We start from the raw sequence: 90404 nt of genomic DNA on the forward strand, positions 1-90404 counted from the left end.
CATGACCTAACAGGACTGCTACTACTTCGTCCTTGAGGTCTTCTTTCAATCTTGTGGATTCGCCGACCAATTCCAGACCTACGTTCTGAACTTTGCCGCTTCTTTGTTCAATAACTACAAAAATACCTTTACTCATTGTAGGGTTTCCTCCTTATATTCCAAATTTAGTATATAGTTCTTTCTGCTCGATAATAGTTGTTTGCAAATTAGATGATAAACTTAGCTTCCAACTTGTCGATAATAGCCTGAACTGCCTCTTCTGCGGACAAATCTTTCAGAATTGTACCAGCGCCCTTAACTTCTTTCGTGAAGGACTGATATACGTTTGTAGGGGAACCCTTTAAACCGATCATGTCAAGTTCAAGATCATCTTTCAAATCTTCAAAGCCTAAAGTCTTAACGTCTTTTTCATAAGCTTCAACGATACCTCTTACTGACATGTATCTAGGTGTAGCCAATTCAGCGATTGCTGTCAACAAGCAAGGTGTTTTGATTTTGATGATGTGATATCCATCTTCAAATTGTCTTTTTACAACAACATATTCTTCTGTAGCTTCCTGAACTTCTTCAACATAAGAAACCTGAGGAACCTGCAATTTTTCACCGATCTGAGGACCAACCTGCGCTGTGTCACCATCGATAGCCTGACGGCCTGTGATAATAATATTATAGCCAATTTTCTTCAATGCAGCTGCCAAGATGCCGGAAGTCGCATAAGTATCAGAACCGCCGAATTCTCTAGCGGAAACCAAGTAAGCTTCATCACAACCCATAGCCAACGCTTCTCTTAAAGCAACGTCTGCCTGAGGAGGTCCCATGGATACAACTGTTACTGTGCCACCCAATTGTTCTTTTAACTGAAGCGCAGCCTCGATACCTGTTTTGTCATCATGGTTAATGATAGAAGGTACACCGTCACGAATCAGAGTGCCTGTCTTAGGATCAATTTTAACTTCAACTGTGTCTGGTACTTGTTTAATACATACAACGATTTTCATTATAGTTGTTCTCCTTCCAAAATATAGTAGTATCTCGCTTCGTATCTAGATTCAGAAACTATTTATCAAACCTTCATTGCACCGGAGATAATCATCTTCATAGCTTCGGATGTACCTTCGTAAATTTCTGTAATCTTAGCATCACGCATAGCTCTTTCTACAGGGTATTCGCGGCAGTAACCATAGCCACCAAGCAGCTGAACACAAACTCTTGTTACTTCGTTAGCTACTTCAGAGCCAAACAGCTTGCACATAGCTGCCAAAGGAGCATAATTTTCATGATTGTCTTTTGCTGTTGCTGCTCTCCAAACCATCAATCTAGCAGCATCAACCTTTGTCTGGCATTCAGCAAGCTTGAACTGTGTGTTCTGGAACTTGTTGATTGTTTTGCCAAACTGCTTTCTTTCTTTAACATATTTCATAGCTTCGTCGATAGCGCCCTGAGCGATACCTACGGACTGAGCACCAATACCGATACGGCCGCCAGCAAGACCTGTCATAGCAATCTTGTAGCCCTGACCTTCTTTACCAAGCATTCTGCTTGCAGGTACTCTTACATTTTCATAAGCAACTTCACAGTTGGAAGCAGCTCTGATACCCATACGTTCAATATTTTCACCTACGGTAATACCAGGCATTGTTCTATCCAAAACGAATGCGGACATACCCTTAGGGCCTTTTGACTTATCTGTCAAAGCAAAAACAACAAATGTATCAGCAAAGCCGGAGTTTGTTGTAAAGATCTTTGTACCGTTGATGATGTAGTCATCTCCGTCCTTAAGAGCTTCTGTACGAACGCCGGAAGCGTCTGTACCAGCGCCGGGCTCTGTCAAACCAAAACAACCAACCTTTGTACCATCAACCAATGGTCTTAAGAATTCTTGCTTCTGTTCTTCTGAACCAAATTCGTTAATACAAGAGCAGCAAAGGGATGTGTGTACGGAAAGAGTGATACCTGTGGATGCATCAACTTTAGATACTTCTTCCATAGCCAATGTGTAAGTCAGAACATCTGCGCCCTGGCCGCCGTATTCTCTGGAGTAAGGAATACCGAACATACCAGCCTTCTGCAGTTTTGCTACAAGGCCCTGATCATATACTTCAGACTCGTCCATATCCTTAGCTATGGGTTTGATTTCTGTTTCAGCAAATTTTCTGAACAACTCTTGCTGAAGCACTTGAGATTTTGTTAATTTGAAATCCATTTAATATTCCTCCTATTTTTAAAAAATTTTAAAATAATCGATGCGGGCCATCGACTATTTTATTAATAGCCTACAACTTCCTTTTACGCTGCCGCCAGACATCTGCACCATTCTTTTTCGAGTTGCTTGCGCAACAATAAAAGTCCTGCCGCTTGTCCTTCATGAATATACCATTTTTGTTTAAAAAATGTCAACCCATTTGTTAATAAATATTACATAAAAAATGGCGACGTTTTATGGTAATACCGCCGTATTTTTGGCCGCATTATCATTTAGTAAACCACAAAAGCTATATCGCAAGTTGCACTTCAATAAAATACATATATCCCGCTTTCCTTGCTTATGTTGCCATAATTCCTATGATCCATGTGTTGCAAAATTTGTATTTTACAAATACAGCACCGCATGTCCGTTCTAATACTTAGTATGCAAGATATATGCTCTAAAAAAGTACACATCCCCACAAAGGTACGTGCAATCCCCACTTTCTTAGTCCTTCTTCACTTTACACTATTGTCTTTTCTATGTCAATATATTTCGCATAGAAACAATTATTTTTCACAATCTATTGTCTTACAACTTCTAGTCAATACTACCAAAATATTTTTTGCAGATTCTCACCTTTTTTTAATCTTAAAAAAACGTTAAACTTTACTGGATTCTCAACCATTTTTCAATCTCAAAAGACAAAAAAGGATGCCGGCAATACCTTATTATTTTTAATACAGCAATTTTCAAATGCATATTGAAAAACGAAAAAATTAACGAAAAACATGTTCAAAAGCTGACAGATTGATATTTTTTTTTGTAAATTTGCTTTGTTTCGGCTCTGCCTTGTCTTTTTTTTAACCGAAATATTTATTACTATTTTTCTTTATAATATTACGTCCGGCCCTTAAATTTTCATTCCAAAGCAAGTTTGTATCCATACCCCTCCACATAGCAAAGAATGGTATCCTTCAACTCTTACATCAACACATTTTTTTGTATAAGGCTGCTGCCACTTCATTTTCTAAACCATTGAGCTGGGGTAAGAACTGGAATAATTAAGTCTTCATAATAAAACAATAGGGAAAAATATGACTTACGGTCCAAATTCTATAACCGACACGAAAGTATCCTTGAAAACTTAATAATTAAAGAAGCATCCTAATACAAATGTAGAGTTTTTAGGTTTCATCAGCTTTGTAGGGCAAATCTATCCAGTCATCAAAATCAGGATGCTCAATTTTATAATCATATGTTTGCCCGCCAGGATAAACCAGCTGATCTAGCATAACAGCTCTCACTAGGCCAATTCCCAGAATAACTGTTAAAGCAATACCTATCCCAAAATAAATCAGTCCCGCTTTTGCTAAATTTCTTCTATTTAAATTTCCATGGCTGTCAAGGGCCCAAATTAGCAAAAAAACAATATTTACAACCGGAATCATTAAAATTAACCCAATAAACATATAATCCCCTAAAGATAAAGGATCATACATGCCAAGCTTAGAAAAAGCGCTCTGCTTTTCAATATCTTCGTTCTCATTTTTATTTTGTATCAATAAACTACCGCAATTTGTGCAGTAAACATCTTCTTGTCCAACCTCTTGTCCGCATTGATAGCATTTTCTACACATCAAAACCATCCTTCCAAATAAACTTACTTTATTCTATCATAATTTGCTGATTTCGTCTTTTATTTTTCTATGTTTGCAATTGTAAACCATAATTTAAAATTTGGTTGACAAATGACAGTGCCCAGTTTACAATCCATACAAAACACACGAAAGGGAGATCACTATGAAAACAAAAGAATTAACAAAAATTGCACTTATGACAGCCATAATTTGTATTTTAGCCCCAATTAGCATTCCCCTTCCCCTCAGCCCAGTGGCATTGACCCTTTGCACCTTTGCCCTTTATTTGTCCGTCTATATTTTGACTCCAAAACAAGCGATTGCAGCCACTGCTTTGTACCTTTTCATCGGTTCCATTGGTATCCCCGTCTTTTCTGGCTACACTGCAGGTTTCGCCAAATTTGCCGGCCCCGGCGGCGGATATTTAGTTGGTTATCTTATTTTAGTCGCAGTTAGTTCTTTTTTCGTCAGCAAATTTCCAAATTCCTATGCAATGCAAATGTTTGGTACCTTTCTTGCCACTATAATAACTTATACCATAGGGACATTTTGGTTGGCAAAAGTAACAAACGCGGGCTTTTTTGCTACGTTACCCATGGGTGCATTCATTTTTCTTCCTCTGGATATTGTTAAAATTATTTTGGCTTGTGTTGTAGGTCGAAAAACACAAAGATACCTAAATGCAAATTTATAACCTAGAATTTGTTGTTGTTTACATAATAAACTCTCCTGCACAGGCATCTACAGCTTGTGGGGAGTTTTGCAAAAAACATAACTTTTTGTCTATCTTGTCACCCATATAGGATAAGTGTATCTTTTTTTAGGCCTTGCACTTTCATACAAAACCTCCATATCATATTATTGTAAAAATAAAAAAGGAGGCTTTTCTCTATGAAGGAAATGTGCACTGACTTCGTTTCCAACAAATATCCCTCTGTTGGGCAAATGCCTGAACGAAAAATTCCTGAATATAATGGTATCATTGAAGAATCCATGGAACTAGCACAGGCTTACGTCCCATTTCAACCATTCACCACTCCTTTGGGTCAAACGCAAAGTCTTGTTTGCGGAACAGCATTTTATGACCTAATTGTGCCTTATTGTTCAGGTTGGCACCTATATCGATTTGCTAAGGGAGGTTTAGACGATGACGCAAGATAACATGTTGACAAAGTTAATGGAATTGGACTTTATTTCTCTCGACTTAGGTCTTTTTTTAAACACTCACCCAGACAATGCCGAAGCAATTGATTCATATAATCAGGTAATCACCGCGGCAGACGCACTTCGTTTAAAATTTGAAGATGCCTATGGCCCACTTTGCTCCTTCCGCAGCTATGCAGCCGATACAAGTCAATGGCAATGGAAAGACAATCCTTGGCCTTGGCAAAAAATAGCCAATGTAACTTTGGCCGGAAAGGAGTGCTTGTAAATGTGGATTTACGAAAAAAAATTAGAATTCCCGGTTAGTATTAAAAAACCTGATGCTCGGTTGGCAAAAATCATGATTGAACAGTATGGGGGTGCTTACTCCAATAGGGTATAACTTTTTATCTGTAAATCCCCCCTGCGCCGTTTCCGTATAATGGTTGCTTTTCCTTTTTCTCTCAATCATTCACACTCATGCCCTGATTGAATTGAGCCGATTTGGTATTTTACATAGGATCAATTTGATTTTTCTACAATCCATGCTTTTTTTAAATCTTTCACCAGAAATCTGTCCAAAAATGTTTTTCCGTAAAGGGTTCCGGGGCATGATTGTCCTGCAACATTTCTCTATGAACTTGGTCATGTTGATCTGGTACATTCTTGGTGCTATAACGTTCAAATTCAGTGCAGCTCATAATCGCAGCTCCCATTCGCTGAAGATCATCAATATTCGCCTTTTGAATCTCCGCCGTCTGGGAAGAGCAACAGTCTTCCAGAATAACCACATTATATTCCAAGGCATCTGCATCAAAAGCTGTCGTCCGGATACAATTCGGGGTTGTGGTTCCAATGAGAATTACCGTCTTTATTTCCAGTCGGCGCAGAATTAAATCCAGCTCTGTATGAAAGAAAGCACTCCACCGAGGTTTAATTATGGTATAATCTCCCGAAATAGGCTTCATACCCTCCGGCGCCTCCGCACTATCAAATCCTTTTGATCCGGGCGTCATGGCGCGACCGCCGGCTTTCCATTTTTCATAACGTGTCAACTCTACGTCACTGCCATCTGTGCGATAGATCCGCTTTACAAAAAAAATTGGGATTCCAATAGATCGCGCCGTACCGATTGCCTTTATACAATTAGGAACAGTTGCTGCAGCCCCATGAATACAATGGGCACTTTTGGGTTCAATAAACCCATTTTCCATATCTATGACAATTAATGCAGCGTGTGTTGGATTTTCTTTCAAAGCTTCGTCCCCCTATAATTCTTAAATTTTGATTAATCAAAGCTGTAAGTTGTAAACATTCCATCTTCTCCAAAAAATACTTCCAATGTAAAATCGGTTCAAAATAAACCTGTCTTATGTTTTTATAATTATATACTATTCTTTTAATTATTTCCACCTAATACCTTTCAAGCTATCTTTGTCTAGCCACCGCATCTCCCCACCTGTGCTGTCAAATCTGAGAGTCGAAAGCTTCATACTCGGGAAACACCACAATGAAATATGGTAAATCGTCTTTTTGATAAATTTTCAGCTGCTGTTTCCTATCATCTTACCCTTCTCCCAAATGCGCCAAAAATAGCCGAGCACTTTTGGTTTTATTTTCTCTTGCTTCTTCATATATTACATAGAGGTGATTTCATGGAAAACTGCCCCGATGTTGTATCGATCACAATACTTGCCTGCAAAATATCCGAATTTCTTCCCGACAACGAATTAGAAAAGCTTTCGGCGGACTTAGATTTATTGAGCGATGCCATAAGTGCCATTTTGGTACGCAGATCCACAAATAAAAATGAATAATCAATTTTTTCCATATGTCAAAATTTAATTTATTTTTTTTAAAATTTTATTTGACATTTCATTTTAATTGGTGTATACTAAACGTGTTTCGTATGTATGATTATTCGCTCTTAAGTTCTAGTCGATAATTAATGTCGACTACGATTTAAGAGCTTTTCTTATATGACCGAGATAAAATTTTTTAGGAGGTACTGATTATGAATAACGGTACAGTAAAATGGTTTAACGCAGAAAAAGGTTTTGGATTTATCACACCCGACAATGGTGGAGATGATGTATTTGTACATTTCTCTTCCATTCAGTCCAATGGATTTAAATCCTTAAACGAAGGACAGAAAGTATCTTTTGATACAGAAGCTGATCCTAAGGACAGCCGCAAAACACGCGCTGTTAATGTTTGCGCAATATAAACCTTTACAAGGCCACTCTTCGGAGTGGCTTTTTCATTTTACTTATATTTTTTAAAAATTTTAATATGTCAAAGGAACATATTTTTATCCCTTCTGGTTATTATAAGTCCGAGGTGAATAAAATGGATGAAAAGAAAAGACAGCCCACAATAGACGGCGAAGTTGAAAAACCCATCTCCAAATCATACCCTGTAATCGATACAGACCTAGCGAGGGACAACATGGAAAACAATATGCCCGCTGCAGATCTGCAAGACCTATAAAACCAGAGGTGATAAAATGCAGAAATTTTCTAATATGTACGAATTGTTTAAAAACGATTCAAACGCGAAACACTACTTTGATAAACTACCCGATTATGTGCGCGAGCAAATAAGCTCTCGGGCAAATGGCGTTAACTCTTTTGAAAGCCTAAAAGATTATGCGGAAAACCTACTTCGTGGAGATGACTAATTAAGGAGCTTCGGCTCCTTTTTTACTGTTGGGTATTCCCGTTGCTTTCATAAAAATATCTTTTCTTATCAATAGACTTGTTCGGCATATAGGACTTGGCCCATTATTCGATACCTATATCAGCTTCCGTCAGGTCAAAAAATTCCAATTCATAGCCCTCTACCCTTGCAGCAGCCTGCAAACCTCTTCGATTTAAGCGAATTCCTAGCTCCATTTTTTCATCTGATGACAATGTATTATAAGGTACTGTTTTATCTTTCATGCAAACGTATATATTGACTTTAAGTGGTTTTTGCATAGCTAACACCTCCTGTTTCATGGTATGTTCCACAAGAATTGTCCTATGCGAGGATTCATTCAAGCAAAGCCTAGGCATTTTTTCCACAATCCATTCTTTTTCATAGCCTTTTTATGGGCTACATAAGAGATACCTTCTGCTGACAGCCATATTGCGTGTTTGATACAGAAATGACCAAAACAAGCGTTGTTGGCAAGGCAATTATTAAATATTGTAAAATAAAATATCCCCAAACCCCTACCAACAAAATAAATGTACAACGATCATACCGTTGTACACTCCGCCCCAAAAAGCAAATTTTATCATAAGACCGCTTTATTTGCCATACAAAAAAAATAAAGGAGGTTTTTTATGGTTATTGCTGCTGCTTATATTCGTGTTTCTACAGATGAACAAACCGAATACTCACCTACTGTACAACTGGAAGATATTCTTTCTTATGCTGAAAAAAATGGTTTCCTTATCCCTAAAGAATTTATTTTTAAGGATGAAGGGATTTCAGGCCGAAGCGCAGATAAACGCCCCGGCTTTCAAGAAATGATCCGTCAAGCAAGAAAGAAGCAGAATAAAATCAAATGCATCATTGTCCATAAGTATGACCGTTTTGCCAGAAATAAAGAAGATGCCGTTCTATATAAGGCATTACTCAAAAAAGACGGTGTAAAAGTAATTTCCGTAAAAGAACCCATTCCACAAGATGATAAATTTGCAGTCATTTATGAATCCATGCTTGAAGCTATGGCTGAATACTATTCCCTTAATTTAGCAGAAGAAGTAAAAAAAACCATGGCAAAAAAAGCCCAGCTGGGTGAATATCAAGCATCCCCCCCCTTCGGCTACTCCATGAAAAATAAAATCCTCACCCCCATTGCAGAAGAGGCGGCCATGGTTCGCTTTATTTTTGAGGCTTACGCCTGGGGAAATGAAAGTATGTTTTCCCTTAGCCGACACATGAATCAAATGGGTTTTCTTACCCATCGCGGCGGAACTTTTGAAAACAGGACAATTCAATATATTTTGAATAACCCCGTTTACAAAGGCTATTCCCGATGGACACCAAGCGGGCCAATTTGCAGAGATTTCAGCAACCCCAATTGTGTGATTGCAAAAGGCACTTGGGAACCGTTGGTTTCCGAAGCACTATGGGAAGCCGCTGCAAATAAAATTACTAAAGAAAAGAAAACTCATTACTCCCACAAGCGCCCGGAAACTGAAGGGAAACATTGGATCAGCAGCATGATTAAGTGTTCCTCCTGTGGTCGCAGCCTTGTCATTTCTACAAAATATAAAAAAGGGGAAGCGTTTCATTTACAATGTGGTGGCTATAACCATGGACAATGCCCTGTGTCCCATTCTCTTTCTACAAATCGACTTTTTCCCGCTCTCTTTCAAGCACTGCATGAAGCAGCCATGGGAAAAGGGACGCCGCAAAAGTATCATATACATAGGCTCAATTTAGAAATAGATAAAATTCAACCACTGGAACATATGATAAATAAAACAAAAGTAAGAATGACAAAAGCAAAAGAAGCATACCTTATGGGCATTGATACCTTGGAGGAATACAGTCAAACCAAATTAGCAGTGGAGGCAGAATTGCAACTATTATCAGAAAGATTAAACACAGCAAAGCAGAAACAATGCGAGCCCCTTGATTATTCTGCCTTTTCTTCCCAGCTGCTAGATATAATTTCCATACTACAGGATGAAAATGTAAGCATGAGGACTAAAAGAGCCATATTTAAAACGGTTGTAGAGAAAGTAATTTACAATAAATGCAATGACAGCTTAGAGCTGTTTTTAATTTATGAATGATGGTACCCTATTGGAATAAGGGGGACCAGATGGCGAACTTGGGGCATCCTTACGCTATCTCAGCCAAAAATTCACAATGGTAACTCCTGAGGCAAAAGCCACCTTAAATGATATTGCAACCGAAGAATTTGCTCATGCAGAAATGATGGGAACCATTTTCCATCAGTTAACCCAAGGCCTAACCAAGGATCAAATTATCGATTCCGGACTGGATGCATATTATGTAAATCATGGTCTGGGTGTTTATCCCGTATCCGCAGCAGGCGTTCCCTTTAGTGCTTGTGCATTCCAATCCAAAGGTGATCCTATTACGGATTTATATGAAGATATGGCAGCAGAGCAAAAAGCCCGCAGCACCTATGAATATCTCATCGATTTAACCGACGACCCTGATGTATTGGCACCCCTTCGTTTCTTACGGGAAAGAGAGGTCGTTCACTTCCAGCGTTTCGGTGAAGCATTGGATATCGCACGAGATCATTTAAATCAGCAGCATTATTTCTTTATGAACAAATATGGCTGTAATGACTAAAAACACGTACCCTACACATGGTCAAAATCCCTCTGACCAAGTAAGTCTTGCTGTTTATTGAAATAATCTCCGGTGACCTCCCAAAAATTCTCAATCATATTAAAAAGGTATCCTCAATCAATTAGGATACCTTTTTTATCAATTGTTTTTTATCAATTAATTCTTTCTCATATTTACAGAAACATTTTTAAACTTATCATGAACTGCTATCATTGCAGTATCAATATCTTCTTCTGAAATCAAAACGGTAATCTTAATTTCGGATGTAGAAATCATCTGAATATTTACACCAGCGTCATACATTGCTTCAAAGAACATAGCGGCAACACCGGGGTTTGAAGCCATACCTGCACCTACAATAGATAATTTCGCAACATTGTCATCATGCTGAATGGCTTCTGCTGTTAATCTTTCCTTACTGTCTTCCAACGCCTTTAAGGCAATATCCAAATCGTCCTTGCCAATGGTAAAGGAAATATCCTGTCTTCCATCACGACCCGTTGATTGAAGAATAATATCTACACTAACCTTTTCTTTGGCCATTAATGCAAATACTTCAAAAGCCTTACCAGGCTCGTCCTTAACACCTATGATAGAAATACGGGATACATTTTTATCTGCTGCCACACCGCTAATGAGCATTCTCTCCATCTTACATTCCTCCTTCACCTGTGTACCTTCTGCATCTGTCATACTGGAAAGCACTGATAACTTTACATTATATTTTTTCGCCACTTCAACGGAGCGACAATGCAGAACCTTCGCCCCTAAAGATGCTAATTCCAGCATCTCATCATAGCTGATTTCATCAAGTTTTTGCGCATCCTTCACCACTCTTGGATCCGCAGTATAAACACCGTCAACGTCGGTATAAATTTCGCAAACATCCGCATTTAAAGCGGCTGCCAAGGCTACCGCAGATGTATCGGAACCACCTCTGCCCAAGGTTGTCATATCTCCAAGGGTATTTACACCTTGAAACCCTGTCACAAGAACAACATTGCCTCTTTCCAATTCATTTTCGATACGCTCTGTTTGAATTTTACGAATTCTTGCATTGCTATAATTATTTGTTGTTTCAATACCAACCTGCACGCCATTTAATGAAATAGCTCTGCCACCCAAAGCATTAATTGCCATTGCCATTAACGCAACAGACTGCTGCTCTCCAGTTACCAAAAGCATATCCATTTCCCGCCTGCTTGCTTTCGGGTTAATTTCCTTTGCCTTCGCAATCAACCCATCCGTCGTTTTTCCCTGGGCAGACAAAACAACAACCAAATCGTTACCTTCCTCTTTTGCTTTCAAAATTCTTCTGGCAACATTAAAGACTCTCTCTGCATTGGCAACAGAACTGCCGCCATATTTTTGCACAATTAACATCGTTCTTTCCTCCTGTTATTCTGTCTCTACCTTTGCACCCTCTAAATCCGCCTTTAAAAGCGTCAACTGCCAATGGTCGGGAAGGGTTTGCAAATATTCAGACATTTCTTTTTGGAACTGTTCAGACTGTTCCTTTTTTACCATAGCCATGAGCGTAGAGCCGGCACCACTTAAATAGGAAGCCAAAGCTCCATACTCCTTCGCCTGTTGAAAAATCCGCCCCATATTGGGAATCAACTGACTTCTATAGGGTTGATGGATTTTATCCTCCATAGCCATGGACAGATTTTCAAGCTTACCGCTCATCACGGACGCTACTAATAAAGCCCCTCTGGATACGTTAAACACAACCTCTTTGCGAGAATATCCTTCGGGCAATACCCCTCTGGCCTTGGCTGTGGAAACAGGGAACTCTGGTACCATAATAGCAAAAACCAAATCCTCAGGCAAATCAAGGCGCACATGCATCATTTTTTCTTCATCCTGTGCACCAACAACCATACTACCGAAAATAGCAGGGTTGGAATTGTCGGGGTGCCCCTCAAGCTTTGCAGCCATTTGAGCAAGCTCCTCTTTATCGCAAGGTCTGCCTGCCAATTCATTGGCTGCAATCAAGCCGCCAACAATACAAGCCGCACTGCTGCCCAAACCCCTGACCATAGGAATATAATCCTCCTGAATCAGGTGCACTCCTGGCATTGTAAGATCCTTTTGATCATAAAAATACTTCATGGTTTGATAAATCAAGTTGCTTTCATCCATGGGGATTTCAATTTCCTGTTTACGCTTTACTTCAATACGCAGTCCTTTTGGTATTTCCTCAACCCAAAGATGGTTATATAATTCCAACGCAACACCGATGCAGTCGAAACCTGGCCCCATATTTGCCGATGTCGCAGGAATCCTAATATGTATCATAATGCTAACCTCCACTTCTTACAACAATTATATATGGTACAAATCAAAAAATTACAATATTTCATTGGAAAAATTGGGCAAAACAAAGCTCCCCCAAGAGGAGCCTTAAAAATCAATTTTTTTGATACATGAATCAATAAAATTTATTCTCTACCGATAATCCTCAATGACTGCACTCCTTGCAGCCCTTCAATTCGGTTAATCAAGCGACTGAATTCCCCCTGCATCACATTTGTTTCAATGGTTATGGTAACATTGGCGATGCCATTAATGGGAATTGTTTGATTAATCGTCAAAATATTTGCACCTTCTGTGGCAATACCATTTAAGGCAGCCGACAGCAAGCCGGGAGTATTATCTAGGTTCATAGAAATCGTAACTGTTTTGCCTCTTGTGTTTTCATAAAGAGGGAAGACAGCATCCCGATATTTATAAAACGCGCTTCGGCTGATCCCCACTTTGCTCACAGCGTCTTGCACCGTTTTTTCTTTTTTACTTTCTAAAAGGTTTTTGACTTCCATCACCTTTAAAAATATTTCCGGCAATACACTTTTATCCACAATAAAAAAATTTTTATCTTCCTTCACTTTTTCTCCTCCTGTTTTTTTAGCAAAAACATTTGTTTTCAATACAAGGAATATAACATATTTTATATTACTTTTCAACAGTAACCGCTTAAAATATGCACAACTTTTTTGAAATCTGTCTTTTGCACAAAAACAAATACCCCTTTGTATCCATACAGTGCAAATTGCTAAAGTATTTTCCTCATTTCATGTTTCATTTTGCCCTTTTTTCTGTTAAAATAAATTTTAACCATCTTTACTTAATTATATTTTTAGATAAAGAGAAAGACAATACTTTTCGCAAAGAATTATCAAAAGTATTTTCAACGGATTCACTATTTTCCTTTGAAGCTTTTGATTAGACAGTGTTTTATATTCTTTGATTTTAATATAAATAAAATTCCCAAAAGGAGCTTTTTAATGAAGCAAGAACAAATTACCCAGCAGCGGCATAACCATTTGCTGAGCTTATTTTTAAACGGCTACACCTCTATGTATGCCCATATGGATAAATCCTGCTTAAACGGCTTAAAAAACGTAGCTCCCTTGGCTTTTTCCAAGTGGTACTATACCGCCATTGCAGCAGACACCCTTTTATCTCCGGCAAATATTATCTCCCAGGATTTGGAAACTTCAAGTGAGGGAGTGGAGTTTCAATATGCACTCCACTTATGCCCAGAGGGAGGGGATTTGAAAGAATGTACCTTTACTCTACTTTCTTATTCCCTGGAGCATCATCCCTTTGTTGAGGATTTGCGTAAAATTACGGATTTTTGTGTACCCGATCGCAAAATGGATGAGGATCTTTTTTTTGTCGAAGAAGACAGAAAAACACTTTTAAAAGAGCTTTCCCATGAAAATGAGTTTTATTTGGAATATTTAACTCGTCTTGCATGGAGAATTGGACTCTTTGTTTACCTGCCCGCTATTCATACAAAAAAAGTGCAGCGCGCACCCTATTGCGACACATTCTTTGGACAGAGTAACGAGTTCATATTAAAAGATGCTGTGGAAGCCGCCTGCGAATTGGCTGCAGAACGGTTTTCCATTTCTATGGATTTAGATCAAGGTGTCGCAACCCCTGCTTTCTTTGAGGATTGCCTACTTGCCCCGGCAGAAACGGATCATATTTTTATTGATTTTTATAAAGGGGTGGATATTGACATTGAAAAAATATGGCAAACCCAGCCAAATGACTTAACTGAAGATGATAAGGCGATTATTTCCTCTTTTCTTTTTACGGGCATAATGATTGATAAATGGTTTTTTTATCCAATGAGTTGTTTTTTTGGGATTATCCGTCCAATTTCATTTTCACCCATCAATTTCTTCCATCAGGTAAATAATTTATCCGCTCTTCTGATTATGGAGCATAATATTGGTGCGGAGTTATTTAGTCCGCCCAGCTATTATTCCCTCACTCCATTAGGGCAGACGCTTTTTGACTGTGAAATGGAAGAAGAAGAAAAATATATCATGCCAAATAAGCTTTCTTACGACCAGATTATTGAAGCGCTGGAGCGAGAAATTGAAATTAACCGTTTTGAACATGTCTTTTACATGGGCCCAGAAAAAGATATTCTCACCCTATGCGTATTCCTAAAAGATGACCCCGATTTTTGGAAAATCATAGAAATTGAGCGTGCAACTTCCTTGGATGAATTTTGCGGGGATTTAGCCGCCGCTTTTTCCATGGAGGACGAGGTGGACTATCTTCTTAGCGTGCCGGATGAAAATAATTTTCCTATGGATTATTCTCCATTCGGTTCAAAAAGAAGCATCAATAAGACGACGGACAAAACACTGGAGGATTTATGGCTGGACAAGGGGGATGTTTTTTTCCTTTCCTTGCCAAAAGCAACACAACTCCAAATTGAGGTTGTGGATATTTCCCCTGGAGATCCCTATATCCTCTACCCTCGCATTAAGGCGCAAAGCTCAAAGGTGACTGAGATAGAAAAAATAGATGAGATTTTTTAGTGAAAAGGAGCGTATGATGATGCAGCTGGTTCATCAACATGGCGGGGATTTAGACGCTATTGAAAGAAAGTATGGCATTTCAAAAACAGAAATCAAAGACTTCAGTGGAAATATTAATCCCCTGGGTTTCCCCAAATCAGCCGAAAAGGCTTTAGCCCAAAATTTAAGCATTGTTTCCACCTACCCCGATAAAAGCTATACCTCATTAAGACAAGCCATTGCGAAATACACTGGGGCAAAGGCTGCACACATTGTAGTTGGAAACGGTTCTACCGAGCTGATTTCCACCTTTATTCAAACGGTGCATGCAAAAAAAAGCATTATTATTGGGCCCTCCTACTCCGAATACGAAAGAGAGGTCACCCTTTGCGGCGGCACCTTTACCTATTTCCCGTTAAAGGAGGAGGACAACTTCTCCATTAATTTAACAGCGCTGCTTGAGGCTTTGACGGTGGATGTGGGCATGGTGATTATTTGCAACCCAAATAATCCCACGGGTTCTGCCTTCACCACCTTACAACTGGAAAAGGTTTTGCAGCACACAAAAAAAACGGGCGCTTCCATTATGATTGACGAAACCTATATAGAGTTTTCTGACAACCTAAAGGAAATTTGTGCCATCCCTTTGGTAAAAAAATTCGATAATTTATTTGTTGTGCGGGGAACCTCAAAGTTTTTTGCCGCTCCCGGGCTTCGTTTGGGCTACGGCATTTCCTCCAATCAAGGCTTCTTGGAGAGATTAAAAACAAATCAAGACCCTTGGAGCGTAAACAGCCTGGCTGCCTTTGCCGGGGAAAAAATATTCTCTGACACCGATTTTCACACCACAACGCAGGAGCTTATTTCCAAGGAACGAAAAAAAGCATTGGACGAGCTTGCAACTTGGAAAAATGTGAAGGTTTTCCCCTCCTCTGCAAACTTTATTTTAATGAAGCTTTTGACGGATAAAATCACGGCAGATGGACTTTATGAAAAATTAATCCAAAAGAAAATGCTCATCCGTGATGCATCCTCCTTTACTTTTTTGGACGAACACTATTTGCGCTTCTGCATTCTTTTGCCGGAGGACAATGCCGCGTTGTTAAAAGAACTAAAACTTTGGATAGAGTAAAAAACTGACATCATTATTTTTCTCAATCAAGCACATATTACTTTCAAAACCCAAAGGTTTTGAGGTGATTATTTTGAAGCAAACACTCAGCCATAAAAAACTCTGTGGCTACTTAAATTTATTGCGTGAAACCATGACCGACGGAAGAAATTTTCCGCCCTCCCATGTATGTTTTTTTGATAGTCGCAGCTTTTACTACTATTTTGCAAAGTGCCCTTGCGGTGATGAAACAGTGGAAGAAGTTCTTATAGAAATGGAAAACTGTATCCCTTTGGCAATTACCGAAGAGAGCTTACAGCTTTTTTTATCTGCCTATAAAGAAGAGGATTCTCCTTATCTTGCCCATTCCTTTCTGGAAAGCAGTAAGGCTGATTTCCTCCTTTTGATACGCCATGCCGCCAAGGACGATGGCAAATGGCAAGCCGTCATGACGTTATGTGAAGGACTGCGGCAAAACAATCCTTCTTAGCACGATGAAAGGAGCTTTTCCCATGGCGCAGTACCCATACCAAAGCCTAAATGAGTATTACCGAAATATATTTGGCAAAAAAACCGCTAAAATTTCTTTAGACGGCGGTTTCACCTGTCCAAATCGAGATGGAACCCTGTCCACCAAAGGCTGTATTTTTTGCAGTGCCGGCGGTTCGGGGGATTTTGCCGAGGATGCTGCCCTCACCATCGCCCAGCAAATTGAAAAGGGGAAGGCTCAAACACAGAAAAAATGGCCCAAGGCTTGCTATATTGCCTATTTTCAGGCATTTACCAACACCTACGCTCCTGTGGAGGTATTACGGCTAAAATACGAAGAAGCCTTGGCACAGCCTGATATTTCTGGAATTTCCATTGCAACCCGTGCCGATTGCCTGGGGGATGAGGTCTTAAATTTAATGCAGGAGCTTTCTTGCAAGACAAAAGTATGGGTAGAATTAGGTCTGCAAACAGCCAATGAAGCCACGGCAGAATCCATTCGCCGCGGCTACTCCAATCAAATCTTTGTGGAAGGTGTGAAAAAACTACATTATCTTCACATTCCTGTGGTTGCCCATGTAATTTTAGGGCTCCCCGGCGAAACTGGGGAGGATATGCTAAAAACAATAGATTTTTTAAACCGTTTGCCAATACACGGTATAAAATTACAGCTGCTCCATGTGCTTGCCCATACGGATTTGGCGGTGCTTTATGAAGCGGGGAATTATATTCCGTTGGAAAAAGATGCGTATTTAGAAATTTTATGTCAATGTATTTCCCGCCTGCGGCCAGATATTGTCATTTACCGCCTCACAGGGGATGGAGATAAAAGTATTCTTTTGGCACCTTTATGGAGCTTACATAAACGCGATGTTTTAAACAGCGTGCATCAATTGCTGAGAAAAAAGCAAATCCATCAGGGCGATTCCTATTGTCCTTAAAATTAGCCCTATTATTTTTTGTAATTTTATGATAAAATATAAAATGTTTTTGAAAGGAGAACTGACTGTGGCTGATCCCATTCGACAATTAGCGGAACACAAACTGATTATATTGCACTTAGTGCAAAAAATGGGGATCTCCCTTTCTAATAGCGAAATTTGTCAGTTTTTGTTGAATAAAGAATATATGGATTACTTTTCTGTCCAGCAATATCTTGCGGAATTAGTAGACGCAGGCTGGTTAGAAAAAACAAAGGAACACAATAATACACGCTACACCCTTACCGACGAAGGGGAAGAGGTTATCAATTATTTTCAAAACCATGTAAAAGAAAGCGTAAAAGAGGACATCAGCATTTATGTAAAAGATAATAACAAGCGTATTCGAGCCGAATATGCAGTGACAGCAAACTATTTTCCTGAATTCAGTGGGGATTTCCTTGTCAAATGTGGTCTTTGCGATGATGATGGCGGCTTGCTTATGGAAATCAGCGTTTCCGTTGTATCGAAGCAGCAGGCTCAGCAGATTTGCAGAAATTGGCGTAAAAATGTGAATCGTCTTTATGGTTCCTTTTTAACCTCCTTAGTGGTTAATGATGATCCAATGCCTATGGAGTTTAAGGCAAGAGCCGAAAACTTCCCCCATCCAACCACCGAAGAAGAAAATTAATTACATACATATTCTGCGTATTTTGCGGTATTGATATTCCTATATCAATACCGTCAGACTGTGAAAAAACCTTGGACGCCGCCCAAACCAGCTTGCTTTTTGAAAAAAGCAAGACCAAAAACTTTTATACAAACCGCATGTTCATGAGGTTTGTAACGGGTCCAAGGTGAAACCCTTGTGGGTGTTTGAGGGCAAAGCTATCAAGATTTTGACTTTGTCGACAGTCTAAAGGGAGTCACTTTTAAGTGGCTCCCTCTTTTACATAGCTTCAACTACATTATTTGTCATATCGAGCTTCCAAACGATAAATGGGCATCCCCTGAGCAGAAAATTTTTCTTCATATTCCGTCATAATATTTCCCTCGTAATCGCTTTGGTGCAAATCCAAAGAAATATTAGATAGCTTCCAATTGTCTGCACAAAATTCATTGAGCGAAAATTCAAAAAGATTGCGATTGTCTGTCTTAAAAAACACTTCCCCATGGTTTCCCATAATTTCGCGGTAGCTTTCCAAAAAACCACGATAGGTTAGACGGCGTTTATACATTCTCTTTTTCGGCCAAGGATCGGAAAAATTCAAATAAAGCCTTTGAAATTCTCCCACCTCAAACAAATCCGAAAGGTTGGCAGCATTCTCCCAAATTAAAGCCAAATTAGATAATTCCACATCCGTTTTCCTTGCTGCAAGAGCAATTACAGATTGCTGCCTTTCAATTCCAATAAAATTTATTTCAGGATATGCCTGGGCATTCTTTGTGATAAAACCACCTTTGCCACAGCCTATTTCTACATAAATTGGATTTTCATTTCCAAAAAACGACGCCCACTTGCCTTTTTTCGTCGGCCCATTTTGAATTACTCTACTATTATTTTCTAGCTCCGCTTCCGCCCAAGGCTTTTTTCTGATTCTCATAATACACTCCTTTAATCAAACAAAATCTCATAAAGGTATCATACTATTGAAAGCTCCCAAAGGCAACCCCTATTTCTTTGTAAAAATCCAATAGCCAAGGGCGCCATCCTCCATCTTTTGAAACTCCTGAAAGCCTAGTTGTTCTGCTTTGGCACGCTCTGCAGCTGAATTCACACCGGGCACCCCAAGGAGGTACCCCTTTGCTTGGGGTTTCCAAATTAGATGATGATATTTTTTCATGGAGCATAGTAGAAAGAAATCCTTCATCCAGCACAAAGGAATATCCTCCAAAAGCACCATTTCCTCTAAAGAAATGCATTTCCACCCAACCGCTTCATCGCCAAAGGGAAAAATATCCGTGTTTTCTTTTAGCAGCTTATATTTCCTCAAAAAAGCATCTCTGATTGCACTTTCATTTTCTTGATCAATTTCTTTTTCATAAATAGCGGTTTTTTCAATACTATCAGCTTCAATTTTTCCTGCATCATCTTTTTTCAGATCCATGACAACTGAAGCTGTATTGTCATTCCCCTGTTCCCCTATGTTTTGCAAATTTCTTCGACCTGCCCGTTCAATCCGCTCCATTTCCTTGTCTGTAAAAACCCCGGCATCCTGCAGTTCCTCCAGCTCATGACGGAATTTTTCCAGCAATCCACGAAAACTGCCTTGATAGCCTTCCTTCTTTTCTTCCTTTGGCTTTGCCATTTCGTCTTTTGGTACTGCCTTTTTCGAGTTGATTTTAGGCAGCTCAAAGGCAGGCATCTCCGCGGCCATTGCCTCCGCCGCAACCAAAGGAGGTTCTTGCACGGATTGTTTTCCTTTTGGCAATTCTAACTTGTCTTCTTTTGCCTTTGGCATTTCCTTCACCTTTTGCATTTCCTTTGGCATTTCCTTTGGCTTTGGCAATTCTGTTTGCCTCTCCTTTTTCTTGTCCGCACTTTTAAAATATGTACGCCAATCCACTTTGCTTGCAAAATATGCTGTCAGTGGTGCTGAAAAGCTTCCGTCGGCTTCCGCCAAAACCGCAACCGTGTTCAGCTCTTCTGCCGTTGTCCGCATATCCCCTATTCCATCGGGATTGAAATCCCACTTCAGCTCGCCATGCCCCGCACTGTCCGGCGTCAATACACCGCAGAAAAAGTTGTTTTGCTTTTCCTCCGCCCCAGCAATGGCATACACTGCATATCTGCCTCGGTGCATCGGGCGTAAGCCTTGCACCGTCAAGCTGATTCTTCCGGTTCCGTTTTTAATTTCCATTGTGCAGCTGCCCCAAGGTGCTCTTTGCCCCATGCTATACCCTGCTGTTTCTTGTCTGAGCATAAGAAATACCTTATCATATCTTCTATTATACATACTCGGCCTCTCCCCTTCACTTGTCTCTTGTCCATCGCTATAATTTATGAATAAGAGGAAAGAAAAAGAACAAAAAAAGCATCTTTAAGGATGCTTTTTTTAAGGAAACGCTGATTTAAACAAAGACCTACAGATGGTACAAAAAATTTTTCGTTTGGCAAGAAAAAAGAACAGCAATTACAGCGCTATTGCAATACTTTTTCACCCAGTCCAAGAGGAAATTTCCCAAGCTGTAGCTGTACCCACGAAATTAATCACTTCGCCCCTAGCTCTTTCGGCTTGCCATAAAGAGAAAGGGATGTATTTTTGTAGCGCTTATCTTTAGAAACATCCTCTCCAAACCATTGGGGCGCAATAAATGCTTCTGCCGCCGCCAAGGTTGGAAATTCCACCTCCGTAGTCAATAAGCCCTCCAATTCCCCTTCATACAAATCAAGCTCAGCTGTATAACCGCTTTCTAAGGGTATAAGATACCGCTTTTTCCTAACCTCGTTCCCCTCAATTTTTGCGTGCAAGCCATCATACTCCTTCTGGCTAATCAACAATTCAAATTCTTCCCTTGCCATATGTCCCTTTCCCTTAACCGTCAAATAGTATTGCTCATCGCTTTTGCGTATACGAATGGTGGGTTGATAGGATACATAAGCTTGTTGAATCTGCTTACAAATAAATCCATCCAAGGAAAAAGGAATTTCCTTGGTTAAAAATTTTTTTTCAATTTCCAAGCAATCTCCCTCCAAATGTTTTTAATCAGCATAATCCCATGGCATAACCCTGTCAAGGGCATTGTTGATAATTTTCTGATTTTGAAATATAATAAAGCTGTTAAGATCAAAAACCAAAGAAAACAAATCAGGAGGCGATGAACTTGAAGACTGTTTATATTTTTCTTGCTGAGGGTTTTGAAGAAATGGAAGCTGTAACCCCCTTAGATTTATTGCGCCGCGTCGGTGTCAATGCAAAATTTGTATCCACAGGATCTACATTGCAAGTGAAAGGTGCTCACAATATTCTTTATACTGCCGACCTTTTGTTTGATGAGGCAGCAGAAGCCATGGCTGATGGCATTGTTTTGCCCGGCGGAATGCCCGGCACATTAAATCTTTTGGCACATCAAGGCCTGTGTGGATTAATCCAAAACTACAACAATGCCAGAAAGCCCGTTTGTGCCATTTGCGCCGCTCCCCTTATTTTAGGCGAGCTTAATCTTTTGACCGGCAAAACCGCAACCATATATCCTGGCATGGAAAATAAACTCATCGGTGCAACGCCCTCCAAAAATCAAGTATGTGTTGACGGAAACATCATTACCTCCCGTGGCCCGGGCACAGCAATCCCTTTTTCCCTCAAGCTGGCTGAAATTTTCGCAGGCAAAGAAGCGGCCGAAAAGCTTACAGCCGATATTGTTTATCAGATATGAATATTTCCCCAAAAAGCAGGGACAGTTCTGCCGAGGAAAATTGGGTTTTCCCTAGCTTTTCAGCAGCTTCTTGAACATCCTTCAGTGACAGATCGTATATGTAAGAAATATCTTTCGGAGAATAGGTTGCTGCCAATCCGCAGGAAATCTCCCTGCGAAACATCTTACAAATAGTAGACGGTGCAATCTGCATTAAGTGAAAAAACGTACCTTTTGTTAAGACAGCAAGCTTTTCTTTCTCTAATATTTCTGTTAATTCCTCTGTTGATAAAGATAAAAGCTTTGAAACCTGTTCCTGTTCATAAGGCTGAGGCTCTGTTTTTAAAAAAATATCTATAGCCGCAATTTTGGGCTGAATCTCCCTCTGATAAAAATCTAAAAAAGTCTGCATATATATCCTCTCCCTAATTATTCTTTTACCATTGTAACAGGATAAAAGCCAACAATGCCATAGGGAATGGATGGAAGCGAGGCAAACAATGAATGCAATTCAAAAATACTTCAGATACCGACAAAACTTAATTGATCAATATCGGAAAGGTGATATGACCAAAAGGGAATATCTTCAAAAAAATTATGAAGCTGTTGTATATGGAAATATCGGCCCTTTTGAAAATATAGACACCGTTGAAAAGGCGTTGTTTAACTATCAGTATTATAACGCTTTGGCCAAGGAGCAAAAGCAAATCAGTACCACCAGAGATATGGATTATGAGCTGAAGCACGATTTTTTGCAGCAAAGCAACTACTATTATAATAAAAAAGATCGAGCCACCCTTGCGGTTTTACGAATGTTAGACTATAAGGGTGCCAAGGCATATTTTATCAAGATGCATAGCAAATACCTAAAAGGTCGGCTTTTTGAAATTGTGATTGAAGAAGAAAATATTATTCTCCATTCTACCAGCCCCTTAATTTTAAAGCTGTTGCGAGAAGAAGGCGTTTTTTGTGAGGAAAGCCGAACATCTGTAATTGATGAATATGTCAATCATAGGTATTAATCCTATCAAACTTGGATTTTCTTGAACAAAACAATTCTAATGAAGGGAAGTTCTTTCAAGTCCGAAATATTATGTAAAATCATATAAATTTACATGAAAAAATGGGGTCCTATTTTTATAGGCCCCCACTCCATTTACATTATAAAAAATACTTGCTTTTATTGCATTTTCCCAAAAATGGCGTTAGAATAAGCCAACCTTGGAAATATATTTATCAATCAGCTGTAATTTCGCTTCTGTGGAATAGCCCATCTTTCTGCTAATGAATGAGCACAACAACTCCATGGTAAATAACACTCCTACATAGGAGTTGAAAAATGTATTACTGTCAACACTTACCGTTAATAGCTGTGTTGCATACTGGGCTAAGGGCGAGCTAGCCTTATCTGTAATCAAAATAATTTTTGCCCCGGCATCATATGCCATTTGCGCCGCCAATAAATCCATTTCTGAATATCTAGGGAAGCTAACCGCAACGATGCAATCATTTTCCGTAATATCGCATAAATGGTCAATGACATTCAGCGCAGGATGAGAGGTTTCATAAACATCCGTTAACAAATGTTTCAGCAACAACAGCATCATATCGCCAATGCAAGAGTTTGCTCTGGAAGTAACAATAAACTTCCGCTTACTTCCTGCAATCAACCCTGCTGCCCGTTCAAAAGCAAGGGTATCATTATGATTGACGCAATATTTCATATTTTGCAGCACATTGGCAAAATAGCTCTCAACAATGTCACTTTGCCCTAGCTTGCTAATGGATAATTTTAACCTTTCCGAAGGAACGGTAATATTATCGGATACACTATTAATTCTTTCTGTATAAGTTTTTCTGATGCTTTTTTGAAAATCCATAAAGCCTGAATATCCTAGTGTTCGTGTAAAGCGAATCACTGATGAATCGCTCACATGTAATCTTTTTGCTATTTCGGTAGAAGTAATAAAGCACGACTCAGCAAAATTATCCAATATAAACTCAGAAATTAATTTTTCTTTTTTTGTTAATTTAACGCCCATTAATTGGGCTCTTAATTCCTCTGTCAAACCTTCCACCCTTTCGTTATATAAAAAATGATATACCCCGCCACATATGAATACAATAAATACAATTTCCTCTTTCAAAACAAGCAAACAAATTCCTCTTCTACATTATAACCACAAAGAGGGTTCATTTTCAACTCAAAACTTCAAAACTATCAAAAAGAAAAGTTTTTTATTTTTTTGCGCCTAGTTGTTGTTTCAAAAAGCATATTAGTATATAATAAAGTTTCAAGGCAACAAAAATCAGCATGGAGTTTTGCTCCATGCTCTTTTTCAGGGGGAATTCTATTGGCTGAAACAATTACAAACTGGTTTGTTACAAACCTGCAAAGTTCTTTTGCAAGAGAATTTATTGTTTTCATTGTATCTATGCTTCCAATTCTGGAACTAAGAGGCGGTATCATTGCTGGGTTTGCTCTGCAAATGAATTGGCTGCCTACTTTTATTATTGCGTTTATTGGAAATTTATTGCCGATTCCGTTTATATTACTTTTTATCCGTTATATTTTTAAAGTGTTGAAAAAAACCCCTTTGCGTGCTTTTGTTGCGTGGTGCGAAAAAAAAGCGGATAAAAAAAGCGATCAAATTAGAAAATATGAGTATTGGGGCGTGTTTCTTTTCGTAGCCGTTCCTCTGCCCGGTACAGGTGCTTGGATGGGTGCTTTAATTAGTGTTTTGTTAAATTTAAACCCAAAAAAGACCTTTCCTGTCATCGTACTCGGTGTACTTACTGCCGGAATTATTGTTTCTATACTGTCCTTTGGCTTATTGGGCAGCTTAGGCTATGGTGCATAAAAGGAGGCAAACATGACTGAACGAATTTCCACCCCTTCAAAAACGAAACAAATTATTGAGGAAAATGGTTTTTTCTTCAAAAAAAATTTTGGACAAAACTTTCTCATAGATTCCAATATATTAGAAAACATTGCACATTGCGCAGGCATCACAAAAGAAGACTGTGTTTTGGAAATCGGCCCTGGAATCGGCTCTTTAACCCAGGTTTTGGCAGAAACTGCAAGAGAAGTTGTTGCCGTTGAAATTGATTCCTCGCTGATTCCAATTTTAAATCAAACCTTAAATGGCTACGACAATATTGAAATTTTAAATCAAGATATTCTGAAAGCCGATATTGATGCAATCATTGAGGAAAAAAACAGCGGAAAGCCGATCAAGGTAGTTGCAAATCTGCCTTATTATATTACCACCCCAATTATTATGGATTTGCTGGAAAAGGAACGTCATATTGACACCATCACAGTTATGGTACAAAAAGAGGTTGCCGAACGTATGCAGGCAAGCCCAAAGGAAAAGGAATATGGTGCATTATCCATAGCTGTGCAGTATTATTGTGATGCGCACTTGGACATGATTGTGCAACCTTCTTGCTTTATGCCCCGCCCCAAGGTTGCCTCTGCGGTGATTACCTTACAAGTACTGCCTGAACGCAAGGTAAAAACTAAGGATGAGGCCCTATTTTTCCATTTAGTGAAAAGCGCTTTTGGCCAGCGCAGGAAAACCTTGCTTAATTGCTTGTTTAATCTTGGAAAACTGAACCTATCCAAAGAAGAACTGACTTCTATTATTGTATCCTTGGGCTGGGATGAACGTATTCGCGGAGAAGCCTTGGGTATTGAGGAATTTGCAGCCTTAACAGATGTAATTTACCAAAAGCTTTATAACGCATTTTAAGCTTAAAACACACAAAACGGCTATAAAAAAGACATTTTTTATAGCCGTTTTCCTATCTATATTCATGGGGTTTTTTTTCTAACAAAACCAGAGAAATCCAAATATTATTTTTTAATTTGCGTTTTTTGCATAATTATTCTTTATAATTCACTTTTTTTCTTATCATTTTTTTATTTTTCACCATAAAATCCTTAATGGCTCATAAAATTTCAAATATTTAAGTTATTTTTTTATTAATTCTTCTTCAGAAAAAACAACTCCGCTTTTCAAAAATTAATTCTTGTTTTTAACTATTTTAGCAATTTATTTAAAGAATCTAAGAAAAATGAAAAACTCGACAAGAAAAACTCCAAATTTTCCACCACAAAAGCCGTCATTTTTTTTCATTTCCTCCATTTCCCTCTCCCATGAATCCCCATAAAACCTTATGGGCAATATTTCCTAGTGAAAACGATGCAACTTTTTACAAAATTGTTAAGATTTTAGTCCGAATTTGTCTGGCGAAACCACCTTGTCACCAGTTTATTCCTGTACTATAATCATCCCAAAAGCAAGTAATATTTGCATATTCATTCATTAAACAACAATCGGAGGGATCATTTTGAATCAAAATAAAATAAAAGTGCTGTTGGCTGATGATAATAAGGATTTTTGCGATGTAATCGCAAGTCACCTGAACAAACAGGAGGACATGACTGTTGTCGCAGTCGCCGTTGACGGTATTGATGCAATGAACAAGATCAGAGAAACGGCGCCGGATGTGGCAATTATTGATGGTATCATGCCTCGTCTGGATGGAATTGGGGTTTTGGAAAGATTGCAGAAAAACAGTGACATTCATCAACCAGTAACAATCATACTATCTGCCCTATCACAAGACAAAATTGTACAAAAAGCCTTGGACTTAGGTGCTTCCTACTATATGGTAAAGCCCTTTGATATGGATGCATTAACCCAGCGTATTAGACAATTATTACAGGAAAAGCCCATGATTAAAAGCGGCAGTTCCGCCTTTCATCAGTCCCAGCCTACCATGGCCTATGATCTGGAAACAAAGGTTACTAACATTTTACATGAAATCGGCGTTCCTGCCCATATCCGCGGCTATCATTATATGAGAGAAGCGATTATTATGAGCGTAAACGATATGGACGTTTTAAACTATATCACAAAAGAGCTGTATCCCTCCATTGCAAAGAAGTGCAATACAACGCCTTCACGCGTTGAGCGCGCAATTCGACATGCCATCGAAGTGGCTTGGAATCGCGGCAAGGTTGATGCTATTGATGCCTTGTTTGGTTATACCGTGAACAACCACAAAGGCAAGCCTACTAACAGCGAGTTTATCGCATTGATTGCTGATAGATTGCGTTTGGAACAAAAAGCGGGTTGATCGTTGATTTTACAAGGTTTTTAAAAATTGTCACGCCTACTAACATGTGAAAAGTTCTATAGTTTTGTGCAATATCACCCATCAAATACCTGCTAATATTTAAGCGATAAGCCTATTAACCTTTTGATTGGTTAGGTAGTAAATTCTAGCAAATCAGAAGGTTTCTTTTATATTTTTTCAAATATTTTTACAGATTGAGGATTCTTTAATTTACTGCAATACGAAAAGATTGTCTAAGAAAGTGTTGATTTAATGGAGGGTGGGAAGATAGTCGAAGAATTTTTTTGTTTAACAAGGAAAAAAATGTAGAAATTGCAACGCTATTGCGAGGCTTTTAGACGATGTGCAAACGAAAAATTTACCGATTAGATATTCACACAAAATGAGTCAGTGCTTGCCTAATAAAACATTCAAAAGCTATGAGAAATATTAAAACTTTTTGTTGTACAGAAAAATTATTAAATTCTACAGTACAGTTACATCTAAGACCATAACAGATTATATTAACTATACGAAAGAAAGGGGGAAATATACAGCGATTTCAAACGATAGGGAAGTACCTCAAAAAAACCCCTAAAACATAATGTTTTAGGGGTTTTTATCTGACTTTTAATTACTTCAATGTAACCTTTGCGCCAACTTCTTCCAACTTAGCTTTGATGGAATCAGCTTCTTCTTTGGAAACTTGTTCTTTCAGAACCTTAGGAGCGCCGTCTACAGCTTCCTTAGCTTCCTTCAAGCCAAGACCTGTTACTTCACGAACAACCTTGATAACCTTGATCTTTTCTGCGCCAACTTCTGTCAATTCAACGTCGAATTCTGTCTTTTCTTCTGCTGCTGCTGCTGGGCCAGCTACTACTGCTACACCTGCTGCTGCGGATACGCCAAATTCTTCTTCTGCTGCCTTTACCAAGTCGTTCAATTCTAATACTGTAAGTTCTTTTACAGCTGCAATGATTTCTTCAATTGTTAATTTTGCCATTTTAAAGCACCTCCGATTAAATTTAATATATTCTCATTTTAACTTACCAAAACGTTTATTTCGTCCTTGCAAAAATTATTCTGCTGCTGCATCTTTCTTTGCGATCTGATCGATAACGCGTGCGAAAGAGGACATTGGGCTCTTGAAGCTGCCCAACAGCTTGGAAAGCAATACTTCTCTGGAAGGGATGTCTGCAACAAGCTTCATGCCTTCTGCATTATAAACAACGCCTTCAACAACGCCTGCTTTGAATTCCAAAGCCTTTACGTCTTTTGCAATTTTATTTAAGATGCTCGCTGCTGTTGTAGCATCTTCGTAGCTGAACGCAAATGCACTGGGTCCGGACAGATATTGATCTAATCCTTCAAACTGTGTGCCCTGAATTGCAAAGTGCACCATTGTGTTTTTATAAACTTTATAGTCAACACCTGCTTCTCTCAGCTGTTTTCTAAGAACTGTATCCTGTTCTACTGTCAAGCCTCTAGCATCTACCATAACTACGGAAGCCGCATTTTCCATCTTTTCCTTAATTTCATTTACGATAGCCTGCTTTTGTTCAATCTTTGCCATATTTACACCTCCTTAAATCCTTTATCAATAAAGAAAGCCTCTTTGCACATAGACAAAGAGGCTTATAGCTCAATTTCAGCAATCTCCTCGGCAGGACTTACGCAAATAAATGCACCTGCTGTCTACGGCTTTTTCGATTTTTTCTTCTCAACTTTTTTATTATATAAGATAAACTCGTTTCCGTCAAGATTTTTCTTTGAGATTACTCAGAAATTTTCGCAGGGTTAACCTTTACACCAGGGCCCATTGTTGTTGATAAAACAACACTCTTCAAATACTGACCCTTTGCTGCTGAAGGTTTTGCTTTTATGATAGCACTCATCAGCGTCTGGAAGTTTTGTTCCAGCTTCTCGGAACCAAAAGATACCTTGCCTACGGGAACATGAATGATATTTGTCTTATCCAAACGGTATTCAATCTTACCTGCTTTAATGTCATTAATGGCCTTTGTAACATCCATAGTTACAGTGCCTGCTTTGGGGTTAGGCATTAAACCTTTAGGACCCAATACACGACCCAAACGACCAACAACACCCATCATATCAGGTGTTGCAACAGCAACATCGAAACCAAACCAGTTTTCATTCTGAATTTTGGGGATCAAATCTTCTGCTCCAACGAAATCTGCGCCGGCTGCTAAAGCTTCTTCTGCCTTATCACCCTTTGCGAATACCAATACACGAACTGTTTTGCCTGTACCGTGTGGAAGAACAACGGCACCACGAACCTGCTGATCAGCATGTCTGCTGTCAACACCCAAACGAATATGTGCTTCTACAGTTGCATCGAACTTTGTAACAGAAGTTTTCTGCACCAAATCGATTGCATCATTTGCATCGTAAAGCATTGCCTTGTCAACGAGCTTAACAACCTCGTTATATTTTTTTCCTCTTTTCACTTTCGTGACCTCCTTATGTGGTAATATCGGGAGAATTCCCTCCCACTTCTGCCTTCAAATCAGTCGGCTATTATTCTTCTACAACGATACCCATACTTCTTGCTGTACCGCAAATCATGCTATAAGCAGTATCAATATTGGCTGCATTTAAATCGGGCATTTTTAATTCTGCAATTTCCATAACCTTTGCTTTGGAAATTTTAGAAACTTTTGTTTTGTTAGGAACACCGGAACCGGATTCAATACCGCAAGCCTTCTTCAAAAGAACTGCAGCCGGGGGTGTTTTTGTAATGAAAGTATAACTTCTATCCTGATATACAGTAATAACAACAGGAATAATTAAGCCTGCCTGTGAAGCTGTTCTTTCATTAAACTCTTTACAAAAGCCCATGATGTTTACACCATGCTGACCTAAAGCAGGACCAACAGGAGGAGCGGGTGTTGCCTTCGCTGCTGGAATTTGTAATTTGATATAACCTGTTACTTTCTTTGCCATGATTGGCACCTCCTATAAATGTGGTAATTAGCGGGGATTTTCCCTCCCACTTAGCGAACTTGCCGCCTTTATGAAACGTTGACTTTAAATCTTGTCGATCTGAGTGAAATCAAGCTCAACCGGGGTCTCTCTGCCGAAGATGGAAAGACTGACCACAACGATTTTCTTATTGGTATTGATCTCTTTGATCTGACCAACAGAATCCGCAAAAGGCCCAGAGATAACACGAACGGAATCGCCCAGTGCCACATCCAGATTTTCCACCTCTCCGCCAATACCCATGGTACGAACTTCAATATCGGTCAATGGTACTGGCTTAGAACCGGGACCCACAAAACTTGTCACGCCTCTTGTGTTTCTGACTACATACCATGTTTCGTCGTTCATGATCATTTTAATCAGCACATAGCCTGGAAATACTTTTCGCTGAACAGTTTTTTTCTGTCCATCTTTTATTTCAATAACATCCTGCAAAGGCACGCTGATTTCGTGAATTTGATCCTGCATTCCTCTGTTTTCGACCGTTTTTTCAATATTGGCTTTTACTTTGTTTTCATATCCTGAATAGGTATGAACAACATACCATCTTGTATCGGCAGATGTATTGACTTTTTCTGGCTTGTTGATTTCTTCAGACATAATACCATCCTTTTTCTACTCGATTTGTCTTAACCCATAAGCCCGATAATCGCACTGTATCCGGCTGAAAAAACCGAATCCATACAGAAAATGATAACACCGAGAATTAGGGAAGTAACAATAACGGTAAACGTTTTCTTCGCAATTTCAGAACGACCAGGCCAAATAATTTTTTTAAATTCCGCCTTGTAGTCTGCGAAGCCATCTCTGTCTTTGTTTTTCTTTACTTGTTTAGGCTTTGCTTGCTTTGTTTCATTCGTTTGGTTTGTGATTTGATTTTCTTCCATACGTTCACTTCCTTTTTCGGAATTGTCCCTACTTACTTTGTTTCTTTGTGTAATGTATGGGATTTACAGAACTTACAATACTTTTTAATTTCCATTCTGTCAGGCATAGTTTTCTTGTCCTTGGTAGTGCTGTAATTTCTCTGTTTGCACTCTGTGCAGGCTAAGGTAATCCTAGTTCTCAAGAGTTCCACCTCCATTGCTGATGATATTTTTTTGTACATAAAAAAAAGACCTGCGTCTTCCACATTAGAATAACACAAGTCATTAAAAGTGTCAACAATAATTCATGGAAAACACGGCTTTTTTGTAAGAAACCTAAGATTTTTGCTATAAATTAAAATCATTATTGATTTTTCATAAATTCTTCCAAAACCAATGATAGCTGGTCTGGACAGCTGCTATTTCTCATCCCGCAAGTAATACCCTTTAATCTTTTTGCAGCCTCATCTGGTGTCATCCCTTCTGCCAAAGCCGCCAGCCCCTTATGGTTACCATCACATCCGCCAAGAAAAGAAACATTTTTCACTACACCATCTTCCACATCAAACTCAAGACTTGAGGCGCAAACCCCTTTCGTTTTAAAGCTGCAATGCATTCTTTGTTCCCCCCTGTTTTTACGTTTCGTATTAGCATAGCATACTATTCGACAGAATTCAATTTTTTCTTTGTTAAATTTATATTTTAACAATAACCAAGCCTTGCAATAACTTTCCTTTTAAACATTCAGTTGCTTAAGGGAAACAAAGTAAGAAAATCCAAATTTTTTTTTGCTATCTTTTCTTCGCATTAAGCATTAATTAGGAAGAAAGTCGAAATATTTTTTCCTCAGCTTAATTTTGCGAAAGTTTTCTTTGATAAAAGCAACAAGCGAAGGCATTGGCCTTCAGTATTTCTACCGCTATCATTTTCTTTTTTTATACTTCTAAGAAAATAACGAATGATTGTTAAGCCAACGAATTATATCATTCAGTTTTTTGTATAAATTTACACTTTGTATGTTTTTTCTTTAAAAAATCCGAAATACTCCTTGCACAATATATTATTTTGATATACAATAAGCTTTGTAGAATGAAGAAGGAGGTGTTTTTAATGGCTCACATAATCGGACCTGAATGTATCGGTTGTGGCGCTTGCGCTGGCGAATGTCCTACTAGCTGCATCGTTGAAGCTGGTGGCGTTTTTGAAATCAAAGCTGCTGAATGCATTGATTGTGGTACATGTGTTGGTGCTTGTCCTACAGGCGCAATCAAACCCGAATAAGTTTTTACTTAAAAAAGTGGGCTGTGCTCACTTTTTTGTTTTTAATTTTTTCTGCATTTCAAACAAAATATTACACTTTAATTATTTTTATCCCTCGACTATTATGCATTCTGTATTTTTTTGCTTTTCAATACGTCAATCTCTAAGCCTATTTTTAATTTCTTAATATTATCTTATACCCCTTTTATTTTTAACTTATTTTAGTAATCATGATTGAAATTTTTTAGCTGTAATTACTTCTTTGTTTCAATTTTTATTGAATTACGAACCATATTTTTGGGGTAAAACAGCATTGCTAATTATTGCTACGATGCATTTTTATGCATTTTTTCAGAATTTTCCCCAAGCCTTCTTCACCCTGAATTATTTTTCGCATAAAAAATCCATTAAAATTTCCCTTTCGTCCATAATGAATACACTAAAAACACCCCTGCAAAATTGCAGGGGTGTACTCTATTAGGAATCAACCTATTTTTTCATCTTTCCCCAATCAGCTCAACCCTTAATGAGACTGATTTTTAAACATCTTCCGTTGAGATGACGTCCTTGGCATCTCAATCAAGCCCCATTTATTATACTAAGCCCTGAGCCATCATCGCTGCAGCAACCTTCTTGAACCCAGCAATGTTAGCACCAGCTACCAAGTCATAACCCAAACCGTATTCTTCAGCTGCTTCCACAGATACAGCATGAATATTTTTCATAATACCTTTCAATTTGGCATCAACTTCTTCAGATGACCAGTTGTATCTCATGGAGTTTTGAGCCATTTCCAATGCGGAAACTGCAACACCACCAGCGTTAACTGCTTTGGAAGGACCAACAACTAAGCCCTTGCCCTGAATAAATGCCAATGCTTCGTTTGTAGTAGGCATGTTAGCAACTTCAATATAGTATTTTGTACCATTGTTAATAATTTTCTGTGCTTCGTCCATGTTGATTTCGTTCTGTGTTGCACAAGGCATACAGATATCAACTTTTACTTCCCAAGGCTTTGTCTTAGGAACAAATTTGCAACCAAATTTATCAGCGTAATCCTGTACACGGTCACGGCCGGAAAGTCTCATTTCAACTAAATATTCAATTTTCTCTTCCGTAACAACACCATCAGGATCATATACATAGCCGTCAGGACCGGAAATTGTAACAACCTTACCGCCCAATTCAGTTACCTTCTGGCAAACACCCCAAGCAACGTTACCGAAACCGGAGATTGCAACTGTCTTGCCCTTCATTGTATCGCCCAAGTGAGTCAAAACTTCATTTACATAATAAGTAGCGCCAAAGCCTGTCGCTTCTGGTCTGATTAAAGAACCACCAAATTCAAGATTTTTGCCTGTAAGAACGCCGTTTTCCCAAACACCTTTAATTCTCTTGTACTGTCCATATAGGAAACCGATTTCTCTGCCGCCAACACCGATATCACCAGCAGGTACGTCTACATCAGGACCAATGTGTCTGTAAAGCTCTGTCATGAAAGCCTGGCAGAATCTCATGATTTCCATGTCGCTCTTGCCTCTAGGATCGAAGTCAGAACCACCTTTACCGCCACCAATAGGTAATCCAGTCAAGCTGTTTTTGAAAATTTGTTCAAAACCAAGGAACTTGATGATACCGATATATACGGAGGGATGGAAACGAAGACCGCCTTTGTAAGGTCCAATTGCACTGCTAAATTGTACTCTGAAACCACGGTTAACCTGCACCTTGCCAGCATCATCAACCCATGTTACTCTAAAAGAAATACCTCTTTCGGGCTCTACCAATCTTTCCAGTAAACCTGTTTTTTCATACTCAGGATGTGTTTCCACAACCTTCTCAATAGAATGAAAAACCTCTTCTACTGTCTGGATGAACTCTGGTTCCCCAGCATTGCGTTTTTTAACCTGTTCAATTACACTTGCCATATAAGCGTTCATAAACTCATTGCCTCCTACATTTTGTCTTTTCTTTAACCTTATTTTGACACAAACCCTTTAAAAGCACCTCGCCCTTGAGGCATCTTTTCATAAAAAACAAGGTAATTTTCCGAATTATTTGATCAATAAACCATCTATCACCTGTTTTACGATTTTATTATAGCACGTTTTTAATTTTTGTGTAGCATTTTTTTGAAGTTTTATCTTTATTTTTACACAAATTTTCCCGTCATAAATTATGCAAAAAAACGTTTTATATTTTTTTTGACGTTTTGCGACTTATTCATCTAAAAATTCTCTAAATAACCATTAAAATTTTCGTATTTATTGAGCATTTTCACTAATTTTATTTTCACCCTTAAATACGCCCCTTTGCACGCTTCATTTTAACCCATTGTTGTTTGATAAGAAGCCAGCCATTTTTTTCATATCCCGTTATGATTTCTACAAAAATAAGATGCAGTTATAGAAATAAGCTCTATAACTGCATCATTTTATCGTTTTGAAAAAAAACCGGTTCTTCCTTTTTTCTCTTCAGCTGTATTATCGGCCATATACTCAATATAGCGTCCTGTTCCAATTGCCACACAGCTTACAGCATCCTCAGCTACCATTGCATTGACACCGGTCTTGGTTTGTATTAATTTATCCAAACCATATAATAAGCTGCCGCCGCCAGTCATAACAATTCCACGCTCATAAATATCCGCTGCCAATTCAGGTGGTGTTCGTTCCAAAACACTGTGCACTGCATCCGTAATTGCCAAGGCGGATTCGAGCAACGCATCCAGCATCTCATCTGAAGTTACCGTAATATTTTTAGGCAGACCCGTAATTAAATTACGCCCTCTAACATCCATACTCACCGGCATCGAACGTTCAAAAACAGTACCGATTTCGATTTTAAGTTCTTCCGCAGTACGCTCACCGATTAAAATATTATGCTTCTTTCTCATGTAACGAATAATCGCCTCGTCAAAATTATCGCCGGCAACCTTCAACGAGTGGCTTACTACCGCTCCACCCAAAGAAATTACTGCAACATCCGTTGTTCCACCGCCGATATCTACCACCATGCTTCCGCACGCTCTTGAAATATCAATGCCAGAACCAATGGCTGCTGCAATAGGTTCCTCAATAATATGAACACGTCTTGCTCCGGCCTGCCTTGTTGCATCTTCCACCGCACGCATCTCTACCTCAGTCACACTGCTAGGCACACAAACGGCAATGGTGGGTTTTACAAAAGAACGTTTCCCTAGGGCCTTTTCTATGAAATATTGCAGCATTTTTTCCGTCACATCATAGTTTGAAATAACACCTTCTCTTAACGGACGAATTGCAACAATATTTCCGGGTGTTCTGCCCAGCATTCGCCTTGCTTCCTCCCCAACAGCCATAATGCTATTCGTGTCTTTATCAATAGCAACTACGGAAGGTTCCCGAATTACAATCCCTTGCCCTTTAATATAAACCAATACGCTCGCTGTGCCCAAGTCGATTCCTATGTTTTCGCCAAAACTCATAAAGTTGAACATCGTGACGCTCCTTTGTTTTCTATAATCCCATTTTCTTTAAGTATACTGGAAACCATCTAATCTGAAAAGATGTTTTTGCAAAAAATACTTTAAAATTACTTTTTATTTACATTTTATCCTGTAAAATACGAATTCCTTCTTTTAATTGAGTGTCCTTCTCCTCAGGAATTTGATCCCCATCCACATAGCCTTCCGGCAATTCAACCACATCATCAGGTGCAATTCCCGTACCATGAATAGAGATGCCATTTGGTGTATAGTATTTTTGAATTGTAATGTTTAAGCCGGAGCCATCAGGTAGAGTAAATAGCCGTTGCACCAAGCCCTTGCCAAATGTCTGCGTTCCCACTAAGGTAGCCGCCCCCTTATCCTTTGCTGCCCCCGCAAAAATTTCAGAGGAACTGGCACTGTTTCCGTTTACCAAAACAACCATGGGAATGTCTATATATTTGTCATCACAAATAAGCTCCTCCCGTTTTCCCGCCTTATCCTCCGTGTAAACCATAACTCCCTGGGGCAAAAGCTCATCGCCTATGCGATAAACAATTCGAACCAGACCACCCAGATTGTTTCTCAAATCCAAAACCAAGCCCTTCATGCCCTGCGCTTGCAAATCCTTCAAGGTTTCCATAAATTGATCATAGGTATTTTCCTTAAAGCTGCTGATACGAATATAACCCTTCTCGTCATCCAGCATTCTGCCTTCAACGCTTTTCTCAATAATATCCTCCCGTTCAATGGTAAATGAATACTGCTTTCCTGCGCTGGAGCGGAAAACATCAATTTCCACTGTGCTCCCTATGGGCCCGCGCATTTTGTCGGCAATTTCATTTAAGGTAAGTCCAGAAAGGTTCACGCCATCAATTTTTGTAATAACGTCTCCCTCCAGAATCCCTGCGCGCTGGGCAGGGTAATCGTCCATCAACGAATACACCGTGACCTCTCCGTCTTCCGTTTGATATACCTTTACACCGATACCCTCAAAATGCCCATTATTACTCCTTAAAAACTGATTTAAATAATCGGCAGTCATATAATATGTATACCTGTCACCAACGCCAGCCACCATACCTGCATACATTCCTTCATCAATTATTTCCTTATCAAATTCGTCCACATAATATTTGTCTAAGAAGTCCTCTATTAAACCGATTTTTGCCGATTTTGTCATGCCCACATCAAAAGGAAGATACTGCCAAGGTATCCATTGTTGAACCAATGCAGTTCTCCAAATCAAAATGCACGCCACCATCACTGCGATTGCAGCAACAAATCCCTTCCAAAAATCCCTTTTATTCAAATTACTCGCCTCGATTTCTTACGACTTTCTTTTATACTATGAATACCAGATGAAAAACATACCGTAACGCTCTTTGTAAAAAACCATCCTGCAAAAAGTTACACTTTTGAAAGGCACCTGGCAAATACATTGCCCCGATCCGCCTCTCAAAACGCCTTTCCCACAGGATGGTTACTAATATTTATACGCGTAAATGCTTGCGAATGGATGTGACGCTTCCAATGATTCCCAAAAGAACACCAAAAGCCAAAGCAACAGGGAACAGTACAACAAAAACATCCCCAACAAGTCTAAATTGAATTATTTTTATGACAGGGAAATAGTTATATATGGAGCTAATTATTTTTGCATAAATCGGTATACCCAATAGCAATGGGAGCAATGCACCTACCACACCAATAATTACACCCTCAATGATAAATGGCCATCGAATAAACCAGTCGGTGGCGCCAACATATTTCATGATATTAATCTCAACTCGTCTGTTTACAACAGAAATTCGAATGGTATTCATAATAATCATGATGGAAATCACACCAAGAATCAGCATTACCAAAAACCCGGCTATTTTAAACACTTTGTTCGCTTTCATAATCAGCTCTGTTTCTGTTTGACCATGGCGAATATTATCTATGCCATCAATTCCTTTTAAGGCTTGCAGCACAGTATCCTGGCTTTCAATCTTATCCAAAGTTATTTGAAACGAATGGGATAATGGGTTATTGGTTTCATCCAACCCTTCAAAAATATCCTCGTCAGCCCCCCAGTCTGTCTTCAGTTCCTCTAATGCATCACCGGGCGAGATATAGCGAACCTCTAAAACATGATCAATTTCAGAAATTTTCGTTTTCATATCCTCAATTTCCTGACTGGTTGGACTTCCGCCTAAGAAAACAGAAATGCCGATGGAATCCTCCATCTGCTGTAATATATGCTGTAAATTAGATGCAACACAATAAGAAAAGGACATGATAGAGATACAAGCCATAACTGCTATAATAGATGCCATTGTCATCAACAGGTTTTTCTTTAATCCGCTAAGGCCTTCTCTTAAAAAATATTTAATTGTACTAGGCCTCATCACAATAACCACCTTTTTTAATATCTCGAACAATGTTCCCTTGCTTTAAAGTAACAACCCTTTTTTGCATATCATCAACAATATCCCTTGCATGGGTTGCCATTACAATTGTAGTTCCTCGTTTATTGATATCATCTAAAAGCTGCATGATGCCCCAAGCCGTTTCAGGATCCAGGTTTCCCGTAGGCTCATCGCAAATTAAAATGGGCGGGTTATTTACAATCGCCCTTGCCAGAGCAGTTCTCTGCTGCTCTCCGCCGGAAAGCTGATTGGGGTAGCTTCTCCCCTTTTTTCCAAGGCCAACCAAAGCCAACACCGCCGGCACATTTCGACGAATAATGCGGTTCGGCGCCTCTATCACACGCATTGCAAATGCAACATTTTCATACACTGTTTTATTGGGCAACAGTCTAAAATCCTGAAAAACCACGCCCAAGTTACGACGAAGATAGGGAATTTGATTGCTGCTTAATTCATTTGTCTTCACACGGTTAATTATAATATCTCCAGTTGTGGGTTCCAATTCCTTTAAAAGAAGTTTGATTAAGGTAGATTTACCCGAACCACTGGAGCCTACGATAAATACAAAATCTCCCTTTTCAATATGTAAATTTAAATTTTCCACGCCACGAGAGCCATTGGGATATGTTTTGGTTACGTTATTGAGCCAAATCATTAACGTATCTTCCTTTCATACGAAATTTTAAAAAAATATGAACAAATATTTCATATTTCGTGTTTTTCTTTTATAATGCATCATAAAGTATAGCATAAAACCAAAGGTTGAACAACCCTAAAAGGGGATATGTTTTTTTGGAAATTATTAAAAAACTGTTAAAAGCAGAACTATTTATTTTAAGAATTCCTGAGGAAACGCTGATTTAATGGAGGATGTGCAGATGGTTGAGAAAATTTTTCAATTAGCAAGAAAAAAACACAGCAATAGCAACGCTATTGCAAGGCTTTATGATGCCGTCCAAGAGGAAAATTTACCGATTAGATGTGCGCACAGAATGAATCAGCGTTTCCCTAACTTAAAAATACCTCGAATATGCTGTATTAGGCCTTCTTCCGCCCTTCCAGCGTAGGCTTTTCCCCAAAAAAGCAGGTATTTTCCCTCGCAAACACTGTGGAAAAATACCTGCTTTTAATTTATTCAAACAAATTTCTAATTCTAGATGGAATGCTTTGTTATGCTCAGTAAGCCATTTTATCCATATAAATCATATATTTGCTTACCATCAGGGTGATCTTGAAAATAATTGCATCATCAAAATTCCTCAAATCCAAGCCTGTCATCTTCTGAAGCTTATCCAATCTGTAAACCAAAGTATTTCTATGAATATACAGCTGTCGGCTTGTTTCGGAAACATTCAAGTTATTTTCAAAGAATTTATTGACGGTTGCCAAGGTTTCATCATCAAAATCATCCATTGTCAAGCCATGGAGTACTTCCTTAATGAACATACGGCAAAGAGGCAAAGGCAACTGATAAATCAGACGGCCAATTCCCAGTTTTTCATAATTTACAATAAATTTATCCGTTTCAAAAATCTTTCCAACCTCCAAAGCCATCTTTGCTTCTTTGTAGGAACGAGAAACATCTTTTAAGTCAGCTACAGCTGTACCGCTGGAAATATAAACACGGCTATTGGTTTCCGTATTTAAGGTTTCCTCTATGCTCTTTGCAATACGGTCAATGTCATCGGAGGTTTCTTTCTCTTTTAATTCTTTGACCAAAATAATGCTATGCTCATCAACGGCTGTAACAAAATCCTTTGTTTTTGCAGGGAAAACGCTTCTTACTATCTCAACAACATTCATTTCCTTATCGATATTTGTTTCAATCAAATAAACGATACGATGAACATTATTTTCGATATGTAGCTTTTTCGCACGGCTGTAAATATCTACCAGGAGCAAATTGTCAAGCAACAAATTCTTAATAAAGTTATCCTTATCATATCTTTCTTTGTAAGCAACCAGCAAGCTTTGAATCTGGAAAGCGGCAATCTTCCCAATCTGGTACCCAGCCTCGTCCTCTCCCTTCACCTGAATCACATACTCGGGCACACCATTGTCGTAAATTTTGAAATATTGATACCCCAAAATCAGCTGGCTTTCAGCAGGAGAACTAATAAAATTCTCAACCGCATCAATCTGGCGGCCTATCATGTTTTCTTCTGTTGTGGCGATTACTTTCCCTTCTTTTTCAACTACACTTAATTCTTTGCGTGTGATGTTTTTTAAACCATCAATTGTACTTTGCAAAATCTGATTGGAAATCATAGCGCGCTCACCTCAAACTAGTATTTTTATGCCTCTTTATCTTAAAAACCAGTCATCCTTAATTTGCCCGGAAGCCTGTAAAATATGACGAAAAGTAACCTCTTTGTCTATTGATAAAATAGCCTAAACATATTTTATAATAAAATCACAAAAAAAGAAAGAGAATTTGCAAAAAAAACATACAAAATCTCTTTCTAAATAAATTTTATATAAAAATAATCCCATTATTTTATATAAACTGTACCACACAACACTTTTTTTGTACTAAATCAAATACAATACAGTATAAAATCCATGGTACTTTTTACTTTGGAATGATTTCTTCTCCTAAAACTTCCCGAATATCCGTAAGTAAGAAAATAGCTTTTCTGTCAATATTCATGATAATGCTTTTTGCCCCTTGGATTTCTTTTTGAGAAAAAACACAAAAAAGCATCTCCTTCTCCAGGGAATTCATAGCTGTATTTGTGCAAAATACAGCTGCGTTTCTTTCTAGCCGAAGATTTAACACCTGGCTAATTTCTTGGGCTTTGTCAGAAATCACAATTGCTCCTCTGAGGGCAGCTCCCCCTTCCAAAACCCATCTGGTGCATCTTTCGGTAATGAAAACAGAAAGGATTGCATATAAACCGTTCATGCTGCCAAACATAAGCATTCCCGAAAAAATAACCACTGCATCCATAACGAATATTTTTTTGGAGATAGACGACCTGTGCCATTTTTTCTGCATTAAATATGCCGCCAAATCAACCCCGCCCGTTGTTGCTCCCGAACGCAAAACCAACCCAAGACCAAACCCTACCAAAGCTCCGCCATATACCGAGGAAATGATTAAATCGCCTGAATAAAAATTAATCTCTTGCACCAAAAAAAGCATAAAAGAAAACAAAAGAGAGGTCACAATTGTTTTTCCAACAAATCGACCTCCCTGTATCTTCCACGCCGCAAGAAAAAGAGGAAAGTTTAAAGCCACATTCACAAGCCAAAGTGGGGTGGGAATACCAAACTGTGCTGAAGTAACAGCGCTCAGCATAATGCCAATGCCCGTTACCCCTCCCGCAACCAAGCGGGCAGGCTCCAAAAAACATTGAATCCCAACACCCATCAATAATGTGCCACAAATATTTAAAACCAAATCCTCTATTCTCTTTTCATACATATCATTATCTCCGCTTCCTCGTTTTCAGGACCGTGAAAGCAAAAATAGGTAAACGCATCATCCTGCGCCATCTTGTAGGCTGCGTCAACAAGCGATAAAACCATTCCAAACCAAACTTCTGAAACGGCTTTGGCGCCCGTTTTACATTTCCCGCCATTACATCAAAGCTGCCGCCTACGCCGATGGAAACCTTCGCCCCCAAAAGACGCATATTATCATAAATCCATTTTTCCTGCTTTGGCGCTCCCAGTCCTACTAACAGTATGGACGGAGATAGCTTTTTTATGTCACGAATGATCAATTTTTCTTCCTTCGCATCAAAATATCCATTGTGCACCCCTACAATTTTAAGCCCCGGATATTTCCGCTGCATTCTTCTGGCTGCCTCCGTAGCAACGCCCGGTGCACCGCCAAAAAAGTAAAAGGTTTTCTCTGTTTTTGCTAGTTCTGCAAAAAGATTTTGTGTCAAATCATACCCCGCAACACGCTCCTTCAGTCGAATAGAGCTGTATTTTGATGCCCAAACCACGCCAATTCCATCAGGTACTACCATATCCGCTTCCCGTAAAACGGACATAAGCTCCTTATCCTTTTGTGCCTCCATGACAATTTCCGGATTTGGTGTACAGATAAAATGCTGCCCACCCGTTTCCAAAAGCAGCTTCACCATTACCACAGCCTCTTTCATGGTTACCGCATCAAAGGGTACATTTAAGACCTGTGTAATTTTTCTCATTATTATCGCCCTCTTCCACGCTGCAAAAGCTTTGCCAGATAGTTTTCATTCTGGTGTGCCTGTCCTTCCAACAAAGCTTCTTTTTCCTCTAAAATTTGAATATATTTTCCCCTGTTATGGATAATATCATCCACCATTTCTAAGGTTTTCCCCATATCAAATTCTTTTAGCTTTCCTCCGCTGGGCATTTCCAGCTTTTCCAAATAATATTCAATTTTGGGGTCATAAATAAACCCAATGAGAGGCACCTTTTGCCGTGCCGCAAAAATTAATGTATGCAATCGCATGCTTAAAATAAAGTCTGCCAGACTAATGACTCCCATGATTTCATAGGGAGAATAGTTGTTTCGCAAAATATATGCATTCTGCTTCATTTTCTTGCGCACTTTTTCGCTCACCGTAATATCATTGGGCATCTGCATAGACAAAAAAACAATGGTTCTATCGTATTTTTCAACAATGGTGTCGCAGAGCATTGCAAAACGGTCAATAAACCGATCCATTTCCTTCCAGTTCCTAACAGAAACCACGACCAAGGGTTTCTCCAAAGGAATTCCTTCTGTTTTTAAAAGCGCTCGCGCATCCTCTTTGCAGATGCAATCCATTGTAAATACAGGGTCCGCCGTTACAAAGCATTTTTGGGAATTCACGCCCATGGAAAGCAATTCTTCATAGGAATTTTCTTCTCTGAGGGTAATTAAATCCGCACGATTCACAACCTGCTTTACCAAGCGTCGGTTTCTTTTTCCTGAAACCGGGCCAATCCCATTTGCATAAAGCATAACCCTTTTGCCCATCAGCTTCGCCGCAACGGTAATGGAAAGATAGTACAGCAAAGAGCGTGTACTGGTACTGTCTTGCAATAAAGAGCCGCCGCCGCTTAAAAGCACATCGCACCCTCTGATTGCTCGCATTACCTCCCAAAAGCCAAAACGATATACCGCTTCAATCCCATATTTTTCCCTTGTACCCACAGGATTATTGGAAAGCACGGTAATATGGTAGTTATCTCCCATTTCCTGTATATTTTTATGCATGGAAATCATAATTGCCTCATCGCCCGTATTGTTAAAGCCATAATAGCCACTCATAACCACATGATACTGGGGATTGTGCAGTTCCTTCCAAGCCGTATCGTATGCCTTCACGCAATCCAAGGCCATTTTTGTTACGGAATAATATTGAAAAATAACTTCTCGGCCATAAGCACCCGCCTGTTGACGTTGTTCCACCGTCATTTGGTTAAAGGCATAAACCACATCCTGATACAGCTGCTTTTCCGTGGATAATTCACAGCCGCGGCAGCAGAAATTATTTTCCTGGGCAAGCTCTAACTTCTCTCGTCCAAAAATGCCAATGTAGCCTTCATTTCCGGCAACAATCGTTGTTTTTTCCCCAGCCATTGCCTCCAGTGCCGCACGACTGACCCCCACAAACACATCCGCCACAGCAACCAGCTCATTAATATCTGTTCTGGCACCAGTCATGGCAATGCAATTTCTACCAATTTGCTTATTTACCCCTTTGCTTCTTTCAAAAAGCTCGTCGTAAACATCACCGCCGCCAACAATAATCATTCTTAACCCCGGAATTGCCTTTGCAAGCGCCGGCGCAAGGGCAATCAATTGTCTTGCCACCAAAGCACGGCTTTCATCCATGCGGCTGACATAAACCAGCGTAGGCTCCTCCGTTTTCAAGGCGAATTCAGCACGAATTTTACCACCGTCCGTATCAGGTGAAAATTTATCCGTATCAATGCCGTTTATGGTTACAAAAATATCCTCATTGCGTACGCGATAATTTTCAATTAAATATCTGCGAATATCCTCGCTTACGGCAACAACCTTCTGTCCCCAATTTGTAAGATATTTCAAACCCATACCGGTGTAAAAAACCCAATGGGCAGATGTTACAAACGTAAACTTTATTCTCTTAAACAGCAGACCGCAAATAAAGCCAGGAATTCTTGCGTGGGAATGTACAATATCAATCTTTTCCTTGCGAATTATTTTTTTCAGCAAAAAATAAGATCTTATCATTTTTAATACGTTTCGCTGGTTCATAGGCACCTTGTAATGCTTAATCCCCATCTCCGCCAGCTCTTTTTCGTACACGCCACCGTTGGATGCCACCACAATATCAAAGCCCTGCTTTTTTAATTCCTTTGAAAGCTCCACCACATGGGTTTCTGCTCCGCCGATTTCCAACCCCATTAAGGCCATTAACACTTTATACTTCATACCCATCCCGCCTGTCACATTTCAATATTTGAAACTTTTATTGTAGGCTTGGCATACTTTGTAAAGACATTCATTTCAGAATTGACCTTTAACTCTACCACACCATCCACAAAGTATCCGTCCTCTTTATCCACCAAAGAACCTTCAATTGTCATTGTTACTCTATAATAGTCAGGATATTGCGCCCGCACCATGCCACCTGTTCCGTCAGGCAAATTGTAAAACAAAGGCTCATACTCCACACCTTTAATTTCACCGATACAAATTCCTGTCTTTTCATCAAAAATCAAATCCCCTTCATGCAGTGCATTTACCGTTGGCATACGCACCTTATCCACAAAGGCGGTATAGGTGGTTCTAATTGCCGCCTCGTCTGTCCCCGAGGATTCCACACGATTTACCACACCCAGCTTCAAAATCGCCAAAACAACCACTGCCACTAAAGTCAAAATAATCAGAAAATCTACGATATTCGGTCTTCTTTTGGCCATCCCTATTCACCATCCCTTACTTCAACAACGATGCCCTGGAAGGCATATCCTTTGCCCTTTACGTTTAACTCTAAGCCAACCTTTACCGTAGTGCCCTCCACCGTAATATCCTTTTCGGTTTCTGTGCCGCTGCCTTCAATCGTCAGCAATACATCGCTATATCCCTCCACCGGTAATTTTTGATATGCACCAATTTCTTTGCTGTAAATAACTTCATTATAAGGCTCAGATGTTACCTTCTTCACAACCCCCAAATATGCAGCGGTTGAGCTGTTGTAAACCTTTTCCCCAATTACAGGGACACCGGCGGTTTCCTCCAAAACCTGTCGTCCCTGAACAACATAGGAATAGGTTTTCGTCGCAGCACTTCCCCCTGGACCGCCGTGCATAAACAGCTTAACGCCAATCACGCCTGCTGCTATAACCAGAAAGATTAATATGATATCCACAATATTGAATATCCCAAATAGTTTTCTACTTTTCTTCATTTTCTTTCCTCCAAATAAAGCCGCTCAATCCTTGACGTCATTTTTTGTGCAGTAAAATGTTCTCTTGCCCAAATTTTCGCATTTTCCGCCAGCAGTCGGTATTCTCCTTCATAGGCTAACACCTCTAAAATTCGCTCCGCCAACGCCTTTGCATCGCCTACGGGCACAAGATACCCATTTTTTTCATGGCAAATTACCTCATTCACACCACCACTGTCTGTTCCTACAGCAGGAATACCAGCACTCATGGATTCAATTACTGAAAGGCAGAGGGCCTCGTGCTTTGAAGTAATCACGTTTAAGTCCAAAGCCGCCTCTATTTTTTCCACGTTTGTTACAAACCCGGTAAAAATCACATGGTCATAAATATCCAATGCTATAGCCCGTTCTTCCAAGGAGGCTCTTAGACTGCCATCACCAATCACATAAAACATAATATCCTGTCGTTGCTGTAACACTTCCTTGGCTGCTGTTAAAAAGGTTTCATGGTCTTTGACCTCCTCCAGCCTTGCCACAATGCCCACTGCTTTTTTCAGCGGATTACCGCCGTAGGATGCAAGGATTTCCGCCCTTTCCTCCGGCGAAACAGGTTCAATAGCATCAATTCCGTTATAAATGGTTACTATCTGTCGGTAGTCCGTTCCACCTGCCACCATACTGCGCTTCACCGCCTTGCTTACGGCTATGATGATGTCGCTGTAGCGCTTATTCAGCATTCGTCTTACAATTTTTTTAGGCAATCCTCCGGGGGCAGTCTCCATACAATGTTTCGTATTAATAATTTTACCAACACCGGCTTTTTTTGCCGCCATTCTTGCCGTTAAGCTGGCATGAGTGTGAACAATATCGGGTTTTTCCTCTTGAAATAATTTTCTCAGTGCCTTGCCTGCCTTTTTATCAAAGGACTTATCCTCCATATCCTTCATAGGTATAACCGCTACATCAAGTGCCGTTACCTCAGGATACAAAGCGCTGTCGCTTGGCAAAACCACCCAAACGTCAAACGTTTCCCGATCATGATGCTTCAAATAATTAAGCAGCCATCTCCCGGCACCGCCAATGTTACGGTCCGTCAAAACATGAAACACCTTTATTTTTCCTTCTGCCACTGCTTTTCACCTACCCTTACGCTTGCCATACCGATTCCAATAAAGCACCAAAATAGCAACACGATACTATAGTCAAACCAAATATGATCTGTCATTCCTTGCAATAATAGCCCTGCAAAACCGCCAAAGAACGCCGCCAAAAGCATATGAAAGCGTCTTGGAGCTTTATTCATTGCACTGTACAGCTTTTGAAAGAAGAAAATTAACAAAAATAGCAAAATAGCAAATCCATAAAATCCCAATTCAATAAATTCCTGCAGGAATAAATTATGCACATGGTATGCATTCGCCGCCTCATAGGAAAACAGAGGATAAATCTGGTTGAAGGCATCCACGCCAATGCCTGTTGCCCAATAATGCTGAATCATATCAAACCCAGCCCGATAAATGGAGAGCCGATACAAGGATGAGGAATCATTCATGGTTAAGGAGCTTACCAATCTTGCCCAAAGAGAAGCCGGCAACACAAAAGGCATGGCCCCAATTGCGGCTATTCCCAAGGGAATCAATCTGCGTTCCGCCAAAAGCACGAACAGCCCCGCTGAAAACATTAATCCCAGCATTGCCCCCCGTGAATTTGTAGCCAAAAGCCCCAAGCAAATGGCACCAAAGCATCCTGCATAAAAAAGCCTGCCAAACCAATTGCGCACCTTCCAGAGCATCCCCGCCGCCAAAGAGCCAATGATAATTAAGTATTCCCCTAAAACATTGGGGTTATTAAACGTTCCATAGGCACGGGTTCGAATATTGAAGCTCTCCGCATCTACCCAGGCGGCATCCATTTCAACACCTACAATGTATTGATAAACAGCATAAAGGGCAATCAAAACGCCCGTGGAAATCAGCACAAAAATTACAAAGTCAAGCTTTTCCTCCGTATCAATGCAATCCTTGGCAACAAAAAACATTGACATAAACACCAAGAAAATGGCCATAACCTGCAATGCCTTGGGAAAATGATAGCTGGTAAAGCTTCCATAAATAAAACAAATGCCAAAAAGCCCCATAAAAACGCTAACCAGGCTTGTCCTCTGCACCCGTATTCGTCCCATAAAAAGGTTCACGGCATAAAGCCCTAGGGTACCAAGACACAGCAACGCCAAAAGCATGGTAGGCAAAATGGGAATGGCAAACACAATGGCACACAAGCACAAAATAATGAAGTTTTGATTGAAAACTCGCAGAACAAAGCTTTCTGCCATTGCTCCTGCAAGGGGATTACGCCTTTCCTTTACTGCCTTTGACGAAAGTATGGTCAGCCTGTGCCAGGTTCTTGGAAAAATGCCATGCCAAACCTTCAAAGCCCCATCCCAGTTTCGTCTTAAAAATCCCAAAATACCACTTTGATAAAAAGCATTGCCCACCCCATGGCAAATTACACGATAGCAGGCATAGGTTAGGCTTCCCATCCAAATACGCACAATGGTTGTAATAATCTTTTCCAAAACTCTAAAGCAAAAGCTATCCTCTAGCCACCAAGAAATTCCATGAAGCATACGAATATACCCCCTCTGCTTTCTCATCTTTTTGCCTGTTTCATCCACAGCATTCATACGCGTTCCCAAGTTTTTCAGCTTTGCAATGGCAGAAAAAACTATTTTAGCTTCTTCAATACCCAGAAGGAAGGCAAGCGCCATATAGGCAACAACGCCAATTCCTGTTGGAATCCCTAATACAACAATTCGACCCAAAAGACCCGTTCCCATCCGGGGTTCCAAAATACGAAAACTTCCCAATACAAAAAGCAGCATAACGGCGGCGCAAATTGCCATCTTTCCAATACTAATGATTAGCTTTTTATCTATGATTTCAGGATAGCGCTTCACCGCCGGCCCCATAAGCACCGCTGCGGATACCAAGGAAGAAACCGCGGCAGACAAGGCTAAACCGCCAAGCCCCATGGGCTCTATCAATAAACCGCATAACACTGCATTGGTCACCACAGAAACAATTCCAGAATAAAACGGAGTTTTTCCATCTTGATTTGCATAAAACGCCCTGCTTAAAATTGTTTGCACACCATACCCCAATACACCCAAAGAGAAAAAGAACAGCGCTGTTGAGGTCAAAAGCGTTCCATCAGCCCCAAAATCCCCTCTTTCATAAATGAGTGCCACCAAAGGTCTGCTTAATGCCATCATGCCTACCATCATAGGCACCAATAAAAACATCATGGAACGCAGTGTCACCTTTACTGTCGTTCCAAACTCAAGGCGATCCTCCTCTCCGGAAATGCGGGAGAGCCTTGGGAAAATTAAATTGGCAATTGCCAAAACAAAAACACCTACAATAATCGTGTATAAATTATTGGCATATTCCAAAGCGGCCACGCCCTGCTTGCCTGCATGCAGCTGAGAAGCAAAACGGCAATTTATCATAAAATTAATGGGCTGCACCCACGTACTAATCATAACAGGGAGCATCAGCCGCCCAATTTTTTTCAATCCCGCATCACGGAAGTGAAAATTCGGTCTGTACCAATAGCCCTTTCTTTGCAGAGAAGGGATTTGAATAAAAGCCTGCATTGCCCAGCCAATGAGAAAGGCTGAGGTTAAACCGTAAATTCCAAACTTTTCATTGAAAAATATAAAATAAAGTATAATGATTGCATTGGAAGCCACACTAATTGCCGCCGGAATATTAAATTCATCCAACGACTGCAAAATTCCCACAAAGGAAAAGGCAATGGCTGTAAATAAAATGGTGGGGAACAGCAAACGAGAAAGGGACGCACTTAATTCAGCCGTATTGGCATCAAAGCCATTTGCAAAAAGCCATACAAATTCCTTTGAAAACACCATTCCCAAAAACATCATAATCACCGTCACCGTCGCTATGAGCGTAATAAAACGGTTGGCCAGTAAAAAGGCTTCGTCCTTCCCCTTTTTTTTCAGATATTCGTTAAAAATAGGAATGAAGCTTGCCGAAATCGCCGATGCAAAAACCGCATCAAAAAAAGTCCTGGGAATTCGGCTGGCAACCATAAATGCCGACGCTTCCATTCCCAAGCCATAGTTTGCAGCAAGAAATTGTTCTCGAACCAAGCCGAGAACCTTTCCTGTTAGTGTAATCATCATCATGAAGCTGACAGCCTTCACTGCCTGGTTGCCCTTTTGTGACATAATTGTTCTCCCGTCAAATGCCTTCCTTTTTGGAAGCCAAATCTTTTGCAGACACACAAGATGGGTAGAGTTGTATCTCCACCCATCTAATATTACCTTATTTTACCCGAATTTACAATAAAACACTATAATTTTAAAAAAACTTATACCTTTGTTACCTCATAGGTAACATCCTCGCCCTGAATACGCAGTTTTAACATGCTGAAGTTGCCATTCACGCTGCCATCCGTCTTCCAAAGATCAGGAAGATTGATATAGCGAACGCCATCCTTCACAGCTGTCCACTGACCAACGCCGCTGCAAGAAACTACAAAAACAGCTTTACCCTGAGAAACGTATTTACTTAAAATCGCACGGAAATATGCAGTTTCTGCCGCAGATGTAAAATCTCCGGGGGTTTTATCCATAACAATGATAATGGTATCGTTGTCTGCTGCATCCAAATCTCTCGTCAAGCTTGCGTACTGGGCAACACTTGTAGCACGAACGCCACCGCTTGCCGCAGAAACCATGGCGAGGCTTGTGTCCCCTCTGTTTAAGAATCGATAGCCTCCTGTCCAGCTTAGGGTATCCAACTTGGGCGCCGTTTTAATGTCACTGGTGCCGCCATAAATTGCTACCTCTGCGTTGGAATCTACGGTATTTCTTGCCTTCGTTCTCACATCGGCATAAGTATTTTCATCAATTTTGCCATCCCCGCTATAATGAACAGTGCCGATAATATTCAAGTAATATGCTCCATCAGCGGCTTTTGTTACCTTCTTTTGCAATGGATCGGCTGCATTGGTCGCCTGAGGCGCTGTCACCGTTTTGCCATTTCCAACAGTTACTGCAATATAGGCAGTTTGCCCATCTCTGGTGCATTTTATATAGGTAGCGCCCTCTTTTACCGCCGTAAAAACATTTGCCTTCATTGTTCCGATGGATGGATCTGCCACTTCATAGGCTGTGGTAGTGGATACCCAATGACTAAACCCATCTGTGTCAACTACCTGCATTGCAATGGTTGCCGTTTCTCCGGCTTTCGTAAGCTTAATGTCTGCGGAGGGCTTTAATCTGCTTGTTACCCCAGAAACCATGCCCGTTGCAGAAGCGCTTAGTTCGTTATAAGTTGCTGTAACTGCAAAGGTGCCGCTAGCGGACGGGGTGAAATCGTAGCCGTTCCATGTTCCATCAACGCCAATTGCCTGCATAGTAACCTGACTGGCAGGAATTTCAATACGGTTATAATATTCGTCCAGCCCATAAACCGTAAAGGTCATTATTTTATTGGGAAGGGTGCGCTTCATTGCGGGGGCAATTGCAATTTTCTCAACTTCCCCTTTTTCGGCATTCTGGAAAATACCTACCGCACTCATGATTTTTCTCTCCGACCCGTCGGATACAACGTTTTTCACAACCAGCTGAGTATCCTCAACGGTTTTTGTCACCATTGTAGAGGAACCACCCCCATCTAAATGCATGGCATTATATGCGCCATATTCCCTCATATAAGCCCCCATCTCACTATGGGTTGCACCGATGCTGTCACCGCGGCCGTCCACAACCATAAAAATAGCTGTTTTTCCGTCTTGAGAAAGACCAAACGCCGTTCTTGGCTGACGCCCCGTTGCTACAATGGAGGTTGCCGGCGCCTCTGTGCCGTTGATGAGCAACTTGCCGCCGCCGCCAAAGCCGATTTCCATATCGTCCAAATCAACGGAGCTATTGATGTTCAGCGTAATCTCATCGCCTACTTGAAACACATTTGCTGCATTGGTACGATAATCCTTACTCATGACAATCAAATACCCATCCTCAGGAACAGCTACGTTTTCTCCTGGCTGTGAAATATAAGTAATCTGGTCATCCTCCACCACAAATTTTATAAGTTCAGAAAACCGTTTATCCAAGTCCGCCGTTGTTCGCGCAGCCTGTCTGTCAAAATAAATTGGGAAAACCATGGAGGTTACCTTATTGATAGATGCAAGCTCAATTGCTTTTGCACTATTCCCAAAGGTTGCAGTCATTTTAAAATAATCAAAGAAGGGATTATCGTCCTCATCCATGAAGAAAGCTGCATATTGATCCTGATCATGATTTAAAGAAGTCCCCGCCGAAACCACTTCTCCATCCTTCACAACAGGCCCAAAGGATGCGGAATACTCTCCTGTCATCCCAAAAAAGTCCGCATTTACGCCTGCAATGGCACCATTATCCGTTAGCATCTTTTTTGCAGTTTCTTTTAAGCCATATTCAATAGTACTTTCCACTTCCTTAAATTCCAAGGTGCTTTCAGTTAAATCCACCTTTAAAACATATAAATTTTGAATTCCCGCATCCGTCATTCGGCTGCTTTTTTCATAGGTAACACCTCTGGTTACAGTCTGCTCCATTTTTTGATCGTAATATGTAGTTGCACCAAAGGCCCATGCCGCAGGTGCGGAAAAAGTCAGTACTGCGGCCAATAGGAGGCCCATTAATCTTTTTGTTTTTATAATTTGATACTTCATTATCATTCTCCTCTATTCTCAATAACTGTCCTTCTATTCGGACGTCCTTTCTTGGCTTTTGTTCCCAAATTTATCCGCTTATTCTGCCAAAAAAGACGTTTCATACCTACTAGCGAATTACATTTTAGCATCTTTTTGCCTTAATTTCTTCTAAAACCCAAAAATTTAATATATCTGTAATAATCATCAACCTTCATTTTCCAGTTCTAATAGAATATTTCCAAAAAGCGGAAATCTCTTTGTTCTATTATTTTTTTCAACATTCTCCCTTAGGAAAAATCATAACTTTTTCAAGATATTTTTAAGCCTTTCAATCATAAAAATGCTTTCTAAATTTCAAAAAAAGCTTCTTTTGTTTTTTGCCATATCCTTCTTCTCATAGAAATTTTGTCCACTTCATAAAATAATAAAGATTATACTAGGAGGTTTTATTTATGAAAAAAGCAATCTGCATTTGTCTAAGTCTGTTTCTTCTTTTTGGTCTAAGTGGGTGTAAAAAAGAAGAGCCTTTATCAGAGCTTGAGACAATACAAAAACAATTAGCTGAAATGGAAGGGTACTATTGTACAGCTACCCTTACCCGCACCTCTAACAAAGGCGAAACCACATATGAGACCAAGCAATACGCAAAATCCACGGGGGAATATCGCTTGGAGCTTACTTCTCCGGAAAATGTGGCCGGAAACTACACAATTTTTGATGGAAAAAGAATTTGCCAGTATAACCCAAGGCTGGACAGCAAGCTGATTAAGGATGTTCCTGAATCTCAGCACCGGAATGAGTTATTTTTAGGACAGTTTATCAAAAACTATATGCAGTCTGAGGGAGTCGGCGTGGAGGCGTCCGCCTTGGATGAATCTAAATGTATTGTTTTAGAGGCAGTTATTCCTGGTACAGACAGCAATTTGGCCACAGAAAAACTCTGGGTAGACCGTGAAACCTTTTTACCCAAAAGGTTTGTCCTGTATGATACTGATGGCAACGAAAGATATCGTCTGGATTTTGGCGAGTTTATTTATAATCCCGAATTTCAGGAAGATCTTTTCAAGATAGAAGAATAAAGGCCCAATTTCGTGGCAATAATGATAGTAATCAGGACAGGAGCCAAATTTTTACATTACATATATTTTTTGACGCTGCTGCCTGATGAATTATTTAGCGGAGCGTGAGCCTATGATCGTTAGAAGAGGAGATATTTTTTTTGCAGATCTAAGCCCGGTTGTGGGCAGTGAGCAGGGGGGAATCCGCCCTGTATTAATTATACAAAACGATGTAGGCAATAAATATAGCCCCACCGTCATTTGCGCCGCCATTACATCCCAAATGAACAAGGCAAAGCTGCCAACACATATTCCCTTATCCGCCACGAAGTATGAATTGCCGAAAGATTCTGTTATTCTGTTGGAACAAATTCGTACCATTGATAAGCAAAGATTAAAGGAAAAAGTTTGTCGCCTGGATGCAGAAATGATGCAGCGGGTGAACCAAAGCCTATTAGTCAGCCTTGGTTTGCAGCAAACTTCGTAGGAAAAGGAGCAGATGACGCATCACTAGTCATTATAAACCCATTAAAAAGGGTGACCTCAGTAAAATGAAGTCACCCTTTTATTATTGTCCTATTTTTTTCTATTTTCTCGTTTTATTTTATTAGCACAACGGTATCATTATTTTTCTATTCTCTTCACGGAAAATTATTTATGAAGGTAACCTCCCATCCTTTCCCAAAGGACATTTTTTGTTTCAAAGCTACTCATAAATTGTTTCGCCCGTCTCCCCATAAATAACAATTGCCTTCAACGCTATTTCCTTCTGCCCATGGAAGCCAAAAAGAGCCAAAGAGAATAAAGTAAAATAAAAACCACCAAAAAAACGATTACACTTCTTACTGCCACCGGCCGCCCCATCACCAAAAAGGTTCCATGGTAAATTACTGTACAAAAGATACCTGTACCAATAGATTTTTTTAATATTTGCAAATAGTCCATCGTCTTAAACCCTCATTCCGCATACATGGTTATGTATCCTTTGAATAATCATATCCAGTGCAACTACGTTATTGCCGCCCTCCAGCACAATAATATCCGAAGCGCGCTTGCTTGGTTCCACAAATTGCTCATGCATAGGCTTTACCGTCGTAAGATATTGGGTTACTACCGATTCCAAGCTTCTGCCCCGTTCCTTCACATCCCGTAAAATACGACGTAAAATTCGAACATCCGCATCGGTATCAACAAATATTTTAATATCCAATAAATTGCGTAAAATCTCATTTTGGAAAATCAAAATCCCTTCCACCACGATTACCCTTGTTGGGTACACCATGGAGGTTTGGTTGGAACGATTATGCACAGCAAAGTCATAAATTGGGGTTTCAATTGCAATGCCCTGTTTTAATTTTTTAATGTGCTCAATCATAAGGTCGGTTTCAAAAGCATCGGGATGATCATAATTCAGAAGGCTGCGCTCTTCGTAGGACATTTCATTGTGCCTTTTATAATAATTATCATGGTACACAACCGTTACATCTTTACCAAAGCGTTCCTTTAGCCTGTTGGTCAAGGTTGTTTTTCCGCTTCCTGTCCCACCGGCTATACCGATAATCATGATTTCATCCATGTTTACTGCCCCTCCTTTTTTCGTTTCCTTATTGTTCCTTTGTCCCCAATATAATTCGTATATCTATATCGCTTCCTATCTCTTTCGGTGCAACCTCAACCTTCGCATCGGTAAAGAAAGCAATTAAATCCGAGCCAACACCCTTATTTTTCACCTGAATTCTTGTATAGGTGTTTTGCTGTCCGCTGTAATTGGAAGGAGAAGCTACCCGATACCCGGAATCCTCCAGCTTTTTGCTGTATTGCGCCGCCAAGCCGTTAATATTGCCTCCATTAGTAACCTCAATAAGAAGGGACTTGCTGTCCGCTGTTGTTCCCTCCTGGGATTCCTCAGGGGCAACACTGTAAAACACCCGTTCAACCATCTCTCCCGTTGCTTCCGCATCATGTAAAAAATAGGATACATCGCCAACATATTGGCCAACACCCGGCAAGGTTTCCATGGAAATCTTGCTCATATCCACTTTGTCAATATAATTCACATATTTTAAAGCATCTGGTAAGGAAACATCCGTTTCTATATATTTATACATTACAGAAATTAAATCAGGAAGATTCTTTAAAATCGTTTCTGTGCTTAAAACTTTATCCGCCAAAGCCTTCAAAAATATCTGCTGTACCTCAATTCTTCCTACGTCACCCTCAGCATAACCACGAAACCGAACCAGCTGTTCCGCCTTTTCTCCGTCCAGATGCTGATCCCCTTCTTTCAAATTGATTAGCGGATCTCCCGTATCACGCATATCCTTGTACATATCCTGAGGTACATACATATCAACGCCACCAATAGCATCCACGATGGCACGGAAAGCTTCCAAGTCTATTTTTACATAGTGGTCAATTTTGATCCCCAAAAGGTCTTCAATTTGCAGCACCGTATTTTGGCAGCCAATTTTATTTCCGCTATATGCGTGTACCGAATTTAGCTTTGTAACCTGGCTATAAGATCGCCCTTCTGCTTTTATATTTTCCTTCACCTTATCCGCCAAAGAAACTCTGGTATCTCTTGGTAAGGAAACCAAGCTAATGCTTTGTGCAGCACTATCATAATGAACCACAAAAATTACGTCCGTTCTGGTTCCGTCCTTGTCCACACCAAATACGGCAACGTTCAACTTGATATTTCGTTTTAAGAAAGCATCTAAAAAGCTTGTATCCGACCCATTGATGCTTGTCACACCATCATTTGCAAAGGGTGTTTTCCCTGTTGTTTTGTAATATGCAAAGCAAGCACCACCAGCCAGCATAACAAACACCAACACAATTGTTAAAACAATTTTAAAGAACACCTTTATTGGATGAAATCCTTTTTTCTTTGAACTGTTTTTCTCTGTCGGTTGTGCAGACCTTCTTCTTTTTTTGTCCATCTTCTCACCCATCTATTTTATTTATTCTACCATATTTTGCTCTGTCTGTGCGGATTCAATACCATAAATTAACTGATCAATCAACGCTTTTGTTCCTTCTTCATCCATATCAAAATATGCACCACCCTCACCGGGAATAGTAACCGCTGTCATTTTTGCCGGATCAATCTCCTTTAAATACTTCACATATTTCAATGCTTCAGTCAAAGTAATATTACTTTCCGTTTTATCCAAAGCAACTTCAATTAAGCTATTCATATTTTTGAGTATTGACTGCGTACTACAAATCTTTTCCAAAAATACCCGCATAAATTCCTGTTGAACCTGAATCCGTTTTAAATCCCTCTGCGCATAGTCCTCTCGGAAACGAACTAGCTGTTCTGCCTTTTTCCCATCCAAGTGCTGAAAGCCAGGGTATAGGTCAATATAAAGATCCTGATAAGGGTCAACGTAATACAGCCTGTCCTGCACTTCTATATCAACCCCACCAATTGCATCCACAATGTCACGAAACGCGGATAAGTCCACTTTAATATAGTAATCCATTTTTATGCCCAAAATCTCCTCCAGCATCTTAACGGAAAAGGAACTGCGGTTTCCTTCCCCTGCATAAGCGTGAAGCTCTGTCAGCTTGCACTCTCCATAAACGCCGTTTCTTTTGGGGATTGTTCGACCTTTCCCTTCTAAAAAAGAAGTCATCTCGCTGGTCATAATCACCCTCGTGTCCCTTGGAACTGCAATTAGGCTAAGGGACTTTGTTGTGGTATTAAAGCTGGCAATCATATTTACATCTGCGCGAAAGCCATCCTCATCCGTACCCAGAATCGCCAAATTAATAATCTCATCTTCTATTTTTTCCGGAGCGGCTGCCGAAACCTGAAAGGTTTCCTTTTCCGCCTTTCCTTCCCATTTTTGGAAGGCAACGAAAGCTTTTGAAGCACCATATGCTCCCACCAATAACAAAAAGATACCAAAAACCAGAAAAACTCCTTGTATCCTTCTTTTTCGTGCCAATCGCCTGCGTCTATCGTTTCGTTTTCCTTGGGGTGCTCTGGCAGGACCATTTTTATACTCAGTTGGAACCGCCCTTTTCCCAGGCATTTGCCTCTCATCGCGTTTTTGTCTGCGACGAACCGCCTCCCCATCCACACGAATCTCATCGCGCCGATCTCTATACTCGTAGTCTATTCTTTTTCTGCGCATCCTTCGTTTCTCCCCATTCGTCAGTTTGGCTGACACTTTTACAACTTATTTATTATACCAAATCAAGCAAAAACTGACAATAAAAAAACAGTTCTTTTAAAAATTCATGATATTTTAAATAAAACTCTGAACTTTTTACACCTTAGCGTCTTTTTTTAGACAAAAAATCGTATTCTCAAAAGGTAGCTGTGAAACAACTTATTTTTTTCTAAAATTTTTTAATATTATTAAGGTTAAACTTTAAATTAAAAGCTTTAATGGAAGGCTAACTGAATAAAGCAATTGTTATCATTCCTATGAATAAAAATAAAGAAAACCAAAATTTTACTATAATGCCATTTTTGCCAGTATATTTATTATACATAATTTATGCCAAGAAAATTCTACATTTTTCTTAATATAATGAACCCTTAATTCTCGTTTTCTTTACTTTTTTGTTAAAAACTCGTATAATGCAAACATTGAAATTTATTTTTTGGAGGTAGACTTATGTCAGAAGCAAATTTACGAAAAAGGGGAAATGCGCTGGTTTGTGTTCTTAAAAAGTACTATTTGTGGCCACTTTTTGCCGCAGTATCCATTATTGTAACAGGCTTAGTGTTCTTAATCACATCTGAACATTTATACTTATTGGCGCTAAATATTTTACAAAATCCCACCCTGCTTTTTTTAAATATTTTACCTGTATTTCTATTTATGGGTCTTCTATATTTTTTATCGAGAAAGATTCTTTTTTCCATAACCTTGACAACTGCGTTTTTTGTTTTGTTTGCTTTTGTAGATAAGGTAAAAACAACCATGCGTCAAGAGCCGCTGCTCCCCTCCGATTTCACTTTGGCAAAGGAAGCCTTTACCGTGGCAAAAACATTTCCACCTGCCCAATTGTTTCCGGTTGCATTATTGCTGATTGCGCTGTTGGCAGCTGTGATTATATCTTTTTGCTTTTCTATGAACAAAAAGCCTACGCATAAAACACAGCTAATGGGATGCCTTGTTTTAATTTTAATTGGCTACAGTGCAAACGCTTTATTGTATTCAAATACACAATTATACGATCATTATCCTGTAATCGAAAACCCTTATTTTGAGGTAAATCAATATAACTCAAAGGGGCTTATTTATTCTTTTTGTCATCAATTCAATATCACCAGGGTAACTGCACCCGAAGGCTATAATAAAGCCATGTTTGATCAGCTGGAAAAAGAGGAACGAATGAATTCCACAGAGAATCGCCCTCATATTGTAATGATTATGGGAGAGGCTTTCTCTGATTTAAGTGACAATCCAAATTTGGATTTCACAAACTATGGTGATCCACTGCAAAACTTTAAGGAGATGGCAGAAAGTGAAAATGCCGTCAGCGGCAAAATTGTAGTTCCTGGCTTTGGCGGCGGCACCTCAAACACCGAGTATGATGTACTGACGGCCTGCTCCACCAGATATTTGAACAATCCTCTGCCGTCCTATAATTTTATTCGTCAACCTTTTGATGCACTGCCTCGGCGTTTGGCGCAAATGGGTTATGAAACCCAAGCCATTCATCCCGGCTACGAATGGTTTTATAATCGTCAAAATGTCTATCCCCATTTGGGCTTTGAAACCTGCTATTTTTTAGAAGATTCCTTTGATTTGACCACACAGGGAATTGGCGGATACATTAACGAAACAGCAACTATGGATAAAATTCTGGAACTCTTGGATACACATATAAAAACAAAAGATACCCCGCTGTTTTCTTTTACTGTAACCATACAAAACCACGGGCCCTTCGATAATCGCTATGGCCCCCAGCCTCAAAATTTTGACACAAATATACCCTTGTCAGATTCGGAAAAAGATTTACTCACACAGTATTTTAAGGGCGTTACCGACGGCGATCGGGAATTAGGGCGCTTAAGGGACTATGCCCAGGCAAGCACAGAGCCCATTGTCATTGTATACTTTGGGGATCATCTTCCCGGTTTTTCTAACGGCATGGATTTCTTTCCCCTTCTAGATTACCCCATTGGTCCCAACGGCACATTGGAAGAACGTCTTGCCTTGTATGAAACCCCCTTTCTTATCTGGCAAAACAATGCTGCAAAGGAGCAAAGGGCTTTTGTGAAAACAACTACGACAACAAAGCTTCCAGAATCCGGAATTATAAATGCCCAGTATCTGGGAGCACTTCTAACTCAGCTTTTGGGCATGGAGGGTGTATCTCCCCTTTTTGACTATGTTAACGAAGCGCGCCTGCTTCTTCCTGCAAGTACAAACACAATTTTTGTTGATGCCAACGGCAATTATTCAGAATCAGGAACAGATGAGCAAAAAGACATTATTGCAAAGATGCGCTCTTGGCAATATTACAAGCTTTTTGACCAGTCCTTACCAAAATAATGTCATTCTATTCCGGCTATGAATTTTTTCCACTTGCAAAATGTACAATCAGCACTTGATTTCAGTAAAAGTTCGGATTTGTGGGGGCAGCTTTGAATGCTGCAAGTCAAACTCTTTGTTACTCAAACCTTTCTTAATATTATTAGGTTTTATTCCATATTAACAAGGAAAAGCTTCCTTCATTTAAGGGTGTCGATATCATCGTCACCCTTTTAAAACGTCTTAAGCTGTAAATTTTTTTAGCTGCTAAAAAAACTGTTCGACCAAACAGCACCTTGTCCTCGTCACAAAGACACATGCCTCTCTTGTTACAAATTTCGTAAAAATACTTAGTTTTTTCTCGTTTTTTAGATATAATACTTCATTTAACAATTCATTTTTTGTTATTGAACAATATAACGTACAAAAAAGTTTTAAGTTTTTAAATTTTTTTATTGAAATTGATTAAAAATTCATGTAAAATATAAGCGATCCATCAATCATCTGGAGTTATGGAAATTGTATGAAATGTGTTTCCCGTCACGAAGTTGTGGCAAAACAACAGTAATGCAGTTTAACATGGAGGGAGGGACTTAGGATGTAGCATTCAATCGTCACACGAAACTTGTTCGTTCGTGGCGGAATCGTTGCTGGATGGACGCGGCATTTTGTTTATACGAAATCATTCATTTTGTTAGGAGGAATTATATGTCAACAACAATAGAAAACCGTGGTCAATTTGGATCCAAATTAGGATTTATCCTTTCTGCGGCTGGATCTGCAGTAGGTCTCGGTAACATCTGGAAGTTCCCCGGTAAAGCATACAATAACGGCGGCGGTTCTTTCTTGGTAATCTACATACTTATGGTAGCTATAATCGGTACAACTGTAATGCTTGCAGAATTCGTACTTGGTCGTAAAACACAAAAGAACGCAATTGGCGCTCTGCGGGAGTTGAACGAAAAATATTCCTGGGTTGGCGGTCTGGGGGTTTTAACAGGTTTTATTATTCTTTGCTATTACTGCCAAGTTGGCGGCTGGACGATCAAGTATATTATTGCTTATCTCACAGAATCCGCAACTGTATATGCAGACCCTACTGCTTACTTCTTGAATATGCTGGGTGTAAACGGATTCCCTCTTCAAGGCGCAATCATTTTCCCTCTTATATTCCTTGCTTTAACATCCTTCATTATTAGTCGTGGTGTTGCGGATGGTATTGAAAAACTCAGCAAATTCCTTATGCCTTTGCTGTTTATTTTGCTGATTGGTTTGATGATTCGTGCTTGTACATTGCCCGGCGCTGGCGAAGGCGTTGCGTATATGCTGCACTTTGATCCATCCAAAATTAACGGAAATTCCTTCCTTGTAGCTCTTGGTCAGGCATTCTTCTCTCTTTCTTTAGGTATGGGCGTTATGATCACTTATGCTTCTTACCTGAGCAAAGAAGACAACCTGATAAGCAATACCGGTGTTGTTTGTGTATTGGATACTTGCGTTGCTTTATTTGCCGGCTTCATGATTATCCCTGCTGTATGTGCAACAGGTATTGACCCTGGTATGGGTGGCGGTTTTGCTTTCGCTACTTTGGCAGGTGTATTTATGTCAATTCCCGGTGGTACTATATTCGGCTTGTTGTTCTATTCATTGTTATTCTTTGCGGCGATTACTTCCTCTATTTCCATTTTGGAAGGCACCGTGGCATTTCTGGTTGAAGAAAAAGGTATGGAACGTAAGAAAACCGTTGTTTATGTTTCCATGGTTTTGTTTGTCATCGGTGTATTCTACACATTATCTCAGGCATACATGAACATCAAGGGTATCTGGTGGTCATTGGATGGTGTTCAGTTCCCTATTTTAGGCGACTTCATGGAATACCTGACCGACCGTCTATTGCTGCCTTTTGGCGCATTCTTCACAACTGTTTTTGTTGGTTGGATTTGGGGTACAGACAATGCAATTAAAGAGGCGACCTCTGATGGAAAATACAAATTCAGTTTGGCACCTGCTTGGGCTTTCCTTGTAAAATTCGCAGCTCCCATTGCTATTTTGTGCATCATCATAGCAGGTTTGTTCTTGGGTATGTCTATTGCATAATATCATTTGATTTGCAATAGTTTTAGAAAAAAAGCGATAATCATAAAAATGATTATCGCTTTTTTGTTTCTTGTATGAAATCCTTCTCCTCACCAACATGAACCCCGGAATACAAAATCATCTTTTTTCAAAGAAAGCATACCATTTCTCAAATCTACAGCTTTATAGCTGTTTTCCACAAGTGTTGATATTCCCTGTTAGCTATAAAACAAAGCCTGTTTTGGCTGTTTTGAATGCTTTTCAATATAGCCTATTCTGAAGTTTTAAAATCTATCTACAAAAAAAGCGACAACAAGCACCTCCCGCTGTCATCGCCTCTCTAAAAGCTGTAATTTCAATTAGATATTGAAAACCTTCTATAATACAAAAATTGCCGCAAGCGTAAAATAAATAATCAAAGCAATTACATCGACAACCGTAGTAATCAGCGGCCCAGCCATCATTGCAGGGTCTAGTTTAAAGGCCTTTGCTAAAATTGGCAAGAAACAGCCAATTGTCTTAGCCAAAACAACAACCAGCGCCATACTAACGGATACCGAAAGATTTACCCAAAATCCAGCGTCACTGTTCACTAGTGTCATCTTAAGCATATTCATAAGGCCTAAAGCTAAGCCGCAAATAACCCCCACGCGAATTTCTTTCCACACAACCTTAAGCACATCTTTTAATTGAATTTCACCTAATGCCATACCACGAATAATCATGGTAGATGCTTGAGAACCGGCATTACCGCCTGTATCTGTTATAATTGGTATAAATCCAGAAAGAATTACTACTGTTTCAATAAGGCTAGAATACCGAACAATAACCATGCTGCTTAAAGTACCCGAAACCATCAATAAAGACAACCATACAATTCTATTTTTTGCAAGTATCATAACAGGGGTCTTTAAATATTCCTCATCTGAAGGAATTAACGCCGCCATCTTTTCCATATCTTCCGTTGTTTCCTGTTCGATAACATCTACGATGTCATCAACAGTAATAATACCAACCAAACGCCCTTCTGTGTCCGTAACCGGCAAAGCCATCCAGTTGTATTTTTTAAAGATATTCGCAACCTCTTCCTGGTCATCCGTGGTTAATACAGAAACAATATCCTCCTGCATCAGTTCTTCTATGGTTTCATCATCCGACGCACAAATCAAAGTTCTTAATGGCACAACCCCAATCAGCTTTCTTTGATCATCAATCACATAGCAGGTATAAATCGTTTCTTTATCCGTTCCCGTCTGCTTAATTTGCTTCATTGCAGTGGCAACCGTCATACTACTGCGCAGCTTTACAAACTCAATGGTCATCAAGCTTCCCGCAGAATTTTCAGGATAATTCAAAAAACGATTAATCAGTTTCCTTGTTTCTGCGTCCGTATTGCGTAGAACCTTCTTTACTAGATTTGCCGGAGCCTCCTCCAAGAAATCCACTGTATCATCCAAAAACATCTCATCCACAATATTGCGAACCTCTCGATCCGTAATAGAATGAACAATATGCTCCTGGGTATCGCTATCCATATAGGAAAAGACGTCTGCCGCCATATCCTTTGTAAGCAAACGAAAAACAAACAACTGCTTTTCGGCGGTCAATTCTTCAAAATATTCCGCCACATTAACAGGCTGTTCCGAGTTTAACTCATCTTTTAAACGAGCATACTCTCCTGATTCCATTAACTTATTTAAAACATTAAATAATTTCTGCATTTCCTCCATTGCCTTCACCCCGTTCCAATAAAAAAACACGACTTATTTTCTTCAAATTCGCCGTGTGTTATCCAAAAAAGGGCACAAAAACCGAAGGGTCTAACTCAGAAAATGAAGCAAACCCAAACACACGGCAATATTCAACTGATACGTTCGATAACTCTCAGGTTCTAAAGGTATACCATCGCTTTTGCCATCCATTTGAATCACCTCTGCTTTTATAATTATTTTTATACATAATAATAGTATATTCCTGAAAAATTTTAACGTCAACACCCTTTGTGCAAAATTTTCAAAAACTTTTTTCTTTTTCAATGAAAAAATGTTAACTGCAGTAAAAAAACACAAATTTTTTTGCAACAAGAAAGTTTACTCAATATTTTTTCAAAAAATTTCCAAATTTTGTATACTGTCCCAACCAAGTTAAATCCACAATTCCCGTAGGGCCATTTCTTTGCTTCGCAATGATTAATTCCCCTTGATTTTTTTTCTCAGTATCTGGAAAATAATACTCATCCCGATATAAAAAAGCAACTACGTCAGCATCCTGCTCTATGGCACCGGACTCACGCAAGTCGGAAAGCATAGGTCTGTGGTCACTTCTTTGCTCGCAGGCACGGCTCAACTGAGATAAAGCAATCAAAGGGGCTTCCATCTCACGGGCAATGGCCTTTAAATTACGGGAAATCTCAGAAATTTCTTGCTGCCTAGAATCTGTTCTGCCATTCCCGCTCATTAGCTGTAGGTAATCAATCACAATCAATCCCAGTCCCTTTTCCGCCTTTAGGCGACGGCACTTGGATCGCACATCCATAGGAGAAATCCCCGGAGTATCATCAATATAAATGGGTGCTTGGGACAGGGGACCCATGGCCCGAATTAAATCCTCCCAATCCTTATCGTTTAGCTCACCCGTTCTTAGCTTTTGGGCGTCCAGCATTGCCTCCGAACAAAGCATACGGTTTACCAATTGATCTCGGCTCATTTCCAACGAAAACACAGCCACAGGCACATTGCTCCTGATTGCCGCATTTTGAATAATATTTAAAGCAAAGGCAGTCTTTCCCATGGAGGGGCGGGCAGCAAGGAGAATCAAGTCGGACTTTTGCAGCCCAGCCGTCTTAGCATCAAAATCAACAAAGCCTGTAGATACACCCGTCAGCTTACCCTTAGAGCGGTAAATATCCTCAATTTTTTCAATGGAATCTACAGCAATATCACGAATATGATGAAACTCCTCCGTATGGCGCTTTTGCATAATTTCATAAATACTTTTTTCCGCCTGCTCCATAATGCTATTTATGGTCTCTTTTCCATCATAACTCATTTGAGAAATGTTTCCCGCTGTTCGAATTAACCTTCGCAACACGGATTTTTCTTCTACAATCGATGCATAATGCCGCACATTCACGGAGCTGCCTACCGCAGTAGAAAGGGTGGCCAAAAATGGCACGCCGCCTACCTGTTCAAAAACCCCCTTCTCCTCCAGCTTATTTTTCACTGTGATTACATCAATAGGCGCGGCGGAACGATACAACTCTTGCGCTGCCTCAAAAACCATTCTATGGTCGGGACGATAAAAATCCTCCCCCATAAGAACTTCAAGGGCAATCGCAGCCGCATCCCGATCCAAAAACATAGAGCCTAATACAGCCTGTTCCGCTGTTTCATCATAGGGCGGCACGCCACGGATATTTTCATTTTGTTTTTCTTTCTGTTCCATGTATTCCGCCTCCACTGCAATCAAGCTTCCACAATTTTAATCAAAACTTCTGCTGTTACCTTTGGGTGCAGCTTGATTGTAGCTGTTCTTTCTCCAACCATTTTAATTGGGTCGCCGATAGAAACCTTCTTTTTGTCAATATCCAGCTTCGTTTGCTCCACAATTGCTTCAGCAACCTCTTTATTGGTAACAGAACCGAATAACTTACCGTTTCCGCCAGTTTTCACTTTAATGGTAACCACTTTCTCCTTCAAAGCCTCCGCAATTTTCTGTGCACCTTCCAGTTCTTCTTGCTTACGTTTTTCTTCGGATTTTTGCTTCAGCTCGTAATCATTTAAATTGGACTTTGTTGCTTCCACAGCCAGCTTTTTGGGCAGCAAAAAATTTTTTGCATAGCCTTCACTGGCGTTAATTAAATCGCCCTTTTTTCCAACACTTTTTACATCCTGTAATAAAATCAATTTCATATTATGCTTCCTCCTTCAAATATTCTTGAATGGCATGACGTATCTTCTCCTTGGCTTCTTCCAGCGTGCAATCTTGAAGCTGACCACCCGAAACTGTAAGATGCCCGCCGCCGCCCAATCTTTCCATAATTCTTTGAACATTAATGTCACCAAAGCTGCGAGCACTGATATACACCGTATTCCCCACTTTACAGCACACAAAAGAGGCCTTAATTCCCGTTACATTCATTAAATCATCCGCAGCCTGCGCCGCTGTCAGCATTGAATTTTCAACATTGGCTGGGCAAACGGAAATTGCGATATTATCCATAAACAACTCCGCATCCCTCACCGCAGTAGCCTTGGCCTTATATGCATCCATATCATTTTGGAAAAGCAGCCGTACACGAATGCTATCCGCCCCGTTACGACGTAAAAACCCCGCCGTTTCAAAGGTAATCGCCCCCGTTTTTACGCAGAAATTCTTTGTATCCACCGTTATGCCGGCTAAAAGGGCATCCGCCTCAATGTTGGTAAGCCTTATCTTCTTGCCAATATGCTGAATCATCTCCGTAATCAGCTCTGAAGTGGAAGATGCATATGCCTCATGATAAACCAACACCGCCTGATCAATTGCGTCTGCACTCTTTCTATGATGATCAAAGAGAACAACTCTTTTTGCCGCGTCCAGCACCGGTGGACTTTCCACCATACTTTTTCTGTTGGTATCGACAATGATTACCAAGGTGTTGTTATCCATCATTTTTAAAGCTTCGGCGGTTTTTATCGTTAGGTTTGTAAAGTTGCCGCTTTTCTCCATCTTGTCCCAAAGTCTGCGAATACCAACCCCAACCTCATTCATTACAATATGACTTTTTTTATCCATCGCCCTTGCAATGGCACAAATACCCATGCAAGCACCCATACTATCCAAATCGGCGTTTTTGTGTCCCATAACCAATATTCCCGAGGATTCACCCATTAAATCCCAAAGGGCGTCTGCCTTAACTCTAGCGCGGATTCGTGCATTGCGCCCCATTTCACCGGTTTTCCCGCCGAAAAAGAGATACTTTTCACCCTCCTTCATTACAACCTGATCCCCGCCTCTGCCTAAAGCCAAATCAACGGCAGCCTTAGCATTTTGCATTGCCTCCTCTAGGGAGTTTTCGCCACACCCAATACCCATACTGATGGTAACAGGAATATGATCTCCAACGCTAATCTCACGAATGTCATTTAAAAACTCAAATTTCTTTTCTTTTAATTGTACCAGCCTACCTCTTTTTAGCAAAAAGAAATATCGATCCTTTTCCAGCTTTCGAATCACGCCGTCCACATCTTGCGCCAGCTGATTTAATTTTCTATCAATTAAGGCTGATAATATTGGCCAACGAGTTTCGTCTAAACTATCCACAACTTCCTCGTAATTATCCAAAAAAATCATGCCTACAACCGTCTGTTGTTCTTCCAAAAGCTTCACCAGCTGCTGTTTTTGAGTTGCATCCACCAAAGTCATGGTTAAAACAGTACCAACGGCACCGTTTTCCTCAACCACATCACAGTGATCTAAAGACCCTTCAAAAATTTTTTCGCCAACTTCCAGCAAGGTTTTTTCCCCCTCACCACTATGTCGTAATAATTGTTCCACAGACGCTTTTGCATCGTCAATATTGGCATAAACCTCTGTAAATTTATTATTATACATTAGTATATGTCCACGAATATCCAAAACCGCATAAGGAATTGGTAAATTCTGTGGTATTTGAAAATTCTCCTGCAATACCATAGTATCTAAAAAAGATGGAGCATCTTCCTTATCTACTTCAAAGGGAATGTGCAGCTCCTTTAACACCGGCCAGCCGAAAAAAACAGCAGCTCCCCCGATTAACGTTCCAATTCCCAAGTAAATATCCACCAAAGCACAAATAAAAACAATCATTGCCATGAATAAAATAGGAAGGATTACCTTATCACGTTTATTTAATTTAAACATTTTTATGCCTCCAAACCACACTGTTCCCTCATAGCTTAAGCCCCAGTTCCCGGTGCAATTCCAAAAGAGAAGTTTTCCATTCAGGCCTTTCTTCTTGCAAAAGTCCAAGCTTCAGCTTTGCCGCAGCTTTTTGGTCAAGGGTTTCCTTTGAAATTCCCATCCTTGCCGCCAAAAGATACATCACAATTTCCAGCTCAGCCAATATCTCTGCTTTTTCCCCTTTCGTTGCATTTTCTTGCATTGCGGAAAAAAACTGAGCCACAGCCGATAACATCTGGCATTGCAAATTTTCAGTCATTTTAATATTCTTTGCAATATCGAAATCCTTTGTATCCATTAAAAACCGCCTCCTAGCAGATGGTTTTAATTATTATCTGCAATAATATATTATATCATAAATTTTTGTCTATCTCAATATGAAAGTGGCTTTCCTTAATATCGAAAAAATCTTAAAATAATTTCAGCTTAAAACAAAAATTTTACGACGCCAAAAAATCAAAAAAATATTTGCCCAACCAAATGGGTTGGAAAAGCTTTTCTCCGCAAACAGCTTCGGAAATTTTAACTTATTCGTTGAAATCCTGTTTTTACAAAAAAGGTGTCGACAAAGCCGACACCTTTAGATAAACCACTTTTTCTATCAATAAAAAACAATCCCTTAATGCAAAACCTCTCGAATGGCAGTAAAAATGGGCGTATGCTCGTTCATGCAATAAAACACTGCACCCGAACCAAAACAAAGATCACCCAATGCCCCTCTATGCTCTTTTAACGCCTTATTATAGGCCAACAGCACCGAAGAAGTCAATTCCAAATCACAGGTTTCTCCCGTTTCAGAGTCCTTTAGCCGCACAGCCTGTCCTTCCTTTGGCTGCTCCTCTTCCATGGACAACACCTGTACTAGGCACACCTGCTGCTTTTTTTTCTGTAAAACATGCACCGCTTCCTCCAAAGGCACCTCCGTAAAAAAATCCGAAATAACAATTGCTATACCTCGTCCCAATTTGCCGCTGTATAAACCGGCACGCAGAAGATTGGAGCCGCCGCTGCACTTCGCCTTCTCAAGAAGCCCCAATAGCTCAAAAAAGCAGTTTTTCCCAGTGCTTCCTCGCTTTTCCAAAATAATGGAATCATTCCATAGAAATAAACTCACACGGTCACCGCTGCAAAGACCTATATACGCCAAAGATGCCGCAAACGCCTTGGCCTGCAAAAACTTCTCTTCTTTTTCCATGGAGCTGCTGCAATCCAAAAAAATATTAATTTCCGCCTGTTTTTCCTCCATAAATAGCTTCACATAAAGCTTGCCGAATCGCCCAAAACTATTCCAATCCACTCGCCTTAGGTCGTCCCCCATAATATATTCCCGAAAATCCGAAAATTCTAGCGAACTGCCTTTGGCATGAGATTTTCTTGCGCCGCTGTAGCCATCCACACTCAGCCTTTGACGCAAAGAAAAAGAAAGCTTCTCTAATTGCATTAAATATTCTTTTGTAAAAATGTCTTGTAATGTTTTCATAACAATATTGCCTCTATAATTTCATCTACCGCAATCCCATCAGCCATACCTTCAAAGTTTAGGAAAATACGATGGCGCAAAGCGCCCTTGGCAACTGCCTTCACATCTTCATACGCTACATTATAACGCCCTGCCATCAGCGCATAAACCCTTGCAGTCATCATAATCGCCTGAGCACCTCTTGGGCTTGCCCCGAAGCTCACATATTTTTTTACCATTTCCGGCGCTTGGTCATATTCGGGATGGCTTTTTAAAACAATATCCATAATATACTCCGCCACAGGTGTTGCAACAGGCACTTCCCTTGCCACAGCCCTCATCTCCAGGAGCTTTTCTTGTCCGCAAACCTTTTTTGCATCTCTTTGGCTGCCTGTGGTGGTGGAATGAACAATTTCCAAAAGCTCTGCCTTCGTAGGAAAGGATACGTCAAGCTTGAATAGAAAACGGTCCATCTGCGCCTCCGGCAATGGATAGGTTCCCTCTGATTCCAAAGGATTTTGAGTAGCCAATACAAAAAAAGGCTCCGGCAGCAAGTACGTTTCATTTCCGCTGGTCACGGTATGCTCCTGCATTGCTTCAAGCAAAGCACTTTGTGTTTTCGGGGTTGCTCTGTTTATTTCGTCCGCCAAAACAATGTTTGAAAAAACGGGACCCCTGCGAAATTCCATGCCCATCTCTCCCTGTTGGTTTTTTGTCATAACCGAGGTTCCTGTAACATCGGCAGGCATCAGATCGGGCGTAAACTGGATACGGGAAAAGTCTAAATCTAAAACCTTCCCGATGGTTTTGACCAATTGTGTCTTTCCAAGCCCCGGCAAACCCTCAAGCAAAACATTTCCTCCGGCAATCATCGCTGTCAAAACCCCTCTGATTAAATCCTTTTGCCCAATAATTACCGAGCCGATTTCCGTTTCTATTTTTTGAAACTCTGTCCCAAATTGACGTATCATTTCCTCATTCATGTCAAAGCCCCTCCCTTTTTTATATTAATATTATAAAGTCTTTTGGGTTTCTTCGTCAATCGATAGGAAAAAACGTAAAGAAATATAAGGAATTTGTTTGGTTTTTCTTAAAAAAGGACATGTAATCTATAATAATAAATTAAAAATTAGTTTTTTTTAACTATAAAAATTTTAGACATTTTTTATTTTTTCAAAAATCCCGCTAAATATTTATTTTAAAATAAAAATCTGCAAGTAATTTGTATATCCTTGAAATTTAACGCAATTATTATGGAAAAAAAACATTTTTCATAGTATTATTAAAAGAAAGAATGATTACTTCCTAAAAACATTAAAGAGGAGTACCTATGCGAAAAATTGATTTTAAAAAATTAGACAAAACCTATCTTAAGATTAGTCTGTACATTTTTGCCGTTGCTGCGGCTGTCATTTTGTTTGAAAAAATTATCGGGCATCTTCCCGGCTTAAGTAATGTTTTTCATAAGACATTAAATGCAATTTTACGTTTAGGCTCCCCATTTTTCATTGGGTATATCATAGCATATGTTATGAACCCTTTTATGAAGTTTTTCGAACAAATTCTTGTGAAATTATTTCCTAAAACACAAAAGCACAGAAAGCTTTTGCGAACCGGTTGTATTTTAGTCAATTATGTCATTATCATCGGGGGCATCTGCTGGATTAGTATCTATCTCATTCCCGAGCTGAAGGATTCTGTCCTTTCTTTTGTATCTCAGTTGTCCACTTACTCTGATCAGTTAAATACAACTATTACAAATTTCTTTGATCGTATTGGTTTTATCAACGGGGACGATGTAACCAATATTATCAACAAGGTGCTTGCGCCAATTTTGGGAATCTTCCAAAACGTGCCGCAGCTGATCTCCAATATCGCTTCAAACCTTTACTCCGTAGGAAAAATAACCGTGGATATTATCATGGGAATCTTCATTTCCTTTTATATGCTTTATGATAAGGAAAACTTCAAAAAGCATGGGTGCCGAATTGTTTACGCTCTTACAAACCGCCGGAAGGCAGCACAAATGTTTGATAACGCCCAACGAATTAATCTAATTTTTCAAAATTTTATTGTAGGCAAAGCCGTTGACTCTTTAATCATCGGAATTATTGCTTTTATTGGCTTTTCCCTGCTGAATGCACCATTCCCTTTAATCCTAAGCTTGATTATTGGCGTAAGTAATATGCTTCCCTACTTTGGGCCGTTTATCGGTGCAATTCCCGCTGCTTTGATTACTTTTTTAGTAAATCCAATTACAGCTTTATGGGTAATTTTGTTCATACTTGCTTTACAGCAATTTGACGGAAACTTCCTGGGCCCCAAAATTTTAGGCAACTCCCTGGATATCAGCCCCATTTGGATTATATTGGCAGTGGTATTGGGTGGCGCTTTCATGGGACCCTTGGGAATGTTTATTGGCGTCCCGATTATGGCTACCTGTAAAATGTTCCTTTCGGAATATATTAATCGAAAGTATCAGGCAAAATACGCTGAGGATGATCCCCTTGCCTTAAAAAATGAGGCGCATGAATCGTCACCCGAAGCATAAGCTAAACTATAAACTATAGAGAACAGTTTTATTTTCAAGCCCTGTTCTCTCACTTTTTTTGGAGGATAAAATGAATCAAACCAAACAAACAAATCTTTTTGCTTTAATCTTTTTCGTATTTTTTATTATGAGCGGACAGCTTTTATATCTTATCCCCATTATGCAAGAAATCCCTTATGCTTGGTTTTCCAGCATTGTACAAGTGATATATTTTACAGTTCCCATTATGGGATACTTTATTTGGACAAAAAAAAATCCAAAAGAAGTTTTTCGTCTTTCCCCCTTGGGGTGGAAAAATTTATTGTTAATTATTGTTTTCGGCTTTGCCATACAGCCGCTCATGCGTTTTCTTTCCTTCTTTACTTCTATGTTTTTCCCAAACGTAGCCTTAGAATACGCTGAAACGCTGGAAGGCGCAAGCTTTGTCAGTACATTACTAACCATGGCAATTTTACCGGCGTTTTTGGAGGAACTTTCCTTGCGTGGTGTGTTTCTATCAGGCTATCGCCGTTTAGGCACATGGAAGGCAATTTTTTGCACTGCCCTGTTGTTTGGACTTTTGCACATGAATCCCCAGCAGTTCCCTTATGCTTTTTTTGCCGGATTGTTTTTTTGCTTTTTGGTAGAACGAACAGGCTCCATATGGGCCTCTATAATCCCCCATTTTATCATAAACGCAACAAATGTCATTGTAATATTTCTTCCGGTAGCAGAGGAAGTAGCAGCAATGGAATCTCCGGGAAATGCAGTGCTGTTGCTTTATACAGGCGTATCCGCTTTTTTATCTTTACCGTTATTAGGGTTAATTCTTTATGGGTTTTTAAAAATAAACCCCAAGCCTTATACACCGAAATACGAACCCAAAGAACGTTTTCTTTCTCTACCCATTTTTTGCGTATTTGGACTGTTTATTATCTTTGGAATTCTTCCCTATTTGGACTACTTATTTTGAATACCTTCGGCACGCTCTCAGAAATAGAGCGCGCCTCTTTTTTTGAAATTTATTCCCCCAAAAGTAAGCGCCTTGAAGCATTATTCTTGAAGCAAGCGAAAACGAGGGATTAAATTCCCCTCAACCATCACACCTTCCAGAAACATTTCTTTTGGCCGTACCCAAAGGCCATAATCATCGTAAAGCTTACGATAAACAATCATCTCCTCCAAGGTTTCCGAATGCTTTGCCAACCCAATAACACAGTATTTGTTCCCCTTATAATGCTCGTATACCCCGCCAATGATCAAATCCATATTCATACCACCTTTCCAAAACAGCAATCTCAGCAAATCACCTCCAGTCAACCCCTTGGGTAATATAAACCTTGCCGCATTTTTTTCAACATTAATATGTAAATCTGTAAAAGAAACAATTTCACCCTCAATGCTAGCAAACAATGGATGTCTTACTTGAACCCATATTTTTTCACACTGCTTGAAATGCACCCTTTTATCTCCTTGCATTTTCTTCAAATATGTACCATTTTGATAGTTAGGAAGCATTTTCAATAGTGCCCTGCGATTAAACCTTCTTATTACGCCAAAATCCAAAAGGAAATCATCAATTCTTGCATAGGTGAGGATTGAAATGCACTTCCGCAAGTTTATCACAAAGTAATGTTCATCTTTCGTAACCCCTTTTAAATAAAACTGTTGTTAGCGTACCATATTTCCCACAGACTTACAATAAAATAGAAATTGCGATCATAACCCCTCCCCCTTCATCTCAAAAATAGTCGAAAGCATCAACGGGGCATCCGTGTTATTCATATATAAAACGGCATCCGCTTCAATTTAATCTCACGAATGCCGCTTTGTTTTTTTGAAATTAGCTTCTTTTTATTCCTTCAAAATAAAGAAAAATCTTGGTTGTTACTGCTCCATCTGTCTACCCAAAAAGCCAGCTGCGGTTTGTGCCAGTTTGCCTTCTACCTCACCCATCTTTTTGTCCTTTGAAAGGAAAATAATTGCACCCATGGCATCCCCCTCTGCAATAATGGGAGTGATTAGCTGATAATCATATCCTTCCATGCTGTCGTCATCTAATATCGGCACAAAATTACTGTCGTTTTTATTGGCAATCAGCGTTGTTCGACGATTGATGCACTGCTCCATCTCCTGACTAATGTGTTTCTCGTACAATTCTTTTTTGGAACCACCGGAAACAGCAATGATTTGATCCTTGTCAACAATACAGGTAACATGTCCGGCTGTTTGCGCCAAGCTTTCTGCATATTCTTTTGCAAAAGTTCCCAGCTCGCCAATGGGCGAATACTTCTTTAAAATAATTTCGCCCTCTCTATCTGTAAAAATCTCCAATGGATCTCCTTCTCTAATCCGCAATGTACGGCGGATCTCTTTTGGGATAACCACTCTTCCTAAATCATCTATTCTTCTTACGATTCCCGTCGCTTTCATATTAATTCCTCCATTTACAAATAAGGTTGTTTCTTTTAATTTCTATTGTGCTTGTATTATTTGTAAAAGGAACGAAAATATACCTAAGGAACCTATGGAATATAAAAATTATATTTTTCCCTCACATCTTTTTCATTTCTGCCAAAATATCTACCGCTCCTTTGAGCTGCGCCTGAACGATATACAAGTTTTGCTTTGTATTTAAAATAAACAGCTTAGGAACCTTATTGTTTGTCATTTTGTCAATCTGCAAGGCAACCTCTTCATTATATTTTTTCAACCGTTCAATTCTTTTCTCTAGCAAAAAAATTGCCTCTTTGCTTTCAATTTCCTGAATAAAAAACATTCCAATGGAAAAAGGTGTTATATCATATTCAAAATCGATTAAAAAACTTTTTATCGTTTCCACAAATCTCAATTTACCGCTTTCTGTAATAGAATATACTGTTTTTTCTGGCATATTTCCGGATTTTTCTGTATTTCCAATAATAAAGCCTTTTTTTTCAGCCGTTTTCAGCGTTGCATAAACCGTTGAGCCTGCAATAGGATACCAATCCCGAACATGCATAGTGGATAACCATTTATTTAATTCATATGCATTGACCGGCTGTTGTTCTATTATTCCCAAAAGAATAGTCATGATTTTTGATAGCACAAAAAAACCTCCTTGACATAACTATATTATTATACTACTATATATTTATACTAGTATATTTAATAATTGCTTTTCTATTTTAGCATCCTTTGCTTGGATTGTGAAGCTTGCATCCTTAAAAATTTCAGGAGGTACATTATGACAATCAATTTACTCATACAATGCTGGGAAGAAATTGCTAAAATAAATATGGAAAAATTCACAGTGTTTTTAGGAATTGCCCCCGTGGAAGAACATGGGAAACACTTGCCCATTGGTGTAGATTTTTTTGAAACCAATGAATGGATCACAGGTGCCATTGCCCAATTGGAACGCGCCCTTCCTCAGCACACTTGGGGAACCCTGCCCACCATTCCCCTGGGCTTTGCGGATATTGGAAATTTTCCTGGCAATATTCATGTAAGCCGGGAGTTAATCTTTAGTGTTATGTATGAAACTATAAATGCCATTGCCAAATGGGGTGTAAAAAATATCATTGTCATTTCCGGCCACGCCGACCCTCTACACACCATCGCCATTGAGCAGGCGGTGGAAAAAATCAATGCAGAAAACGGCGTGATTGCATTGGCACCTATGGGTTCCATATTTCACGCCGCCGAAAAAGGAATTGTGGGTAAGTATTCTGCTGAATTAACCAAAAAATTGGAGGAGTTTCCAAATGATTATCATGCTGGCTGGATTGAAACCTCATGTATGCTGTCCATTCATCCCGATTATGTCAAAGCCAACTATTTGGAACGCCCGAATATCTCACTAAACGGGCAGGATATGATGGATAGCCAAAGGCTTGCCCATACGATTGCCGGGGAGGGGCATATTGGTTTTCCTAAGGAAGCAACCGTTCAATTGGGCGCTGAGCTGAATACCGATACTGCACAAAAAATCAAGGATGCTACCGAAAAATTTATTTTGCGAGAGGGTTATGAATGTTATTTACATCACCCCTTGTATCACATTCCCGGGATGAAAATCCCGGGATGAAAATCCCGGAAATCAGACTGAATACAAAGTCAAAACCTTGAGGGCTTTGCCCTCAATCACCCGCAAGGGTGCCACCCTTGACCCATGAAAAGCCACCCTGGGAAAAATGAAGCATTTTATTTGAATCATTGATGGAAATACGCAAAAAAGTGGTAAAAAATACTTTACCACTTTCCTTTGGTTTCAATGCAACCAACAAAATTAGAGCATTCTTATTCCTTTATTCAGCCTTACCGCCTCTGCTCATCAGCTCCAGCACAGCTTGCTCTGCATTTTTCCCTTGAAACAGCACATCATAAATGGCATTGGTAATGGGCATTTCCACATTGTGTTCTTTCGCCAGTGTATAAGCTGCCTGCACTGTATTCACGCCCTCAACAACCATTTTAATTTCCCCTAAGGTCTCCTCAAGGCTTTTGCCTTGGCCTAATAAAATACCGGCTCTACGGTTTCTAGAGTGCATGCTTGTACAGGTTACAATCAAATCTCCAATGCCGGAAAGCCCTGCAAAGGTTTCCGTTTTCCCGCCCATTTCCACGCCAAGACGTTTCATTTCCGCAATGCCACGGGTCATAATGGCGGCTTTTGTATTATCTCCAAATCCTAAACCGTCGGAAATACCAGCGGCAAGGGCCATAACGTTTTTGAGTGCAGCACCCATTTCTACCCCAATCACATCTGTATTGGTATATAGGCGAAATCTTGGGTTCATAAATTCCATCTGCACCATTTTTGCTATTTCTTCGTTTTCGGAAGCAATTAAGCAAGTGGTAGGAATATCTCTTGCAACCTCCTCGGCATGGCTGGGGCCTGATAGAATACATACCTCACATTGAGGCGCACACTCTTGAATTACTTTAGACAAGCGCATTAAGCTGCCTTCCTCTAAGCCTTTGGCAACATTCACCAAGACCTGCTCCTTTGTAAAATACGGAGCGAAATCCAATGCCGTTTGGCGCACAGCCTTGGAGGGAACAGAGAAAATAATGATTTCCCCATCCTTTACCGCTGCCTCACGGTCCGTTGTAAACTCCAATCCCTCCGGTAACGTAACGCCGGGTAAATATCTTTTATTTTCCCTCTCCTTTTGCATTTCGTTTACCGCATCCTGCCGTCTGGACCAAATAATCACATCATGCCCATGCTTTTGGAGCATCACCGCCAAAGCCGTGCCCCAACTGCCTGAACCAATTACCGCAACTTTTTTCATTGCCGTCCTCCTCCAATATACTCCTACTGCACACTTTTATGCAGTGTAAATTTATTTTCCGTGCCGGACTTCAATCGTTTCATGTTTGCCCTGTGAAGCCAAATTGCCAAAATCGCCAAAGCCGTAAAAATTCCAATGCTTTCTAAAGGGAAGCCTAGAAAAAATGCACAGATGGGAATGGAAATGTAAAAAGCAATTGAGCCAACAGAAATAAAATGGGAAAAGGCAACTCCCAAAATCCCCACTCCTATGGTAATGACTCCAAAAAGAGGGGAAAAGACAAATACCAAGGAAAGCACAAGGCCAATGGTAGAGGCGATTCCCTTGCCACCTTTAAATTTCAAGTAAAAAGGAAAATCATGACCTAAAATCGCACCTGTACCTGCATAAATTCCGGCAAGCAGACTATTGTCTGGAAAAATTGCTCTGCAAAGAAAGAATGCCAAAATCCCCTTTAAAATGTCCCCAAGAAATGTTGCTAAGCCTGCGCGAAAGCCTAATACACGAAGGGCATTGGTTGTTCCCAAATTCCCACTGCCTTTTTTACGCAAGTCCGTTTTTGTTATCTTGCCAACAATAAACCCCATAGAAATACAGCCAATAAAATACCCGATCAGCAAACTAATGAGTCTAAACATATCAATCCTTTTCCCCTTTTTCCCTTGCAATAAAATGAATGGGCGTGCCTACAAAGCCAAAAGCATCTCTTAACTGATTTTCAATATATCTACGATAGGAGAAATGAAATAATTCCTTTTCATTTACAAAAATAACAAAGGTCGGCGGCTTTACCGAAACCTGGGTCATATAATAGAGCTTCAGCTGACGGCCTTTATCCGCCGGTGGCTGCTGCATGGCAGTTGCTTCAATCAATACCTCGTTTAACACGCCTGTGCTGATACGCAGTGCATGGTTTTCATGAACCGTCTGGATTAATTCCAGCATACGGTTAATGCGCTGTCCCGAGAGGGCGGAGATAAATACCCTTGGCGCATACGCCATGTATGCCAGTTCATTTCCGATATCCTTCAAATAGGCGTTCATGGTTTTATCATCTTTTTCAATGGAATCCCATTTATTTACGGCAACAATGGCAGCCTTTCCTCTTTCATGGGCAATCCCCGCAATTTTTGTATCCTGATCGGTTATGCCCTCATTGGCATCAATAACCAAAATGGCCACATCACAGCGTTCCACTGCTGCCACCGCACGAATGATACTAAAGCGCTCGATTTCCTCTTTGATTTTGCTTTTACGGCGCATCCCTGCCGTGTCAATGAAGATATATTTTTTTCCATCTACGATAATGGGTGTATCTATAGCATCTCTGGTGGTACCCGGAATATCACTTACAATCAAGCGATCCTCCCCAAGAATTTTATTAATCAAAGAGGATTTGCCCACATTTGGCTTTCCAATGATTGCAACACGAATTGCATCATCGTCCTCTCCTGTATCGGAACCATCCGAGAAATGCTCCACAACCTGATCCAGCATATCACCAAGGCCTAATGCTTGTCCTGCGGAAACAGGTATGGGATCGCCAATGCCAAGCTCATAAAACTCATAAATGTCCAAGGTGTCCCGTCTTGTACTGTCCACCTTGTTGACTGCCAAAACCACAGGTTTCTTTGTGCGGCGCAACATATTGGCCACCTGCATATCGTCATCAGTCACCCCTGTTTTTACATCAGTGACAAATAAAACAACGTCGGCGGTTTCGATGGCAATTTCTGCCTGTTGTAAAATCTGTTTTTGTATAATTTCCTCGGAACCGATTTCCAATCCACCGGTATCAATCAAAGTAAATTTGTGATTCAACCATTCCACATCCGCATAAATACGATCGCGGGTTACCCCCGGTGTATCCTGCACAATAGAGATTCTCTCCCCTGCCAAGCGGTTAAATAATGTAGATTTTCCTACATTGGGACGGCCAACCACTGCTACGATTGGTCTACTCATATTTTTTTCCTCCATACTTCTCAAGTTCACATAATAATTTGTGTTTTCTATATTAATTAGGTAAAATTCGCCTACAAAGCCATTTTAGAATTATACCACAGTATTCTTTCCAAATACAATAGCTGCATCCTGTTTTCAGCCCTTTAGCTCCATAACGCCTGCCATAACACCTCTATTTTCTCCCATTTTTCTATGGGAATAAAAACGGTCTGTATCACACATGGTGCAAAGTCCTGCAATTTCTATGTTTTCCACACCCATATTCGCCAACAAGCGACGGTTTGTTTCCCAAAGATCAATACGATATTTCCCTTCCTCCTCGGGATCATCAAAAATAATTTCTTCCGCAAAATCAATATTTTTACGAAACAGCGACACCACAGGCGCATCCACTTGAAAACAGCATTTTCCGATGGAAGGGCCGATTGCCGCAACCACATCCTTGGGGTTTGTTCCAAAGGCAGCCATCATTTCCTGCAAGGTATGCTCCGCCATACGCTTGCCTGTACCCATCCAGCCGCAATGCGCCATACCAATGGCTTTTTGCCTTGTGTCCAGCAAAAAAACCGGTACACAGTCCGCACCAAAAATCACCAAAGGAATATTGGGCGCATTGGTAATCAGTCCATCCACGTCTGAATATCTTCGCTCACGCAAAACACCCTTTCCTCTGTCCTCCGCCATAATTCGACGTACATTTGTGGTGTGTGTCTGCTGGGAGGTTACATAATTATCTTTAGAAAACTCCATAGCCTCCCCTAATATTTCGTAATTCCTTAAAACCAGTTCTTTTTCCTCGCCCCGGGTTAGTCCCATATTCATACTGGAAAAACAGCCTTGGCTTACGCCACCGTGACGCGTGGTAAAGCAATGCTTCACCATATTCGTTTGGGTTAAATTATCAAAAACAACGACTTCAACTGCACCAATTTTCTCTATCCTCATGCTCTGCTCCTTATGCCAGCCAAAACGCATTCTCCGTATAACGGAAATACGTTTTTCCATCCTCCTCCAAAACCTCCGCAACATCAAAGCGGAAATCCCCATCCAAATTCTTCTCCACAATATAGGCTTGTGCTGTGCGGATGATATGCCCTTGCTTGCGTTTGTCCACGGCCTCGCCCGGCTCTCCTTTTTTCCGCCCCGCTCTATATTTTACTTCGGCAAAGATGATGTATGTATCCTTTTTTGCAATAATATCAATTTCTCCGCCTTGGCTGCGATAGTTTCTGTCTAAAATTTCATAGCCTCTCCGCCGCATCTCCTTCACCGCCAGTTCCTCCCCAAAAGCTCCCTTTGTCTGATTGTTCTCTGGGGTAATAAAATTTTTCACAAAGCTTTTTCGGTGAATGGGGCAAAGCCCGTGAACACGAATTGCCGCAATATGTTCCGCAGAGCCGTAGCCTTTATTGGAAGCAAATCCATAGGCTGGGTATAATTCATCATAGCCCTCCATTAGCCTGTCACGGTACACCTTTGCCACAATGCTTGCCGCCCCAATGGAAAGGCTTTTTGCATCCCCTTTTATAATGCCCTTTTGGGGAATAGAAATTCCAGGAATCGTCACAGCATCCGCCAAAAGAAACCTTGGCACAGGGTTTAACTGGGCAATCGCTTCACGCATTGCCTCATAGGTTGCCTGTAAAATATTGATTTCATCAATTCTTTCCCACGAAACCACACCAACCCCGAAAGAAACAGCCTTCCCTAAAATTTCATCATATAAAGCCTCTCGCTTTTTTGCAGAAAGCTTTTTAGAATCATCCACGCCCCCAATCCTGCAATTTTTCGGCAATAGGACAGCCGCTGCAACAACAGGCCCCGCCAACGGGCCACGACCAACCTCATCTATTCCCGCCACCAAATCATATCCTTGTTCATAGCAGGCCTTTTCATATTCCAACAGCCCTTCCAGACGCAGCTGCTCCTTCTCGCTGGCATCCTTTCTTTTTAAAGCCGATGTGATGGCACTTTGCACCCCTTTGCGCTCATCTTCCTTAAGGGTTTCTATGGCTTGCGCCAGCTCCTCAAGCGGACACAGCTGTAAAAATTCTTTGATTTCCTTGATTGACTGCATGCTTCTCCCGCCTTTCTTTGATTTATTATAGCATAATTCACCCTATATGTTATCAAAGAAATGGGTTAAAAAATATTGTTTTCTACTTTTCATCGTAGTACTTTTGCTTTCTTCACAGCCCCATAAAAAAGTGAACCCAAACGCAAAAATAATTGAGTTTTGGAGGCGAATTTCCCACTTAGGGACGTGGTTATAATATTAATGGAATTGTCTGAGTGGCAAATGCTTCTGATATGGACCAGTAATTTTGCCAAAGAGAGGAAGCAATCGTTTGAGAAACAGTGGTTACGTCTTTTCCCTTTGGGAAAAGACAGAGCAAAAACAAGCCCCGAAAATACTGATTTTATCAGCATCTTCGGGGCTTTTCCTTTTATACTTCCATTGTGGATTCTTTAAATTACATAGTGTTTTTACCTGTTTTTAAGGGCTTTTCTCTGCATCTATTTTCTTCATTTCACCTTTTTTACGCCTTTAAAAAATATAATAGTACGTTTTTAGTACGCTCTACCTTGAAGCAAGTACTGGCACACTTCCCTTATTGCCAACCTTCAACCCCAGCAGCTCTGCAACATCCCTTGTCTTGATATAGGTCGTTCCATCCTTGCGGATCATATCCGCTTCGCATTCTTTACCATTCACAATAATTTTTTCTCTTTTTACCACTTCATTATCCCTTTCTACATAATTAATATAATCCATCAAAAGCCAGTGGGTGAAGTTGTTTTTGCTTAAGGGTACCTCTCGTACACCGTAAGCGGATCCATCTGCAGCTATGTAATATGGCACACCGTTTTTCACCCCGGTATAAATCCCTACATGTCCTTTCATCCAGACCAAAGCACCTACAGGAGCCTGTTTAATCGTGCCTATAAGCTCCTTTTTGATTGCCTTATCAAATAGCTGAGCAGAGCCTAAAATAACCCCAGTAGCCCAAGAAATCAGTCCAGAGCAGTCCACACAGACCTTTCCAACTTTTGTTTCATCAGAATCCCAAACAAGCTTCTTGCCGTATTGCCCTTGCAAATAATTGAAGTTGGCTTGCGTCATTACTGCGCCCTTCATGCCATATACATAGGGCGTGCCTAATTTGGAACGGGCAAAATCCACTAACTCCTGTCGGGTCATACTGCTTCCCCCTTTACGACCTCTTGAATTGCTTTGTTCTGCGTCAGCAGCATCCGCATTTCCACCAAAGCCATATCCACCCATCTTGAAAATAATTCAAAGGATACAACCTTCGTCAAATACGGAAATCTTGCAATAAATAAATCCCATACATACCTTAGTTTTAATTGCCCGGTACCGCCACCCAGCTCCTTTTCTGCCTGGATGCAAGCATATAGCAGCCATTCTTTTACTGTTTTAACTTGTTTTTGTGTTGGCAGCTTGGAAAAATCATACACAACAGAAACTCCTATCGCTACCCCCGCAATACCTACCACCAAAATAACCCAATTTTCAACCAGCCACATCATTATTATTCCCCTTTCCGTCTATGGCAGAATCATATATAATCCCACCCATTGTATTTTCTTTTATGCTTTTCATGGTGTATCCTGTCTTGCTTACGCCCCATGCCGCCCAAGGCAACGAAACCATAGCTGTCAGCCAAGGAAAGGCTGAATCAGAGCCACAAAACACACTATAATAAGCAAGTCCTATTACCCCGATAGTATTTACCCACAAAAGAGCCATTTCCAATACCATTATCCGTTTTGAAAATTCAATTTTTTTGCTCTTCGTCTTGTATTAATATTTTTCTCTCTCATGGCAGCCGTCCCCCGCTAAGCAGATAGCCGTTTTCCAAGACACATCAACCGCACCGCTGGTGTATCCGCTGTTCCTGCTGTAATCACCAAGACCAGTGGCGCTGATCTGTGGATACAAAATTTCATTTGCGTTTGCCCCTGCACGCATCATAGAGCTATCGCTAATCAAATCAGCGGTCACAGATGCCAGTTTGTACACCTCGTCAAGTAGCGGTGCATAATTCTTTGCTAAAACAATGTTGTTTGCCATATTTTAAAACCTCCCTTATTTGTTTTCTTTTGCGGGCAATCCCATAATTGCCCTCATGCTGTTTTCTTCAACGTCTGTCATGCCGACACTTCCCATGCCGGGCATATCCACAGGTTTATTCGGGTTATCAAAATAATTCTTGTCTTTCGTGAGCATTTCAAGAATATCCTTATCCCCCTTGCCCTTATTCGCTTCATCTTTCAAAGAAGAAACAAACTCATTGTAAATCGCCTTGCCCGTCAGTTCATCACGGAATTTCTGCTCACCAACGACAGAATTAAAACGACTCTGCATTTCCTCCTGTTCTTTGGCTTCCTTTGCGGCCTGTTCGGCAGCAGCTTTTTCCTCAGCAATCTGCGTTTTCAGCGTTTCCAGTTCTGTTTTGAACTTCTCCGCATCCTTGCCGGATGTTTCGAATTCTGTGATTTTCGCTTCCAATTCCTTTTTTGTGGTATTCAAGGCATTGAAATCCAATCTAGAAACAAAGTTTTTACCAATACCTCCAGCAATCTTCTTTTCCAAATCCTCTGCGCCTTCAATATCTTTCAAAATTTCTTTTAACCATTCCATATTTGTATCTCCTTTCGCACTCTTTCCTTTTTCTCCGGCCAGTCCCGGTATTGAGCCGCCAGTTTTGTCCCTTGGCTGGGGTAGTTTGCATAAAAATAAGACCTGTTTAACGTCTATTGCCCAAAGACGAGATAAAAGGGATCACCTCCACATTAAAAGCCGATAGTTAACTTTTTCATTTTGGAATCACCCCCTTAATTCATTATATGAAAAAACCACCTAAACGTTTGTCTAAGTGGTTTAATCATCTTCCCATTCTTTCATCTGTTCACTTTTTTTCTTTTCCTCGGCAATGTCCATTTCCAATTCTTCAATGGTTTTTGCTGAAGTAGCAACAGGTCCGTCGTAATATGATTTTATTTTATCTTGCTCCATTCTATACCATACTCCTTTACAAATTCATCGAGAACCATCTCGTGGACTTCTACCTCTGAACTATTGTAATAAACTTTCTTGTACTTTTCAACCCTTTTATCAAATAAACCTGACGTAAAAATTTTATTACCCGATTTGTATGTGTAAACTGTACCATCATGACATGCTACTATACCAAGATTGTATTTATGCGATCCATTAGATGTGAAATCTTTACCAGTAGGCGGAATGTTTGTCGGGTGGTTATGAACGCTTATTAAAGTAAACGGTTCACTTTCAGCTATCGCTTTATTTAAACTACGATTGTAAACAACATTATTGACTACATTGCTATTCACTTGCCTACCAACCACTTTTCCTGACAAGCTATTAATTAAGCACAAATCCTCATTGTAGGTTCCTTTTCTGTGAATAAGCATTGCCCTTGCTTGGTCATATATCTGCGTATTAACCTTTGCATTGTTAGTAATATGTTTAAATTTGTCTTTATATTCAGAAGAATTAATGAAGTCAATATCTACTTTTGCGTTATCAAATCCTGCATTTTTCTTACTAGTAATGCCACTTTCAAAAGATTTTTCTTTCATTTTTGCCGCAATAGTCTTTGTCCTCTCAGCCTTGGTAGGCAGATCGGCCTTTTCACCGACTTCTTTGTATTTACCAGAAAGAAAGCGTATCCTTTCGGTTGCTTCTCTGGTTCCATCGGCGTCCTTTACAGCTTGAAATAGTTGCTTTTCCTCTCTGGTGTATCGCAAAGAGGTTTCTAATTTCCGCTGAATCTGTGTACATTCATATCTTGTATACTCATTTCCATCAATCGCAATTTTCTCATTGGAATACCGCTGCATTTCCGCCAGTTCCGCCTTGCTGTTGGCAGGACTGCTGATTCCTAACAAAATCGGATATGCAATGTGGCGGCAGTTCCAATTTCCTATTGGTCGTTTCAACTGTCCTTGCAGCTTATCAAAATCTTTTGTACTGTATTGGTTCCCTTGATACGGTAAATGGTCAGGAGCGCATGGACTGTGGGCTGATATTTCCACCCCATCTGCACCAAATTCTTCCCCGGTGGCCTTTGCGGTTTCTTGAGCTATGTAACTGATACCGTCAAGTACGTTTTGCCGTACAGCAGAATCTAAGCGTTTCGTATAGCCTTTCTCATATTGAATTCTCAAGCCGCTGTTTGCCATTTCCTTTACAGCTTCTTTTATGGCTGAATTGTAATCCAGCGCACCGGTAGCGGCGGCTGTAATCGCCTTGTCAACCGTCTTTTGATAAAACTTTGCAATCGGCTGAAAATCCTTACCTCCACCAATGCCAACTATTGTTGTATTGCTTAAGTTTAATAGGCTATTTCTGGTTGTCTTGGCAGCAGATTTGATTATGGTTTGCAATGCCACATTTTCAGCAAGGGGAATTTGTTTTATCCCCTTTGCATCGTAAAACGGTTTCACCCAGTCATAGCCTTCCTGTGCTACGGATTGAAACATTTTTTCAATGTCCGCAAGACTTTTTCCTGTTTCCCTCGCTAATTCCTTGGAAATCAAATCAGTGTCGTATCCATATTTGTAAAGCTGTTGCAAGCGATTTGCATAAGACGGTATTAAATCGCCTGTCTCTTTCAGCGATACAGCCATATCATTTAGCAATTTCGCCCCAACAGCCCCGAACCGTTCGCCGAATACATCAGCCAAGAAGCTTAATTCATCTTCTGTGAGCATTTACATCACCCACCAATCAATTCACCCAATGTCGGCTCGCTTTTTTTGATTTCATCAATCATTGCTTGCGCTTCATCGGCTGTTTCATTGGGATTCAACCACTGTCTTAGCTCTGCCTTGCTCTTAAGCCCCATGGACTGGGCATCTTTTAATTGCCCCCATGTTTCGGAAGAACTCTCAATCAAGGAATACGACCAGTCATAAGCCGTTTCATATCCCCCCATGGGCGTTAAGCCATAGTAGTTCGCTAACACATTGCAAGCATAAATATAATCGTTCATTCCGTTTTCTATCACTGTCCGAATGTCAGCAATCATGGCGTATGTATCATATAACCCTGCCTTGATTTCCGTCGCCGTTGCCCCTCTTGTCTCGGGAGCGGTCAAAATACCCTTGCTCGTTCCCACCGAACGCTCCAACAGCTCAAAAAGATACATCAGACGGTCGTAATAGCTGCTTGTTCGAATGTCAGGACTGAATGTTTCAATCATCGAACCAGTTTCATTATGAGCGGCAAAGAATAGTTTGCTCGGCATTTTATATTTTCCTGTTTTTTCATCCTTCTTGAACATTCTTTCGTCGGCAAATACCCGAACCTCTTTCAAGCTGTATTCGTCCCTGATCTGCCCAAAGCATTCGTAAATCTCATTGATTAAACTTTCGCATCCATAAGTAATTGGAACACCGTAAAAATCACCGAATTTACGGTTATCAACAGGAGACTTGAAGTAAGCAAATAGCACACGGTCAACGCCTGTTATTGCTCTGTCCTCAATTCCTGCCCATTGCTCAATAAAAGCGTCCTTTCCGCTTTCATCCGTTACTCTGTTGGAAATGTAGACAACATCATTTTCCACCCTGTAATCCGTCCAACGGTAATATTTTCTTGTCCCCTGTGTGACGCTGTCAGCAAGAACGGTGGCGGCTGTGATACGATTTCCTTTTTTTGAGTGAATTATAATTCTGCTCTGCTCCAAAATATCAACATGAATTTCTCCGTCCTGCACATACGGCACAGCAACGCAACCACCCGTTCCCAACATTCGGGAAGTGATACGCTTAATTTTTTTCCAAGCATCACTCATACATTCATCCAACAAAGCCACCCTCGCATTATCCCCCACAATATCGGCTGTACTTTCACTGACGGACAACGTTGTCATTTTCGCCGCAAATATGGCAGTAAAATTGATTTGCTCCGTATTCTCGAATTGCTTTGAATATTCGGCATTTTTTGTAATATCTTTGTCTGTTGTATCGGTTTTGGTTATCCCGAACAAGCGCAATAAGGTCGATTAAATATTCATCTGCAAATCGTTTCTGTTTTTCCGTCAATAATACCACCTCACTTCATGGTTTTGGGTATGAAAAAACCGACACGGTTAAATGTCGGTTAAGCTGTTACTCATACGTTTTTTTCTTTTTCTTTTCGCTTTGTTTTATTGTGGAACCAGTATTATCTACAGCTGCCTTTTTCTTCTTGATTTCTTTCTTCCTTGGACTTTTATCACCCATATTAAACCCCACCTTTACTTTTTAGTATAACACAGAATTGACTAAAAGCATAATTTTTAGTCAATCCCATACAAAAGGGCAACAGCTTACACCAATGCCCATAGGAGGTGTTGTATTAATTATACACTTCTAACTAATATCATTGTACTATATCGAAAACGGACATGCAGGACATTTGGAAAAAAAGTTTAAAATCTTTCAAAGTTTTTCCTAACACTCTCCCCCGTTGCATTCCCACCCATCTTATCTGCCACCGCATTCCATGAAAGCTTATCAATAAACCTGTATCTGATAATTCTTCTCATGCGACAATCCTCAATGGAATTTATGTATTTCTCGATCTCACTTACTAACTCCGCAGCTCGCTTTTCAGAATTTCGCAACTGCAATCTATAACGATGCAGTCTTTGTAGTTTTTCGTCCCGAATAACCACAGGGAAACCCTCAATACGAATGTTTCCAATGGTACCGTCTTTTCTGGTTCCTCTCACAGAATCCAGCACGGTACCACCAGCCTGTATGCGTTCAATCTGGCATTCAGTTTTTCTAATTCTTAATTGTAAATCTTCAATCTCAGCCTGAAGGTCAGCATACCGTAATAATAATTCTTTCCCCAAAAACATCACCTCTCTTAAAATACATCAACTTGTTTATTCATAACAATTTCAATTCATTAAATTTTTTCTTGACATCACATTTCCAATGGTGTATACTAATAATAATTTCGTATATATGATTATTCGCTCTTAAGACCTAGTCGATAATTATTATCTGACTATTGCTTGAGAGTTTTTTTATTTATATGCCCGGGATAATATTTTTTAGGAGGTACTGATTATGAATAACGGTACAGTAAAATGGTTTAATGCGGATAAGGGTTTTGGTTTTATTACACCTAGCAATGGCGGAGAAGATATATTCGTACATTTCTCTTCTATCCAGACAGATGGTTTCAAATCTTTGAATGAGGGTCAATCAGTGACTTTTGGCACAGAGGCAGATCCCAAAGATAGCCGCAAAACACGTGCTATCAATGTTTGCGCTAACTAAGCCTTCTACATGGCCACCCCTTGGGGTGGCTTTTTTCATTTCCCCAGATCTTTTTCATATCAAATAACATCTCTACAACTTACTTACAATTCGCTGCAAACACCTGGCCACGGTGGGCTGTGAAGTGTTCAACTTCTTTGCTATTTCATTCTGGTTATACCCTTTGATTTTCATCTGTAAGACCTGTGTTTCCTTCTCGGTTAGTTTCCCTGAAAGCTCTTTAAAGCAAAACCCCAAGGAAACCTCACCCTCATATTTATCCGGGATTGCTTCTAAAATGTCTAGCTCTTCACCCTCAAAATACGTTATGTTATCAACATACTTGATTCTATTTCTTTTTCTTACATCTCTGAGAAACATCCTCATTTGATTTAAAATAACCCTCGCCGCAAAAGTTGAAAAAGCATATCCTTTGTTTGGATCGAATTTTTCACATGCTTTCCAAAGCCCTATTAAGCAAATTTGTTTTGCATCTTCATCATTGGCATACCAGGGAAAATATTTGTGTAAAAGAAAATATGTTAGATCCATGTTGTTATTAAATAATTCTTGTTCCATATCACCATGGGAGTAAACAGCTGTTTTTTCGGTCGACCAAACCTCTTGCTCCTTTCTTTTTTGATTCTATGGTTAACCTAAAACAGCAATCAAGCAAACGATGTTCCACATAAAGGCTCTTTCGTGATTTTCGTCCGCCATACCCTTTTTAAATTTCAAATAATGACGTACAGCAGAACTGAGAAACGTCCAATCAGGTAACCCATTCCAATTCCCCATGCCGTATTTCTCCGCGCCCTCTTCAAAGTGAACGGACAAATCTAAAAATGCATCCTCAACAGTATCATAGTTATCGCCCATAAAAGTAATCAATGCATTAAACAAATGTACTTCGTCCCCGTTTTCCTGGTACTGCGCCAGGCATCCAAGAACTTCATCACCATTCATGGTCTCCGCAGCTACCCCCAAAGGCATTAAGTCACAACGGCCTTTTCCTGCCGAAATATCTCTTACTGCACCAGTTTCAAAAACCTGTCTATCCCCGCTATCTCTAATCATATTTTTCCCTCCTTGTATTTTTCAATTCTTGCTTTCAATGCTCCAAGTAACGCCTCCTGGGTACCGCTTTTATTATCCAAAGCCTTGATTACATCACCGTCCACTGTATCCTCCGCAATCAAATGGTGAATAATTACGGGCTTTTTCTGCCCTTGGCGATGCAATCTTTTATTTGCCTGCTGATACTGCTCCAAACTCCATGTAGGGCCATACCAGATTACATGGTGTCCTCCATCCTGAAGGTTAAGGCCATAGGCGGTACTCATGGGATGCGCTAACAAAACATCAATCTCACCGTTATTCCAATCGGTTTCATCATTGGCACCACCGAAAACTCTTACCCGAAGCTTTGTTTTAGAAAGCTCCTTCAACAGCCTGTCCCTTTCGTGCTGGTATCCATAAAACACCAAAGCATGTTCCCCTGCAAGTCCGTCAACCAATTCCATGAAAGCAATTATCTTACAATCATGAATAATCTGGGCATTATGATTGCCATCGTATACGGCACCGCCGGCAAGCTGTAACAGCTTCCCTGTAAGGACTGCTGCCATATCTGCGGTAATTTCTTCATCGTTGATTTCAAGCAGCATTGTCTTTTCCAATGTTTCATACGCTTTTCTCGCTTTGCTGTCCAATGCAACTGGGGTATTTACTGTTACACAGTCAGGCAGCTCCAAATAATCCTCTGCTTTCATGGAGATAAACAACCCTAAAAATTACAGCCCTAACTACCTTCATACAGTTAATGGCTTTTTATCTTCCATATTCAACCACGCAGTTAAATTTTATGGACTGCCCTCCAATCCGTCTAAAGAATGTGGAAAAATAAAATCATCACCACCAGCTCAGCTGGTGGTTTGCTCTGCCCCTAGAAGGGGCTTTTACCAACTTGCATCTAAAGATGCATTGAACGGTTTGCCAACCGTTTCTTATTCTCTGGCTACTGCTAAAGCAGTTTACTTCTTGCCTGTGCTCACTTGCTCACCCGTAAACGGGTCAATGTATTCT

Annotated in this window: 93 protein-coding genes, 3 pseudogenes and 1 other annotated feature; of the genes and pseudogenes, 28 read left to right on the forward strand and 68 right to left on the reverse strand. The window is 40.1% G+C overall.

Features of this window, described 5'->3' with window-relative positions:
- Positions 1 to 206: 206 nt before the first annotated feature.
- From CLNEO_RS13275 to CLNEO_RS13285, 3 genes are all read right to left on the reverse strand, one after another.
- Complete coding sequence (locus tag CLNEO_RS13275) at positions 207 to 998, reverse strand: electron transfer flavoprotein subunit beta/FixA family protein (RefSeq protein WP_066090079.1); 792 nt, start codon at positions 996 to 998, stop codon at positions 207 to 209.
- Between the two features lie 65 nt (positions 999 to 1063).
- Positions 1064 to 2203 carry an acyl-CoA dehydrogenase family protein gene (locus CLNEO_RS13280; RefSeq protein WP_066090082.1) on the reverse strand — a complete coding sequence of 380 codons (1140 nt, stop codon included), beginning with the start codon at positions 2201 to 2203 and terminating at the stop codon, positions 1064 to 1066.
- A 1169-nt stretch (positions 2204 to 3372) separates the two neighbouring features.
- Positions 3373 to 3750: a hypothetical protein gene (locus CLNEO_RS13285; protein WP_157723589.1), complete on the reverse strand. Its 378-nt coding sequence runs from the start codon at positions 3748 to 3750 to the stop codon at positions 3373 to 3375.
- Positions 3751 to 3988: 238 nt separating this feature from the next.
- Between CLNEO_RS13285 and CLNEO_RS13290 the strand changes: the two genes are divergently transcribed.
- From CLNEO_RS13290 to CLNEO_RS16695, 4 genes and pseudogenes are all read left to right on the forward strand, one after another.
- On the forward strand, positions 3989 to 4519 hold the full coding sequence (locus CLNEO_RS13290; RefSeq protein WP_066090088.1) for a biotin transporter BioY: 531 nt from the start codon (positions 3989 to 3991) through the stop codon (positions 4517 to 4519).
- 197 nt (positions 4520 to 4716) lie between these two features.
- A complete protein-coding gene (locus CLNEO_RS13295; protein ID WP_066090091.1) occupies positions 4717 to 4986 on the forward strand; it encodes a spore coat associated protein CotJA in 270 nt (89 codons plus the stop codon).
- A complete protein-coding gene (locus CLNEO_RS13300) occupies positions 4973 to 5257 on the forward strand; it encodes a spore coat protein CotJB (protein WP_066090094.1) in 285 nt (94 codons plus the stop codon). The genes CLNEO_RS13295 and CLNEO_RS13300 overlap by 14 nt, the downstream gene beginning before the upstream one ends.
- Positions 5258 to 5350 (forward strand): annotated as a pseudogene (locus tag CLNEO_RS16695) (manganese catalase family protein); the annotation flags it as partial. It abuts the gene before it with no gap.
- A gap of 181 nt (positions 5351 to 5531) precedes the next feature.
- On the opposite strand, the gene CLNEO_RS13305 reads toward CLNEO_RS16695, so the two are convergent.
- Complete coding sequence (locus tag CLNEO_RS13305) at positions 5532 to 6224, reverse strand: cysteine hydrolase family protein (protein ID WP_242864215.1); 693 nt, start codon at positions 6222 to 6224, stop codon at positions 5532 to 5534.
- Positions 6225 to 6623: 399 nt separating this feature from the next.
- On the opposite strand from CLNEO_RS13305, the gene CLNEO_RS15965 reads away from it, so the two are divergent.
- From CLNEO_RS15965 to CLNEO_RS16145, 3 genes are all read left to right on the forward strand, one after another.
- Positions 6624 to 6785 carry a DUF6774 domain-containing protein gene (locus CLNEO_RS15965; protein WP_157723590.1) on the forward strand — a complete coding sequence of 54 codons (162 nt, stop codon included), beginning with the start codon at positions 6624 to 6626 and terminating at the stop codon, positions 6783 to 6785.
- Between the two features lie 197 nt (positions 6786 to 6982).
- Positions 6983 to 7195, forward strand: coding sequence for a cold-shock protein (locus CLNEO_RS13310; RefSeq protein ID WP_066090097.1), 213 nt, complete (start codon positions 6983 to 6985; stop codon positions 7193 to 7195).
- A gap of 122 nt (positions 7196 to 7317) precedes the next feature.
- Positions 7318 to 7458, forward strand: a complete 141-nt coding sequence (locus CLNEO_RS16145) for a hypothetical protein (RefSeq protein ID WP_164493072.1) — start codon at positions 7318 to 7320, stop codon at positions 7456 to 7458.
- Between the two features lie 293 nt (positions 7459 to 7751).
- Here CLNEO_RS16145 and CLNEO_RS13315 read toward each other — a convergent pair whose 3' ends face one another.
- Positions 7752 to 7946, reverse strand: coding sequence for a hypothetical protein (locus CLNEO_RS13315; RefSeq protein ID WP_066090101.1), 195 nt, complete (start codon positions 7944 to 7946; stop codon positions 7752 to 7754).
- Positions 7947 to 8297: 351 nt separating this feature from the next.
- On the opposite strand from CLNEO_RS13315, the gene CLNEO_RS13320 reads away from it, so the two are divergent.
- Together CLNEO_RS13320 and CLNEO_RS13325 are read left to right on the forward strand one after the other, a co-directional pair.
- A complete protein-coding gene (locus CLNEO_RS13320) occupies positions 8298 to 9761 on the forward strand; it encodes a recombinase family protein (RefSeq protein ID WP_066090104.1) in 1464 nt (487 codons plus the stop codon).
- A 31-nt stretch (positions 9762 to 9792) separates the two neighbouring features.
- Positions 9793 to 10293, forward strand: a pseudogene (locus CLNEO_RS13325) (manganese catalase family protein); the annotation flags it as partial.
- 156 nt (positions 10294 to 10449) lie between these two features.
- On the opposite strand, the gene CLNEO_RS13330 reads toward CLNEO_RS13325, so the two are convergent.
- From CLNEO_RS13330 to CLNEO_RS13340, 3 genes are all read right to left on the reverse strand, one after another.
- Positions 10450 to 11676, reverse strand: coding sequence for an aspartate kinase (locus CLNEO_RS13330; RefSeq protein WP_066090108.1), 1227 nt, complete (start codon positions 11674 to 11676; stop codon positions 10450 to 10452).
- Between the two features lie 15 nt (positions 11677 to 11691).
- Positions 11692 to 12594, reverse strand: coding sequence for a homoserine kinase (gene thrB / locus CLNEO_RS13335; protein ID WP_066090110.1), 903 nt, complete (start codon positions 12592 to 12594; stop codon positions 11692 to 11694).
- A 143-nt stretch (positions 12595 to 12737) separates the two neighbouring features.
- On the reverse strand, positions 12738 to 13181 hold the full coding sequence (locus tag CLNEO_RS13340) for an ACT domain-containing protein (RefSeq protein WP_066090314.1): 444 nt from the start codon (positions 13179 to 13181) through the stop codon (positions 12738 to 12740).
- A 399-nt stretch (positions 13182 to 13580) separates the two neighbouring features.
- On the opposite strand from CLNEO_RS13340, the gene CLNEO_RS13345 reads away from it, so the two are divergent.
- From CLNEO_RS13345 to CLNEO_RS13365, 5 genes are all read left to right on the forward strand, one after another.
- Positions 13581 to 15140 carry a hypothetical protein gene (locus CLNEO_RS13345; protein WP_066090113.1) on the forward strand — a complete coding sequence of 520 codons (1560 nt, stop codon included), beginning with the start codon at positions 13581 to 13583 and terminating at the stop codon, positions 15138 to 15140.
- Positions 15127 to 16251: a pyridoxal phosphate-dependent aminotransferase gene (locus tag CLNEO_RS13350; RefSeq protein ID WP_242864216.1), complete on the forward strand. Its 1125-nt coding sequence runs from the start codon at positions 15127 to 15129 to the stop codon at positions 16249 to 16251. Before CLNEO_RS13345 ends, CLNEO_RS13350 begins: the two co-directional genes overlap by 14 nt.
- Before the next feature lie 73 nt (positions 16252 to 16324).
- Positions 16325 to 16720 carry a hypothetical protein gene (locus tag CLNEO_RS13355; RefSeq protein ID WP_066090116.1) on the forward strand — a complete coding sequence of 132 codons (396 nt, stop codon included), beginning with the start codon at positions 16325 to 16327 and terminating at the stop codon, positions 16718 to 16720.
- A 22-nt stretch (positions 16721 to 16742) separates the two neighbouring features.
- Positions 16743 to 17660: a TIGR01212 family radical SAM protein gene (locus CLNEO_RS13360; RefSeq protein ID WP_066090118.1), complete on the forward strand. Its 918-nt coding sequence runs from the start codon at positions 16743 to 16745 to the stop codon at positions 17658 to 17660.
- Positions 17661 to 17727: 67 nt separating this feature from the next.
- Positions 17728 to 18330: a DUF4364 family protein gene (locus CLNEO_RS13365; RefSeq protein ID WP_066090121.1), complete on the forward strand. Its 603-nt coding sequence runs from the start codon at positions 17728 to 17730 to the stop codon at positions 18328 to 18330.
- A gap of 277 nt (positions 18331 to 18607) precedes the next feature.
- Here CLNEO_RS13365 and trmB read toward each other — a convergent pair whose 3' ends face one another.
- The 3 genes from trmB to CLNEO_RS13380 all read right to left on the reverse strand — a co-directional run bounded on the left by trmB (position 18608) and on the right by CLNEO_RS13380 (position 21321).
- On the reverse strand, positions 18608 to 19243 hold the full coding sequence (gene trmB / locus CLNEO_RS13370) for a tRNA (guanosine(46)-N7)-methyltransferase TrmB (RefSeq protein ID WP_066090125.1): 636 nt from the start codon (positions 19241 to 19243) through the stop codon (positions 18608 to 18610).
- Positions 19244 to 19312: 69 nt separating this feature from the next.
- The gene (locus CLNEO_RS13375; protein ID WP_066090128.1) at positions 19313 to 20596 is read right to left on the reverse strand and encodes a hypothetical protein; all 1284 of its coding nucleotides are present in this window, start codon (positions 20594 to 20596) and stop codon (positions 19313 to 19315) included.
- A gap of 254 nt (positions 20597 to 20850) precedes the next feature.
- Positions 20851 to 21321, reverse strand: a complete 471-nt coding sequence (locus CLNEO_RS13380; RefSeq protein ID WP_066090131.1) for a CYTH domain-containing protein — start codon at positions 21319 to 21321, stop codon at positions 20851 to 20853.
- 143 nt (positions 21322 to 21464) lie between these two features.
- Between CLNEO_RS13380 and CLNEO_RS13385 the strand changes: the two genes are divergently transcribed.
- On the forward strand, positions 21465 to 22016 hold the full coding sequence (locus CLNEO_RS13385) for a DJ-1 family glyoxalase III (RefSeq protein ID WP_096348816.1): 552 nt from the start codon (positions 21465 to 21467) through the stop codon (positions 22014 to 22016).
- Here CLNEO_RS13385 and CLNEO_RS13390 read toward each other — a convergent pair.
- Positions 21988 to 22407 carry a hypothetical protein gene (locus tag CLNEO_RS13390; protein WP_066090136.1) on the reverse strand — a complete coding sequence of 140 codons (420 nt, stop codon included), beginning with the start codon at positions 22405 to 22407 and terminating at the stop codon, positions 21988 to 21990. The two genes, CLNEO_RS13385 and CLNEO_RS13390, sit on opposite strands and share 29 nt — an antisense overlap.
- A gap of 88 nt (positions 22408 to 22495) precedes the next feature.
- On the opposite strand from CLNEO_RS13390, the gene CLNEO_RS13395 reads away from it, so the two are divergent.
- Positions 22496 to 23017 (forward strand): DUF6648 family protein, encoded by a 522-nt coding sequence (locus CLNEO_RS13395; RefSeq protein WP_083532032.1) that lies wholly within the window; start codon positions 22496 to 22498, stop codon positions 23015 to 23017.
- Positions 23018 to 23200: 183 nt separating this feature from the next.
- Here CLNEO_RS13395 and CLNEO_RS13400 read toward each other — a convergent pair whose 3' ends face one another.
- The gene (locus CLNEO_RS13400; RefSeq protein WP_242864218.1) at positions 23201 to 24151 is read right to left on the reverse strand and encodes a MurR/RpiR family transcriptional regulator; all 951 of its coding nucleotides are present in this window, start codon (positions 24149 to 24151) and stop codon (positions 23201 to 23203) included.
- 198 nt (positions 24152 to 24349) lie between these two features.
- Here CLNEO_RS13400 and CLNEO_RS13405 point away from each other — a divergent pair, with 198 nt between their 5' ends.
- The 3 genes from CLNEO_RS13405 to spo0A all read left to right on the forward strand — a co-directional run bounded on the left by CLNEO_RS13405 (position 24350) and on the right by spo0A (position 27143).
- Positions 24350 to 24856, forward strand: coding sequence for a COG2426 family protein (locus CLNEO_RS13405; RefSeq protein WP_066090141.1), 507 nt, complete (start codon positions 24350 to 24352; stop codon positions 24854 to 24856).
- A 12-nt stretch (positions 24857 to 24868) separates the two neighbouring features.
- On the forward strand, positions 24869 to 25750 hold the full coding sequence (rsmA, locus tag CLNEO_RS13410) for a 16S rRNA (adenine(1518)-N(6)/adenine(1519)-N(6))-dimethyltransferase RsmA (RefSeq protein WP_066090143.1): 882 nt from the start codon (positions 24869 to 24871) through the stop codon (positions 25748 to 25750).
- A 601-nt stretch (positions 25751 to 26351) separates the two neighbouring features.
- On the forward strand, positions 26352 to 27143 hold the full coding sequence (gene spo0A, locus CLNEO_RS13415; protein WP_066090145.1) for a sporulation transcription factor Spo0A: 792 nt from the start codon (positions 26352 to 26354) through the stop codon (positions 27141 to 27143).
- Between the two features lie 613 nt (positions 27144 to 27756).
- On the opposite strand, the gene rplL is transcribed toward spo0A, so the two are convergent.
- From rplL to CLNEO_RS13450, 8 genes are all read right to left on the reverse strand, one after another.
- Positions 27757 to 28125: a 50S ribosomal protein L7/L12 gene (rplL, locus tag CLNEO_RS13420; RefSeq protein WP_066090148.1), complete on the reverse strand. Its 369-nt coding sequence runs from the start codon at positions 28123 to 28125 to the stop codon at positions 27757 to 27759.
- 75 nt (positions 28126 to 28200) lie between these two features.
- Complete coding sequence (rplJ, locus tag CLNEO_RS13425) at positions 28201 to 28695, reverse strand: 50S ribosomal protein L10 (RefSeq protein ID WP_066090151.1); 495 nt, start codon at positions 28693 to 28695, stop codon at positions 28201 to 28203.
- Positions 28696 to 28716: 21 nt separating this feature from the next.
- Positions 28717 to 28841, reverse strand: a sequence feature (ribosomal protein L10 leader region).
- Between the two features lie 56 nt (positions 28842 to 28897).
- Entirely contained in the window at positions 28898 to 29593 is a 696-nt protein-coding gene (rplA, locus tag CLNEO_RS13430) for a 50S ribosomal protein L1 (RefSeq protein ID WP_083532033.1), read from the reverse strand.
- Between the two features lie 70 nt (positions 29594 to 29663).
- A complete protein-coding gene (rplK, locus tag CLNEO_RS13435; RefSeq protein ID WP_066090155.1) occupies positions 29664 to 30089 on the reverse strand; it encodes a 50S ribosomal protein L11 in 426 nt (141 codons plus the stop codon).
- 84 nt (positions 30090 to 30173) lie between these two features.
- Positions 30174 to 30728, reverse strand: coding sequence for a transcription termination/antitermination protein NusG (nusG, locus tag CLNEO_RS13440; protein WP_066090157.1), 555 nt, complete (start codon positions 30726 to 30728; stop codon positions 30174 to 30176).
- A gap of 29 nt (positions 30729 to 30757) precedes the next feature.
- Positions 30758 to 31015: a preprotein translocase subunit SecE gene (secE, locus tag CLNEO_RS13445; RefSeq protein WP_066090159.1), complete on the reverse strand. Its 258-nt coding sequence runs from the start codon at positions 31013 to 31015 to the stop codon at positions 30758 to 30760.
- A gap of 32 nt (positions 31016 to 31047) precedes the next feature.
- Complete coding sequence (rpmG, locus tag CLNEO_RS15520) at positions 31048 to 31197, reverse strand: 50S ribosomal protein L33 (protein WP_083532034.1); 150 nt, start codon at positions 31195 to 31197, stop codon at positions 31048 to 31050.
- Positions 31198 to 31358: 161 nt separating this feature from the next.
- Positions 31359 to 31610: a TIGR03905 family TSCPD domain-containing protein gene (locus CLNEO_RS13450; RefSeq protein WP_066090162.1), complete on the reverse strand. Its 252-nt coding sequence runs from the start codon at positions 31608 to 31610 to the stop codon at positions 31359 to 31361.
- 494 nt (positions 31611 to 32104) lie between these two features.
- Here CLNEO_RS13450 and CLNEO_RS13455 point away from each other — a divergent pair, with 494 nt between their 5' ends.
- Positions 32105 to 32275: a DUF362 domain-containing protein gene (locus CLNEO_RS13455; protein ID WP_066090165.1), complete on the forward strand. Its 171-nt coding sequence runs from the start codon at positions 32105 to 32107 to the stop codon at positions 32273 to 32275.
- Positions 32276 to 32847: 572 nt separating this feature from the next.
- On the opposite strand, the gene gdhA is transcribed toward CLNEO_RS13455, so the two are convergent.
- The 14 genes from gdhA to CLNEO_RS13530 all read right to left on the reverse strand — a co-directional run bounded on the left by gdhA (position 32848) and on the right by CLNEO_RS13530 (position 52239).
- A complete protein-coding gene (gdhA, locus tag CLNEO_RS13460; RefSeq protein ID WP_066090167.1) occupies positions 32848 to 34194 on the reverse strand; it encodes an NADP-specific glutamate dehydrogenase in 1347 nt (448 codons plus the stop codon).
- Positions 34195 to 34688: 494 nt separating this feature from the next.
- Positions 34689 to 35732 (reverse strand): rod shape-determining protein MreB, encoded by a 1044-nt coding sequence (mreB, locus tag CLNEO_RS13465; protein ID WP_242864219.1) that lies wholly within the window; start codon positions 35730 to 35732, stop codon positions 34689 to 34691.
- A 106-nt stretch (positions 35733 to 35838) separates the two neighbouring features.
- Positions 35839 to 37032: a S41 family peptidase gene (locus CLNEO_RS13470; RefSeq protein ID WP_083532035.1), complete on the reverse strand. Its 1194-nt coding sequence runs from the start codon at positions 37030 to 37032 to the stop codon at positions 35839 to 35841.
- A gap of 181 nt (positions 37033 to 37213) precedes the next feature.
- The gene (gene ftsX, locus CLNEO_RS13475; protein ID WP_066090170.1) at positions 37214 to 38113 is read right to left on the reverse strand and encodes a permease-like cell division protein FtsX; all 900 of its coding nucleotides are present in this window, start codon (positions 38111 to 38113) and stop codon (positions 37214 to 37216) included.
- Complete coding sequence (gene ftsE / locus CLNEO_RS13480) at positions 38103 to 38789, reverse strand: cell division ATP-binding protein FtsE (protein ID WP_066090172.1); 687 nt, start codon at positions 38787 to 38789, stop codon at positions 38103 to 38105. Before ftsE ends, ftsX begins: the two co-directional genes overlap by 11 nt.
- 521 nt (positions 38790 to 39310) lie before the next feature.
- Positions 39311 to 40402 (reverse strand): PucR family transcriptional regulator, encoded by a 1092-nt coding sequence (locus CLNEO_RS13490; protein ID WP_066090178.1) that lies wholly within the window; start codon positions 40400 to 40402, stop codon positions 39311 to 39313.
- 304 nt (positions 40403 to 40706) lie between these two features.
- Positions 40707 to 41561, reverse strand: a complete 855-nt coding sequence (locus CLNEO_RS13495; RefSeq protein WP_066090181.1) for a YitT family protein — start codon at positions 41559 to 41561, stop codon at positions 40707 to 40709.
- Positions 41562 to 41565: 4 nt separating this feature from the next.
- Positions 41566 to 42297 (reverse strand): WecB/TagA/CpsF family glycosyltransferase, encoded by a 732-nt coding sequence (locus CLNEO_RS13500; RefSeq protein ID WP_066090184.1) that lies wholly within the window; start codon positions 42295 to 42297, stop codon positions 41566 to 41568.
- A gap of 2 nt (positions 42298 to 42299) precedes the next feature.
- The gene (gene csaB / locus CLNEO_RS15525; RefSeq protein WP_162266479.1) at positions 42300 to 44537 is read right to left on the reverse strand and encodes a polysaccharide pyruvyl transferase CsaB; all 2238 of its coding nucleotides are present in this window, start codon (positions 44535 to 44537) and stop codon (positions 42300 to 42302) included.
- 14 nt (positions 44538 to 44551) lie between these two features.
- Positions 44552 to 45028, reverse strand: coding sequence for a DUF4330 domain-containing protein (locus CLNEO_RS13510; RefSeq protein WP_066090187.1), 477 nt, complete (start codon positions 45026 to 45028; stop codon positions 44552 to 44554).
- Positions 45029 to 45030: 2 nt separating this feature from the next.
- A complete protein-coding gene (locus CLNEO_RS13515) occupies positions 45031 to 45516 on the reverse strand; it encodes a DUF4330 domain-containing protein (RefSeq protein WP_066090190.1) in 486 nt (161 codons plus the stop codon).
- A complete protein-coding gene (locus tag CLNEO_RS13520) occupies positions 45513 to 46625 on the reverse strand; it encodes a glycosyltransferase (RefSeq protein ID WP_083532037.1) in 1113 nt (370 codons plus the stop codon). Before CLNEO_RS13520 ends, CLNEO_RS13515 begins: the two co-directional genes overlap by 4 nt.
- The gene (gene murJ, locus CLNEO_RS13525) at positions 46607 to 49747 is read right to left on the reverse strand and encodes a murein biosynthesis integral membrane protein MurJ (RefSeq protein ID WP_066090193.1); all 3141 of its coding nucleotides are present in this window, start codon (positions 49745 to 49747) and stop codon (positions 46607 to 46609) included. Before murJ ends, CLNEO_RS13520 begins: the two co-directional genes overlap by 19 nt.
- 143 nt (positions 49748 to 49890) lie before the next feature.
- Positions 49891 to 52239, reverse strand: a complete 2349-nt coding sequence (locus CLNEO_RS13530) for a phosphodiester glycosidase family protein (RefSeq protein ID WP_066090196.1) — start codon at positions 52237 to 52239, stop codon at positions 49891 to 49893.
- 434 nt (positions 52240 to 52673) lie between these two features.
- Between CLNEO_RS13530 and CLNEO_RS13535 the strand changes: the two genes are divergently transcribed.
- Positions 52674 to 53300: a LolA family protein gene (locus CLNEO_RS13535; RefSeq protein WP_066090199.1), complete on the forward strand. Its 627-nt coding sequence runs from the start codon at positions 52674 to 52676 to the stop codon at positions 53298 to 53300.
- A 112-nt stretch (positions 53301 to 53412) separates the two neighbouring features.
- Complete coding sequence (locus tag CLNEO_RS13540) at positions 53413 to 53766, forward strand: type II toxin-antitoxin system PemK/MazF family toxin (RefSeq protein ID WP_066090202.1); 354 nt, start codon at positions 53413 to 53415, stop codon at positions 53764 to 53766.
- A 272-nt stretch (positions 53767 to 54038) separates the two neighbouring features.
- On the opposite strand, the gene CLNEO_RS13545 is transcribed toward CLNEO_RS13540, so the two are convergent.
- Genes CLNEO_RS13545 through CLNEO_RS13560 form a run of 4 tightly spaced genes read right to left on the reverse strand, consistent with a single transcriptional unit; the run spans position 54039 to position 57424 of the window.
- A complete protein-coding gene (locus CLNEO_RS13545; protein ID WP_066090205.1) occupies positions 54039 to 54224 on the reverse strand; it encodes a hypothetical protein in 186 nt (61 codons plus the stop codon).
- Positions 54225 to 54228: 4 nt separating this feature from the next.
- On the reverse strand, positions 54229 to 54855 hold the full coding sequence (udk, locus tag CLNEO_RS13550; RefSeq protein ID WP_066090208.1) for a uridine kinase: 627 nt from the start codon (positions 54853 to 54855) through the stop codon (positions 54229 to 54231).
- A 28-nt stretch (positions 54856 to 54883) separates the two neighbouring features.
- Positions 54884 to 56221 (reverse strand): LCP family protein, encoded by a 1338-nt coding sequence (locus tag CLNEO_RS13555; RefSeq protein WP_066090211.1) that lies wholly within the window; start codon positions 56219 to 56221, stop codon positions 54884 to 54886.
- A gap of 21 nt (positions 56222 to 56242) precedes the next feature.
- Positions 56243 to 57424, reverse strand: coding sequence for an LCP family protein (locus CLNEO_RS13560; protein ID WP_066090214.1), 1182 nt, complete (start codon positions 57422 to 57424; stop codon positions 56243 to 56245).
- A gap of 489 nt (positions 57425 to 57913) precedes the next feature.
- Between CLNEO_RS13560 and CLNEO_RS13565 the strand changes: the two genes are divergently transcribed.
- Entirely contained in the window at positions 57914 to 59803 is a 1890-nt protein-coding gene (locus tag CLNEO_RS13565) for an LTA synthase family protein (RefSeq protein WP_066090217.1), read from the forward strand.
- 687 nt (positions 59804 to 60490) lie between these two features.
- Positions 60491 to 61879: a sodium-dependent transporter gene (locus CLNEO_RS13570; RefSeq protein ID WP_066090220.1), complete on the forward strand. Its 1389-nt coding sequence runs from the start codon at positions 60491 to 60493 to the stop codon at positions 61877 to 61879.
- Positions 61880 to 62235: 356 nt separating this feature from the next.
- Here the strand turns inward: CLNEO_RS13570 and mgtE are convergent, their stop codons facing one another.
- From mgtE to CLNEO_RS13610, 7 genes are all read right to left on the reverse strand, one after another.
- A complete protein-coding gene (gene mgtE / locus CLNEO_RS13575) occupies positions 62236 to 63579 on the reverse strand; it encodes a magnesium transporter (RefSeq protein WP_083532044.1) in 1344 nt (447 codons plus the stop codon).
- A 373-nt stretch (positions 63580 to 63952) separates the two neighbouring features.
- Positions 63953 to 65302, reverse strand: a complete 1350-nt coding sequence (gene dnaB / locus CLNEO_RS13585; protein WP_066090226.1) for a replicative DNA helicase — start codon at positions 65300 to 65302, stop codon at positions 63953 to 63955.
- A 20-nt stretch (positions 65303 to 65322) separates the two neighbouring features.
- Positions 65323 to 65769 (reverse strand): 50S ribosomal protein L9, encoded by a 447-nt coding sequence (gene rplI, locus CLNEO_RS13590; protein ID WP_066090229.1) that lies wholly within the window; start codon positions 65767 to 65769, stop codon positions 65323 to 65325.
- A 1-nt stretch (position 65770) separates the two neighbouring features.
- Positions 65771 to 67741, reverse strand: a complete 1971-nt coding sequence (locus CLNEO_RS13595; RefSeq protein ID WP_066090232.1) for a DHH family phosphoesterase — start codon at positions 67739 to 67741, stop codon at positions 65771 to 65773.
- A 28-nt stretch (positions 67742 to 67769) separates the two neighbouring features.
- The gene (locus tag CLNEO_RS13600; protein ID WP_066090235.1) at positions 67770 to 68078 is read right to left on the reverse strand and encodes a MazG-like family protein; all 309 of its coding nucleotides are present in this window, start codon (positions 68076 to 68078) and stop codon (positions 67770 to 67772) included.
- Positions 68079 to 68399: 321 nt separating this feature from the next.
- Positions 68400 to 69260: a DUF58 domain-containing protein gene (locus CLNEO_RS13605; protein WP_066090237.1), complete on the reverse strand. Its 861-nt coding sequence runs from the start codon at positions 69258 to 69260 to the stop codon at positions 68400 to 68402.
- On the reverse strand, positions 69257 to 70222 hold the full coding sequence (locus CLNEO_RS13610) for an AAA family ATPase (protein ID WP_066090241.1): 966 nt from the start codon (positions 70220 to 70222) through the stop codon (positions 69257 to 69259). Before CLNEO_RS13610 ends, CLNEO_RS13605 begins: the two co-directional genes overlap by 4 nt.
- A 347-nt stretch (positions 70223 to 70569) precedes the next feature.
- Here CLNEO_RS13610 and CLNEO_RS13615 point away from each other — a divergent pair, with 347 nt between their 5' ends.
- Positions 70570 to 71790, forward strand: a complete 1221-nt coding sequence (locus CLNEO_RS13615; RefSeq protein WP_066090244.1) for an AI-2E family transporter — start codon at positions 70570 to 70572, stop codon at positions 71788 to 71790.
- Positions 71791 to 71860: 70 nt separating this feature from the next.
- Complete coding sequence (locus tag CLNEO_RS13620) at positions 71861 to 72742, forward strand: type II CAAX endopeptidase family protein (protein ID WP_066090247.1); 882 nt, start codon at positions 71861 to 71863, stop codon at positions 72740 to 72742.
- 80 nt (positions 72743 to 72822) lie between these two features.
- Here CLNEO_RS13620 and CLNEO_RS16570 read toward each other — a convergent pair whose 3' ends face one another.
- The 3 genes from CLNEO_RS16570 to CLNEO_RS13635 form a co-directional block, all read right to left on the reverse strand.
- Positions 72823 to 73395, reverse strand: a complete 573-nt coding sequence (locus tag CLNEO_RS16570; protein WP_330382607.1) for a DUF1653 domain-containing protein — start codon at positions 73393 to 73395, stop codon at positions 72823 to 72825.
- 261 nt (positions 73396 to 73656) lie between these two features.
- Entirely contained in the window at positions 73657 to 74202 is a 546-nt protein-coding gene (spoVT, locus tag CLNEO_RS13630) for a stage V sporulation protein T (RefSeq protein ID WP_066090250.1), read from the reverse strand.
- Positions 74203 to 74323: 121 nt separating this feature from the next.
- Entirely contained in the window at positions 74324 to 74857 is a 534-nt protein-coding gene (locus CLNEO_RS13635) for a PadR family transcriptional regulator (protein ID WP_066090253.1), read from the reverse strand.
- A gap of 138 nt (positions 74858 to 74995) precedes the next feature.
- On the opposite strand from CLNEO_RS13635, the gene CLNEO_RS13640 reads away from it, so the two are divergent.
- Positions 74996 to 75838 carry a creatininase family protein gene (locus tag CLNEO_RS13640; RefSeq protein ID WP_066090256.1) on the forward strand — a complete coding sequence of 281 codons (843 nt, stop codon included), beginning with the start codon at positions 74996 to 74998 and terminating at the stop codon, positions 75836 to 75838.
- 220 nt (positions 75839 to 76058) lie between these two features.
- Here the strand turns inward: CLNEO_RS13640 and CLNEO_RS13645 are convergent, their stop codons facing one another.
- The 16 genes and pseudogenes from CLNEO_RS13645 to CLNEO_RS13710 form a co-directional block, all read right to left on the reverse strand.
- Positions 76059 to 77048: an NAD(P)H-dependent glycerol-3-phosphate dehydrogenase gene (locus tag CLNEO_RS13645; protein WP_066090259.1), complete on the reverse strand. Its 990-nt coding sequence runs from the start codon at positions 77046 to 77048 to the stop codon at positions 76059 to 76061.
- Between the two features lie 23 nt (positions 77049 to 77071).
- Entirely contained in the window at positions 77072 to 77686 is a 615-nt protein-coding gene (plsY, locus tag CLNEO_RS13650; protein WP_066090262.1) for a glycerol-3-phosphate 1-O-acyltransferase PlsY, read from the reverse strand.
- A 1-nt stretch (position 77687) separates the two neighbouring features.
- Positions 77688 to 79013 (reverse strand): ribosome biogenesis GTPase Der, encoded by a 1326-nt coding sequence (gene der / locus CLNEO_RS13655; RefSeq protein WP_066090265.1) that lies wholly within the window; start codon positions 79011 to 79013, stop codon positions 77688 to 77690.
- A gap of 135 nt (positions 79014 to 79148) precedes the next feature.
- On the reverse strand, positions 79149 to 80018 hold the full coding sequence (pgeF, locus tag CLNEO_RS13660) for a peptidoglycan editing factor PgeF (protein WP_157723594.1): 870 nt from the start codon (positions 80016 to 80018) through the stop codon (positions 79149 to 79151).
- On the reverse strand, positions 79969 to 80346 hold the full coding sequence (locus CLNEO_RS16700) for a YraN family protein (RefSeq protein WP_278276631.1): 378 nt from the start codon (positions 80344 to 80346) through the stop codon (positions 79969 to 79971). Before CLNEO_RS16700 ends, pgeF begins: the two co-directional genes overlap by 50 nt.
- Positions 80332 to 81090, reverse strand: a pseudogene (locus CLNEO_RS13665) (ribonuclease HII); the annotation flags it as partial. The gene CLNEO_RS16700 and the pseudogene CLNEO_RS13665, both read right to left, overlap by 15 nt.
- Before the next feature lie 504 nt (positions 81091 to 81594).
- A complete protein-coding gene (locus tag CLNEO_RS13675; protein WP_066090277.1) occupies positions 81595 to 82215 on the reverse strand; it encodes an NlpC/P60 family protein in 621 nt (206 codons plus the stop codon).
- On the reverse strand, positions 82212 to 82565 hold the full coding sequence (locus CLNEO_RS13680) for a hypothetical protein (RefSeq protein ID WP_066090280.1): 354 nt from the start codon (positions 82563 to 82565) through the stop codon (positions 82212 to 82214). The genes CLNEO_RS13675 and CLNEO_RS13680 overlap by 4 nt, the downstream gene beginning before the upstream one ends.
- A complete protein-coding gene (locus CLNEO_RS13685) occupies positions 82549 to 82776 on the reverse strand; it encodes a hypothetical protein (protein WP_162266480.1) in 228 nt (75 codons plus the stop codon). The genes CLNEO_RS13680 and CLNEO_RS13685 overlap by 17 nt, the downstream gene beginning before the upstream one ends.
- A 63-nt stretch (positions 82777 to 82839) precedes the next feature.
- A complete protein-coding gene (locus CLNEO_RS13690; RefSeq protein ID WP_066090287.1) occupies positions 82840 to 83109 on the reverse strand; it encodes a hypothetical protein in 270 nt (89 codons plus the stop codon).
- 15 nt (positions 83110 to 83124) lie between these two features.
- Entirely contained in the window at positions 83125 to 83679 is a 555-nt protein-coding gene (locus CLNEO_RS13695) for a phage scaffolding protein (RefSeq protein WP_066090290.1), read from the reverse strand.
- 240 nt (positions 83680 to 83919) lie between these two features.
- Positions 83920 to 84054: a hypothetical protein gene (locus CLNEO_RS16450; RefSeq protein ID WP_278276630.1), complete on the reverse strand. Its 135-nt coding sequence runs from the start codon at positions 84052 to 84054 to the stop codon at positions 83920 to 83922.
- Entirely contained in the window at positions 84036 to 85775 is a 1740-nt protein-coding gene (locus tag CLNEO_RS13700) for a phage minor capsid protein (protein WP_066090293.1), read from the reverse strand. The genes CLNEO_RS16450 and CLNEO_RS13700 overlap by 19 nt, the downstream gene beginning before the upstream one ends.
- Before the next feature lie 5 nt (positions 85776 to 85780).
- Entirely contained in the window at positions 85781 to 86938 is a 1158-nt protein-coding gene (locus CLNEO_RS13705; RefSeq protein WP_162266481.1) for a phage portal protein, read from the reverse strand.
- Positions 86916 to 87110 (reverse strand): hypothetical protein, encoded by a 195-nt coding sequence (locus CLNEO_RS16070; RefSeq protein ID WP_162266482.1) that lies wholly within the window; start codon positions 87108 to 87110, stop codon positions 86916 to 86918. Before CLNEO_RS16070 ends, CLNEO_RS13705 begins: the two co-directional genes overlap by 23 nt.
- A 368-nt stretch (positions 87111 to 87478) precedes the next feature.
- Positions 87479 to 87907 (reverse strand): hypothetical protein, encoded by a 429-nt coding sequence (locus tag CLNEO_RS13710; RefSeq protein WP_157723595.1) that lies wholly within the window; start codon positions 87905 to 87907, stop codon positions 87479 to 87481.
- 220 nt (positions 87908 to 88127) lie between these two features.
- On the opposite strand from CLNEO_RS13710, the gene CLNEO_RS13715 reads away from it, so the two are divergent.
- Positions 88128 to 88340, forward strand: a complete 213-nt coding sequence (locus tag CLNEO_RS13715; RefSeq protein WP_066090300.1) for a cold-shock protein — start codon at positions 88128 to 88130, stop codon at positions 88338 to 88340.
- A 72-nt stretch (positions 88341 to 88412) separates the two neighbouring features.
- Here the strand turns inward: CLNEO_RS13715 and CLNEO_RS13720 are convergent, their stop codons facing one another.
- From CLNEO_RS13720 to CLNEO_RS13730, 3 genes are all read right to left on the reverse strand, one after another.
- On the reverse strand, positions 88413 to 88898 hold the full coding sequence (locus CLNEO_RS13720; protein WP_066090302.1) for a sigma-70 family RNA polymerase sigma factor: 486 nt from the start codon (positions 88896 to 88898) through the stop codon (positions 88413 to 88415).
- A gap of 72 nt (positions 88899 to 88970) precedes the next feature.
- Positions 88971 to 89396 carry a dATP/dGTP diphosphohydrolase domain-containing protein gene (locus tag CLNEO_RS13725; protein ID WP_066090306.1) on the reverse strand — a complete coding sequence of 142 codons (426 nt, stop codon included), beginning with the start codon at positions 89394 to 89396 and terminating at the stop codon, positions 88971 to 88973.
- Entirely contained in the window at positions 89393 to 90091 is a 699-nt protein-coding gene (locus CLNEO_RS13730) for a helicase-related protein (protein WP_066090309.1), read from the reverse strand. Before CLNEO_RS13730 ends, CLNEO_RS13725 begins: the two co-directional genes overlap by 4 nt.
- Positions 90092 to 90404: the final 313 nt, after the last annotated feature.

The sequence above is a fragment of the Anaerotignum neopropionicum genome, from assembly GCF_001571775.1.
Classification (GTDB): domain Bacteria; phylum Bacillota; class Clostridia; order Lachnospirales; family Anaerotignaceae; genus Chakrabartyella; species Chakrabartyella neopropionicum.

Excerpts from the sequence above, each read along its gene's own strand:
- CLNEO_RS13275 (WP_066090079.1), bottom strand. The coding sequence starts at position 998 with ATGAAAATCGTTGTATGTATTAAACAAGTACCAGACACAGTTGAAGTT.
- CLNEO_RS13280 (WP_066090082.1), bottom strand. The coding sequence starts at position 2,203 with ATGGATTTCAAATTAACAAAATCTCAAGTGCTTCAGCAAGAGTTGTTC.
- CLNEO_RS13290 (WP_066090088.1), top strand. The coding sequence starts at position 3,989 with ATGAAAACAAAAGAATTAACAAAAATTGCACTTATGACAGCCATAATT.
- CLNEO_RS13295 (WP_066090091.1), top strand. The coding sequence starts at position 4,717 with ATGAAGGAAATGTGCACTGACTTCGTTTCCAACAAATATCCCTCTGTT.
- CLNEO_RS13300 (WP_066090094.1), top strand. The coding sequence starts at position 4,973 with ATGACGCAAGATAACATGTTGACAAAGTTAATGGAATTGGACTTTATT.
- CLNEO_RS15965 (WP_157723590.1), top strand. The coding sequence starts at position 6,624 with ATGGAAAACTGCCCCGATGTTGTATCGATCACAATACTTGCCTGCAAA.
- CLNEO_RS13310 (WP_066090097.1), top strand. The coding sequence starts at position 6,983 with ATGAATAACGGTACAGTAAAATGGTTTAACGCAGAAAAAGGTTTTGGA.
- CLNEO_RS16145 (WP_164493072.1), top strand. The coding sequence starts at position 7,318 with ATGGATGAAAAGAAAAGACAGCCCACAATAGACGGCGAAGTTGAAAAA.
- CLNEO_RS13315 (WP_066090101.1), bottom strand. The coding sequence starts at position 7,946 with ATGCAAAAACCACTTAAAGTCAATATATACGTTTGCATGAAAGATAAA.
- CLNEO_RS13320 (WP_066090104.1), top strand. The coding sequence starts at position 8,298 with ATGGTTATTGCTGCTGCTTATATTCGTGTTTCTACAGATGAACAAACC.
- CLNEO_RS13330 (WP_066090108.1), bottom strand. The coding sequence starts at position 11,676 with ATGTTAATTGTGCAAAAATATGGCGGCAGTTCTGTTGCCAATGCAGAG.
- thrB (WP_066090110.1), bottom strand. The coding sequence starts at position 12,594 with ATGATACATATTAGGATTCCTGCGACATCGGCAAATATGGGGCCAGGT.
- CLNEO_RS13345 (WP_066090113.1), top strand. The coding sequence starts at position 13,581 with ATGAAGCAAGAACAAATTACCCAGCAGCGGCATAACCATTTGCTGAGC.
- CLNEO_RS13350 (WP_242864216.1), top strand. The coding sequence starts at position 15,127 with ATGAGATTTTTTAGTGAAAAGGAGCGTATGATGATGCAGCTGGTTCAT.
- CLNEO_RS13360 (WP_066090118.1), top strand. The coding sequence starts at position 16,743 with ATGGCGCAGTACCCATACCAAAGCCTAAATGAGTATTACCGAAATATA.
- trmB (WP_066090125.1), bottom strand. The coding sequence starts at position 19,243 with ATGAGAATCAGAAAAAAGCCTTGGGCGGAAGCGGAGCTAGAAAATAAT.
- CLNEO_RS13375 (WP_066090128.1), bottom strand. The coding sequence starts at position 20,596 with ATGTATAATAGAAGATATGATAAGGTATTTCTTATGCTCAGACAAGAA.
- CLNEO_RS13390 (WP_066090136.1), bottom strand. The coding sequence starts at position 22,407 with ATGCAGACTTTTTTAGATTTTTATCAGAGGGAGATTCAGCCCAAAATT.
- CLNEO_RS13395 (WP_083532032.1), top strand. The coding sequence starts at position 22,496 with ATGAATGCAATTCAAAAATACTTCAGATACCGACAAAACTTAATTGAT.
- rsmA (WP_066090143.1), top strand. The coding sequence starts at position 24,869 with ATGACTGAACGAATTTCCACCCCTTCAAAAACGAAACAAATTATTGAG.
- rplL (WP_066090148.1), bottom strand. The coding sequence starts at position 28,125 with ATGGCAAAATTAACAATTGAAGAAATCATTGCAGCTGTAAAAGAACTT.
- rplJ (WP_066090151.1), bottom strand. The coding sequence starts at position 28,695 with ATGGCAAAGATTGAACAAAAGCAGGCTATCGTAAATGAAATTAAGGAA.
- rplK (WP_066090155.1), bottom strand. The coding sequence starts at position 30,089 with ATGGCAAAGAAAGTAACAGGTTATATCAAATTACAAATTCCAGCAGCG.
- nusG (WP_066090157.1), bottom strand. The coding sequence starts at position 30,728 with ATGTCTGAAGAAATCAACAAGCCAGAAAAAGTCAATACATCTGCCGAT.
- secE (WP_066090159.1), bottom strand. The coding sequence starts at position 31,015 with ATGGAAGAAAATCAAATCACAAACCAAACGAATGAAACAAAGCAAGCA.
- CLNEO_RS13450 (WP_066090162.1), bottom strand. The coding sequence starts at position 31,610 with ATGCATTGCAGCTTTAAAACGAAAGGGGTTTGCGCCTCAAGTCTTGAG.
- CLNEO_RS13455 (WP_066090165.1), top strand. The coding sequence starts at position 32,105 with ATGGCTCACATAATCGGACCTGAATGTATCGGTTGTGGCGCTTGCGCT.
- gdhA (WP_066090167.1), bottom strand. The coding sequence starts at position 34,194 with ATGAACGCTTATATGGCAAGTGTAATTGAACAGGTTAAAAAACGCAAT.
- mreB (WP_242864219.1), bottom strand. The coding sequence starts at position 35,732 with ATGTTCAACTTTATGAGTTTTGGCGAAAACATAGGAATCGACTTGGGC.
- ftsX (WP_066090170.1), bottom strand. The coding sequence starts at position 38,113 with ATGAGGCCTAGTACAATTAAATATTTTTTAAGAGAAGGCCTTAGCGGA.
- ftsE (WP_066090172.1), bottom strand. The coding sequence starts at position 38,789 with ATGATTTGGCTCAATAACGTAACCAAAACATATCCCAATGGCTCTCGT.
- CLNEO_RS13490 (WP_066090178.1), bottom strand. The coding sequence starts at position 40,402 with ATGATTTCCAATCAGATTTTGCAAAGTACAATTGATGGTTTAAAAAAC.
- CLNEO_RS13495 (WP_066090181.1), bottom strand. The coding sequence starts at position 41,561 with ATGTATGAAAAGAGAATAGAGGATTTGGTTTTAAATATTTGTGGCACA.
- CLNEO_RS13500 (WP_066090184.1), bottom strand. The coding sequence starts at position 42,297 with ATGAGAAAAATTACACAGGTCTTAAATGTACCCTTTGATGCGGTAACC.
- csaB (WP_162266479.1), bottom strand. The coding sequence starts at position 44,537 with ATGAAGTATAAAGTGTTAATGGCCTTAATGGGGTTGGAAATCGGCGGA.
- CLNEO_RS13510 (WP_066090187.1), bottom strand. The coding sequence starts at position 45,028 with ATGGCCAAAAGAAGACCGAATATCGTAGATTTTCTGATTATTTTGACT.
- CLNEO_RS13515 (WP_066090190.1), bottom strand. The coding sequence starts at position 45,516 with ATGAAGAAAAGTAGAAAACTATTTGGGATATTCAATATTGTGGATATC.
- murJ (WP_066090193.1), bottom strand. The coding sequence starts at position 49,747 with ATGTCACAAAAGGGCAACCAGGCAGTGAAGGCTGTCAGCTTCATGATG.
- CLNEO_RS13530 (WP_066090196.1), bottom strand. The coding sequence starts at position 52,239 with ATGAAGTATCAAATTATAAAAACAAAAAGATTAATGGGCCTCCTATTG.
- CLNEO_RS13535 (WP_066090199.1), top strand. The coding sequence starts at position 52,674 with ATGAAAAAAGCAATCTGCATTTGTCTAAGTCTGTTTCTTCTTTTTGGT.
- CLNEO_RS13540 (WP_066090202.1), top strand. The coding sequence starts at position 53,413 with ATGATCGTTAGAAGAGGAGATATTTTTTTTGCAGATCTAAGCCCGGTT.
- CLNEO_RS13545 (WP_066090205.1), bottom strand. The coding sequence starts at position 54,224 with ATGGACTATTTGCAAATATTAAAAAAATCTATTGGTACAGGTATCTTT.
- udk (WP_066090208.1), bottom strand. The coding sequence starts at position 54,855 with ATGGATGAAATCATGATTATCGGTATAGCCGGTGGGACAGGAAGCGGA.
- CLNEO_RS13555 (WP_066090211.1), bottom strand. The coding sequence starts at position 56,221 with ATGGACAAAAAAAGAAGAAGGTCTGCACAACCGACAGAGAAAAACAGT.
- CLNEO_RS13560 (WP_066090214.1), bottom strand. The coding sequence starts at position 57,424 with ATGCGCAGAAAAAGAATAGACTACGAGTATAGAGATCGGCGCGATGAG.
- CLNEO_RS13565 (WP_066090217.1), top strand. The coding sequence starts at position 57,914 with ATGTCAGAAGCAAATTTACGAAAAAGGGGAAATGCGCTGGTTTGTGTT.
- CLNEO_RS13570 (WP_066090220.1), top strand. The coding sequence starts at position 60,491 with ATGTCAACAACAATAGAAAACCGTGGTCAATTTGGATCCAAATTAGGA.
- mgtE (WP_083532044.1), bottom strand. The coding sequence starts at position 63,579 with ATGCAGAAATTATTTAATGTTTTAAATAAGTTAATGGAATCAGGAGAG.
- dnaB (WP_066090226.1), bottom strand. The coding sequence starts at position 65,302 with ATGGAACAGAAAGAAAAACAAAATGAAAATATCCGTGGCGTGCCGCCC.
- rplI (WP_066090229.1), bottom strand. The coding sequence starts at position 65,769 with ATGAAATTGATTTTATTACAGGATGTAAAAAGTGTTGGAAAAAAGGGC.
- CLNEO_RS13595 (WP_066090232.1), bottom strand. The coding sequence starts at position 67,741 with ATGTTTAAATTAAATAAACGTGATAAGGTAATCCTTCCTATTTTATTC.
- CLNEO_RS13600 (WP_066090235.1), bottom strand. The coding sequence starts at position 68,078 with ATGGATACAAAGGATTTCGATATTGCAAAGAATATTAAAATGACTGAA.
- CLNEO_RS13605 (WP_066090237.1), bottom strand. The coding sequence starts at position 69,260 with ATGAAAACATTACAAGACATTTTTACAAAAGAATATTTAATGCAATTA.
- CLNEO_RS13610 (WP_066090241.1), bottom strand. The coding sequence starts at position 70,222 with ATGAATGAGGAAATGATACGTCAATTTGGGACAGAGTTTCAAAAAATA.
- CLNEO_RS13615 (WP_066090244.1), top strand. The coding sequence starts at position 70,570 with ATGCGAAAAATTGATTTTAAAAAATTAGACAAAACCTATCTTAAGATT.
- CLNEO_RS13620 (WP_066090247.1), top strand. The coding sequence starts at position 71,861 with ATGAATCAAACCAAACAAACAAATCTTTTTGCTTTAATCTTTTTCGTA.
- spoVT (WP_066090250.1), bottom strand. The coding sequence starts at position 74,202 with ATGAAAGCGACGGGAATCGTAAGAAGAATAGATGATTTAGGAAGAGTG.
- CLNEO_RS13640 (WP_066090256.1), top strand. The coding sequence starts at position 74,996 with ATGACAATCAATTTACTCATACAATGCTGGGAAGAAATTGCTAAAATA.
- CLNEO_RS13645 (WP_066090259.1), bottom strand. The coding sequence starts at position 77,048 with ATGAAAAAAGTTGCGGTAATTGGTTCAGGCAGTTGGGGCACGGCTTTG.
- plsY (WP_066090262.1), bottom strand. The coding sequence starts at position 77,686 with ATGTTTAGACTCATTAGTTTGCTGATCGGGTATTTTATTGGCTGTATT.
- der (WP_066090265.1), bottom strand. The coding sequence starts at position 79,013 with ATGAGTAGACCAATCGTAGCAGTGGTTGGCCGTCCCAATGTAGGAAAA.
- pgeF (WP_157723594.1), bottom strand. The coding sequence starts at position 80,018 with ATGGAAAAACGTATTTCCGTTATACGGAGAATGCGTTTTGGCTGGCAT.
- CLNEO_RS13675 (WP_066090277.1), bottom strand. The coding sequence starts at position 82,215 with ATGACCCGACAGGAGTTAGTGGATTTTGCCCGTTCCAAATTAGGCACG.
- CLNEO_RS13680 (WP_066090280.1), bottom strand. The coding sequence starts at position 82,565 with ATGATGTGGCTGGTTGAAAATTGGGTTATTTTGGTGGTAGGTATTGCG.
- CLNEO_RS13690 (WP_066090287.1), bottom strand. The coding sequence starts at position 83,109 with ATGGCAAACAACATTGTTTTAGCAAAGAATTATGCACCGCTACTTGAC.
- CLNEO_RS13695 (WP_066090290.1), bottom strand. The coding sequence starts at position 83,679 with ATGGAATGGTTAAAAGAAATTTTGAAAGATATTGAAGGCGCAGAGGAT.
- CLNEO_RS16450 (WP_278276630.1), bottom strand. The coding sequence starts at position 84,054 with ATGGAGCAAGATAAAATAAAATCATATTACGACGGACCTGTTGCTACT.
- CLNEO_RS13700 (WP_066090293.1), bottom strand. The coding sequence starts at position 85,775 with ATGCTCACAGAAGATGAATTAAGCTTCTTGGCTGATGTATTCGGCGAA.
- CLNEO_RS13705 (WP_162266481.1), bottom strand. The coding sequence starts at position 86,938 with ATGACAACGTTGTCCGTCAGTGAAAGTACAGCCGATATTGTGGGGGAT.
- CLNEO_RS13715 (WP_066090300.1), top strand. The coding sequence starts at position 88,128 with ATGAATAACGGTACAGTAAAATGGTTTAATGCGGATAAGGGTTTTGGT.
- CLNEO_RS13720 (WP_066090302.1), bottom strand. The coding sequence starts at position 88,898 with ATGGAACAAGAATTATTTAATAACAACATGGATCTAACATATTTTCTT.
- CLNEO_RS13725 (WP_066090306.1), bottom strand. The coding sequence starts at position 89,396 with ATGATTAGAGATAGCGGGGATAGACAGGTTTTTGAAACTGGTGCAGTA.
- CLNEO_RS13730 (WP_066090309.1), bottom strand. The coding sequence starts at position 90,091 with ATGAAAGCAGAGGATTATTTGGAGCTGCCTGACTGTGTAACAGTAAAT.